Here is a 110,572-nt window from a genome sequence, read left to right on the forward strand (position 1 = left end):
AATCCAGTGAATTGACGGCTGCGCCCAGCGTAATGAAATCCGTAATCAGCCAGGGATTGCCCATAGCATTACATTCCTGCCAGCAGTCGTGTTGCGCGTCGGCAAAGGCTTCGTAATTGCCAGTTATCGTGTCGGGGGCTTGGGCGAAAACATTTACGCGGTCCAGCGCTTCCTGTTTTTCTTTGGGCAGCGATTTGTAAACCGGTCCGTATTCGGCCCACAACAACCTGATGAAATCATATGCCACGGCCGATCCCAGGCTATGCGCCACCACGATGATGCGGTCTGGTTTAGTAATATTGCTAATGTCGTGCAGCTTTTTCAGAAAAGCAATGCCCTGCTGTCGGATGTTGCTCCGCTCGCCGATATTATCCGGATCGGGCGTAAAGTAGCGGGCCACATCGCCGAGCGAATTCAGAAAAGAGCTCTTGACAAAAGAACCCATCAGCCCCATGATGAACGATACCAAAGCGCCGCTGCTGATCGCGATTACTGTTTTAACCAGTGGTGTGGTTTGGAAAAAGAAGGAGATGGCCAGTGCGGTTAAACCGGCAATAATGAAGATGGTCCATACCTTCCACCACAGGTGTCTTAGGTGCGGCGGTATTTGCCCGGGCCATTTAAATACCACATGTTTCAGCCAGGTGGATGCTGTGCCGAAAGTATTGCCGCGCATGTTATGCGCCCAGTAAAATTCATAAAAGTCAGTGATGGGCCGCCGCGATTTAAAATTGCTTTCCATACTCAATCGCACTGTTTCATAAATGTCGCCGACACTATCGGCTTTGCTGCGGACTTTTACCTTTTTCTCCGTGGGATCCAGTTGCTCCATCTGCCATTTCACACCATCTACAAATTCGCGGAGCGTGTTCATGGGGCGTTGTTCGCCCATACCGTGAATGACCACAACGGCCTGGCGATTGATCTTTTCATACGTTCAGGGTTAAAGTTTTTGGGATGGATGATGTCGACTCGTTCCTGAAAATACGCAAAAAAGCCCATGCAGAAACGGCTGCATGGGCTTTTTTTTATTTAGGTTGATGTGCTTATCTGATATAGAAAGTCTGGCTGAACGCGCCGTTCACCGCTACATCCCAGGCCTCCACGCGTACCCATTTGCGGCCGCGCAGCGGGCTGTTAAAAGTAAAAGTGTCGCGGCCAAATGCGGTGGTTTGCTGCAACGTATGTTTTTCACGGTATACTTTTTCGCCGTCACCCGAAATGACTTCCACAAACTGTAATGGGAAGGTCCAGTCGAGCGTGAGTTTAATTTCCGCGGTGCCGTTGGCTTTCAGCTGCAGGGTGTTGCCGGACGTTTTACCGTTAACGGTTAACGAGGGCATCAGCACTTCGCCCGTAGAGCCAAAGAAGCGGCCATGCTGCATCGCGGAAAGGATCGGCTGCCAGCTGTCCCGGTACTTCGGTAACTTGTCCAGCATCAGGTAGTTTACGTTCATGTGGGCGTACATTTCATTTGCGGGGTGATGGTAAACAGGTCGGCTTCGCAGATCACTGTTTTTTTCAATCCCCAATTATTCATGTCATCCATCAGGTCGAGCACACGTAAGCCGAGTCGCGGCTTGGAGAGGTCGGCGGGCATTGCTTTCAGGCGGCGCCCATGAACCGGTCCGATAAAAAGAAGGGTTCGTGATTATAGATGTCGGGTGTATTTACAGAACCTTTTGTGCGCGGGTGCGCCGTCCATGCCAGTCCCTGCTCATCTTCCAGCAGGCGCAACATTTCTTCTTTATTTCCCACATGGTATACCTTGCCGTAGCCGGGCTTATCTTCTACATACGGCACGCCCTGTTTGCGCGACATTACCCAATACACCGGTTTGGGAAATATGTCGAGCCAGTGACCGCCGAAGAACTCGTTGGGCTCTTCGCCGGGCAATAACAGGAAGTCTTTGTCCGACTGCGTTTCACACAATTCAAACAGCGCTTTCAGCTGTGGTAAACGTTTTTCATCCGGCCTTTCGGGTCTGCTGTATAGTGGAATTCCGCGAGGTGGACGATGTCGACCCCCATCTTTTTAAATACGTTGACGAAGGACGGCGGATCTTTTTGCCGGGCATCATCACATTCATCACATATTCATTATGAAAGTGGCTCGACATGGTTTTGAACCCGGGCAGTTTTACATATTGATCGTCATGCGTGAATTTCTTTACGGCTGTAAAAGCTGCTTCCGCGTTCCGGTTGTCGATGAGGCAAAAGAAGTTCAGGCGCTGTTTGCTGCCGGGGGCGCATTAAACCAGGGCACAAAACGCTTGTCGCCTTCCAGTTCCTGTCGGATACCGATGCCGTAACCTTTCAGCAGGTGACGGTATTGATCGCCATACCAGGTAAAGCGCAGGTTGAACGCTTCATCCAACGGATAAAAATATTGATGCGGAGGTGGAAAAACCGCCAGGGCACCTTGCGCGCCGGAAGCTGCAATGCTGCGATACTTAACGGCCAGGTGCTGTGCGGTGTCGCCTGCGCGCACCGGTTGCTGCATCAGGCTGTCACCCGTATTGATCCAGGAAACCTTTTGCCAGGAAGCATCCTGACTGATCAGTCCCGCGTCGAACACGATGGCTTTGGCATCTTTGGGAGAAGCAATAACGGCGGCCACATTGAACATTGGACTGCCGTTATAAAAGGTTACTTCCAGCGACCCCTCAAAAGTTTCAGCTCTTAGCTGACCGATGGTAACGATCGTTCTGCTGCCTTCGCTTTTTACCGCCGCCGCCGTTTTCCGGAAGGCGAGGGGATAGGTGTCGAATGGCCGTGTGGGTACCTTATCGAAAAAGATGTTCCAACCGTTTTGCGATAGCAGGTCGCGTTTGCCTACCGTGAGCAGGAAGGCGGGATCGATATTAGTGGCGATGGGTTGCCCGTCCAGTGAAACACGCTTAAACAATGGCTTGGCGGGACTAAGATCGAAGGTTACTTTGCCCGTGGCGGATGTTCCCGCGGGCCAGGTAATGTCCAGCAGGGAACCTTGCTGGCGTACAGTCACGCCGTTACCGGCAACGAATCCTTTAAGGTCCGCCTTGGGTTGTGCGGTGGACATAACGGTGACGAATATGGGAAGAATGGATAACAGGGGAAGTTTCATGACGCGCTTTTAGTGAAACCGAAATATACTGCAATCACATGGCAAAGGCGAAACGCTCATCACAAAAATCAACCTATTTGGTATTTAAAAATATTGTATTTGTACAGCCGTAACGGAAACCCATCAACTCTGAGTTATTTTCATTATCTATAACCAATAACACCTATGAAATCCTTCTATGCCTTAGCAATAGCGGCTTTAGTATGCCTTGCCGCCTGTTCTAAAGATGACAGTCCCAAAACGGACACTCCTGCCAATGTGCTTTATAACAAAGTTTTAGGTAAATGGTCTTTCGGCAGCCTCGTACTCGAAGCCCGCAGGCAGCCGGTAGAAAAAGGGAGTCCGCTGTACCGCAAACTCTCTTCGGGCCTTGCTAAAGAAGCCGATATGGGCAATGGCTTTATCGAGTTCCTGAGCGACAGTTCTTATTACATTTCTGATGCGCTGGGCAATGTGTTCAGCGGTCAATTCTCCGCGAAAGACAGTACCAGCATATCTTTGGGTGCATTCGGCTCCATCAGCAACATCAGCTTTGCCGATAAGAATATCGGCTTTCTGCTTACTTATAACGGTGGCAAAACACTTACTATCGAAGCGAACAAAGCAGCGCCGATTGTGATGGATGATCGTTCCAAACTGTTGTGCCGCAGCTGGTACGTAACGAAGGAAGAAGCCGGTGAAACCCTGTTCGGCTGGGAATTTGAATACAATGATAATGGACATGTAGATTCTACATACATTGACAGCGTTGCTATTCAGCTGACCGGATCGGGTACCTATATTGTGCAGACGTTCAGCAGAAACGTGGTGAAGTCAGCTGAGATGGCCAACTGGAAATGGGATGCCACCAAGACCGATCGCTTCCTGTACTGGTGGGGTAACGAAGCACCCAATCCCGATACGGACTTTGTAACGGTACGCGAACTGACGGGCAGCGTGCTTAAAACAGCAGAACTGATGGACCTTAACAGTGACGGAATCACGCGTCCGGACGAGCTCCTGATGTATACACTGAAGCCGGCCGTCAAAAAATAACGATATGGAAAAGTCCCTGTAACCCTTTGTTGCAGGGACTTTTCAACTTTATTAAGAAATTTTTTGAAAAGTCCTTCGGTTTTATCACCTTTGCGCCGGAGGAATGGCAGAGCGGTCGATTGCGGCAGTCTTGAAAACTGTTGACTGTAACAGGTCCGGGGTTCGAATCCCTCTTCCTCCGCTGAAATTTGCCTGGCTTGTTGGCCGGGCTTTTTTGTTTAGTGCGGGTTATAACAATTTGACTGTAAAAGGCCCGGAGCTGAATCGCTTTATGAGGAGCGCTCGACCACGGTAGTCCCCTGCGCCTTGTCTGCGTCGTACCACGCCACCGTTTTCCAAGTATTTATCTTTCTCAAACAATATCTGATCGATGATTACAGCGCCCAAGACCGACATCATGAAAGCCAAAAGGGCTCCTCCCAGTCCCGCGAATTGCTGATAATTATGGGCGTCGTCGAAAGTTGTCATAATTACACAGGTAGGTTGTTTACTAAATCTTATCGGCAAGTTTATCGTTCCCACTTGCAAAGTGTTCTTTCCATTTTTTTGCTTCCTCAATAGGTATGCGGATTAGCCGGTGTGTACATGTATTTAGTCCCCGGCAGTCCGGCCTGTAGTGGTATCTGTATGCCTGTCTGCTATCGCAGATATACACGGTAATGCTATTGCAGCTGATGTGACATGTAAGCAGGCAGACACATAGAATTAGTGTTCTGGTAAAGTGATTTGGGTGATGCCGGGACAAATTAATGCGGTTAGCTCGTGTGGCACGGTTTGGAGCAATAGACGCAGCCATTCACCTTTGTATAATACTTTTTTGCTTCGCGAACAGCGCTTCCGCAGGACTCGAATTCGCCCAGGTACGTTCGGTTGCTGCTATCCGGCGCGTAACGACAGTCGGATACATGTACTTCATGATCGCCATTGGTCTGCGCATTTTTGTTTACATAGTAATATTGCTTCATGGAATTTGTATTTATGAAACAAATGTAAAGCTCAAAAAAGTGCAATTTTTATGGGAACCCGTAATCCTGGGTTCTATATGGCGCCAAGGTCCTTGCAGTATGCAACCAGTTGTTCATTCTTGGAAAAGCCCAGCGCCTCTTTCATTTGATTGAGCCGTTTTTCAATACTGCTAAGGCCGGAGGGCTTTATAGCCTTCCGTTGAAGGTAAGCGGGAATATCCTTTTGAAGCATTCCCTGTGCAAGCAGTTTAACAATCGTAATGTCGAATTCAGAGAATGCAAAAGTGTTTTTTTGTTCTATCATTTGCCGGATGGTACGCGGGAGATATCGGCGGTGTTGTTCTATTTCGCTAATTGCCTCCTTCAACTCCCGCGCATCATGCCTGGCTTTACGAACAAAACCATCAATTTCCAGCTGCTTGTAAAGCTGGTCAATGACAGCAGGTTTGTTTTCTGCGGAGAATACCAGTATTTTAAGATCAGGTTGAAAGGTTCTGGCAGCTGCAATGAGTTCGTGCCCTCCGGGTATTTTCTGTTTGTTGATGTCCGGTTCGAAATAAAGGTCTGTAATTAGCAGATCGAAAGAATCATTAGCAGTAACGGCTCTCATGATCTTGTTCATAGCATCGTCACAGTAATAAACGTGTTCTGTGTTTGTAATGGCCAGGTCATCCAGCGTCTTCCGCACAGAAATATTAGCGCTTTCGTGATCTTCAGCTATCAGTACTTTCTTAATCATGATGAATGGGCTGTTGGGAAATAAATGTGAATCTTCAATCCTCTGTTTGAATGCTCAAATGTAGAATGTCCCCCAATTTTTTCAATACGGTTTCCCGTATTCAGTAGTCCATTGCCATATTTAACTTGCGGTGAAATTCCTACGCCGTCATCGGAATAGTGGATGTGCACCTGGTTATTTCTATGCTCAAATTTGATCAATACATTCTGCGCCTGGCTATGTTTTTTCATGTTGATCATTAGTTCCTGAAGGATATGTTCAACTTCGGGCTGCGCCTGGGGGTGCACATGGTCCCATATCGGCGCTGCGTTTCCCACAATGCCTACCCTGGTTTGCTCGGATGCGAAAGACTGCATCAACAGATCGATCTTTTCATGAAAAGGGGTAAGGGATATTGCTGGCGTTTCATAGGAAATATCGCGCGATCGTTCATACAAATCCTCAATTTTATCGATCAGTAGTTCTTTATCTATCGCCTCATTATGTTCAATGTGGGTCATGATGCGGTAAAGTCCGTTCGCCACGACATCATGTACTTTTTGGGAGGTAGCCAGTTGGTGTTCCTGTATGGCTTGCCGCGACGCGGCTTCTATTTGCCGACGCCTTTTCCGGTACCAGTAGATAGCCAGGACTAAAAGCAGTATGCTCGCCGCCAATGCAAGTCTCTGCATGATCAGTTGCAGCTCTTTTTGTGCATTGTCCTTCTGCAACTGCAGGTTGTCGGATTTATTCTTTTCAGCTTCATACCGGATTAGGGCGAACTGGTTCTTGGCGGCGTTCCTGGCAGACTGGATACTGTCCGTCAGGTATTCGTAACGCATAAAGTTGGTTTTGAACTCTTGCGGGGGACTGAGGGCAATGAGCTTGGAGAGAGCCTCCACTTCATCATCCGCGTTATTAAGCTCGCGGGTAGTAGTATACCACTGCTTGGCATAATAAAGTGCGGAGTCCGGACGGGAGGTGGAGTAGTAGTCCGTAAGATGCGCATAACTTGCGTTCAGTCCCCTGGTGTCGTTTGAATCCTTGCGGATTTTTAAGGCATGGTTCAACTCCGATGAAGCCGGGTATTTCGGATCTTTTAACCATTTGGTTTTGGCGTAATTGGACAGCAGCCGGGCATATTCTGTTTTCTTTTCAGTACTTTTAGCAAGCAGCGACTGGTATAATTTAATGGCTTTGTCGTAGTCGCCTTTCTTCTGATAAGTGAGTGCAATGCTATTTAAGGCAACCGATTTATAGTTTGGATCAGATATATATTGGAGAGTTTTCTGGTAATAATTGAGGGCAGCGTCGTAGTTCTTTAAATTCAGGCAAATATTACCCAGCTCGTGGTAATTGGCCATCATACTCTCGGGATCATCTTTCCCCTGTAGGTAAGTAAGGGATTTCAGCAGGCTTTCCTGTCCGCCATATTGATCGCCGCCGTATACTTGTATGATGCCCATGTACGAGTAGGCCAGGGCTATCTCCAAGCTATCGGTGGCAGTGGTAGTGAAAAGGTTAAAATAGTAAAAGGCCGAGTCATTGTCGACATTGAAAAGAGCCTTTCCCCTTTTTAATATGGGATCGGAAATCGGGGGCGGCGTACCGTGTTTTGGTTGGCAGGCTAAAAGACCCGCAAAGAGAATGGACAGTACAATTTTGGAGGCTCGCACGGCAGGATGATTTCTCTTAAAAATATCGAAACTTGATCGATATAAAAAAGGGGGCAAGAAAATCTTGCCCCATCAGATATAATATTACGGCTTCCTCGGAGGGAGGGTGCCGGTTTCACCACTGGTGTCGCCGTAAGTGGTAACCTGACCGCTGTTATTATGATTGCCGTTCTCGGAATGGCCATTGCCAAAGCATGCCATGATGAAGCTAAAAATGAAATAAAACATAAGGCTGTTTTTTGTAATGTGTTTAGAAATAAGCCGCCAGTTGCCGGGCAACCGGCAGCGGTTTGTTGAATGCGGGAAGAAGCGCTTCTTGATTTTTTGGGAAGGATGGGCGCAGAAGACGGAAGCTGTTTTTCGCTTCCCAAGCCGATAACCGACTTCCGCTTTCTTTGCCCGGTGCGAATCAGGTCTGTACAGAAAACCCCTTAGCTATGGAGGTATTACCCGATTGCAGAACAAAGGTAGGGTGGTTAATAGGTTGATTTACAAGCGATTCCAATAATTCCGGTGATTCCGGGTATTCCATTCGTAATTCCGAAAATGCGGGTGTAATTCCGATAATTCCGATTATAAATTCAACTATGACGAAGGTTTTTATTGATTATCAGCAGGCAGTTTGGGCCTATTACCTGAAAAAAAAGGAGGGTAATTCCCTTTCCTATGGATTAGCGTTTCTTACGCCGGCAAAACTCAAAAAGGACTGCGAAATGAGATGCAAGAAAGGGTTGAATAAGAGAGATGAAAAGGTAATAAGGCTATTTTGTGGGGAGTTAGATGTTTCGAAGTCCTGTGAAACTATTATTAAAAGGTGTGATACAGATAGGTTCCGGCCGTTGGTGAATTTTTTGAAAGAAGGAACGAATAAACCTGAAGAGAAAAATGTTGAACTCCCGGCATTGTTGCTGGAGTTTCCCGGCAGACCGTGGGATCTATGGAAAGATAATCCTACGCTGGAAGAGCAGGCAGACAAACCTTTTCTTGATGAAGGCGTTCAATCGGAAGAGAAGGGGGTGTTACCGGAGAAAAAGAGGAATTTCCGGAACATCCGGTAATGTCCCTACTGGGGCCTACAAAAAAGCGAAGCTGATTCCCGTCAAAACATTGGCTACTATTACATTGGCATTAGCAATGGGAGCTGGTGCTATGTTGTGGTGGCGCGATACTCCTCCGTCCGGCAGCTGTATGTACTGGGCGCAAGATCATTACGAACCAATTCCCTGCGGCCAGAAAATTCCCGGCGCAAGAATAATAGCATTAGATAGTATAAGGTTAAAAAATTTCAGAAGGATCACCCGGCCGGATACTATCAGCTATCAGTCAAAAGGAAAAGTCTGGTACTCAAAAATCAGCGGCAAGGTGGAATTCTATACCTGGGGCGGTGAGCACCCGGTTGTTTTTGACTACCGGTTGAAGCCGGTCACGAAATATATAATTGACACCTACATTCTTTCGCAGGTAATAACCAGTGAATAAGTTTTGGGATCCAATGCGTTATTCCTATACAGCCGTACTTGCGTCACTCACTTCACTGTAAATATTTTACTATCTTCTCCCTATGAAAAAGCTGCTCTTACTATTACTTCTCCTCGCCACCTCGCATCTTCACGCCCAATCCATCCCCCATCCACCAAACGCATCCTCTTCCTCGGCAACAGTATCACGTACGCCGGCGGATATATCAACTATATTGAAACCTATTGGCTCCAACATCACGCCAGTCAGCAAATGGAGTTCATCAACATGGGCCTTCCCAGCGAAACCGTCAGCGGCCTGTCCGAACTTAACCACGCTGATGGCAAGTTCCCGCGCCCCGATCTGCACGAACGCCTGTCCCGCATCATCCGGCTCGTTAAGCCAGATCTTGTATTCGCCTGTTACGGCATGAACGACGGTATTTACCTGCCATTCGACACGGCGCGCTTCAACCGTTTTAAAGAAGGTATACAGTGGCTGCACCAGCAATATGTATCGCAGGGGATTCCGATTATTCATGTAACACCTCCGGTGTATGATGAAGAAAGGGGCGGGGCGAAAGGATATGCCACGGTACTCGACCGTTACACAGATTGGCTGCTATCGCTTCGCGACAGCTCTGGCAAATTGCCGACGTGCATTATCCGATGAAAAACAGCAATATGCAACTCGCTGCGGATGGCGTGCATCCCGGCGACGAAGGGCATCGTATCATGGCGAAATCGATCCTTGCCGCCGTAGGCGAAGGTCTGGAATACATAGATACCGACCTGTTGCAACTGGTCGCACAACGACAGGCAATTATGAAAGATGCCTGGCTCACTGCGGCCGGCCATCAACGACCCATGCAACCCGGGTTACCACTGCCGGAAGCCCGCAGTAAAACGGCGCCCATCGACATCAAAATAAAAGCCAGGCTAAAGGAGATGCTAATTTTTACCTCCCATTAAATAGTTTGTTATTAGTCGTTTAACTCCCGTTTTCGTCCGAAACCGGCAGTACTCGTTTCGCCCTTAATAAAGGTTGTCATGAGAAAACTGCGGGTCGTATATCTGGTCCTCGTAGTAGCATCTCATTGGGCCGCTATTTGGGCGGCAGGGTATTCGCCAGCAATAATAAGGATACGGTTTTGAGGGCGGGTATCTATGACGGACTGTGGCCCTACCGCCAGGAATTAGCGGTGGCGGCCATTGCAGGCACCATGCCCGGATTGGATGACGCATTGTTATTGCTCCCCGCTGGTACGCGGGTACGGCCAGTATTGCCGTCCCGGATGTCTTACGGGGCGGCGGGGAACAGTATGCTTCCGCCTTATACGCCGTTGATGTTCGACCTGTACATCTTGCAATAATATGTTGAAAACTGTATTTTTGCGTCGGAGGAATGGCAGAGCGGTTGATTGTGGCAGTCTCGAAAACTGTTGACTGTAACAGGTCCGGGGTTCGAATCCCCCTTCCTCCGCTGGAGGCCTGCGAGTGATTGTGGGCTTTTTTATGAGTTGGTCTCTGCGTAAACGACGCATTTCCTGAAATGCACACTATGTGCTAAAAAAGGCGAATAAAATATTGAGAAGTTTTTTTAATTTAAAACACGGAATTACTCCACTTCCCCATTTTAACCACCATCAGTTGAATACCTTGTAAAATTTAGCTTACTATGCCCCATTGCAAGCAACTATGGCGGGTCACTTACCTGTCTGCGCTGATGTACTTATGCGCCACGCCGGTAACGGTCGGGCAGAAAAATTTTCGCACCATAAATGATGCTAATGGTTCCCAAATTGGCTATGGCATTAAACTAATTGTCGACTATTCGAAGCTGGAAGCGGTCAACTTTCGGTTTGGACTATCGGCCGGTGCAGGCACCAGCTTGGGGGAGACTGGCTATACCCATCGGCTAACGTTGATTTTATGCTATACAGCGGTGGCTTTGGCAGTAATCGGCCAGGGGTGGTAAAGTTCGCAAATAGCATCGAGGCGGATGTTATCTTTTCCTATACGCTTACATTAGGCACCAGTTACAGGATGCTTCAAAGCGGTAAATACCGGCCCGGCGAGCGGAACTATCCTTTATATTATTTTCAGAACTACACCCAACCTCCGCTTCAGAATCCTTACCGCTGGTCGGTTTCTGGCGGGGGCAACTATGTAGTGTTCCTTACCCGGAAACTAAATAACAGGCAAGCCGTAGGCTTTTTAAACGTGCATGCGGACAGGTTGCAGATCAGTTATATTAACGACGGACCGCCCTTTATTAAACCTATTGGAGACCGCAAAGACCGATACTTCACCGGTGGCGCACTTATTACCTATCATATGAACGATGACGCGCCCTTTAACCTTTTTGAAGTCAGTTATGGCAAATTTACGGGGTATTCGCCCAGTGCTTATGAGTTGAGCAACAAGCTGGGGCATTCCTACATCTATTATAAAGACGTGGAAGAAAACTATTATAACAAGTCGTCCCTGACCTTTAGCGCGTCCAACACTGCCAGGGTACGGTGCGTACGCAATCTTATACAATTATCCCTCTACGGATTTTCAGCATACTATTCACAATAACATGTACTATTCCCTGCATTTAGTACCCTACGAAGGCAGCACTGCCGGAGGGATTGCAGGGTATTACCAGTGGTCTAAAATCGGACTTAAAAAATGAAATACTTTTTATTGCTCGCAACCTGCTGCCTGACAGTGGAATGCCAGGCACAAAACAACTGGTTCATTCCCAGAGTTTGGCGTTGGTTTACCGGCGGCCCTTCTTACTACACCGTAAACCAATTGCCAGCTGGGTTTGACAGACTGGATGTCACTGAGCTTGACGACACTTTTGATACTTACGTAAGGATGATCTGTAAGGAGCAGAAAAATGTTGGTGATGGTAATTTTTCCGCTCCCTGTAATTGCAGCGACTCGTTGTTGCCGGGAAGGAAACGTGATACGGTGGAAACAGAGATCATGCTGGTGTCGGATACATACAACCAGGTGATTGTGATCAACTATCTGAAGAATAAGAGAGAGAAAGTCTATACAGATGCCATCAGGCCACGTATAGGTCCGGGACTTGGCCCAAAGTCGTACGCGAATGTAAACATCTTTAAGCTGAACCAGATCCGCTTCGGCACCTTAAAAGGTAGTATGGGCGATACACTTTACTTCCGGGTGAACTCTAAAGACGGGCGTGAAGAATACTGGGATTTACGTCGGAAGGAAATTCACCCGAGGAGGTGGTGGCGGTACGCACCGCGGAAATTGACGGGTTTGAATACAAAGCCACGCAGGCTGCTATGGTGATGCCACCGTTTTACGAACGGCATGGCGGGGCCAATATCTGTTTTCAACGGGTACGGCTGCGCGATAACAAGGCGTTGGGAGATAGCATGTTATTAAAAGATAACAAGATTTACGTAGACAAACGAGACAAATCTGTGTACTTCGTATTTCAACACCCGGATGGTAAAGAGCAGGTGATAAAGTTTAAATCGAACCGCCTGTATTCTTACTACCAACTATTGCCCGGATGCCAGGAGTGTTCGCCCAACTTCCTTTGCACAGGATTTTTATATGACCGTTTTTCATTGGAAAAAAGAAAAATCATTAGTGACAACTGGTACGAGTTTGCAGGTGAAAACCTAGAAGCGCCCTTCCCATGCGGTGAGGCATCGGTTAAAAGCATGGCGTTGCGGCTGGACGGCGTGGGCTGCGTGTACCCGGCTAAGGTGAATAATAACAACCTGCAATCTCTGTTTCTGGATGACCGTGTTAGCCGAAAAAATGTGCGCGCACGAACGTTCTATTCCCTGATGCGGAATCACAATGGTGCTCTTGACTTCCGGAACGACTCGTCCTTTTACAGCGACCTGAAGGGAAATATAGAACCTTACGCCCGGCGGCCGCTGCGCTCATCGGACACTTTTTGCTGAAGTTCCGCCAACAGTGGAATCACCGCTACCTTACGCAGTTTGCAGATGAAATGAAAAAAACTATTGAAGATAACAAGATCCGACGGGTGGTTTTCTTTATCCACGGTTACAATGTACCTAACAGCATTGCTCATTTACAGGGTAATGACCTGATACGCGACTTTATGGCTGAGTGTCGTCAAAACGGATTTGAAGAAAAAGTGCTTTTCGTACGGGTGTTTTGGCCCTGCAACGATGCCAAAACCCTACGTTTTAAAAAGAACGGGTGTAGCATCAACGACGATATGGAACCGATGACGGGGCAGGTTTACAACTATATTACGAATACAGCTTACCTTACTTCCTTGTCGATCCGGGAACTGATGCGTGGTATGGATACCTCGCTGCAGGTAAATATTATTTCACATTCCTTTGGCGCTGCAGTAGCCGCGGGTACCGTGCTACACCCCGTACAGAAGATGAAAGATACCTGTTCTCATCTTAATAAGTTTTTCCTGAGAGCCTTTACAGAAATTCCACCACTGCCGCAAAAAACTACTTTTTTATGAACGCACCCGGCATGCCAGGTGTTACCACCTTCAACACTATTTCACCTGCGCTAAACACCCGGCATTACTTTTACGTAGGTTATAACGAAAAGGATCGCGTGCAGCGCAAAAGGCTAATTGGCCCTTTTGGAATCAAACCTTATAAAAACAACTCTACTACGCTGGGCTGTAATTATAAGAACGAAGTTGGCAAAACAACCGACAGTGTGAAGACACGTGCTATGGACGGACACTTCCTACCCTTTCGCACCAGTACACGTACGGTACATGATTATTTCTGTTACCGGCAGCAGGAGGGATTTAAGAAAGCTTTTCACGAGTATGTGAAGAAAAGTTATTCAGCTGGTATTCATTAGTTGTTTGATCTTATATTGTTATAAGGCCGCATAGTTCTGAAACTGATACGGTCTTATGGACTCCTCTCATGTATACCGCCGTCTATAAGCAGAAGCCCTCCGCGATGGACCCGGTAAAAGATAAACTGATAACAATGGTAAATCTGCTGATTCTTCGTAGTGCCCAACGCCTCCTGGTAAAGATCCGTAGGGTTGTGGGAAAACGAAAGGAAGACTTCGTGACCTCGCCGAATTTTGTGCATTTACCGGTTTTATAGAGCAGGAGATATTTAAGATATTGAATAATCTGTAAGCAACGCGATCACTATTCATGCACAACCTCCCGCTCACGAAATACGAGCGATACCAGTACCGACAATACCAGCACCCCAACTACCACGCCTAATGACACCGGTGACGGTATATGAAACCAGGGAGAAATAACCATCTTCAAACCAATAAAGGTTAAAATGATGGATAGGCCGTAAGGCAGTTTGCTGAACATATGAATGAAATTAGATAGCAGGAAATAAAGGGAACGTAATCCCAGTATCGCGAAAATATTGGAAGTGTAGAGAATGAACGGGTCTTTTGAAATGGCGAAAATTGCGGGAATAGAATCTACCGCGAACAACACGTCTGTGAATTCGATAACAGCGACCACCACCAGCAGCGGTGTCGCTACCTTCATTCCATTTTTTATGGTGAAAAATTTTCCACCGTCGTAGTTGTCGCTCACTTTATAAAGCCGGTGTACGAGCCTGGCGCCTGCTGATTTGCTGAAGTCGTCATCTTCGTCTTCGTCTCCTTTGCCCCAGGATTTAATACCTGCATATACGAGGAAAAGCCCGAATGCCGTCAATACAAGGTTAATGTCCCATAGGAGCGGCTGGGCACCAGCAAGCTCCAGCAGGGGATTAAGGTAGGTGACGTTAATAAGCCCGACACCCGCAAATATGAATATGGCGCGAAATAACAGGGCGCCCAGGATGCCCCAGAATAACACGCGGTGGTGCAGTTCCCGGGGAACTTTAAAATAGGAAAATACGAGAATGAATACGAAAAGGTTGTCTACAGACAAGGCCTTCTCGATCCAGTAAGCCGTCTGGAACTGTGTAAACTTTTCCAGGGCCATGCTGCCGCTGTCCTGTCTAAATACCCAGTATACAACACCGGAGAAGATCATAGCCAGGCTGATCCAGACGATAGACCAAGTCAGCGCTTCTTTCGATGATACAACATGGCTTTTTTGTGAAAAAGGCCGAGGTCCAGCATCAGCATAATGAAAATCGTTGCTGCAAAAATCCATGCAAGGCCAGGATGCAGTTGTAAAATAGTTTGTTCCATTTTATTTGATTATTGATTGGTAATAGTGATGTACAGCAATCTTCCGCCTTCTTCATCCGATAGTAAAATCTGGCCTCCGCTGGTCAGTTCCAACATGGCGTTGCGGGGAATTTCCTGGCGGGTAACGAGGTCTTTCATACCGTCTAGCGTCAGGTTAACCAGTACCCATTTATTTTGATGAAAGGCGAAATAGCCTACCGGCTTTTTGTCTTCTGGCCCCGTGCTTTCGTTCCTGACCACCTTCCTGGAAACATGCCATTTAAACAGGTATTGATGGTGGTAAATCATCAGGCGATGCCCTTCGGGCTTCCAGACATCGTCTTTGAACTTGTAGTAGAGGTCAACTATGGGAAGGCTGCCTTTGTTCGGGGTGCCGCAGAATGGGCAGGCAGGCTTGGATGTGTTGTCAAATACGTACCATTTTTCTTCGCAGGAAGGGTTGCTGCAAGGTTGTACCAGGTCTACGGTTTTCAGTAGGGCTGTTTCCCACTCGTTGGCGATCGGGCGTAGCATAGGGTTATGAAGACCGTCGATAAACGCGCGCCGGAACAAGTCTGATAAATATGGGCCGGTAATGGTATAGGGGATTTTATCGGGGTTGCCCCAGAACGTGTCCCATTTGCGCAACTGATCTGTTTTTACTTTATTTGTTTTATCACCGGGATGTTCTACAAATAGTGCTTTTTCTCCCATGGCCATCAGCTCGTCTTTTTCCGCATCCATATCCCATATTTTGCCCCCACGCAACGGATGCCGCCGTAAGAGGTACATATAAATCAGTACGGCCAGCGCATGCAGGTCGGTCCGTTGATTGGGCAGGATACGACCGGGGTCAGACAGGTTCAGGTGTTTGGTGCGCAGCACCTCGGGGGCAATAAAATCGGCCGTGCCAATTACTTCCGGGGGAAACAGGCCGGGAACAACGAGGCCGTCCAGGTCTATGATGTTGGCAGATTTGGTTACCGGGTCTACCAGCACATTATTGTACGAAAGATCGGAGTGGGCCAGCCCCATCTGGTGCATTTTTTTACGCCCCTGCAAATGCTGATAGCAATCTGGAAGTAACTGAGCCAGTCGCCCAGCTCCGTACTGTCGAGCGACAGCGGGTATTGCCGGTTTCTGAAAGAGGGCGCTGTAAACCATTTACCCACTTTTTCGCCACCCCTGATATTATCATTGGCGCCGTAACCTTTCCGGAAGAAAAACCGGGAATCATAAACGGGAACGATCACCCCTGTTTTCCCATCGCGCTCCACGGCATCATATGGCCACCGGTAAATGTCCTGCAGGAAGTAATCAGCGGCATTCCCTTTTTGATATTATCCAGGTAAAGGGTAACGATGCGCCTGATCCGGTCCTTCTGGTTAAAATCCAGTGGCGTTCTGAAAAAGGCGACCACGTACTTCCTGTCGGGCGAAAAGTACACGTCTTTCACGCCTCCCTGTTTGGGAACGCCATTGTCCACGTACTCGTAACACCGGGAAGCATCAATAATAGAGGTAACTTTTACTGTTGGCATAGGTTAGTAAATTATAGCAAGCGTTCTGTCATCATGATTGCCTTTGCTCCAGAAGTTTAGCCACGACAATAGCCGGTCTTCAATACCTTCATGCCTTGAAAAGTCAACATTGATGTTGTCTTCGTTCCCACCGCCGAGGTCGGCAAAGAAGGTATCCCATGCTGACTTGTCCTCCAGTTTATTTTCCGTCACGAACTTTGGATCGTAGATGCCATCGGTCATTAATACGAGCTGGGAGAAGTCTGTAAACCTGTTGATGGCGAAGCGGCCGGCGATGTCATTGGTGAAAATTTCGGGCATGGTGATAAACCGGGTGCCGCCACCAAATTCGCCAATGTCAAGCTGGTTAAGCAGTTTTACTTCGTCGGGGCTGTCGGTGATGATGTTAACCGGGCAGTCACCAACGCCGAATGTGAGTACAACATACCCGCTATCGAATTTCCTGACCAGCGCGAAAATCAGGGTGGTATTAAGGTCTTTCAGCTGTATGGCCTCCTGGCGGGCGAAGTCGTTCAGCACCGCATGCAGGTTCCTGACGGATTTGTATAGGATATTGATGATGGCCGATTTATGCTTTAATACCGCTTCTTCCGGCGTGGGATCTTTTTCCGGTATGGTGCTGAAGTAATCGGTGCAGCGGTCGCACAGCTCTTTCATAAGCGTTTCCTCATTAAAGCTGTCGGCAATAAATGTGGTGGCTATTTTGGAGCCTTGCCGGGAGAACTTTGCAGATCCAGCGCCATCCGCCACGGCAATAATTTCCCAGTCCAGTGGCAGCTTACGAGTGTAAAAATGATCGTCCCGGAACGAACCTTCGTGCGCATGCGACCGTCCGCGCTGGGAGGCTACTACAACATGTTTGTCTAGGAATGCCCCGGCGTATTTATCACTGTCTTCTTTCGCAAAAAGGTCATTTTTGTTGCTTGGTTTATTCAGCCACAGGTCTTTGGGGTCGGCATTCACAATAAAGGGAATGACTTTAATATCTTCTATCTGCGCCTCGCCCTGCCCGCAGGTAAATGCCAGTTGCAAATCAAGCGTAAGAGCGGAAGTAGGCACGCCGGAGATGGCAGCGGAAGCGGGATCAAACGACAGTCCTGATTTATCGAGTTGCCGGATCTTTTTAACGTTAATATTGGGGAAAAGGGATAAATCGAACAGGTGTTCATACTGCTTCCCGGAAACAGCATTTGGCAGTACGATAGCGGCATCTTTAAATTCTTCCGTTTCTTTATACAAATGAAAAATGTCGATTGCCTGCTTCTTTGCCGCCGCAACAGCTTTGGTCAGTTCATTGATTTTCGCATTGTGCAACAGGCGGGCAATAGTATTGTCCGTGAATTTGCCGGATACGATGTTAAATTCCGTCAGCAGTTGTTTTAAGAATAGTTCTACCATGGTCCTGGTCTTAATTAGAATATTACCTTTTTTTAAGGAGCAGCCTTAACAGCCGAACCAGCAGATATACGGGGAATCGTTTCATAGTTATTTTTTTATACCACGATGATTACCTCACCGGGTAGGGGAGGCAGTACGGCTACTTCACCGGTGCCCTTCGATTTGCTTCCCATTTCAATAGAGGAACTTACCCATTTGAAAAAGGTAGTCAGCGTATTGGCGTCGGTAGTATCCAGCCTCACCACTTCGTTGGTCAGCTCTTTGAGGAAGCTGGTTTCCGCTTTGGGACCGGCAGCGCAGCCCACGATCAGCCCGAAGTCCAGTGCCTTAACTTTAGTTATAGCGCTGCGGTACAACTGCAAGTCCGAAGGTTTACCATCGGTGAATACAAAAAGGAGCGGCCGCCAGTCACCCTTTCGCTCCGCAGATCCCTTTACTAGTTCCCGTTGTACGAGGCCGCAAAGCATTTCCAGCGCCTGCCCCGTATGAGTAGGGCCGCTTTCGGGGCATTTGATTTCAAGCGGCTGAAAACTGGCCAGGTCGGTAAGCGGAACAATGTTTTTAACGTCTTTGTCGAACGTGACGACCGATAAGTGCAGGGAGTCCATGGCCTGCGGATCGCCCCTCAGCATACTGATCAGGCCATTAAATCCGTTGTTCAGCGCTTGTATAGGCTCCCCGTGCATAGAGCCGGACGTATCCAGCAGGAAGTAAACGAGTAATCTTCTGGTCATGGCTAAGCGATTATGACTAACTCCGATGGAGGAGGAGGCAGCTGTTCAAGGCCGGTCACTTCTTTTCCGGATTCTTCCACCTTGGTAGAGGAAGTAGATATAGAAGCGGTTACCCATTGGAAGAATTTGGAGATGCTTTCTGAATCGGCATTGTCCAGCCTTACCACGGAGGAGGTGATCTGTTTCAGCACAGTGTCGTCGGCGCCATGACCGGCGGCACAACCTACGATCAGTCCGTTGTTCACGGTCTTAAGTTTGTTGTATCCCGGTTTCCAATCGTCTGTAGGTATGCCATCTGTCATGATAAATACCAGTGGTTTCCAGTCGCCTTTCTGTTCCGGGGTTGTCTGGCTACTTCCTGTTGGAGTTTGTCGGCCAGCAGGTCCAATGCTCCGCCCATGGCGGTTACACCAGTGGCTTTCAGGTCCACCATCTGGAAAGAGGCCAGGTCTGTCAGCGGAATCACCTGCCTGGCGGAGCTGTCAAATGTGATGATGCTGACAAAGGCGGTTTCAAGGGCTTGTGGGTTTTGGCGGAGTGAGTGTATCATCATCTGCACGCCGTTTTTTACCGCTTCAATTGGTTCCCCGGTCATGGAGCCGGAGGTGTCTAACAGCAGGTATACTGGGAGTCTTCTCATATTACAGCAGTTTTTTAGTTGAATTTGTTCAGGTAATCCTGCAGGCCGCCTTTCATGCCGGAGCCTACTGCTTCAAACTTCCATTCGCCATTTTTTTTGTAGATCCGGCCGAATTCTACAGCGGTTTCGATGGAGAAGTCCTCTTCCAGCTCATATTTAAGCAGTTCTTCCCGGGTGTTTGAATCGAAGATGCGGATGAATGAATTTCTTACCTGTCCAAAATTCTGGTTGCGGGAGGCTGCGTCGTGAATGGTGATCACAATACATATTTCGCTGGCATTCGAGTCGATTTTGGACAGGTCTACGATGAGTTGCTCGTCGTCCCCTTCCGCGTCGCCAAAGAGGTTGTCACCTGTATGTACGATGGAATCGTTGGGAGAATGCAGGTTGTTGTAAAACACGAAGTGCCGTTCAGATAACAGTTTGCCATTCTCTCCTAAAATAAAAGCGGAAGCGTCGAGGTCGAATGCGTTGCCGGTAGCAGAACTGTTTGCGTCCCAACCAAGTCCTACGGTAAACGCGGGGGCCTGCAGGCTTTGTCTTTGGCCTTTGATCAGATTAATTGACATGATTTTTCTGTTTTTAATAGTGAAATGTTTTGCTGATAGTTTTTATTTGATGGTAGTTGTTGCTGATCGCAAGATCCAGCAGCTCGCTGCGTTTTCTCCGGCTGATGTTGGTTATTACTCCGGTAAATGCCGCCGTGTCCAGCAGCAGTATGTATTTCACGATGCGTGTATTGAACCGGAAGCTCCCGCTGTTCATGATGCGAATAATGTCGCGTGTTGTTTTTACGTCGAAGTAGTTATAGTAATTTTCTATACGGGGATGAATGGCAGGGTTTATGAGTTCTGCGAAATACAGAAAAAAAAATTGCCCGCTTACATCGTATTGCGACAGTATCTTTTTGACCGTGTACTCATGGCTGCCGGTGATTTTAATATCGTCCAGGAAAATGCAAAGTTTGCCGGAAATGAAGTGTCGGTCTAGGTAGTAGGTGTCGTTGGAAATTAACTGTACCCGCTGCGCATAGTCCATATTGCCATAGTCCTCTACATAGGTCTGCTGCCGGTATATTTTATTCTCTTTGCACGCCGGTCGTTGCTGCGCAAACAGGAACTTGTTCAGGTGCTTTTGAAGTATGCGCAAAGAAAATTAGATGCGGTAGGAATAGCGTAATACGGGCTGGGGAGCAGCACTATATCCTGGTGCGAGAGGATAAGGTCTGCATGCTTTTCGATAAATCCATCAAATAATTCCTTTGCAAACTTCTCCGCATAACACGTCTGCCCGAATTTAAAGCGGCTGTATTCCAGCGCGGAAAATGGAGCATTGTATGCGTTATCGATTTTGTGAAGACTATATTTTAGGTGCATATTTCTTTATATTAACATAGCCTTAAATCCATAATTGATGGCGCCCCGGTAATCTGCCGCAGGATTGTCACCTATATGGAGAATAGCTGATTTGCTCAACGGGCGGATGGCGGCAGCATGCCGGAATACAAGATGGAATGCGGCAAAATCCGGTTTGGCGAAGCCGGTTTCGTCGGAATACAGCTGAAAGGAAAAGAAAGTGGACAATTCGTGGTGCTCGAGCAGTTGCCTCAGCACTGCACCGCTGATAAAAGCTGTATTACTCAGGATGCTGATCGTTTTTCCCTGGTTTTTTATTGCCTTGAAAAAGCGGTGAATGTCGCTATCTATGAGTACGGGTTTGTATTTCATGAACAGTTCATCCGCTTCCGCCTGAAACTCGTTTAGCTTTTGCTGTGTGAGCTCTGCAACGTTGATGCCCAGGTCGTGCAACGCCAGACAATACAACTGATTTGCGTAAACATGACGCCCGGTGATTTCGCTGGTTTTATTGGCAAACAGGTCATGTTGCCGTATTACCTGCGCTACTTTTTCAACAGGTTCCCGGATCGCAAAGAAAGATTTGAACAATGCATCTCTTTTAGGCTTGAACAAGGGGTTGGAGCGGATCAGGGTCAGCCACATATCAAACGAAAAATGGCAGACGGTGTCGTCTATTTCGAACCCGCTCCCCATGTAAACCCCCATTTGTAGGCTTTGTCGCATTCGGCGTGGCTGCGGTGGAAGGACACCAGTTTTCTCACATCGATAGTGTTGCCGGAGAAGCGTATTTCGGCAATGGCGCAGAAATTATAGATACTGGACTGTTTGCCCATTTGTACTTCAATTTCGGCGCTGCCGGGCACGCTAACGGTCACCGTTGCGTTAGATTCGTGCCAGTTGGCAGCACCTTGATAGATAAAGCAATAAACAACGATGCGTTTCAACTCCTGCAAGCCTTTTGGATTTACGATAATATTTTCGCCCGACCCGGCGGCTGCGCCCCGGTCGTCGCCCGTGTGCCATATCCATGGCGTACCGGTATAGCGGCCTTGTTTGGTGTGTCGGTCCCTGGCGCCTCCGCGGCCCTGGGCAAATTGCAGTCCGTCGATTACATTCTTTTCTCCATTATTCAGTTCGTAAAAACAGCCGAGGTCAAGGTCAATGTCGCTTCCTCCGAAAATAGTGCCGAATAGTCCTTTCTTAGTGCCCTTCGACCAGTTCAGGTTAATGTTGATTTCCTGCGTGATGCTATCGGTTTTTTTGGAGAGATCGATAACGTGGGAGTCGCCTGTTTTTTCCAGGGTGACTTTTTGTAAGTTGATTGCCATACTTATTTTTGGGTTTAAGGTTCTTTGCTTTATCGCCGTATAGGTTGAGGTGATATTGCGATTCAAAAATAGCGCTGCGGTTTGGTGCTATTTTACGGGAATCCGTAAACGCCGGGCTTTTTATACCTGCATAACTATTATGAAAAATATCAAACTAATTTCCCTATCTTATTCCCTCAGTTAACTCAATTCCAAACCCCGTTACAATTCCCACCCACGTCAGTGAATTGTAGCACCTTAAACTCCGTTATGAAAAACACTTTATTCATCGCCATCCTGTCGCTGATGGCCATTTCCTGTAAAAAGGAAACAAAGGAAAAATTAAAACTGGATGATGTAAACCTTGCCGCCGCCCCACCGTTCGGCACCCTGATCGATGGCGCCACGTACCGCATCCGCGGCGTCACCTCATCCGCACCCGCCGGTCCGGTGGTCGAAGTCACCGGTAACTCTACGGCAGAGAACCAGAAGATCCAGCAATGGTGGTGGTTTCCGAACAACGGCCAAAGATGGCGCCTGGTAAAGATCGACGCCACGTATTACAAACTGATCAACGTGACCAGCAACAAATGCACGGAATCGCCTTCGGCCGTGTCGGGGGATATTCTGCAACAGGCAACAGACGATGGCAGCGATGACCAGGCCTGGGCGATCACGTATTCGGGCAGTAACAACGTGTTTTCGCTCACCAACAAAGCCACGGGCATGAAGATGGCCCTGGACCCGCAAAGTACCACGCCGGGTGCTAAAATACGGCAGAAAGACACCGTTACCGGCAACCAGCATCTCTTCAACTTCCACAACCTCAATTTCCAGAATCCGCTGATCAATGCGAGCAGACCGGATCCCTTTGTGGCGCAGAAGGATGGTTACTACTATTTTATGTACACCAGGGGGAACAACATCGGCCTGCGGAAAACGACTTCTATGTCTTTGTTAGCCAACGCGCCGGAGTCGGTGATCTGGACGCCGCCTGCGGGTACGGCGTATTCGTCCAACATCTGGGCGCCGGAGCTGCACTTCCTGGCCGGTAAATGGTACATCTACTTTGCGGCCAACGATGGTACCGGCGATTCACACCGCATGTTCGTACTGGAAAATCCCAATGCCGATCCGATGACCGGCACGTGGACGTTCAAAGGCAAGATCTTCGACTCCAGCGATCAGTGGGCGATCGACGGATCGATACTCACCGTCGGCAGCAACATGTATTTCATCTGGTCGGGATGGGAGAGTACCGCCAGCAGGTACAAACAGTACATTTACCTGGCTACCATGTCCGATCCATGGACGATCAGCGGCCCGAGGGTGAAGATTTCTTCTCCCACTAACACCTGGGAAAAGCACGAACCGAACTCGATCGGCGCGGGTGTGAACGAAGGACCGATCATGTTACAGAAAGATGCGAGCAGCCCGGTGTTCATCATCTATTCGGCCAGCCGGTATACGAGTGATAACTACTGCCTGGCGCAAATTCAACTGAAAGCCGGCGGCGATCCTACCGTGCCGGCAGATTGGATCAACAAGAAACAAGTGTTTGTCAGGAATGACAGCAACGGGGTATATGGCCCCGGGCACAACGGCTTCTTTACCAGTTCGTACACAGATCCCAATGGGGTCGTGAAAAATGAAAACTGGTTTATCTATCATGCGCGCAGCGTGGCGGCAACGACCAATGGTCAGCGTGCGCCGAGGATGCAGAAGCTCACCTGGAACACCGACGGCTCGCCCAATTTTGGCGTGGCTTCGGCAACCGGTGTGGATATGCCGATTCCTATAGGAGAATAACGATAGTAACGGGGAGTCGTGGCTCCCCGTTATTTAATCTAATCAAATACCTTAACTCCCCTTGGTACATGCGAATGGAAATAGCTTCAAGCCAGACAGCATCATTTGAATCAGAGGATTTAAATGGAGACGGCATGATTACGGAAAATGAGATCAGCAGGTGGAAGCTGATAGCGGTGGGTAAATAGTCGCAGGCGCTCCGACGGCCTCATTAAAAGCATCCATGTAACACTTCATCGTGGCCAGGCGACATTCCAGTTGCGTTATCACAATATAACTCCACCAGGATATGTTACTGTTTAAATTCATAAGCATGGCTGTATACTATATTATCAGTTACAATATCCACAACATGGAGATGTGGCAGCAATACCCGCCGCTCGCGGTACCGCTTATTAATGAACACGGTGGCGAAGTACTGGCCGCCGATTTGTCGGCCACACCCATTGAAGGCACGCCGAAACAGATGAACGCCATCGTGAAATTTCCTTCCGCCGAAGCCGCCCTGGCCTGTTATAACGACCCGCGGTATAAAGAAGTCATGAAGTTAAGAATAGACGCTTCCGACAATCGCCTGCTGGTGTTGGCGAAAGGCGTTTCCTAAAAATGTTGTTTGTCTATGGTAAAAGCCGGATCCGCTCATGTGGTGGGTCCCATTTGTTGTTTATGGAAAAACAGGCGTGCCGCATCTTGTTCCTGTTCATCAAAAAATACTGCCATGGAACAAGTAAAATATTCAAAGAAGCTCCTGGTTTCCCTGCTTACAGGCTTAATGGGCGCCGCTACCATTCATCGCGTACTGGCCCGTCACGCCCAGGGATTACTGCCTGCCGCCGCGATAATCGGTATTGCGCTCTTGTTCCTCGTGGGCTGTTTGGTCTGCTCTCGTCGTACACGCCTCTCCGTGTTTCACGGGCTGCTCCTGTACTTGCTCGCCTTCGATTTCTCTTTATTTGGATGGCAGAAGATCTTTCACCTGCAAATGGTAGTACCGCTCGGCGAACTGGACCGCCCTTTTAACAGCCTCGATAGTGAAACGCTCACCTGGGCTTATTTCAGAAGATCTTATCCCTTTACGGTGGCCATAGCGCTTTCGCAGATGGCCAGCGCGTGGATGCTGTTGTTCGTCCGCACAAGGCTGCTCGGCCTTGTGATTATGGTGCCGGTGCTGCTCAATATCATGCTCATCGATACGTTTTACCACCTGCACCCCGCTGTGCTGGTGCATGCGATCCTCCTTTTTATCTGCGTGATTTACTTGCTGCTGCAGTCGTACGATCAGCTGGTGCAATTCTTCTTTAAAACGGTGCACGTGGTGGCCGGTCAGTCTAAAGTGGCGATGCTTGTGGTGGTATTGCTGCCTTTGTTGCTGCTGGCCAGTTACCGCTTCCCGGACAGGCATCCGCAGTTCTCCGGTAAGTACCGCGTGCACGATCTCATCATCAATGATATGCCCACAGCTGCCCGAAGTGTAAAAGATAGTGTGCTCACCACGCTGTACATGGATTTACAGGACGATCTGGTGCTGGTGTTTAACCACCATGATAGCCGTTACATCGGTACTTATTATTTTGATGAAAAGACGGATAGTCTTTCTGTAAAATGGCGCTATCCCGCGGGATTCAACGCGCCTTTCGCCGGGAAATTCGTGGCGGGGGAGCAGCCGGGGAGTTATACTTTTTCGGGTGTGTTGAAAGGGGACCGTATTGCGATGCAGCTAGAGAGGGTGCCGGAACCTTAGATGTTTCATCAATATGATGTACCTTATGGGCATGAAGAAGGAAGATATTTTTGATTGGCTGACGACTGCTTTCTCGGAACCACTACATAGTCTCACCGAGTCTTTTTATTATGATAAAAGAGATCGTGAGTTCTACAGTTTGCATTTTGCTGATTATTTACTGATAAACGAAGACCTGACCATTAACGAATCGGTAGAGTCATCGTACAATGATAGTCTCGCCAGGGTAATCGTGGATAGGATTGTCCGGCAGGAAAAAGGAGATAGCGATATTATACCGGTGCCCCGTTTGGAAGTGGCAGAACGGAAAAGAATCATGGAGGCATTTTCCCAAAGGATAAATGATGAGCGCCTGTTGTCGATCGTACAACAGCGGATAAAAAACCAGGATGGCTCCCAACGGTTCGATTTCTATTTCGGCGACGAAGCATGGGAGGACCTGAAGCAGCAATGGATCGATTTGAAATATGTTTCCATTGCTGGCCCCATCGGTGATTTCCTCAACGCCCATGGCATCGACCTCGATCAATGTACAATTATGGATGCTGGCGGAGATTTTTCTATAACGGTATCATTGGAAGATTAGGCTCACCCGCCAACAATATCATTCATCGCCACCAGCAAATTCAACGGATGCTCCGCAATCCGGTTACACACATACAAATACCACTCCTTCCCATACACGAAATACACTTTCGCAGGATGCCCTTCGTCCCGCAATTGCGCCAGCTGCCCGCCCTGTATGCCATACAGGCTCTCGAACTCATAACGGCTTTTATCTGCCTGATGCTGTCGCACCAGCTGCTTCGCCTGCTGCTGTATATAATCGTGATGCGTGGCAATGGCGCACAAATGCTGCTCGCGCAGCAGCGTATCAACATACCCCAGGTATACTTCGTCCAACGCACTGCCCCGCGGCATAGACAATCCCGGCGCCGTTTCAAAAGCTCCCTTCACCATGCGGATGCGGCCCGGACTTTTGAGAACCTCCTTAAAATCGTCTGCCGTGCGGTACAGGTAGGCCTGCAACGTGATGGATACGTTAGAGAATGTTTTAGCGGCCTCCTGGTACACATGTAATATGTCGTCCGTTTTATCCGTGCCCTCAGCACTGATAATCACTTCAATGTTATATTTCGCGGCCCGCGCACAGATCGCATGTAGGTTCTCCTGGCAAAAGCCGCGCGATAACGCCAGGCCGATGTGCGACAGGTCGAGCGATACGGTGCAGCGTAGCAGGTTGTCATGAATGCTGTCTACAATGCACAGGAATTCTGCCGTAGCTGCCTGTACTTCCGCGACTGTAGCAGTGTTTTCGCCCATGAACTCGATGGAGCATTTGAACCCCTGGCTGTTTTGAACGATGGCCTTATCTATGTTCTCTGCCAGTGTTTCGCCACCAATATAGCGGTCGGCGGCTTTCTTCAGGGTATAAAAAAGCGGTTTGTTGAAAAGGATGTATTGTTTGGCTTCCTCGTTTAATGCCGCTTTGCGGAGCGCTGCGGCGGTGATGGTGAGTAGATGTTCCATGCTGTAAAGGTAGGGAGCGGGCAGGGGCGGAGTGGTACGGGAGGCGGATTATTTTATATTGGGGAACCCATCATGCCGGCCATTTGATGAAGTTTTTCCATAACCCATTGCTCCCGCCCGCTTTTAATTCTCCCCATCTTCGCTACTTTCGTTCAACCAACCGCAGTGAATGGCTAATCTAATCGACTACAGCGACCAGGAACTACTCCTACTCATCCGGCAGCACAACAGGGCTGCCTTCGAGGAGCTGTACCGTCGATACGCAGAAAGTCTCTACAATTTTGCCTTCAATGTTCTTAAAAATGAGGATGAATGCGCCGATGCCATCCAGGAAATCTTCGTGTGGTGCTGGACGAACCGCGAACGCCTGGAAATGTCCGAACCGGGGCCTTACCTGCGCATGGCGGTCAAATACCGGCTTACCCGCTACATTCAGAACAGCCGCCGCCGCGCCGAAATCCTGGCGCAACGTGTACCCGATGGGGAATTTACAGACGACAGCACGGAGGTAAAGCAACTCCGGGAAGCCATTAGCGCCGTCATTGCCAACCTGCCCGAAAAGGCAGCCCGTATCTTTAATTTAAGCCGTAACGAATACCTTACCAACCGCGAAATTGCCCTTAAACTGGGCATCAGCGAAAAAACAGTAGAGAACCAGATGACCATCGTACTACGGAAACTACGCATGGCCCTGGGCAAAATGCATTTCTGGTCTACCCTCCTCTAAAAAAATATTTTTTCCTGCTTTGGGGGTAGGGCCTTTTCATGTCCCTTATAATGTAAATAGATGAAGTCTGTGAACCAGGATGAACTGTTGGCACTAATAGCACGTGTGGAAATTGGCGAGGCTTCGGACGAAGATCTGTCGCGTTACAACGCCTGGTGCAACTCTTTCCAGGAAGATGCGCAGCCTGTAGCGGATTTTGACCGGATCAGCGCACGTATGCTGGCCGAGATCAATCGCCAGATCGAACCGAAGCGTTCGTACAAATTGTTATATCGCACCGCCGCCGCGGCAGCTGTATTGCTGCTGCTGGGTACGGGCGTATGGTACTGGCGGCAGGAGTCGCCGGCGAAGTCGGTGGCGAAAGCGCAGCAAATAACGCCTGGTACTGAAAAAGCCACGCTCATATTAGGCGATGGCAGTGAAATTTCGCTGGAAGATGCGGAAGACGGGCAGCTCGCCAACAGGGCAGGAGCAAAGGTGGTGAAGCTGAAAGGCAACCAGCTGGCTTATCAGCAGGAGAATAACCGGCCTGCATCCATTGAATATAATACCCTGCAAACGCCCCGCGGTGGCAAATATCGCATTACGCTGCCGGATGGCACCCGGGTATGGCTAAACGCGGCCACCATGTTACGCTTCCCCACCCGCTTCGAGGGTAAGGAAAGACTGGTGCAGCTTAGCGGCGAGGCCTACTTCGAAGTGGCCGCCAACACGCAGCAGCCGTTTAAGGTGGCTACCGGTGATATGCAGGTGCAGGTATTGGGTACCTCGTTTAATATCATGTCCTATTCCGACGAACCGGCCATCCGCTCCACGTTGCTGGATGGCGCCGTTAAGCTGGTTAATGCCGGGGACGAAGTGGTGTTAAAACCAGGACAACAGGGCGTGTATAATGGTACATCTCCCGCCTTCCGTATAGCGCAAGTGAATACTGCCGCCGTGGTAGCCTGGAAAGACGGGCAGTTCATCTTCGAAAATGAAGATATCAAAACGATCATGCGCCGCGTGGCGCGGTGGTACGATGCGGAGATCGAGTTTGCGCCGGGATTGGAGGATAAACATTTTGGAGCGACTATTTCACAACAAGGATATAAAGCTGGTATTGAAAGCGCTTGAAACAACCGGCTCCGTTCATTTTAAAATTCAGGGTAAGAAAATTCTGGTTATGCCATAACGCACAAATTCCGCTATCAAAACGCAAGATACAAATGACACGGAGAGATGCCGCGAACAAATGAATGTTCCGTTCGGGGAAGCTGCGTACATCCTCCGGATTTCTTCTAATTAATAATCAAGTCAGCCAAATGAGTGACAAAAATTTCCGTATGAAAAGGTTGCTGTTGCGCCTCAAGCTGTTGTCCGCGCTGCTGTTGCTATCGCTCCTGCAAGTAAGCGCCCGGGCATTTTCCCAGCCGGTAAGCCTCCACGTAAAAAATGCTTCGTTGCAGGAGGTGTTTAAAAAGTTACACGATCAGTACAAACTCGATTTTGTGTACGATGTGAAAATGCTCGGCAACGCCCGCAGAATCAGCATTTCTGTAGATCAACAACCCCTTCCCGCTGTGCTCGACAAATGTTTTGAGCAACAACCGCTCACCTACGAACTGTTCGAAAATACGGTCGTGGTAAAAGCCCTCGCTGCTCCCGCCGCGCCCCGCCAGTCTGCTGCCTTCACCGTAAATGGTAAGGTAAGCGACAGTAAAGGTGCTGCATTAATCGGTGTAAGCATCCAGCTGAAAGGCACCATGACCGCCACCATGTCTGCCGAAGACGGCAGCTACTCGTTAAAGCTGCCCGCCGATACGGGCACACTGGTGTTTACGTTCATGGGGTTCATCCCGCAGGAAGTGCCCGTGCTGAAACGTAAACAGATCAACGTAACGTTGCAGGACCGCTCCACGGACCTGAACGATGTAGTGATCGTGGGTTACGGCCAGCAGAAAAAATCAGTATGATCGGTGCGCAAAGCAGCATCCGTGCCGAAGAACTGAAACAACCCGTAGCCAACCTCACCAACCTGATCGCGGGCCGCGTGGCCGGTATGATCGGTGTACAACGTAGCGGCGAGCCGGGTTACGATAACGCGGAAATCTATATCCGCGGTATCTCTACATTTACCAACAGCTCTCCGCTGGTACTGGTAGATGGGGTGGAAAGAAGTTTTTCTAACGTAGACCCGGAAGATATCGCCAGCTTCAGCATCCTGAAAGATGCTTCGGCTACCGCGGTATACGGTGTGCGCGGTGCGAACGGTGTTATCCTCATTACCACCAAGCAGGGTAAACCCGGCAAGGTGCTGATCAATGCGCAGTACGACCAGGGTATTACGCAGTTCACGAAAATTCCCAAGTTCGCGGACGGCGTTACGTATATGAAAATGGCCAACGAAGCCTACCTGAGCAGCAACCCCAATGAAACACTGCCCAAGTACTCCGATGAGCGCATCAAGTTAACACAGGATGGAACCGATCCGGAACTGTATCCAAATGTAGACTGGATCAACACCCTCTTTAATAAGAGCGGACAAAACCGCCGTGCACGCGTAAACGCAAACGGTGGATCTGAGAAAGCAAATTATTACCTCTCCGTGGGTTACTACGACGAGAGCGGCATGTATAAAAGTGATAAGCTGGCCGATTATGACAACTCGGTGAAATTCACCCGTTACAATTTTACTTCTAACCTCGGCCTGAACCTGACACCTACTACCAAGGTAGATTTCGGCGCCTCCGGCTGGATCAGCAATGGTAACTTCCCCGGTAACTCGGCTACGTCCATCTGGTCGTCGGCCTACACACTGCCCCCGATCCTGATCCCGGTGAAGTACTCCAACGGTTTGCACTCGCAGATCCGCACCGCGGACGTATCCAACCCTTACACCCTGCTTACGCAAACGGGTTATGTAAGCGAGTTTAAGAGCCAGTTGTGGAGCAATATCCGCCTGTCGCAGGACCTCGGCTTTTGGGTAAAAGGCCTGAACGTGACGGGTATGTTCAGCTTCGATAACTACAACAGCCACACCATCAGCCGTACGAAAACGGTAGACGGCTACCTGGCTACCGGCCGCGATGCGGACGGCAACCTGCAGCTGGAACAAACAACGATCGGTACCGCCTATCTCGGGTACAACCGCTCCAACGGCGGAACCCGCCAGTTTTATACGGAAGCTGCGATCAATTACAGCAATAAATTCGGTAACCACGCGGTAAGCGGCATGGTGCTCTTTAACCAGTCCGACCGCGAAGACGCTTTCGCCGGCGACTTCATCGGTTCCATTCCCTATCGTTACATGGGCCTCGCCGGCAGGGCCACTTACGGTTATGCCGATCGTTACCTGGCGGAAGTGAACTTCGGTTACAACGGTTCTGAAACGTTTGCGCCCGGCGCCCGCTTCGGTTTCTTCCCGTCTTATGGTGTAGGATGGGTAATGTCGGAAGAAAATTTCTTTGAGCCGGTAAAATCCGCGATACAGTTTTTTAAACTGCGCTTCTCTTACGGCCTGGTAGGTAACAGTAACATCGGTGGCCGTCGTTTCGCCTACATTTCTACAGTAGGAGGCGGCAACGGCGGTTATTCCTACGGAGCCAACGGCATCGACAACAACATCGGCGGCCTGGATATCGGCGATTACGCGGTAGATGTAACCTGGGAAAAAGCCAAGAAATCCAACCTGGGCATCGAAGCGCGTTTCTGGGATAACAATATTTCCCTTGTGGCCGACCTGTTTAACGAACGGCGTACCGGCATTTTCCGCCAGCGTGGCGATGTGCCGAACTACGCCGGTGTGCGCACTTTGCCCTGGGCTAACCTGGGTGAAATTCACAACCGTGGTGTAGATGCAACATTGGAGGTAAACAAGAAAGTAGGAAAAGACGTGATGATCGGCTTCCGCGGTAACTTTACCGGAACCGCGCCATGATCATCAACGACGCCAACGCGCCATGGCCTTATCCCTGGCAACAACGCATCGGCCGTAAACTGGGGCAACGGTTCGGTTACGAAGCCCTCGGCCTGTTTACGTCGCAGCATGAAATCGACAACTCCGCTTACCAGACCGGTGTAAACCGTCCCGGTGACATCCGCTATAAAGACTTTAACGGCGATGGCAAGATTGATACCTACGACCAGGGCCCTATCGGCTTCGGCAGCATCCCGGAGATCGTGTACGGTTTCGGGCCTACCATCAGCTGGAAAGGCTGGTCGCTCGCGGGTTGGTTCAAAGGTATTTCCAATGTAGATATCCAGTTGAACGGCGATGGCCTGCAGCCTTTCAGCCGTGGTGGCGAAAGAGGCAACCTGCTCTCTGTGATCACCGATCGCTGGACGCCTGAAAACAAGGCAGAGCGGCCTTTCTATCCAAGGTTGACCTATGGTAATGACAACATGAACTACGTGAACAGTAACTGGTGGACGAAGAACGGTTCCTTCCTGCGGTTGCAGACGTTGCAGCTGAGCTACAATGTACGCGATAACTGGATGAAACACCGGGCATGTCTGACCTCAACATCTATTTTATTGGGTACAACCTGATGACCGCCAGCAAATTTGATTTGTGGGACGTAGAACTGGGCGATGGCCGCGGCGCTTCTTATCCGCTGACCAAAACCTTCAACTTCGGGATTAAATGCACCTTCAAGTAAAACGGAACAACATGAAAAAATCACTCATCATATCAGCATTTGCAGCGGCCATGGCACTTGGAGGTTGTAAAGATTACCTGGACCAGGTACCCAACGACCGCATCACTATAGAAGAAGTTTTTAAAAAGAAACAAGGCTCCGAGGAGTACCTCGCGAACATTTATAGCTACGTTCCCGATCTTTCCATGCAATGGGATGGCTTTCCCTGGGTGAGCAACAGCGATGAAATGAACGTGACCGGAGCCAGTACCCTACATACGGCCTCGCACTGGGCAACCAGAGCGCCGGCACGGTATTGTTCGATAAGTGGGGTGGTTACTATACCGCTATCCGTTCTGCAACTTATTTTATCAATCATATTGATGGAAATACGGAGATACTGGCCATCAATGGTCAGCAGCGCATCGATCAGTATAAAGCAGAAGCCCGCTTCCTGCGTGCTTACTACTATTTCCTGGTGATGCAGCAGTTTGGTCCCGCGGTGTTGGTGGGCGAAACGGAACTGGCCCCCGATGCTCCCGGAAGTGCTATGCAGCTGCCGAGAAGTCATTTCGATACCTGCGTCGCCTATGTAGCCTCTGAACTTGATAAAGCAGCGGCGGTACTGCCTTTACGTCCGTCTAACAACGGTGTGGTAAGTGATGCGGAATATGGCCGCGCTACCAAAGGCATGGCCCTTTCTGTAAAATCGCGCCTGCTGCTGTATGCTGCCAGCGACCAGTACAACGGTAATACCGATATGGCGGGTTTTGTAGATAAAGATGGTAAACCGTTTATTTCGCAAACATACGATCCGGAGAAATGGCGTTTGGCCGCGGAGGCCGCCAAACAGGTGATCGATCTGGGTATTTACAGCCTGTACGAAGATCCGGGCGGCGATCCGATCAAATCATTGCAGGGAATTTTCCTGCAAGCCTGGAACAATGAACAGATTTTTGTGAGAAAGGCCAACAATCTCTGGAACTTCGACGTACACGCTATGCCCCGGCAGGCCGGTGGCTGGTGCGGACTTGGCCCCACACAGGAAATGGTGGACGCTTATTTTATGAGCGATGGTCTGAGCATACAGGAGTCGCCGAACTACCGCGAAACTGGTTTTACAGATGTAGGCGGCCGCCAGGTATACAACATGTACATGAACCGCGAGCCACGTTTTTATGCCTCTATCACGTACAACAACAGCCGCTTCCAGGGAGGTAATATGCAGTCGGAGGGTACCGTAACGTTCTTCGTGTCCGGGCCTAACGGTAAAAATGGTCACCCGACAGACTATACGAAAACAGGTTACCTGGTACGTAAAAACGTGGGTACGCAAACGAACAGTGGCTCCGGTGGCAACGGTGCGCGACAGAACCGCCCGCTGGCTATTTTCCGCCTGGGAGAAATCTACCTGAATTATGTAGAAGCATTGAACGAATATAATCCCGGCGATCCGGACATCGCCAAATACCTGAACCTGATCCGCAAAAGAGCCGGTGTGCCTATGTATGGCGAAGGCGCTAATGCACTACCGGTTCCGGTGGGTAAAGAAGCGATGCGTGCTAAAATCCGCGCCGAACGCCGGGTGGAACTGGCCTTTGAAAGCCATCGCTGGTTCGATATCCGTCGCTGGAAAATCGTGGGTAGCGTAATGGGGCAACTGCATGGTATGAACGTAAACAAGGACGGAAATGAGTTCTATCAGCGCGTGCCCGCGGTAGTACATGTGTATCGCCCCGAGTTCCAGTGGTTTCCTATCAGCCAGTACGAAATGGACCGGGGCAAACTGCTGATCCAAAACCCGGGCTGGTAAACAACATCGTTCACATTAAGCAACATTCATCATGTTTATAAAAAGATTATTTCTGCTGACAGGTGTACTGGCCACCCTGGCTGCCTGTAAAGACGAATACGACCTGCCCGAGCAGCCGTTGGAAAACTACATCAGCGTGTACATGCCGCAGGCTGTAAACAGCCCGGTGAGCAAAACCCCGGATATAGCGGACACGCTGCAATACATTATTTACGGCGCCAACTATGGCGGGCAGGACTATCCCGGCAAAGACATCAACATCAGCTTTAAGGTAGATCCGCTGCTGGCAGATAGTTTTAACACGGCAAACAACACCAGCTACGAGCTGCTGCCCACGAAAGGTTATGACCTGGAAACGCTGGAATCTACCATCGGTAAGGGCAAGTTGAACACCGCACCGCTGAAGGTCAGCGTGCGCACAAAAGGTGTTAATTCCATCGATGCGCTTAAAACCTACATCCTGCCGGTGTCTATCGCCACTTCTTCAGAAAAAGTAAACGAGAAACTGCGCACTACTTTTTACATCATCAAAGCGCAGCCGAAGCTGGCCGACTATCCCGATTACGACCGTGCCGGTTGGGCCATTGCCGGTTTCTCTTCTGAGGAAGCCAATGGCGAAGGTGCGAATAACGGGCATGCCAAACATACGCTGGACGGCGATAAGGGCACCTTCTGGCACTCACAGTGGCAGGGCGCATCACCTGGTCCTCCCCACTATATAATCTACGACATGGGAGCGGAGAAAGAAGTGCACGGCATTTCACTGCTTGCCCGGCAGAATACCGGCAGCGGCAAGCCTTCTGTAGTAGTGGTGGAAACCAGCCTGGATAATATAAGCTGGACAAATGGCGGTACGCTTGAACTGCAAAACACGCAGGACCTGCAACGCAGGTTCCTGAACGGGTTTAAGCAGGCGCGCTACGTGAAAATTACCATCACGGCTGCGTTCAGTGCTTCTTATTCCAGCCTGGCGGAGTTCTACGCATTCTAAATAAAAGACGAAATACATTGAAAAGATTTTTTTGTCAGGGATGGTGTTGCTGTCCTGCAAATTGTACGCAAATCCGGATACGACCGTCAATAGAGGTTACCCGGCCGAAATTGAGAATCCCCGTATTCTCGGCATCAACAAACAACCGGCGCACGCCACCCTGATGCCCTATGAAAATCTTGAAGAAGCGTTGGCGGCCGACCGCCACGCTTCTTCATATAGTAGAAGTCTGAACGGGCAATGGAAGTTCCATTTCGTGACCTGGCCACAGGAACGCCCCGTTGATTTTTACAAAGAAGACTATGATGTATCCCGCTGGGACAACATCGAAGTGCCTTCCAACTGGCAGCTGAAAGGCTATGGTACGCCTTATTACAGTAATTATACTTACATTTTCAAGAAAGATTTTCCCCGGGTGATGAGCACCCCGCCGGTGTGGTACACCGCTTATCGCGAACGCAACCCGGTAGGCAGCTACCGCCGCGAGTTCGACTTGCCGCAGGACTGGCAGGGCCGCCGCGTTTTCCTCACTTTTGATGGGGTAGATGCGGGCTTTTTTCTTTGGGTGAACGGGAAGAAGGTGGGGTACAGTGTAAACAGCCGCAACGCCGCCGAGTTTGATATTACGGATGTGCTGAAGCCAGGTAAAAATATGGTGGCCGCGGAGGTATACCGCTTTACATCCGGCAGTTACCTGGAAGACCAGGACATGTGGCGGCTGAGCGGCATCTTCCGCAATGTGACGCTGTGGAGCAGTCCACAGGCGCACATCCGCGATTTTAGTGTTAACACGGTGCTGGATGCGGCCTATAGAAATGCCGTACTGCAGGTAACTGCCAAAGTGAAAAACTTTGGTTTACAAGCCATGCCTGCGCGGGAATTATCTGTAGATATCTACGACGGTAAAAGGTAATCGGCACCGTCAAAGCCGCGGTGCCCGCGCTGGAACCCGGTGCGGAAGTCCCGGTACAGGCAGCGCTGCCGGTAACTAATCCGCGCAAATGGACGGCAGAAACGCCGGCGCTGTATACTACGGTATTATCATTGAAGGAAGGCGGGCATACAACGGAGATGCTCTCCGCGCGCACCGGTTTCCGGCAGTTGGAGGTCAAAGGCCGCTCGTTCCTGGTGAACGGTACGCCGATTAAGCTTAAAGGCGTGAACCGCCATGAGAACTGGCCGGAGTCGGGACATACGGTAACGGAAGCGCAGATGATCAAAGATATTGAACTGATCAAGCAAGCCAACTGTAACCACGTGCGCACCTGTCACTATTCCGACGATCCGCGCTGGTACGAGTTGTGCGACGAATACGGATTGTTTGTGCTTTCGGAAGCCAACGTGGAAAGTCATGGTGCGATGGATGAATTCAACGAAGAACCCAGTATCAAAGATGCGATCATTGACCGCAACGTGGCCAACGTGGAAAACTTCAAAAACCATGCTTCGGTGATCATCTGGTCGCTGGGTAATGAATGCGGCAACGGCGGGTCTAACTTCCGTGCGGCGCTCGCGAAGGTGAAAGAGCTCGACAATACGCGCCCCGTGCATTATGAAGGGTTTGGTATTGGCAAAAATAATCCGGCCGACATCGACAGCCGCATGTACACGGGGCCGGACTGGGTGACCCGCATTGCGGAGGATAACGGTTATAACAAACCTTTTTACCTCTGCGAATATGCGCATGCGATGTTTAACTCCATGGGCGCCGTGGATGAATACAACCATGTGTTCGACCAGTATCCGTCGCTGCTCGGCGGCTGCATATGGGAATGGCAGGACCAGGGCATTTACAACCGCATCGATCCCAATCACCCGATTATTGCCTTTGGTGGCGGGTTTGGCGAGCAGCCGAACGACCATTATTTTATTCATAAAGGCGTGGTGTTTTCCGATCGTACGCCCAAACCGCATTTCCCCGAGCTGAAACGTGCTTACCAATGGATAGATGTAACGGCGGACGATATTTCAAAAGGCCTGGTTACGTTGAAGAACCGCTACCAGTTTACCGATCTCAATGCTTTTGAAGGCAGCTGGGAGCTGGCGGAAAACGGGGTGGTAAAAACAGCTGGCAAACTGGAGGTGGGCAGCGTAGCGCCATTCGCGGCCAAACAGGTGAAAATTCCTTTTAAGTTGAAACAGTTGCCTGGTGAGGAATACCACCTGCGCGTAGCGTTTCGCTTAAAACACCATGTAAGCTGGGCGCCTGACGGTTACGAAGTGGCGGCCCGCCAGTTTGAACTGCCCGCTGTGGCTAAAGCTGCCGTAGCAGCAGCTTCCGGCGAAGTGAAACTGCAGGAAGAGGACGAGGTGTACATAGTCACAGGCAGCAACTTCAAATTCACTTTTAGTAAGAAGAAAGGTACTTTCAGCGCCATGGAAAGCAAAGGCACCCGCCTCCTCAACGACAACGGCGGCCCGATGCTGCATCTCTGGCGTGCACCACACCGCGACGACGATATGTGGGCAAACGATTACTGGGACCGCGCGGGACTGAAGCAACTGAAATGGGAAGCAAGCAATGTGAAGGCTGTGCAGCCGACACCTTCCACCATTGTGATAGCTGCCGAACTAACCGGCAGTGGCCGTAACAATTTCACCGTTACCCATAAAGTCACGTATACGATTTCGGGCAACGGTCATATTAAAGCCGATAACGACGTGCAGTTCAGTAATCCTAGGCTGGTACTGGCCCGCATCGGCGTGCGGATGTTTCTGGACAAACAATTATCGGGTTTCAGTTATTTCGGTCGCGGGCCAATGGAGAACTATGCGGACAGGAAGGCGGGTATGGATGTTGGCGTATATACCAGCACGGTAAAGGAACAGCTGACGCCGTATGAAAAGCCGATGGAGTGCGGTAACCATGAAGATGTGCGTTGGGCGAAACTGGTGGCGCCATCCGGGGCAGGCATCCGGGTAAGCAAAGCCGATCGCCTGTTACAGGTATCTGCCTTGCCTTATGCCGACGAAACCCTGGACCGTACCGAGTATCGCATCGATCTGCCGGAAAATTCGGCCACGGTGCTGAATATTTGCCATGCTACGCTGGGCGTTGGTTCTGCGAGTTGCGGGCCAAGGCCAACGGAAGCTTTCCAGGTAAGGGCGCAGGCAACGAAGTTCAGTTATGAACTCGATTTATAACGTTATTATCATTATCATATCACGATGTATTGGCCATGCAACTTTTTGCGTGGCCTTTTTAATTGCCAATGCTTATTGCTGGACAAGTTACAGTGCCTTGTGACGATCCGTTAACACAAGACTTAAAGCGATGAGGCCGATTCCTGCAAACCCGATGACCATGGGCATCACACTGTGCGCCAGCAATGCCGATATAATGGAGCCCAGGGAGGCGCCGACGAAGAAGAAGCAGGTGCCGTACAGCGAAGCGGCAATACCGGCCATATCGCCCATGGGCTCCATGGCCAGCGCGCTGCTATTAGGCTCGATGGCCAGGTTGGCGCCCATCAAAAGACCAATGCAGGTAAAGAAAAAGGGGAGTGGCGGCTGCGGCCGGAATAAAAGACTGCCGGCTAATAAAACCATGGCTACAACGACGTAGATGATCAGTAATCCTTTTATGGCGCGGCGGGTGCCAAACCGTGCAGAGATGGCCGCGTTAGACAAGGCGCCCAGCGCCATGGTGAGTCCGATGGCCCCGAATATGATGGCAAACAACGTGGGTTGTCCGTAAAGGTCGCTGATGATATGTTCGGAACTGGCTACATAAGTACTGATGCCTGTAAACAAAATGGTGGTGAGGGTGGTATAACGAAGAAAGGTGGTGTTGCGGAGTGCATGCCCGATAGCGCGCAGCACTGCCCCGGGATGAATAACACTGCGGCGCTCCGGTGGTAATGATTCTTCCAGGCGGAAAGACCAGAGTGCAACCACCACGGCGAAAGCGGGGGCGTCAGGAAAACGGCCTGCCAGGAAGCAACGGAGAGAATGACCAGTCCCAGGAAAGGTGCTACCACCGGCGTAAACAGGAAAATGGTCAGGATGAATGAAAGCGTCCGCGCCATCGCATCGCCGGAAAAGCGATCGCGTACGCCTGCTATCGTGGTCATAAATACCGCGGATGCGCCCATACCCGCCACGAAACGTGCGGCGAACAGGATGGACAGGCTGGGGGCAAAAGCAGCTACGATGCCGCCGGCGATGTACAGTGGAAACCCGATGCGCAGGATGGCCAGCCGCCCGTACCGGTCGGATAAAGTGCCGAACAGCAGTTGCGCTACTTGTCCCCAGAAGAAGAAGGTTACTACTTTGGAAGTGTCGGCCGAATGTGGCCCCAGGCCGAAGTGACGCCGCAGTTCGCCGAATACGGGCAGCATGATGTCGATCCCTACAGCAGTAAGCATCATGCTGCAGGCCGAAAAGGCGATGAATTCAGAAGTAGACATCCGCATAGCGGGAGGATTGCTGATCATATCATAAAACTAATGGCTTTATTTCCGGCTAAAGGGGGCAAATGAGACAAATTACAGGGTGATTTTAGCCGCATGCCGTGCAGACAAGTACGGATAAAACATCGCCTCCATCTGCCGGGTAAACGCCGTTGCGGCCTTTTCGCCCCGCAACTGATCGGTTAGCTCGTTACTCGACAGCCAGAAATCTGCCACAATAAAAATCTGCCGTACCAGTGCTTTCCACACCTTGGGGGGAACATCTTTCTGAAATATACCTCCCTGTACCAGCTTTTTAAAGATTCCTTTAAACTCCTTTTCCCGCCGTTGCATCATACCGGCATACTGCTCCCGGATTTTGGGAAGGCGGGCGCCAATGGCCACGAAGTGCAGGAAGATAAAACGATACTTATATTCGATGTCGAACGACTGGCGGTAAAACGAACGCAGCGTATCCAGCCCGATGTGTTTTACTTTATCCAGGTTGATGACGAGCACGCTGAATTCCGCCACCAGCCGGTCCCACAATGCCATGATCACATCATCTGTCTGTTTAAAATGATAATGGAGGTTGCCGGGACTGATGTCCATCGCGGCCGCAATGTGGCGTGTCGTAGCATCGATGCCTTTTTCATTATACAACTCCAGGGCGGCGGCAAGTATGCGTGATTTGGTGTCCATTCCTCAAAAATAGAACAAATGTACTAATCCGGAATAAATTAGTACATTTGTTCTAAATTGATGTGCATGGAAACGCCAACGGAGTCAAAAGAGGAAAAGTCGTTATGGAAAACGATCAGGCAGTCTGTACTTCCCGTAAAAGACACGGATCATCAACTGGTTAAAGTCAGTAAGAATACCGGTTTTGCTATCTTTTTAATATTGTTCTCATGCGTATCGCTGGCATTAGTATCGGCCATTGCATTCGTACTCTGAAGTCGCTGTCCGATCCGCTATTTTGCGGTTATTTCGCGGCCTGGCTGCTGATTCATATTTGCAGGTGGGCACATTATCCTATTCCCTTGCTTAACAACTGGCTCACGGATTTTCTGTTTGTTCCCGCAGTGGCGCATATCGCGTTAACGCTTACCCAACAACTATTTCTTCGCAATCCGGCTTATCGATACCCGCTACATTTCCTGTTGCTGGCCGCATTATACGTGTCCATTGTTTTCGAGATCGTGTTACCACGCTATTATTCCTTTACCACAGGCGATCCTGTGGACGTGATCTGTTACTTCGCCGGCGCCTTCTTCTATTTTGGCGTGCATCAGCGAATCAAGTAATTTTGATAGATGAAGGACATTATCATCACCAAAGCAAATGTGCGGGACGTAGCCACTATTCAATTAATAGGGAGGGGCACTTTTTTGAAACCTTCGCACAACACAATACCGCTGAAGATATGCAAAAATACCTCGATGAAAGCTTCAGTGAAGCCAAAGTACAGGCCGAACTGGTAAACCCCCAATCGTTTTTCTTTATCGCCTGGGAAGATAATAATCCCGTTGGTTACCTAAAACTGAATGTAGGCGGCGCGCAAACCGAACCACAAAATACCTCCGCCATGGAAATCGAACGCATTTATGTACAGGCTGCCTGGCATGGTAAAAAGGTAGGGCAACTCCTGTACGACAAAGCACTCGCCACTGCGCAGGAGCAGGGTAAAGCCTATCTCTGGTTAGGGGTGTGGGAGGAGAATGTACGGGCGATCCGCTTTTATGAAAAGAACGGGTTTGTGGCGTTTGATAAGCATATTTTCAGGATTGGTCAGGACGAGCAGACGGATATTATGATGAAGAAAATGTTATAAGTACAGTACAGTTGGTATGCATTTCGTAGTGGTTTTTATATGAAACACCTGAGAAACGCCTTTCTGCTGATCGCCTGCCTGCCCCTGGCAGTATACGCTCAAAGTGATAAAATCAACACAGACCAGCCGGATCAATCTACCGGTGCATCCGTTATTCATCCACGGAGTTTCCAACTGGAAACCTCTTTTTATGTGAATCATTTCCCGGGCGAAGGTACAGCCGCCGTTTCTTCCAACCTGCTCCGATACGGTTTGTTTAAACCGCTGGAGGTGAGGGTAGTGGCGGAACAGGGGTATCACCGGGACCTGTACATAACGGAATCGGCCCACGGTTCCACGCCGCTGGCTATCGGGGCTAAGTGGTCGGTCCTGGAAGAAGACGAAACGCGGCCGGCCGTATCTGTGATGGCCCAGTTACAGCTGCCTTTCACCAATGGAGATCAGCTGCATTTATGGTCACCGGCGTTCACGTTCATTGCTGAAAAACAGTTGAACGACTTCACCCTCACCGTAAATGCTGGACCTAAGCAGGCAGCCTACGAGCGGGTGTGGGATTTTCAATCTACCGCGGACGTGAAATATGAAATCACCAAAGCCGTGTCTGTATTTGGGGAGTACTTTGGACAGTTTGAAGCACACCAGGAGCCGCATCACAATATTGACGGCGGATTGTTGTACACGCCGGGAAGCCGCCTGCAATTACATATAAGCGGCGGAAGCAGCGTTCAGCATCATCCTTCCAATTACTTTGTTACCACCGGACTGGCTTATCATTTTGGTAAATGATTAGGATACCTGACGGATGTTCCTTTCCTGCAGCCAGCTGTGGAAGCCAGCTACATCGCTGGGATAAAAGCGGCGGATTTCGCGGTTGTGTAAACAGAGTACGAACAGGTCGGTGCCGGCCCAATGATAGGCCGAAATAGCATCGCATGAGCAGGGGAGTTCTTCAAAGTAGGTTTCGTTATATGTAGATTGCATGGTCAGTTTAGATTTTTGTGCCGTAATTATTATCAAATTCTGTTCCCATTGGCTGGAACAGGTTTTGCACCGATTAAACGGACTAATTTTTTGACCCATGAAAATCTCCAAAAGCATCCTGGAAGGCGCCGCGGGAACGACCGCAATGACCATATTCAGTCAGTATTTATCAGATAAAAAGCACAAGAATTATAGTGAGCCGGACCTGCTGGCTAAGTTTGTACATCGTTCCTTTCCTGCGCTGGGCGACCGGCAGGCGCGACTGGCAGGCTGGGCATTGCATTATGGCATCGGTGCCGCCATGATGGTTGCTTTCCGGGCCGTGGCAAAACGTGGAGGTATTGCCAAACCACTCGTGTATGGCGTCATCGGCGGCCTGGTGGGTGTGGCGGTGTGGCAACAGTTGTTCCGCAAGTCTTCCGCACCACCGCGTACAGATCTAGCAGGGTTCCTGACACAACTGGTGCCGGCACATGTCATTTTCAGTTTACCATTGTTGTTCGATCGATCCGATCGTGAACAGCAATAAGGTAGCGAAGGTCTTGCCCCCGCCGGTATGCGCATGACGACGCGGATCATGTGGGGACATGTTCCTGCTTTTCGCCAGTGATCGCTCTTTACCGGCTTTTCTCCAGGTGAGCAATGATGTCCGCCCTGATGGGTCCTGCTTCCTGGATCGCCAGTTTAATTTCCTCGTGACTTTTCCGCGGATACTGCTGATGCAGGTATTCCACTTCAGAAGGGTCGTTAAGGTCTACCCTGATATCGTCCTGTTTGCCGGTGTTTTCTTTGTTGTCTGACATAACTTGTTTTTCGTAGAGAAGCACAAGCATTGTACCGGTTTGTTATCTTCCTCCCGCTAAATCTATGATGGCACCTGCGGCATAGGAAGATTTTTCGGAAGCGAGCCATAAGATCGCCTCGGCTACCTCTGCCGCAGTTCCGCCTCTTTGCATGGGGATGCTGTTTTTCAGGCGGTCGATCCGTCCGGGTTCGCCGCCATCTGCATGAATGTCGGTATCAATAAATCCCGGCCGTACACCATTTACACGAATACCTTCGGCGGCTACTTCTTTGGCCAGACCAATGGTAAAGGCGTCGATCGCTCCTTTGGACGCCGCGTAATCTACATATTCGCCAGGCGAGCCGGTCCTGGCTGCTACAGACGAAACGTTTACGATGGTGCCGCCCTGTCCGCCCGACCGAAGCGACATTCTTTTTACGGCCTCCCTTGCGCAGAGCAGCGGTCCGATCACGTTGGCGGTCAAAATCCTTTGCATCCGGGCGGCAGTCATCTGTTCCAGCCGCATCTGTGTTTCCAGGATGCCGGCATTGTTCACGAAGGATGTAAGTACGCCGGGCAATTGTGCGGCCGCATCAAACAGGCGGGCTATTTCTTCTTCACTGGATGCATCTGCCTGTACGGCTATCGCGTTGCCGCCACCGGCGATGATCGTAGATACGATGTCGTCCGCCGCCGCCCGGCGATGGCGGTAATTCACAACGACAGCAAACCCATTTTGGGCGGCCAGTAATGCGGTGGCGGCGCCAATACCGCGACTGGCGCCTGTAATGATCATGGTTTTCATAAACGTGTAAGGGTAGATTTTAATTTAGTAAGTGCTCCCAGCAAGTTCGTGACCACTACCGGGTGAGTGGCCATGCGGGCTATTGCGAGATTGAGGGTATCGATCTCCGTTTCACGGTGTGCGCGAATGTCCTGCAGGGTGGAGATGAGTTGCCCGTCTGATAAACGGCTGATCTGTAACAGGCTTTGTTCCACACTGTGCGCATCCAGCTCTATTCCCTGGAGGGCGGCCACGGAAAGGCATTCTGCGATGACCGTTCTCGCAATGTCCAGGGCTGCCTCGTTCCGGTGAAAAATGCCGTTATCCGTTTCGAGTAACGGACAAACAGAATTAAACACACTATTGATTATGGCCTTTTTCCAGATGATGGGCTGAATGTTTTGCTCGGTTACAAACCGGAAGTGGGGCGTGGTCAGCGCGGCCACGATGCGGTCGCGCTCCTGCGGCAAGCCCGTGATCGTCCCCACCGGGCAATCCGCGACCGGTCTAAAACGAACGGTGTGCGTGTTTTCGGACTGGCTGGTCACAAATAATACACAGCGATAGATCGCATTAAATTCCTGGTCGATGAAAGGTTGCTCCACCCCAAGACCATTTTGCAACAGTACGATCGGGGAGCTGCCGCACTTTGCGCGCAACGAATGGGACAGTCGTGCGTTTCCGAATGACTTGTTGGTAAGCACCACGATGCCATCCAGGGTCGAAAAGGCGGAAAGCGTCTGCATCTCTACCGGCGCCTCAATGATGGATTCGTCCGGCAGCAGTACACGAATGGACATTTGTTCGGCTACGCCGTTATCTACGCTGCCCCGTATCAATGTTACGCTGCGCCCTTCAGTGTGCAGCACCACGGCGAGAGCTTTACCGATGGCGCCGGCGCCAATAATGTAAATATGCATCGTTATAAGCCGCGGTTAGCGCGACAAATAAAGTTCAGCAAAAAGTAATTGCGATAACAGAGGCAGTTTTGAAAAAAATGACCATATCAGATTACAGGAAGCGCGGGGTTTGCATGTCCAGTATACCCGTTGCCGGCCAGGGTCCATCGCTTATTTTCAGGGCGACGTGCGGCCAGGCAACCCAGGCGCTGCTGTTCATCGACGCGGCCGTTACTAAGTTCTTCAATACAATGACCAGGTCGTCTATGCGCCATACATCTTCGTTAGGATTATCCACTACCTCCCGGGACGCGTTAATGGCTTCCTGTGCAACCCGCGACAATACCAGCGAGGAGCAGGGAGGACTCCAGCAGCCCAACCCGGAAAATGCGGCATGTATCCTTGCTGCTACTTCAATACCGCCCACAGCGTCCATCGTTACCGCGCAGGCCACCGGTTTACCAAAAAGGCGGGCGAGTTTTCGAAGGCAGTGGCTACTTCCGGGAACCGCTGCAGCGGAGAGCCCCAGTTATTCCAATACACACCTGTTACAATAAGAAACGCATCATGCGCCAGCAACAGCTCATATACCGCTTTGATAGTGGCGGGAGGCGCGGTGAGGTCGAGCAGGGAAGCGCCGGGTAATTGTTGCAATGCGGCATTGGCCAGTGCGCCGGAATTGCCGGCGGCACCGCGAATAGCGCCATTGATGATGAGTACTTTTTTCATTTCGATAAGCCTGGTTGGATGTAAATGTAATATATGCGAACACAAACATTATTAAATTCCGTCGAAACGCCGTAACTTACTTGCATCATCCATCCGCCCTTTTTTATCAACCAACTAAAGAGCATGAACGGGAATTTGCACACGCAGGAATATTGGCGCCAGCTCCGGGACGGAAATACGGATGCTTTGTCCGCACTTTACCAGCTGCATTACGTAGGCCTCATTAATTATGGTGTGAAACTCGCTGGCGACCGCGACCTTGCCAACGACTGTTTTACCGCGGTACTGCTGGAGTTATGGGAAAAACGGCATAAGCTGCCGGAAGTGACCAACGTGCGTTCTTATCTTATTACCTGTCTGCATCGCCGCATGCTGCACGAAATCGAATCCGGTAAAGGCGTACCCACAGCCATCTGCAGGTGGCCGGCGGGCAGGAACGGGAGTGGTCGCACGAGGAATATCTATCTGCTATTGAGGGCAATGATGAGCTTACAGAAGCTTTTGCCCGGGCATTCCGCCAGCTGACACAGCGCCAGCAACAATTGCTGCGCATGAAGTTTTTCGATAACCTGGATTACGACCATATCGCACAAACCTGCGGCATCACGAAACGAACGGCCTATAATATTATACACGATGCACTCAAACAGCTGAAACAGGAATTAAAAGGACATGAGCAGTCAACCGGACTGCCCATCGAAACCCTGCTATCGCTCTCCCTGCTACTCATTTTCCAGTAGCGAAAAAAAAGTTTAACATTTTCATAGTAAATCGGGGAACTTCTGTCCTCTATATTATAAACGGGGAAAATGAACTACCTGCGGCACAAGGCGGAAGACACGGTGATGGACGAGTCCTTCCAGCAATACTGCACCGGCACAAATCCGGCGGCAGTAAGGTTTTGGGAGCAATGGCTGCAGGAACACCCGGATAAACAGGAACTGGTGCGGGTGGCCCGTGCCCTGTATCTGCGCCTCAACGGCGGTCTCGATGCAGACACCTTTACCCAACACCACCAGCAATTTGCGGCCGCATTGGCGGAAAACGGTATTAAACCGGGCATGCAATTGCCTACCGGTATTATTCGCCGGGCGAACGGGTGGAAGTGGTATGCCATAGCCGTAGCGGCTATGTTGAGCGGATTGCTTATTATGATGTGGTTTATGCAACCTGAAATGCCGGGACAGCAGACGCTCGTGGCAAAAGACAAGCGGCCGGTGTATGTAAGCCAGCCCGGTGAACGTAAATCGTTCCAGTTGCCGGACGGTACCAAAGTTGTACTCAATGCCGGTAGTACCCTGTGGCTGGAAGACAGCTTCTACAACGGCAAACGTACGCTCACACTGGAAGGCGAGGCCTACTTCGACGTGGCGCAGGATGCTTCTGCACCCTTTATCCTGCACACGCCGGAAATGAAAATTACAGTGCTGGGAACCGCTTTCAACGTGAAAGCCTATAAAGATGATGAAACGAACGAAACCTCGCTGGTAAAAGGACGTGTAAGGGTAGACCTGCGCGCCGGGCAGCAGGTATATCTTAAACCGGAGGAAAAAGTTACGGTCAGTTTAAAACACCATACGACACAAGAAATACAAACAATATCAACCAGGAAAGAACCGAAAGCCAAAGTCTATTATTCTATCGACTCTCTCACTCACATTCCACATGACAGCGCAACTGTTGAATTATCATGGGTAGACAACCGGCTGATTTTTGCCGATGAATCACTAGGGGAAATTGCCCGCAAACTGGAACGCTGGTACGGCGTAAAAATTCAGTTCGATGCCGAAGAGCTTCGACAGTACCGCTTTACAGCGCACTTCAACAAAGAAACCCTGCAAAGGGTGCTGGAGGTGCTGCGGTTTTCCAGGGAATTTGATTTCCGATTCGAAAATGCCCACACAGTGGTGTTAAGCCAGCAAAAGATGGAAGAAAAGGAATAGTGACGTATTCCCGACGGACATCGACATATAAATGAAAGAGGGAATGGTGACACATTCCCCCTTAGTTAAAGTTTGGAAACAGGAATCCTGTTGACGCGGTAACCTGTTCCCTATTAGTTCACTTTAAACCTGTACGAAAGTATGCAAAAAAACCAACTTCCGGGCAGGGGAGAGGGCTGCTTGTCCCGGCTCCCCGTCAAAGTACTTATGTTTATGAAACTGACCGTCATGCTTACGTTACTGGCCTGCCTGCACGTAAGCGCAGCCACCTACTCGCAGGATGTCAAAGTCTCGCTCAAGTTGAACAGTGCCTCTGTTCAGCAGTTGTTTAACGCGATCGAAAAAAACGGCCTATCGTTTCGTGTTCAGTAACGACATCATTCCGCGTAACTTCCGGGTAAGCATCGACGTGCAGAATACCGCCGTGTCAGAGGTATTAAGCCATGCACTGGACCGCTCCAACCTCGATTTCCGGCTGCTTGAAAATGATATGATCGTAGTGGCCGACCGTGCTTCCATCCGCCAGTTAATGCGTGTGGAGGGCCGGGTAACAGATGCTGCGGGCGAACCGCTCGAGGGCGTAAGCATCACCATTAAAGGCTCCGCCGGCGGTACCTTCAGTGGCGCAAAGGGCGTGTTTGCACTCAACGTGCCCAATGGCAATGCCGAACTGGTATTCAGTTATGTAGGCCTCGAAACACTCATTGTTCCGCTGAACGGCCGTAAAACCCCTGGACGTGCAGATGAAAGGTGCACGCCAGTTAAGTACGGTAACCGTTGTGAACACGGGTTTTCAACAGTTAAATAAGGAGCGGGCAACAGGTTCCTTCGGTTATATTGATAAAGAACAGCTTGGCCGCCCGACTACCAACATTGCGAGCCGTATTATCGGCACCACGGCCGGCGTACAGGCGAAACTGGATGTAGACGGCAATCCTACCTTCGAAATCCGTGGTAAATCGAGTCTGTATGCTACTGCATCACCATTGGTGGTCGTAGATGGTTTTCCCATCAGCGGCGACTTTAATACCATCAACCCGAATGATGTGGAAAGTGTGACCATTTTGAAAGATGCGGCTGCCGCGTCTATCTGGGGCGCGCGTTCAGCGAACGGCGTGATCGTGGTGACTACTAAAAAAGGGCAGAAGGGTACCCCGCTGCGCGTGGACTTTTCCGCTTTTACCAAAATGGGCGGCAAATTTGACTGGACTATGTAAACCCGCTGGCTTCTTCCGCGCAAACAGTGGATTATGAAACAAGGTCGTTCAATAAATGGAGCGCGCGCACCAATCCCGGTACGATCACCAACGTCGGTATGGCCTGGTCTTCCGCCACCATCGCGTTAAACGAGCACTTCCTGGGTTATATGACCACTGCCGAAAAAGATGCCGTGCTCGCGCAGTTAGCACAGCAAAGCAATAAGGGGCAGATCCGCGACCTGCTGCTGGCCAACCCTAATACCCAGCAATATAACCTTAGCTTATCGGGATCGAACGGGCGCATGTCTAACATGTTATCGTTTTTGTTTGAAGATAACCAGTCGAACTTCAAAGAGACCGGCTACCAGAAATACCTGCTTAACTTTCGCACTACGGCAAACATCGCGCGCTGGCTGGATTTCAACTTCGGCGGCATGATGCACTACAACAAAGCGGAAAACAGCGGCGTAACACTGGGCGACATTCAGGGCCTTTCTCCATATGAAATGTTGAAGAACCCCGATGGTACCCTTACCAATATCCAGCAATACTACACGCCGATCATCACCCGTTTGGTGCCTACTGCGCGCTTTCCGTACAGCGACTGGACGTATAACCCGGTGCAGGAAATTGCCAACCGCGACCTGCGCAGCACACAGCTAAACGCGCGTATTATGGGCGGTCTTACGCTTAAACTGATCAAGGGTTTAACGCTGGACAGCAAATTCCAGTACGAGATTTTCAACACCTTTAACCGCAACCTGTACAACGACAGAACATTCTATGTTCGCAATACCGTAAATGTGGCTACCTCCACGGAACCAGACGACCGGCGTGCTGACGCCGAACCTGCCCAAAGGCGGTATCCTGACGCAGAACAGGAGCAGGGCGCAGGCATACAACCTCCGCAACTCCATCAATTATAATAACATCTTTGCGCGGAAGCATGAAGTGAATTTTATTGCCGGTGCGGAAATCAGCAACCAGGTAACGGAAACTTTCGGCAACCCGATCACTTACGGGTATAATGACGAAACCCTTACCTCCGGTGTGTTTCCAAATGGTCCGGGCGGTACGTTCAAAACCATCCAGAACTGGCTGGGCAGCAACCAGACCTTTGGTTATTCCAACTCCTTCTCGTACGCAACCAACCGCTATTTCTCTTCTTTCGCGAACCTGGCATATACCTATAACGGCAAGTATACCGCTTCGGGCAGCTTCCGTACCGATGCATCAAACATCATCGCGGATGATCCGAAGTATCGCTATTCCCCGTTCTGGTCGGCCGGTTTGGCCTGGCAGCTGCACCGCGAGGATTTCCTGCGGGCGGCTACCTATGTTAACCGCCTGAACCTGCGTGCAACGTATGGTTATAATGGAAACGAAGACCGTTCAACCTCCTTTATGCCGCTGATCGCGGTGGGGGCTACGCCTAACGTGTATACCAACGACTATACGGCTACGATATCCAGCTACGGTAACCCCACCCTGCGTTGGGAAAAAACTGCTACCTGGAACCTTGGTGTGGATTACAGCCTGTTTGGCAACCAGCTCTTTGGTAAAGTGGACATCTACAGTAAATATGGCCGTGACCAGATCGCGCAGCTGACCATCCCGGCGGCGAACGGCACCACTTCGCAGAAACTGAACAATGCGGAAATCAGCAACCGTGGTATTGAACTGGAAATTGGTACGCAGCAAAGCATCACTAAAAGGATCAGCTGGCAGGGTAATGTCAACTTCTCCTTTAACCGCAACCGCGTAGAAAAACTGTTTGTGGCGACTTACGCAGCATCTACCCTGGTAGGTGGCGGTAGTGGCGCTTATGTGCAGGGTGCTAACGCAAACGACCTGTGGCGCTTTAAATATGCCGGCATGCAAAATGGCCAGCCAATGGTAACAGGAGAAAAGGGACAGCTGTATAACTTCGGCGCCTTTACACCCGGCGATGGCCGCAATTACCTGGTAAATATGGGTACTACTGTCGCACCTTACACGCTCGGTTTCATGAATACCTTCAGGGTATATGATTTCGATTTGTCCTTTATTCTGACGGGTAAATTCGGACATGTGTTCCAGCGTAAAGGCTTTAACTATCCGCCTACCTGGACCGGCCGCGTACTGCCGAATGTGAAACTGTCTGAGGTGCTGAACGGCGACCCGCAGAACATTGTGCCGCTGCCGCAGAACGATGTGGAAGATCGCTACTACTTCTGGGACCGTTTCCACCAGTACATGACTTACCTGATCGAGAATGCTTCGCATGTGCGCATGCAGGAGGTGAACCTTACGTACAACCTGAACAAGGCCAATCTCACCCGCCTGCATTTGCAGCATGTGCAGTTGTTTGCGCAGGGAAACAACCTGTTTACCATTTATGCGAACAAAGCAAAAGAAGATCCGGAATACCCACTTGGCACCATGCGTCCGCAGCCAACGGTTACCCTGGGCCTGAAAGTGAGCCTTTAAGATGAATTTGCGATTTTAAAAACAGTACTCATGACGATTTCTTACAAACATATATTCCGTTCTGCCCTGTTGTTTGGTGTGTTAGGCTTTTCCGCCTGTGACAAGTTCTGGAAGAACGGCCGAATAAAACTTCCGCAGTGGAGGCTACGACGGCGGCGCAACTGGAAGCGCTGCTGAACAACACCGCCACTTTTTACACAGAAGCGAATCGCACCGCGATTTACAGCACGGACGATTGCGGCCTTTCCGCTGCGATGTACAAAGCGTCCGCCAGTCCATTTAACATGGCAGCCGTAGAATTTGCCACCTGGGATACCCTGTACCTCCAGGACGATACCCAGGAAACCATGTGGAGCACGGAATACCGCAAGATTTTTAACGCCAACATGGTGTTAAGCCTGGTAGGCTCCGTGTCGGGCACCGACGAACAAAAGGCGATCCTGACCGCGGATGCACATTTTATCCGTGCTTACAGCTACTTCCAGCTGGCCAGTACGTTTTGTCTGCCGTATAACGAATCCACTAAAAACGAACTGGGACTGCCCCTTAAAACCAGCACCAGCTTTGAAGAGTCGCTGAAAAGGGTGCCTTTGCAGGAAGTGTATAAGCAAATAGAGTCCGACCTGGCGGAGGCGTTGAAAATTACAAGCCCCTGGTGCAGGAAGGCCGTCCGCGTCACTGGCGGGCGAATAAGGCCGCGGTAAACGGTTTTGCGGCCAGGTATTACCTCACCCGCAATAACTACGCAGAGGCTCAAAAATACGCGCAACTGGCGCTGGACGAGTACAGCGTATTGGTGGATTATAACACCCAAATGCGTTATGGCCGTACCCAGAGCGTGGTGATCGACCCGGGTAAGCCGGAATCGAAAACCGTGGTGTTGCAGTATCCTTATACGCATGATAACCAGACTGACCTTACGGATATGGTGGGTTGGAAAGAGTTCCTGTACTTCCGCATGCTGAATCATGGCAGCTGGTGGTACATTCCCAGCCAGGCGTTGCTGAACCTGTACGATAAAGACCACGACCTGCGTTACCGCTATCACATCGTGGAAAACTATTCATACGACAGGGGGATGATCAACCCGAGCTTCGACTATCCAGGTTATATCTTCTTCTTTAAAGATCGCCTTCCTTCGGGCCCCACGGTAGCGGAAATGCTGCTCATCAAGGCCGAGGCGCTGGCGCGTACCAACAAACCGGGTGAAGCTATGGCGCCATTGAACCTGCTTCGCGCCAACCGTATGACGCCTGGCGCCTGGGTAACCCTGGTAGCCACTACACAGGACGACGCCATCGCGAAAGTGCTGGAAGAGCGGAGGAGGGAACTGCCGTTTACACAACGCTGGCAGGACATTCGCCGTTACAACAATAATGAGTATGCCCCGGACGACGTATCGCTCACCCGTGATTTTTACCCCTACACAGTAGCGGCGGTGCAAACGAATGAGGCGATCAAAACTTATTCATTGCCTAAAGGATCCCGTCGCTTTGCGCAGCCGATTCCGCGTACGGAAATGGTGGCCAGCAACGGTGTGATCGAGCAAAATAAATATTAACCCGGCCGCGGTGACCGCCACGGTCACCGCGGTTATATACACACCCGTTTATGAAACAATTGATTTGCATCCTGGCGGCGGGACTGCTATGGCAGTCTGCGAACGCTCAATCGTACCGCGTTACCGGCAAACTGGAAGGCCTGAATAATGACAGCGTGTTGCTGATTGTGCGTAAGAGCAACATGGCCTTCGATACCTTACGCACCCGGGCCAGGGCAGGGAAGTTCCGGTTTACAGGAAAAGTGAATGGTGTACAGCAGGCTACTTTGGTGCCGGGCGGCCTCCGTTCCCGCAAGTTCTTCCGTTTTTATGCAGAGCCGGGAAATATTACCCTTGCGGGGCATAGTGATACGATGGACTACATTCGTGCTTACGGCACCCCGAATAATAGGCTGCAAACGGAGGAGCGCATCCGGGAGCGGGAGCAATATGCTATTGTGAAACAGCTGCGCGATGAGGGAAAAACAGCGGCATCCGAAAAATTATACGATGAGATATGGGCCGCGAAACGTGCGATCATCCGCCAGCATCCGAATACCATGGTCAGTGTGATGAACTTTTACGTACTGGCGTCCCGTGTTCCGCTGGATACCGCATTGGCGCTGTATGAAGTACTGTCGCCGGCGATGAAGCAAACAGACTTCGCCAAAGACACCCGGCAGCGGTTGGCAAAGCGCGAAACGGTGCGGGTAGGCAAGCCGGCGCCAACTTTTGAAGCAGTGGATATGGACGGGAAACCGGTAAGTACAGCCGGTCTGAAAGGTAAGTACGTACTGCTCGACTTCTGGGCCAGCTGGTGTGTGCCTTGCCGCGCCGAGAATCCTTACGTGGTGGCAGCTTATCAGCAGTATAAAGATAAAGGCTTTACCGTAGTCAGCGTTTCGCTGGACAATGACGGAAAGAAATGGAGGGACGCGATTGCGAAAGATGGTCTTACCTGGCAACATATTTCGGAACTGAAAGCCCCGGATGAGCCCATCGCCAACCTGTACGGTGTGCAGTCCATACCCGACAACTTCCTAATATCTCCCGAAGGACAAATAGTAGCAGCCCAATTAAGAGGAGAGGAACTTAAAAAAACATAGCAGACATCATAAAATAACCACCATGCAAAAACAATTACGATGCTGGCAGCAGCCTGCATCCTTTCCATGAGCGCGTATGCGCAGGGGCCACGTGCCGAAAAACCAAAGGCTACCCCTGAGGAAATTGCCGCCCTCAAAAAGATGTGGAAAAGAATTTTAAAGACGCACAGGCGCATAAAGATTACATCTATGCAGTAGGTGCCGAAAGTGAAGAACTGAAAAAGCAATATGATGCATGGATCAAAGCGCATCCTAAGTTGGTGGAAATTCCTTTTGCTTATGCCGAAGGGTTATATAACAAGGAACTGCCTACCGCCAAACCTTACCTGGAAAAGGTGGTAAAGCTCGACCCGAAAAATGGTAAAGCTTACCAGATGCTGTGGATAGATGCCGAAAGGTGGGGCGACTTTGAAGGCGGCCGTAACTACCTGAAAAAGGCGACAGAGGCTGATCCTAAAAGCCCGGACCATGCGTTTTACTACGCCAGCTCTTTTGAGGATGTAGATTCTGCCAAACACCACGATCTGATGCTCTCCATGCCCGATCGCTATCCCGGTACCGAAAGAGGTGCGCAGGCGCTGTACTGGCTGGCACAACGCTCTACTAACCCCACGGTGAAAATACAGGTATGGGAGCTGGCGCGCAAGAAATACGATCCGGGAAAATCGGGTTGGACCTCCGGCGCCATGAGTGTCTATTACAATTACCTGCTGACGCGTGATGTGGCAAAAGCGAAAAAGCTGGCAGAGGACCTGTTGCAGAACGATTCGCTGCGTACCAGTAAAGACTGGCTGCAGAATAAAGAGGTGGCGGATGTAATTCTCGCCGGTCGTGCATTAGCGGCGGCGGGTAAATACCAGGAAGCCATTCAGAAATATAACACCGCACCGAAGTTGCGCTATAGCAGTGCGGGTACTATTTTATTGAAAGATAAAGCCAGCGCCAATGCAGCTGCGGGTAATACACAGGCGGCCTACGACAGCCTGCTGCTGAACTATGCGGTAGACCCTACCGACGAAATCTATGCCCTCATGGGTACTTACGGCGGTAAACTCGGTAAAAACAATACAACGATCCAGCAGGAAGTGTGGAAGCAGCGTAAATCTAAAGCCGAGCCGGCCACGCCGTTTTCGTTGGATAACTACCTGACTTCCGGTAAAACATCGCTGCCCGATCTGAAAGGTAAAGTGGTGCTGGTAACATACTGGTTCCCTGGTTGCGGCCCCTGCCGCGGCGAGTTCCCGCATTTTGAAGCCGTAGTGCGCAAGTATAGCAAAGACCAGCTGGCCTACATCGGTATCAACATACAACATGACCAGGATCCATATGTAGCGCCGTTCATGAAGCAGAGCGGTTATTCATTTACACCTGTACGTGATGAAAAGGAAAAGCGCGGTAACCTGAAAGCGTTTGGTGCGCCTACAAATTACCTGATCGATAAAGAAGGCAATATCGTATTCTCCAATTTCCGCACGGACGAACATAACCACCGTACGCTGGAATTGATGATCAACGAGCTGCTGGATAAATAAATTGAAAAGCCGTGTAAGCGTTCGAGTTTACACGGCTTTTTTACATACTCTTCCAAAGATGTTTTCGCTGTTACCGGTATTACGCCTTCCGTAGAGGCCTTTGTTTTCCCATCTATTACTGCCGCCGTCATCGCCACGAAGTGCTCAATGGCGTTTTCGCTGAAACCGGTGGCCTTTAAGGCAGCTGCCCATCCTTCTTTCGGCACGTGTTGCACTTCTATGTTTTTACCCAGTACGCGCGTAAATGCCGCGGCTACTTCCCAGGGTGTGTAAGCGTTAGCCGCCTGTATTTCATACACCGCGTCCTGGTTCTGTTCACCGGTCAGTAACTCAGCGGCGAAGGCGGCCACATCGTCCGGCGATACCATGGCGATGGGCATGTCTGGTGGGAAAAAGGAGGGAAGTTTGCCGGTTTCTTTCATGACGGGTAAGTACAGCGCCCAGTTTTTATAGTAGTACGCCGGGCGGACGAACAGTTTGCGCATCGGCGCGCCGTTGAATGCGCGTTCCAGCATGTGCGACTGTAACAGGTTGCCGGTGCCGCTGTCATACTCCGCGCCATACGAAGAAATGCCTACCACCTTTTTTATTTCGGCCGCTACGGCGGCTTCCCGGTAGTGTTGCAGGATCTGGCGGGTTTCGGCCAACAGGTCTTTTTCCTGCCCGGTTTCCGGGGTAATGGCGAGCAGGCTTGCGCCGCCCTGTAATGCTTCAGTAACGGCCTGTTGATCGAACAGATCGGCCATGGCGAAGGCTGCACCTTTATTCTGCAGTATTGTTGCCGCCTTTTCGTTGCGAACAATGCCCTTTGCGGGTTGTTTGGCGTCCAGGAGGTGGTCAATGACAGCACTGCCAACGGTGCCGGATGCGCCACTGATAATATGCATAAGCGATGGTTTAGTGGTATAGTCACAAAAGTCATACCCTTAGATGTGGCGGAGCTGGCTTGGCCGTTCATTTATACCTTTCTTACAATCTCTCGTATCAATCATCGTTTTACCCCTCCAAATCAACGCACCTGCATGCGTTGAATCTTCATCTGCCTTATCTTTCCATTACGTTAGCGAACAACCGCTAACCATACTTTGTTTAAGCAGATAAAAACAATAAAATCTAATCCAATGAGCAAGATTCAATTGAAAGACGGCACCGAGATCTATTATAAAGATTGGGGTACCGGTCAACCTATTATGTTTCATCACGGCTGGCCGCTGAGCGCCGACGACTGGGATGCGCAGATGTTCTTTTTCCTGGAGCAGGGTTTCCGCGTCATTGCGCACGATCGCCGCGGTCATGGCCGTTCTACTCAAACCTTTACCGGTAACGATATGGATACTTATGCATCCGACGTATACGAGCTGGTACAGGCGCTGGGTTTAAAAGATGTGATCCACGTGGGCCACTCTACCGGCGGCGGCGAAGTAATTCGTTATGCCAACAAGTTTGGTAAGGGACTCGTTTCCAAAGCAGTCCTGATTTCTGCGGTACCGCCGATAATGGTGAAATCTGCGTCTAATCCCGATGGCGTTGATATGTCCGTATTCGACGATATCCGTAACAACACGGCTAATCACCGTCCGCAGTTCTACCAGGATATTACCTTCCCGTTCTATGGTTACAACCGTCCGGGTGCAAAGGTGTCCAAAGGCATCCGGGACAACTGGTGGCGCCAGGGCATGATGGGCTCTATTAAAGCGCATTATGACTGCATCAAACAATTTTCTGAAGTAGATTATACGGAAGATCTGAAAGCGGTAGATATCCCGGTGCTGATCATGCACGGCGAAGATGACCAGATTGTGCCTTACGCCAATTCGGCGGTGAAGTCTGCGAAGCTGGTTAAAAACGGTACGCTGATTTCTTATCCTGGTTTCCCGCACGGTATGCCGACTACCGAGCACGAAACGATCAATAAAGACCTGCTGGCCTGGATTCGTAAATAGTTTATAAGCCTCCTAAAATGTATAAAGCCCTGTACACATCGTGCGCAGGGCTTTTTTATTCTGATTTAAGACTCCGGGCGGGATTGGCCAGTGCGGCTTTAATGGCCCTGAAACTGAGGGTGAGCATGGTGATGCCGGTCATCAATAAGGCCGCCCATACAAACACTCCCCAGCTGATAGGTGCACGGTATGCAAAATTATGCAGCCATTGATTCATTAAATACCAGGCGAGCGGTACGGCGATGATCACGGCGATCAATACCAGCTTCAGGAAATTGGCCGAAAGCATGGCCACGATGCTGGTGACAGACGCGCCCAGTACTTTACGGATGCCTATTTCGCGGGTACGCTGCTCGGCGGCGTAGGTAATTAATCCGAATACGCCGAGGCAGGCGATCAGCACAGCCAGCACCGCAAAACCAATGAAGATTTTCGCGGTGCGCGTTTCCGATATATAAAGGTTGTTAAAGGCTTCATCCAGAAGTAGTAGGAGAAGGGCTGTCCCGCCATGCCTTCGCGCGCATGGTACGCTTTGCGCACGCCGGCAAGTATCTCGCTGGTATGTTGCGGGTCGATGCGTAAGGCAATGTTGTCGCGGATTTCGCTGAGTGTGAAAGTAACCGGTGCGATGGCATTGTGCAGGGAGCCGGTATTGAAGTCTTTCACGACGCCGATCACTTTACGCGGCCGCCTGCCGGCATACAGGTACTTGTCGGTAATGTCTGTAAAGCCCAACAGCTTTGCAGCGGTTTCGTTGATGATCACGGCCTGGCTGTCGGTAGCCAGCTGGGGCGAGAAGTTACGGCCTGCGGCCATTTTAATGCCCATCACGGGAATATAATCGGCATCTACAAACCATTCGTCGATCCCAAGTACCTGGCCAGGACTGTAGGCGGCATCTTTTGAGTAGATATTCGTACTGGTATTGGTTTTAACGGGGAGTGAGGCATTGAGCGTGGCGCCCTTTACGCCGGGCAGCTGCGCTACTTCCTGCTTAAAACTGTTGGCTTGTGCGCCTAATGCCCCGGTATTGCCAACCACCAATACCTGTGCGCGATTATAACCAAGTTGTTTGTGCCGGATATATCCCAGCTGGTTGTAAATCACGAAGGTGCCTACGATCAGTAAGATGGCGGTGGCAAACTGGAAGGTGACCAGTCCGTTGCGCAGCCAGCTGTTTTTAAAGCCGCCCGATAGTTTCCCTTTTAACACTTTTAAGGGCTGGAAAGAAGAAAGATAGAAAGCCGGATAACTGCCTGCCAGCACGCCTACCAGCAATACCACCGGCAGCAACCATAACAGGAAGGCCGGTTCCAGTTGCATATGTTTATCCGCAAGGTTGTTTAAGTACGGCAGCAGCGCGGCCACCAGTATCAATGCGGCCAACATGGCGCAAATACTCGTCAGGGTTGATTCCGCGAGGAATTGTAATACCAGTACGCTGCGATGAGAACCTAATACTTTACGCACGCCTACCTCTTTGGCGCGACTGGCGGAACGGGCGGTGGAAAGGTTCATGAAGTTGATGCAGGCGATCAGTAAGATAATTACACCTGCCGCGATAAAGATATATACATACTGGATGCTGCCCGAGGGTTCTACTTCGCTGGCCAGGTCGGAGTGCAGGTGGATTTTATCGAGGCGGATGGCATTGTAGCCGAAGTGTCCGCCCTTTTTCTCCAGTTCCGCGATGCTGTTGCCAACCATATCTTTCAGCGGACCGTCCATGTACCTGGCGGTGGCTTCGCGGAGGTAGCCGTTGAGCTGTGCCTCGCTGGCGCCAGGGCGTAGTAGCACGTAAGTCACGAAGTTATCGGCCATCCAGCTCGACTGCCGGCTTTCGGGTATTTCCGACATGGCGCGCAGGATATCGAAATGCAGGTGCGATTGCGCGGGCACGTCTTTGATCACGCCGGTAACAGTATAATCGTGGCGGTTTTCCATGCGCAGCGTTTTGCCGAGGGCATCGGCGCCGGGGAAATATTTTTCCGCGATAGTTTCCGATATCACTACCGTAAAAGGTTCGCGCAGGGCCGTGGTGGCATCGCCGGCGAGCAGCGGCAAGGTGAATAACTGGAAGATGGAAGAATCGGCAAAGCAGGCGTTTTTTTCGGAAATCGTTTCCTCGCCGTGTTTTACGAGTACGGGGCCCTGTAGTGTGAGGCGGCAGTAGTTTTCTACCTGTGGATAATCCTTTTTCAGCATTTCACCGAGCAGGGCAGGTGAGAAGCGTTCCTTAAAGGTATTGTCGCCTACGAGGAAATCTGCGTTTACCCGGTAAATGCGTTCGTGTTGCCGGTGAAATTTGTCGTACGACAGTTCGTCGGTGACGAAGAGGGAAATGAGCATGCAGGTGGCCAGGCCAATTGCCAGCCCAAATATGGTGATCGCCGAAAAACTCCGGTTTTTCCAGAGGTTACGTGCCGCGATTTTGAAGTAGTACGGGAGCATAAGGCAGCCCTACGAAAAAGGTGCCATCATCAAACTAATTGAAAATGATTAGTTTAAGAAGATGGAAGTGTTCATTTCCGGATAATGCGCGTCCGGTTTTGGATGTAATTTCTTACAAACCCCGTACCGTCCGGAAATCCACCTGTAACGATGTTGTTTTATATTCCGGGCATTGATCCACTACCCGCTGCAGCCACCGTAGCGAGCCGCTGAATGATCCCTGCACCGGCCGCCCCACGGCGTCCCACTTTTCAATCGTGAGTGTACCTGTATACTTCTCCACCCGTGGCGGTCCGCACTCTGTATATTGTGAGCTGTATGAAAATGGTTTAGGCACCGCCTCATTCTGCGTTACAATCGCGAAGCTGTTGCCGAATGAGCCACGCTCGCCGCCGAGATAGGTGCCGGCTGTTGTCCCAAAGGCTTCCAGCATAATGGAGACATCGGCAGAATGAGCGTTGATGGTGATGTGGCCGTTTGCGATGAGTGCGGTTACCTGGTCGGTAATGTTGATCGGTTTTACGAAACTGCCGGTCATATACACTTCACCCAGGACGTCTATTTTTGTTAGCAACGTCATGCGCTTCATGATCACGAATCCGCCCGGGGCCTGTTCATCGCGGATTTTCATGTTGCCGTCTAATTCCACCGATATTTCTGCGCTGGTGCTCATGCCGGTGGGGTGATCGGGGGTGAAGGTGGCTTCACACTCGTTTTGGGCATTGTAGGTGAGGCTGCCGGAGTTGGTGAGTAGCCGCCAGTCGAAGCTTTTTACAAGCCCCTCCAGGATTTCCGGCGGCGTGAGTGGTGCCAGCAGATCGTCTTGCACCATAGCAAGGCCGGAGACAGTCAATTTTACGGACTCACCGAAATGGATGGCTTTTTTTTCGGGTTTCAGTTCCATCATGTATTGCACGATCCAGTCGCTGAAGTGAGTGGTTTGGAAAACAAACTGTTGAGCGTTTTTATCTACACGTGCAGGTACGCTTTTCCAGGAGCCGGCCGGGGTTTGGTAAGCAGCGACGAGCAGTTCGGGCATTGTCCCTTCTATGTCAGCCTCAGTATAGTGAAAATACTACCGCTATCGGTTTGGAAAAGTTAGTGCCTTCGGGCGTGAGCCGGTAGGCAATATTATTCGTATCAAAAGTATTGCTGATCGGTTGGATGCTGAACACAACATCGCTGTTCACCGCCCCGGGCGGCACTTTGATGGTGAGCGCGCCGTCGGCCGACTGCAGTTCACCACCGGCTGCGCCGATTACCTTTTCTGCAGCCGGCCCCTTCGCTACTCCTTTGGCGGTAACGGCAGGAGTGTAGTTGCGTTCAACAGGGGCGTCGCTGTTTTTCTTTTTGCAGGCGAGGAATAAGGACCCGGCGATAACGCAGGCGATAGCAAGCAATGTTTTCATTTCAGTAAGCATGATATCCCCCAAAATTAAACGGCCGCCCATGCCCACGGAAGCCTATCTGCTTAAAACTGCCTGACTGTTGCGGCAACTGCTGCTTTTAACGTTTATAGTGTAATAAAGGGCTTGCGCATATCGTGATACAACAAACATTGCCAATGCTCCGCGCGGCCTTCTTCTTCCCATTTTATGCGCCACTCCATGGCCTTTTTACCATCATCATCATTCTTGTATGCGACGTGCGGGTCGAGGTAGCCTTCTTTCGGTAAGTTATCGCCGCCGTAAAACACGGTTTGGTCTTGCCCGCGGATCCAAAACACCTGGTGAAAAGGAGTGTGGCCGCCGGTTACCTGGAAGGAGATTTCCGGGGTAAGCTGACCGGCGTCTTCGTTGAGCCATTGTATTTGTGGTAAGGTGACCAGTGCCTCCAGTACCTCGGGAAGGTAGGAGGGATTGGGCAGCTTGCTGTTGGCGTAGTCCAGTTCGCGGCGTTGCAAATAGATGGTGGCATTGGGAAAGTGGGGGATGAAATCAGCTCCCTCAAAATGCCCCAGGCCGTTACTGTGATCTTTATGCAGATGCGATAATAGTATTTTCGTCACCTGTTCCGGCTGTACGTTCTGCTCCTGTAAAAGCGACAGGATGTGGGCGCCATCAAGTCCGGTATCCAACAACACAAATTCATTCGCTATTTCGATTAAAAACGGCCGTATTGCAGCCCTGGATTCGCCCTCGGGGTAGCTGCTCCCGGTAATAATGGTTTGAATTGCTTTTCCTTTCCTACAGTATAAAATCCTTCTGTTAATGGTATTACTCTCATATCCTCCATGATAACGGGTGTTTGATGTACCGCCTGTATGCCGCGTACCTGCTGCGGGCAGCAGTTCCGGCATGCCCTGCAGCCTTACTGCCTGTTCCGGCCGCAAATATCCGGCCAGCCAGCCGTTGGGGGCGTCACGCTTTATTATGGCCATATCGATTTCCCCGTCCACACTTCCAACTCTTTCACAGTAATATTATTCCCCCAAAACCGGAAGCCCTCATTGTTCCTGTCGTCTGCCCGGCGTTCGAACGAATAGGAATACGCCCCGCCATCAATGAACACTTCCACAGAAGAACGATCCAGGTAAATATCCGCGGTCAGTTCCATGCTGGTAGGGTCCTGCGGAGAATAGAACATGCCGTTGAGCATGTTAAAATTCATATCGTAGTTAATCAGTCGCTGGCCGAACAGGCTGAGGCCTGCGTCGGTGGCATGCGATAATTTGATCGTGGTACGGATGCGCAGTGCATCGGCGTTGTTGAATTTCGCCAGTTGCTGATCGGCGTCGCGCATGGTTTGGTTGCTCCATTTGCCGGCGGGGGTGAACAGTTGGTTCACTTCCTTTACCGGTTCACTGAAAAGCCTGATGCCGTCTTTGGTTGGGCGGAGGGTAAGTTCTGTCGGTAACAGCATCATGTTATTAAACGGCATGCCACGCTGGGCGATGCGGCCCCAGCCAATCTGGATGCGGCGGTCGGCGATGTTGCTGAAAGTTTGCGCCGCATAAATGGAGCCGCTGCTGAAGTAATGTTTGCCGCTTTCCGGGGTGAACTTTTTGCCGTCGAAGCTGCCGATCATGTAGGTGTTGGATGCGCCATACATTACCCATTTCTTTTCGTTGGGTTTGCCGGCAACGGACAATTCAAACAGGTCGGGGCATTCCCAGAAGCCGGTGGTGTGGCTCTGGTAGGTCCATTCTTTTAAGTTGGTGGAGGTATAAATAGAGTGGCCATCGCGTTCGTTCAGCGCCATTACCCAGTGTTTGCCGGGGGCGTACCAGAACACGCGCGGGTCGCGGGTGTCTTTACTGTTCCATTTGTCTTTTGAATCGATCAGCGGGTTGCCGGGATACTTCGTCCAGGTACGGCCTTTATCGAGGCTATAGGCGAGGCATTGTATCTGCCTGTCCGGGTTATCCACCGTATACAAAGCTACCATGGCCGGTTTTCGGGGTTTGCCGAAGCCCGAAGTGTTATCGTAGTCGATAACCGCCGAGCCGGAGAACATGGTGCCGAGTTCGTCGGGGTGCAGGGCTACCGGGAGTTCTTCCCAGTGGATCATGTCTTTGCTGACAGCATGCCCCCACGACATATTTTCCCATTCGCGTTCGAATGGATTATGCTGATAGAAGAGATGGTATTCACCCTCATAAAACACCATGCCGTTTGGATCATTGATCCAGCCGCGGCGGGTGGAAAAATGATATTGCGGGCGGCGTTGTTCGCGGTACAGGGAGTCCTGCCCGGTGATGCGGTCGTCCTGGTACAGCAGGCGCAATGCGGAGGCGTCGCCTTCATAACGGATGCGGATACGTTTTCCGCGATATGCGCTCATATCGGAAAATACCCAATACTCGGGTTTGGCACTTAAACGAATCTTGAAGCGTTGGAGGGTTTTACCGTTGGATTCGTACATCATTACTGATCTGCCCTGTTGTTGTGATACAGGCAGATTAAGATACCGTTTGGTGACAGTGATCGTGGTGTCGGCAGCTGCGGCGGAGAGGGTGCCGGCGCAGGCCAGGGTCGTTAAGAGTAGCTTCATATTGGTTAAAGATATAACGTGGGGATGGCTTTTTGTGGAAATATACACCAGTGGCGGCTGTCGCAATCACCCCCTTTATTTGTCCCAACAAGGTACGCTTTCGGCGTACGCGCTGTGTTATATTTACATGATGACACTCTCCAACAAAAACGCCGTTGTATATGGCGCCGCCGGCTCGCTCGGACAGGCGACCAGTCTTGCCCTCGCCGCCGCAGGGGTAAAAGTCTTTCTCACCGGCCAGCATCTGGCGCCGTTGCAGGAAGTCGCGCAGCTGATCCGTAGCCGCGGGGGACAAGCAGAAGTGGCGCAGGTAGATGCGCTGGACCAGGCGGCTATCGAAGCGCACCTGCAGACGATGCCTGCCGTCGATATCTCCTTTAACGCCATTGGCTGGAAGGACCAGCAGGATCAATTACTGGTGGATATGTCGCTGGAAGATTTTTATCGGCCGGTAGATATTTCGATCCGCACTAATTTTTTGACGGGCACGGCTGCGGCCAGGAGGATGATACAGCAGGGTGGCGGGGTGATCCTTACCCTGACCGCCACGCCGGGCGGCGTAGCTTATCCGCAAGTGGGTGGTTTTGGGCCGGCGTGTTGCGTGGTGGAGAGCTTTACGAAGAACCTGGCTTCGGAAGTGGGGGTGCATGGCGTACGCGTGGTGAACATCCGTTCCGGCGGGTCGCCAGATAGCCGGGTGTTCCGCGATGCGGCAAAGGCCGATCCGGAAGGGATGGCGCAGGCGATGGGGCGACTGGAGGGCGATACCATGCTGAAACAACTGCCTTTAATGCAGGATATCGCGAATGCGGCAGTGTTCCTTGCTTCGGAGCTGGCGGGTAAAATTACGGGCACTACCATCGACCTAACCTGTGGCAGCACTACCGGCCTAAACCATTCGCTGGTGAAGCCTAAGTTTGTGGATCGGGCATAAACAACGGTAAGCATTGGTTAAATTCCGGTAAGCCATTCTTGGTTGGCACGACTATTTTTACCGAATTATGAAAACAACCAAATGGCTGCTGGCCGCTGCGATGCTGCTTCAACAAGCCGTACATGCGCAGGACATCGTTTCCATATCCACCCAAAAAATAGTGCTGGTGTTGGAGAAAGACCCCGATAGTACGCTGGTGTGCGCCTACTTTGGCAAAAAACTGGCGGACCCTTCGGAGTATGCTCATATCCGTCCATTGGATAAATTTAAACCTGGTAACGACGACCTTTATAATAAGCGCGAAGCGTATGTGCCGGCCGGCGGCGTAAACCTGCTGGAGCCTGCGCTGGCGGTTACCCATTTTAACAAAGACAAATCACTGGCGCTGCATTACCTATCCAGCAGCGTGAAAACAATAGATGATAACCAGTCGATCACCAAAATATGGCTGCGCGATGCGTTGTATAAATTTGATGTGAAGCTGTATTATCACACTTACTTTAAAGAAGATGTGATAGAGCAGTGGGCGACCATCACGCATCAGCAGGAAGGGCCGGTAGTGCTGAACAAATATGCCTCGGCCAACGTGACGCTAGGCGGCCATCGCTTCTTCTTGAAAAACCATTACAGCGGCTGGGGGCGCGAGATGTACAGTGAGGAGCAGGAGCTGCTGCATGGCATCCGCACCATCGATTCCAAACTCGGTACGCGGAACAACCTGCTGCATTCTTCCTCTTTTATGGTAGACCTGGATGCCCCTGCCAGCGAAGATGCCGGGGAAGTGCTGGCCGGATCGCTGGAGTGGAACGGCAACTTCCGCCTGGATTTTGAACCGTTTGACGAATCCTATCTCCGCATTACCGCGGGCATCAATAATTACGCATCCAACTATACGCTGGCGCCGAAGGAAGTATTTACCACGCCGAAGTTCGTGTATACGTATTCATTAAACGGCCGGGGACAGGCCAGCCGCAACCTGCATCACTGGGCGAAAAACTACCGCCTGCGCAATGGTAACGGGGAACGCTACACGCTGTTGAATAACTGGGAAACAACCTATTTCAATTTTGATGATGCTAAACTGTCGGCCTTGCTGGACGATACCAAAACGTTGGGCGTAGATGTGTTTTTGCTGGACGATGGCTGGTTTGGTAACAAATACCCGCGTAACGCGGCAGATGGTGGCTTGGGTGACTGGCAGGCAAACCGTGCGAAACTGAAGAACGGCATCGCCTCTTTGGGAAAAGAAGCGACGGTGAAGGGTACGAAGTTCGGCATCTGGCTGGAACCGGAAATGGTGAATCCCCGCAGCGAGTTATTCGAAAAACACCCGGACTGGGTACTGCGCGAGCCGGGCCGCGCGGCATATTACATGCGCAACCAGCTGGTGCTGGACCTGAGCAATCCCGCCGTGCAGGATTTTGTGTATGAAACGGTGGATGGTCTGTTTAAGGAAGTGCCGCAGCTGGCGTTCATCAAGTGGGATTGTAATGCGCTGATCTATAATGCGTATTCGCCTTATCTCAGGAACCAGGATCATTTTTACATTGAATATGTGCGCGGGTTGAACAAAGTACTTGAACGTGTGCGCGCCAAATACCCCGACGTGCCCATGATGTTATGCGCGGGTGGCGGTTCGCGGGTGGATTACCAGTCCCTTCATTACTTTACGGAGTTCTGGCCCAGCGATAATACCAATGCCTTCGATCGTATTTTCATCCAGTGGGAATATTCCTACTATTTTCCTTCGATAGCGGTGGATAATCATGTAACGGAAATGGGCAATCAGCCGATTAAGTTCCGGACGGATGTGGCGATGATGGGCAAACTGGGTTTCGATTTAAAAGTACACGAACTTACGCCGAAGGACTGGTCTTTTGCCAGCAGGCGGTGAAGCTGTACGACAGCCTTAAACAGCTGGTGTGGAATGGCGAACAATACCGGCTGCAGGATCCCTATCAACATAAAGTAGCAGCAGTAGCCTATGTGAGTGAAACGAAGCGCGATGCCGTGATTTTCAATTACTATGTGGCCACCAAATACACCACGCCGATTAACCTGCCTATCAAAATGAAAGGACTGGATCCCGCGCTGCGGTATAAAATAGAAGAGATTAACCTGTACCCGGGCGCCCGTTCGCCTATTGATGCCGGTAAAGTGTATTCGGGCGATTTTTTGATGACGGTAGGGTATAACCCCGAAGCCGGCATGCGCCGTATGAGCGTGGTGCTGAAGGTTACCGCCTTATAGCCTTCCACGCGCCGGTAGACCATAAAGCCCATACAATTAATACCGGTTGAAAGAACAGCCGGATCAGCCTTGCCTGGTCTGTATTTAACCCGAACGCATCGCGGTGGTGCAGCCATTGCGCGATGTTGCCGGGGAATACCGCCACGAAAAACGCGGCTGCGATCCAGCCGAGCACTACGCGGTATTTGGGTAAAAACACCAGCGCGAGGCCCATTACAATCTCCACCACGCCGGACAGTACCACCACTAAATCTGCATCGAGCGGCACCCATGGCGGTACCTGCGCCTGAAACTCCGCGCGGGAAAAGGTAAGGTGTCCTGTACCGGCGAAGGCCAGCGCGATGCCCAGTACACAGCGGGCAATGTTTTGGAGGGTGGAGGTTTGTTGCATAAACCGGATTTATAATTTGGCGCCGCAGTATTTGCAGTGCTTGGCGTCGTGCTCGTGCCCTTCGCGCCCGCAGGACGGGCAGGCCTGGTGACTGTGCCTTTGTTCCCGCGCGGCCATGGCCATTTCGGTACTCACAATGCCCGTAGGAACCGCGATGATGCCGTACCCCAGCAACATGATAAAACTGGCGATCAGCTTGCCGAGCGGGGTGGCCGGGGCGATGTCGCCATAACCCACGGTAGTGATGGTCACAATGGCCCAGTACACAGACTGGGGAATACTGGTGAACCCATGTTCGGGACCTTCTGCCAAATAGATGATGGAGCCCAGGATCACCACCGCGCTAATCACGAACAGCAGGAAGATGCTCACTTTGCGAGCGCTGTTCACCAATGCCACATGCAGAAACCGCATTTCGGACAGGAAGTGGGCCAGCCGGAATATCCTGAACACCCGCAGCAGTCGCAGGGCGCGAAGCACCAGCAGGGACTGCGATCCCACGTACACGAAGCTCATGTAACTTGGTATCACCGCTAACAGATCGATGATGCCAAGCGGACTGAAAATATATTTCGAAGGCTTTTCGATGCACATCAGCCGCAGGATGTATTCCAGGGTGAAGATGCCGGTGAATGACCACTCCAGGATGAAGAAGAGGCGCCCGTAGCGCAGGTGCAGATGAGCGACGCTATCGAGCATCACTACCACGATGCTGATGATGATCAGCGCCAGGAGTACAATATCGAAGACTTTGCCTGCTGTGGTGTTGGATTCATAAATCACCTCATGCAGCCTTTCCCGCCAGGATTGTTGTTTGGTCATTAAAATACTTTACCGATAAAAAACATGCCATACCTGCAAAAGGTTACAGCGTATATAGCTTAACGTTATAAAATTGCCTCTAAAAAATGGAATAAAATTTGCTTTGTAACACGCGTTAACCAAACACTGACATGAAGAACACTGTAGCAACCCTCACGGAAACCCACTATTCGGGATTTGAGTACCCGGTCACCCTCATCTCCGCATTTTTACAATCGTCGGACGGCCTTTTTCTGCTTGCATTAAAAAATCGTGTGGTCATTCGCCATTACGCCAATGATACCCTTGCTTTTCGGCACTGGCTGGAAGATCACCAGATAAGGCGCGTAAACTAATTGAAAGCCTGGCAGCAATGCCGGCTTTTTTGTGCTTACAGGTTAAGCCCATTGATCCCGCATACGCTCCGCCCGTACTTAACTTATGACCGGCATAGTGGGAAATCCGCATTTTTTCCTCATCTTTCTGGCCAACTACTACGTATGAAACGATACACGCTTTCCCTGGCGGTAATGTTAACCGCCTTATCCACGACTGCTGATGCCCAGCGTAAACCACGATCTGTTCCGCGCCCGGAACCCATTCGTAAAGCAGCCTTGCTGCAAAACCTGACGAAATTTGCCGACTGGCAGTACAATAATATTTACGGCAGCACCACCTATCCCAACAAGATCGACTGGATTTATGCGCCGTTCTGGGATGGTATCGGATCGCTGTACCAGCTCACTAAAAACGAAGCGTACATTAATTCCATGGTGAAAACAGGAGAGGAGTACAAGTGGAAAACCATGAACGATGTGTTTAACGCGGACCGGTTGCCTATTGGCCGCATGTATTTTGACGCCGCCGCCGCCACCGGTAAAAAAGAATATACGGCCAACATCACCCGGGTGCTGGATATGCACCTTGCACGCCGCATTAAGCCGGATGTGCGCCATAAACTGAATACTTACCGCTATGAGTGGTGGACGTGGTGCGATGCCTTGTACATGGGGCCCGCCACATTCGTGAAAGCCGCTAATGCAACCGGTAACACCAAATACCTTGACTACATGGACGAGAAATGGTGGGCTACTTCGGACTACCTGTACAGCAAAGCCGATTCGCTTTACTATCGCGACGATAACTTCTTTGAACGTAAAAGTCCGAACGGCAAAAAAAAGTGTTCTGGGGCAGGGGCAACGGCTGGGTAATTGCCGGTTTGGCAATGGTGCTGAACGATTTGCCGAAGGACTATAAAACCCGTGCGAAGTTTGAACAGCAGTTCCGCGAAATGTCGTACAAATTTAAATCTTTGCAGCAGGGTGATAGCTTGTGGACGAGCAACCTCCTTGACCCCGGGGAGCACCCGCGTGGAGAATCTTCGTGCTCGGCGCTGGCGTTGTACGGGCTTGCCTGGGGTATCAATGCCGGGGTGCTTTCACGAGATGTGTTTGGTCCTGTTGTGGAGAAAGGCTGGGCGCGTTTGAGCCAGAATGTGAGTGCTGCGGGGAAGTTGGGGTATGTGCAGAAGGTGAGTGACGGGCCGGGAGCTTTTGGGCCGGAGGATACGCAGATTTATGCAGCGGGGGCTTATTTGATGGCGGGGTGTGAGATGTATAAGTATTTGAAACAATAGCTGTGAATAACCCGTGTGGAAAAGTTTTTGAGCTAAAGTATTGGCAGTGAAATCGTTTTTCCTATCTTTGCAATCCCAATCGAAAGAAAGGTGATGATTTCGTAGCTCAGTTGGTAGAGCAATACACTTTTAATGTATGGGCCCTGGGTTCGAGTCCCAGCGGAATCACAGAAACAAATTCAAACGCACTTAAAGCCGTATAGATCGTAGGATTTATACGGCTTTTGTCTTTTTAGCCTGAAAAGGCGAACCGTATTATTCAATCTGAACGGTCGCAAAAAAGGGGATCAAGTTGAAAAGTTGGGGGATTGAATATCTACGCATACAATTTATTCAGTCTGAAGAGAAAGAAGGATCAAGTCAAATTCTTGGGGACTGAAAAAAACTGTTTCTTTGCGATCTAGTAACTTAACAGCTTGGACCAGCATTACAAACAACTAATAGAATTACTACTACCAGCCGGGATTTTGGAGTATTTCGAACTAACCAACAGCACTAAGGATGCTAAAGGGATCAGCATCTATCTTGAAGAATAGAATATCCCGCCTGCCGAATACAAAGATCAGCACTGCATTCAAAAGGCTTCTTGCCGGAAACTTGGCGGTATTGCTGAATAAAGAATTACCGGTACCGCGCCTGCAGGAAGCTAAAGATATTCACCTGTTCATGGCTTTTACCGGGTATGCTTATAAATACACGCTTAATCTTACGCCGGACAATATTGCGAAATTCTTTGACGGGGAAGACTGGATCGTGAAGAACAGGAAAGACACGGTGCCGCGGAAACGTGCCCTTGCTTCCACATGCAAAGGAAATACTGAAGAGATATAAAGATCATCCTTACTGCGTTATACTATAACGTGCACATAAAAGTTTACACAGCCCGCCCCGTTAGGCTTTACCAATCGTGCACGATGTCGTAAATTTGTAATACCACACCAAGGTATGCCGGCATTTTTAAGCTATAAAATTTCCGTTCCGAATATGCCGATTTCGCATAAAATGATACCTCGCCGCATGGTGGTTTACTCCAAAGATGTACAGAATATAACTGGCCGCTCCGAACGGACGGCGCGCGCATTGCTACAGAAAATTCGTGTTCTAAAAGGGAAGAAGAAGGGGCAATTCGTATCGGTCGCTGAGTTTTGCGACTTTACCGGCCTGCAGGAAAGCGAAGTATTACTCTTCCTGTGTGGTTAAACCGGGTTTACCTCTGGTATACGGCCGGCCATTACTTAGTCGTGGCGGTTAGTTGTCTGGTTTTTAGTTCTTGCTCGTAACGTTCACCTGCTGCACGCATCTTCTTCAAAGCGGCCTTGGGGTCATTGAAATACACCAGGCTTAACTGTTTACGGGTTCTATGAGCTTCTTTCACGGCATCGTAAGTCTTTTCGATGTTCATAACAATTTCACTTATGTGAGTTGTAAATCTAACCAAGGCTTTGCAATTGTGTTTATCAATATTAAATTTTATGGCAATTGCAGAGACCATACTAACGGGTTGACAGTGCGTCGGTCCACACATAATATTGGCACGACATTCTATAATTAATATATGGATCGCTCGCGGGCAGTCGGAAACTTATTTATTATATAATCACCAAGATAGACGACTTTGGGTTGGAGAGGGAGAGTAGTGGAGAAATCAATGTAACGTAATGGCGGAGTTTTTGCTTTCGAGGTACGATTAAGCATAGCTAAGGGTATAATTACCACGTCACCACCAATTTGGCTAGTGAAGAACTGGAGACGGTACAAACGGAAATAGGGTATGAAGCAGAATGAGACAAGGTTTTGATCTTGTTGCATATTTCCCGAATTCAATTGATAAAAAAAAGACAGCAACTGTTATATTTCTGCAGTAATCTTTTTAAACCTAATGCTCTTAATTTTCATCCTGTTTTCGTACCGGAATTAATAACCGCATAAGCAAAATTTGCGTATTTTGCATAAATTTCTGTACAATGAGTCGATTTCGTATGTTCAAAAAGGCAGCTATAGAATAGCACAGTTTTAGCAGAACAAGGGAAAACCAATAATTGGGATGCTCTTTAGCTTCATAATACAAAGCAACAGGTTCAAATGGTGTACTACTTGAATACAATCTACCGTAAATACACTATTTGAAGTAGCCGATTTTAAAGGTTGATGTCATGTATCTTTTTACTTCAATAAAGAAATCATAATGGCAGATGTACATTCTAAAGATGTAAGAAGCTATAACATGAGTAGAATAAAGGGGGAAAATACTAAACCTGAAATTCTAGTCAGAAAATTTCTGTTTTCTCATGGGATAAGATATAGATTGCATGATAAGAGATTTCCGGGAAAACCGGATTTAGTCGTTCCGAAGTTTAAAACAGTTCTGTTTGTGCATGGATGCTTCTGGCATGGCCACCCGAAATGCAAATATTACGTTGTGCCCAAATCGAGAACGGAATGGTGGTTAAGCAAAATAAATGGTAATATAAAAAGGGATGCCGAAAGTGTTGAGAAATTGGAACGTGAAGGCTGGAAGGTTATTACAATATGGGAATGTGATTTGAAAGATAACAAGAAAGAGGTAACACTTCAACTACTTTTAAAGCAATTGAAAAACAAATGAATACCTTTAGATATATAGATTTATTTGCTGGTGCCGGCGGGCTGTCAGAAGGTTTTATCAAAGCTGGTTTTGCGCCAGTAGCGCATGTGGAGATAGACGAGGCCGCCTGCTTCACATTAAAAACTCGTACTGCATACCATTACCTTAAATCTACTAACAACTATGAAATATACATTTCGTATCTAAAAGGAGAAATAAGCAGAAATGAATTGTATTCTTCAATACCCTCTGAATTGTTAGATTCAATTATCAATCTTCCGATAGGTGCTGATTATAATCCTGCGATTCACAAAACAATTGAGAAACAATTGAATGGCACACAGGTCGATTTAATAATTGGGGGTCCACCCTGTCAGGCTTATTCCCTCGTTGGAAGAGCACGCTCGAAGAATGGTATGAAAGGAGATCATAGAAACTACTTGTATGTACATTACGCAAAATTCTGGAGAAATATAGCCCAAAGCTTTTTGTCTTTGAAAATGTTCTTGGTTTAAAATCTGCCGGGAATGGGGTTTATTTAGAGAATATGCAAAAGCTCTTTCTTAAAAAGGGTTATGATATGAAGATCTTCAATGTCGAAGCCAATAATTTTAATGTTCTTCAAAACCGAAAACGAATTATTATCATTGGTTGGAAACAAAATTTTAAATATGAAATCCCCAATCTTGAAAATATAAATACTAATACAGGTAAAACGGTAAAAATATTTTTACAGATCTTCCGAAAATTCAAGCTGGTGAAAGCAAAGTAAGATATCAGAAATATAGGTCACGGACTAACGCATACTTAACTGAAAGCTATATAAGAAACGGAATTGATGTATTAACTCAGCATATTGCACGACCTCACACAGAACAGGATAAGGAAATATACAGAATTGCGGTTGATAAATGGGATACTGATAGGCAACGACTGAATTATAATGATTTGCCTGAGCGGCTAAAAACGCACCAAAACAGGGATTCGTTTTATGACAGATTTAAAGTGGTTGCTGGTGATGAGCCATATTCTCAAACTGTAGTAGCTCATATTGCCAAAGATGGCCATTATTATATACACCCTGATTCTGAACAAAATCGTTCAATTACTGTTAGGGAAGCTGCAAGACTCCAGTCGTTTCCAGATGATTACTATTTCGAAGGAGTGAAAGAAGGCATGAGTCGAACTCCAGCGTTTAAACAAATTGGTAATGCTGTCCCCCTTTGATGGCATATGAAATTGCAACCAGAATTAAATCAGTGTTAAAATGATTGTAACTCCTGTACAAACCGGTAATTCAATTCTAAGACCAAGAGCACGATTAATTAAAACTATTGGAGAGGAGCTAATCAGCAATGATATTGTTGCCTTACTTGAACTAGTGAAGAATAGTTATGATGCAGACGCGTCTATTATCGTTATTGAATTTGATGGGACAGTTGTTGCTGAAAAGGTTGGGAAAAAGGAAATTCGAAAAATTATCCGGGATGGTAGCTCCATACAGGTCTATGATGATGGAACAGGAATGACCTTGAAAACAATCAAGGATGCTTGGATGGAACCGGCTACAATTTCAAAGAAGAAGTCAATTAAAAGTGGCAAAACAAGAAGATATACGGGTGAGAAAGGTATAGGCCGTTTTTCGTCCGCAAAACTATCCTCTGAACTCGAAATCATAACTCGTTTTGAAAAAGACAATGAAGTTGTTGCAAGATTTAACTGGAAAGAATTTGAAAATATTGACTTGTATCTTGATGAAGTTGAATGTGATTGGGAAGTTAGAGAACCAGTCGAGTTTATTAAGCCAGAACACGGAACAAAGTTAATTCTTAAAAATTTGAATTCGGACTGGGATGAAGAAAAGATAAGGCAATTAAGAATAACACTTCAGCGACTTATCAACCCAGTAGTGCCAGTGACAGATTTTTTGATCGAATTAAGATTGCCTAAAGGCTTCGAATCTTACTCAGGAATTGTTGACGCTCCTGAATCGCTAGCGAAGCCCAATCATTCTATAAGAGGTTCCGTGGATGAAAACGGGGAACTAACCTCTGTATACACTAGTAAAAAGATAGGAAATTTTGATATTCGAAAGAAATTATTGTTAAAATCAGGAGATAGCCCTAAAACAGGTCCATTTGAGTTTGATTTTAGGGTATGGGATAGAGATAATGATGCGTTAAGGGAAGTTGCCTCGGAATCTGAAACAAAGCTAAATGAAGTAAAGGCGGCGCTAAATGAAATGTCTGGGGTTAGTATATACAGAGATAAGTTTAGAGTGCTGCCCTATGGAGATCCTAAAATCGACTGGTTGCGCCTCGATTTAAGAAGGGTTAATAACCCAACTTTGCGTACTAGTAATAATCAAATTATAGGGTTTGTTACAATCGAACTGGAGAAGAATCCGGATTTTAAAGATCAGAGCAATCGTGAAGGGATTGTCGATAGTGAATCATTTGAGCAATTGAAGGAGTTTGTGATTGCGATTTTAAATGAATTAGAAGTAAAGAGATATGAGGAGCGACCCCGCGAAAAGGAAAATAGGGATGGACAGAAGGGGCTCTTTAATCGATTTTCGATTTCCCGGGTTGTAGAGTTAGTTGAAACAAAGCTACCTAATGACAAAGATGCTAAGTCAATAGTAGCGGAAACCGAGGCAGACATCCAAGAGGGAGTAAAAAGGTAAAGGATATCATATCAAGATATAGACGACTATCAACACTCGGTCTATTGGTTGATGTTATTCTACATGACGGAAATAATTTCCTTGCTAGGATAGATAACGATATCCATATGATTATGAAAGAAGTTGGAAAAGTGGAAATAGATAGGGAGTCAATAAAAGGAAGCATCGAAAATATAAAGGAAGAGAAGAAAGTTCTTGCTCAATTATTCAAAAGGCTTGAACCATTCGGAGGCAGAAAGAAAGGCCGGCCTGTGGATATAATACTTGAAGATGCAATTTCCAATGTTTTTGGATTGTATAAAACTGAGCTACAGCATTTTGATGTTTCGATAATTCTCCCAGATTCTAAAAATCTAGTGCGAATAGATGATGGAGAACTTCAGCTTATTTTGGTCAATTTAATTCAGAATTCATTATACTGGTTGTCAACCATCAATACTGAAAGGATTATAAAAGTTGAAGTAATAAGACACAAAGAAGAGCTTTCAATTGTGTTTAGTGATAGTGGACCCGGTATTAAAGAGGAGCATAATACTTTGATTTTTGAACCGTATTTCAGTACTAGACCAGATGGTATTGGCTTAGGGTTGACGATTGTAGGAGAGTTAGTGACTGAATATGATGGAGAATTTTATTTAATGGATAACGGGCCGTTGGATGGTGCAACCTTTAAAATAACCTTCAGGCATAGAATATGAATTTAAAAGTACTATTCGTAGACGATGACACCAAGATCAGGGAAGATCTGGTTAAAATCTTTAATGGAGAAGTTTGTAATTCCCATACTCTTATCACTTCAGGGGCACCTTCTTTTGAGGAAGGGATAGAGCTAGTCAAGCAACAAGACTATGATATCGTTATCCTTGATTTATACAAAGGGAAGCCGGAAGAAAGTAGCGATAAGTTAGGTCTTTCGGTGCTAAAGCAGATCCGGAAGTCGCATTCATTCCTGTAATTTTTTATTCAGGCCTAACGAAGGATTTGACCGGAATTGAATCGGAAGTTGTGGGTGTAGTAAACAAGGGACATGGTGGAGTCGAAGGATTAAGAAGTGAAATTAATCGGATTATAAGCTCAAATATTGCGCTAATAAAGGGAAAGGTATTCGAGCATGTCAAATGCTCGCTTAGGGACTATTTCTGGAAAACTGTACATGATAATAAAGATGTAATGGAGCCCGTCAAGAATGACGTTTCTATCGGATATTTATTACTACGAAGATTAGCTCATTCACTTTCAAAAGACAACATAAAAGTAATACTCGGCGATGATAAAATTCGAGAAGGAAAAACGCATCCAATGGAATTCTATATTTATCCATCGGAATCGAAAGAATATAGTGCAGGAGAAGTTTTGTTTAAGGATGGTAAATATTACATTATATTAACTCCGAGTTGCGACTTTGTAGCTGAAGGCTCACGCCCACGTAAAGTCGGTGAAGTTTTACTTGCGATTGCCACTCCCCTAGAAAATACTGAATTTTATAAAAAATGGTCGGCGAATAAAGAAAAGTATAAACAATCGTTTACAGAACTTATTGAGTCAAGAAAGGGAGATAGGTACTTCTTTTTGCCTAAAACTCCATTTATAAAAAATTTGTTGTTGGATTTTCAATTGAAGCAAATGGTGAATTACGATGAATTAGGCTCGTTTCAACGGATTACAAAGTTAGATACTCCTTTTGCGCAATCTATGGTTTCAGCGTTTGTTCGATATTACAATCGAATTGGCTTTCCTGACATAGATTCTGAGTTTGTAATTTCAAATTTGTAGTATCGCGTTAACTGAAGGCAAAAGTATCTTAGGCCAAATGTTGCTGCAATTCAGTCCACAGGTTCACTTCTTAGTGAGCCCGCTTACACATTTTATATAATAATACCGATACATTCACTTCGCTTAATTATCTGACGACATTATTACAATAGGTTGTCCATCCTTTTCAGCAAGCTTCCATATACCATTATCGATGGCTATGTTGGCGAAGAACGAAATCTTTTCCTCAATAGATTTTAATCGATTGAACTTGTTTTTTTGTTTGATGTCAACTTTCACTTCCCAAGACCAAATTTCTCCCGTTTTAGGATGCGGTATTGAAAGATTAATAGCATATTCGGGAGAGTATACGTTCATTACTGCGTTCGCCCCTGTGAGATCGATAACCTCTGCAACTCCTTTCTCATAGTTATAATTGTAAAACTCGAACATCTTTTTAAATTCGTTTCCGTTAACAGATTTCATCCCAAGTGTATTAGATTTCTTATTCCTTTTGGGTAACCCTTTCTTCCTCTTGACCAATGATTTAAACCTAATATTCAATCGTTCGGAAAAAAAAAGTGACCCACATGTCATAAACATTTGATAATACCTCCGAAAGGTACCGGTATTTGCCGTCAATAAGTTTTAATGCTACATCCTTCTCAATTATGATGATATGGCCCTTGTTCGTCCTGATATTCTGTAGAGATAATAATTTCTATAATGTCATGCATTGACAATATCTTGGGTGTTGACGCACTCTTTCGTTCGTTATGTTTTGTTAAGTTAACAATATCACCAAGAAGGCCGTAATCCGCGCATTTATGCATTAATGATGCATGTGATTGCCTCATTTCTGCCGGTAAATGTTCTCGAAAGTGATATAGAGCAATTGCGGCCTGAAGGCCAGCTGTTCTGTCGATATTTTCGCCAGATACAGAATTTGCTTTAACCTTAAGAAAGTTTTTATAAGGCAGAATCACATTTTCGTAAAAGAATGTTTTTAAATCCATATTCACTGCTTTCGTTAGTAAAACTAATTATATCCAAGATATTAATCGATTGGCTAATTTATTTAGCAATATTAGCTAGATATATTAGTATTAGAGAAAAGAGATTTTCCCGCGGCTGTAGTGTGCGATTTGATAATAGTAATAATGCTGGGGGATAACATATATTCTCTATTAATATTTGCTTTTTTACAGAGCTTTTCTATTAATAGGGCATTGTAGTGACATGATTTTTACCACAATAGATTTATTTTTCTATGTTTTATACTGATTTGCATTTCTTTAAATTAATAAGATCTTAATTTTAAGCCTAGTCAAATAAGCTATTTAGAGAGGTCGCAAAAAAGGGTACATATACTTTTAAAGCGGTCGATTTATAGGCACAGCGTGAGGTTTCTTAATATTGTTTGAGTCCCAGCGGAATCACAGAAACAAATTCAAACGCACTTAAAGCCGTACAGATCGTGGGATTTATACGGCTTTTGTCTTTTTAGCCTGAAAAGGTGAACCGTATTATTCCAATCTAAGCGGTCGCAAAATCTTTGTTTGAGCATGTAGCTGCCTGACAAAGACGTGAAAGCCCGCATGACATTCGTGCTCATGCGGGCTTTCTATTTTGCTGGACACTGCTATATCATTTCTCCATTTGTTTTAATCTGGCCTGATAAGATTGAAGGTAATTTCTTCGTGTAGTTTCCTCCATAAAGGATGCAGCAGTGAGTTTTTCAACGATCTCCGAACCTGACGTCATCGTTGTTATAATCCTGTCGAATGTCTTTTCCGGAATGCCTGCATGGTTCGCCAGGATGGCAAACTGCTCGCTGATTTTTCCTTTTGCCAGCTTTTTAGGCAGAAGTCCGTCATCCAGTGCAAAATCCTTGTCTTTTATATGGATACGGCTATTAAGAAGGTCGTAAGCAGGGCTTAGTCTAAAGTCTCCCATTGGTGTTTCCAGCAAAGAGAAGTTCTTTAGATGGGCGTCTCCGTTGGAAAAAGGTAATTAAACATCAGTACTTGCAGGAGCTTCGGCGCTTCCAGTGTGTAAGCTGGTACGGTGCGCTGCATCAGCTCGAACAATTCCAGATAATTACCCAGGTATTTGTAGTGTTCACCATGTGTCTGTGGTGTTCTTCCAGCCAGGGAAGCAAAATCTTCCTGTGCCAGTTTCGAGCCATCTGGGCTAACGTCAAATCGTTTGGTAATGTAGGCAGGCTGTCCGTCACTAAAGAAAATCAGTGCGTTTTCAGCCGTTTCTATGCCATAAGCCTGTCGGGCAATCTGCATGGTCAGGTGCTCATTGTAAGGCATCTGGCCAGGTTTACGCCCCACGGAGGGCACAGGTTTAAGGATGTAGCTACCCCTTTCTCCCTCGTTGACCAGCCTGAGTTTATTTTTTCCAAGAGTACAGAGAATTTTTCCTGTACTCCTGATATGGACATCCTCTGCTGGTTTTCGAGAAAGAGCTCATCGTTTTCCCCTCCCGAGGCAGGGGAGTTATAAGGCAGGATATGGCTCACAGCCTTACCGCCGAACATTCTTTTTAAACAGGTCTTGCTATAGGTGTGATTATTAGGAGCCAATGTTCCCGGACAATAATCAATTACTGGTAGGCTCATTTTTGTTTACATTTAATTATGTTCACCGCTCCAATGGTATCATACTTTGCAATAGTCATTAATAGTCCGAAGTAATCGTTCTTGTCAATACGGTTCTCGCGGCAGACAACAAGTTTATTGGAGCCTTCGGGTAGCATGTTATAGAAAAAGGGAAAAGATGGGGCGACCTATATTCCTCGCCGGTTTTCGGAAGGGTGAGGCTGACCGGAGGTTTGCCTGGATCGTTCAACCACGCAGCATGATAACTAAAAGTGAATGTCCCATCATCGAGCTGGCTCAATACCCCCGCTTCCTGTCCTTTAAACAATACTTTCGCCTGTCTCATTTGTTAACTGATTTGTTTTTACTTTAAAGTTCAGTTGCAATCCGAGGGCATCTCCCAACTTTTGTAGGGTGCTGACGGTTGGATTTCCTTTTCCGCTTTCCAGCTGCTTCAATGTCCTTAGTCCCACTCCAGACAGTTCCGCCAGCGTTTCCTGGGTAACCTGAAGAGCAGTCCGGCGTTCTTTTATTACGTTAATGAGGTCTTTATGGTGCATTATAACGCTCTATTTAGTGTAAATATAACCAATAAAGTGCAATTATCATTAAAAAGTGCTTTTTGATGCACTTTTAGATATGGGTTATTACTATATCTCCCATCTTTCTGACCATTACACAACGGAACCAAATTGCAATAGAAGCAATCAAAATGCAAGAGAAAGACTATATCTCTTCCAAATCCCCGGAAACATGGCTACAATATATTTAGAATCTTATTTTTGAATTAATGAAGACAAACAAACTGGTTATTTTGAAAACCTAGTTCCGGTTTGAGATACGAGAAAGGGAGAAGGATAGTCGCGTAATATTGATATTTATTCCTAAAACCCGATACGTCCATATTTGTTTGAGAGACATTACCTGACTAAGGTTTCCAGAAGCCGGTAGCGCGTTTGCCGTGATCTGAATCTTTGCACTGTCGCCTTTTGCGTGTTCACCCAGTTAATAATTGCTTTCAGTAAAAGTGCGTTCTTTTAGTTTGTTGAAATTACCGACTTATTTACGGATGAAAAAATATCATCCAGTTCCGTTCTGAGCGGATCAGTCTGAGCGAATGCCTGACACAGGCTTACGGTCATCGCAAGGATTAACAATGATAAGGGACGAAACATATAGGGCATTTTTGATGACGTGTACTAATACAATTTCAGATCGAACCTGCCATCGGTTACGGTAAGGGTTTCACAGCCTGGTTTAGAAATCGTGAATGAAAATGTACCGGCTACGATTTGTTCAGTCATAGACAGTTTTGTAAGCTCTAAAGTTCCTGAGCATTGGGTCCGTCGTCGCCTCTGTAATAATAGCAACCACTCTTTGTATTGCGTACAATTGCAGCAAGATTACTCTCTCAAACAGTGCCGATTGGGTATATACCGGCCTTATCGATGTTGTAGCCACTGATCTTTCTCTAACCGACCCCTACTGGTCGCACGGGTAGCGGAAATAGTTATCGAACTATTACTGTATGTTGGGTCATAGGAGACATGTGGGTTTATGCTCCCAGGGGGTAACCGCCTTGGGGCAACCATGCGCTGCCGTTAGCCAAACATCCAAAGGTGTTCTTTCCCTGCTGGGTGATGGTCGGAAGCTGATCGATTGGCGCTTTATTGTCTTTTTTGCAAGATGTTCCGCTTAGGATAAGGCAACAATCAGGAGGGTAACAATGTATTGCACAATGGAAAAGAGTAAGGCAGCCAATCAATTTGTTGATGCCCGTTATTGGTATATCCACGCTTCCTGTCAGTGAAATACCTTCCGTCAACATGCCGCCAGCATAAACCTAAAAGTAGTTCCCTTCCCTGGTTCACTTTGTATTGAAATGGTAGTTTGGTGCAGATCAAGTATTTTTTCACGATAGCCAGCCCCAATCCCATTCCTTTACCATCACCATCCTGTTGCAATTGTTTATACCGCTCGAAAATAAGCGATTGCTGTTCGTGCGGAATGCCGTCCCCATCGTCCCAAACGGCAACTTCGATTTGGGTGGCGGAGCGCTGGCCGAGCAGGACCCGGATGCTGCCGCCCGGATGGGTGAACTTCAGCGCATTATCCAATAAGTTTTGGATCACCCGCTCCATCTGCGCGATGTCGGCCAGTACATGCGGCAGTCCGGAAGGTGCTTCCATGTGAAGTGATACGTTTTTATTCCGGGCTATCAGCTGATATTTGGTTACAATGTCGTTTACCAGTTCGCTTACGAAAACAGGTTCGAGCACCGGGCCGGCCTGCCCCGCTTCCAGTTTGGAATATTCGAATAGTTGGGAAACGAGCCTGGATAGGTTTTGCGAGCTGTCGTGCACGATGCCCGGGAACTTTTGTTGTTCTTCCGGCGACAGCCGGTTCTGCCTGATTTGGAGCGTTTCGATATAGCCCTGCATGATCGCCAGCGGCGTGCGGAGGTCGTGCGAAACATTGGCGATCAGCTCCTGCCGCAGTTTATCCGTTGCCGAGAGTTCTTCCATGTTCCTGACGATAGTATCCGCCATTTCGTTGAAGGCGGAAGTGAGTATCCCAAGGCTTCCACTACCGTGTTCCGGTACGCGGGCGGTATGCTCCCCGTCTTTGAAACGCTGCACAACGGCCGCCGCCTTGCGTAAATTCCCGTTGATAAGCCGCCAGGTAATGATTGCTACAACAATGGCAGAAATTAATGTCAACACCAGCAATATGCTGCCAAGCTGCACGAAAAACCACCGGTTGCGGCCCTCCAGCGCGGAGCTTTGGAGCTTGCTCGCCAATACTGCGTACACATACCCGGCCAGCTTTCCGTTTTCATAAACAGGAGCCGCGGAAAAAATGCTCGCTTCGCCGGGTTGCCGTGGATTGCTTCCTGTAATGTAGTGCCTCCCGTTCTCTGACATATATCGTTGTACGGGCGCAAGGTCTACCCGGTCGGTAAGCACGGATGCTTTGGGCACAACGTAATCGATGATTTTGCCTTCCTTATCGAGCAGGTAAACTTCTACGGAAGGGTTAATGACCATCGTGGAATGGATGATCTCGTGCATAACGGTAGTATCTGACTTCCCGTTGCGGATCGGTTGCGTCGTAGAAGCGAGATGCGGGGCGATGTTGCCATATAGCTGCTGGTTCACTTCGTAATAGTACTGGCGGGAGATGCGGGAGGCCATGAATAGGTAAACAATGCCCAGGATCACCAGCCACACGGTGAATACAATGCATATTTTCCAGAAGAGCGCGTTGCCGATCGGCCGTTTGATTTGCATAACAGGCGTTTAAATTTCTTCATTGAAACGGTAACCGACGCCCCACGTCGTCAGTATATATCTCGGCGCGGAAATATCGGGTTCTATTTTGCTGCGGAGCCGGTTGATGTGGGAATTAACGGTATGCTCATAGCCGTCGAAATCGTACCCACACGAGGTTCAGCAGCCGTTGCCGGTTGTAGCTTTTGCCTGGGCTCGAAGCCAGGAGCACGAGCAGATCGAATTCCCGGGGCGACAATTCTATTCTTGTTTTCCCGAGTGTCACCTTCCGCATGTCCACATCGATTTCCAGTTCTCCAAACCGCAACACGGCGCCGGGTTGCACGCCGGCGCCGGCTTCTTTCGGTATTTCGCGCCGCCGGAATATGACCTTCACGCGGGCCAGGAACTCGCGGATGCTGAAAGGTTTGGTCAGGTAATCGTCCGCACCCGTTTCCAGTCCGAGCACTTTGTCGATCTCCTCCGATTTCGAGGTAAGGAAAATAATGGGCGTTTCCCGGTCTTTCTGGCGGACAAGCCTGCATATTTCCATGCCATTGATGCCTGGCAGCATAATGTCCAGCACGATGAGCTGAAATCGTTCCTGGTGTATTTTTTCCATCGCATCGTAGCCGTTCCGGGCGTCGTTCACTTCGCATCCCAGGTCCGACAGGTGCATGCGCAACAGTTCAACGATGTTGGGATCGTCTTCAACGACCAGTACTTTATGCATGTTTCTACGGTATTGTGGTATCGAAAGTCGGCAATTCCAGCCAGAAAAAAGGCGCCGTGATACTTTTGTTATAGTTCCGGGAGGGTGGCGGGACAGATTTCAGGTTGCTTTGCCCTATGAAATCTATTGTTCACCAAAAACATCCATATGGAAACAACAAGTAAATCCTTTCTCCTGCTTGCCGCCTCGACGACTATACTGGCCGCATGCCATAAAGACGACGATATGCCCATGATGAAGGAGAAGACGGTCATGGTGGAAAACGTCTTGCAGGCAAAGCACCTCGTTGAATCTGGCACATTCGTCGGCCCGGGTATGCCGGGCACGCCGCCGGTGGTTTTCCCGGGACAGGAAGTCTCGTTCTCTTTTTCAGCGGCCAAAGGACAGGCAGTTACTTTCGCGGCAATGTACGGATGGTCTAACGACCTTTTCTTCGCACCCGTTAATCCGGGTATCGCGTTATTCGATGCTACCGGGAAACCGCTGGAAGGCGATGTTTCGTCCCAGCTGCGGTTGTGGGACAATGGTACCCGCGTGAACCAGGCGCCGGGAGCATCGGTAACAAGGCCGGGTACGGCGGAAAACAAGCCTGTGGCAGAGGTTGGCGCTATGGACGCGCAGGGCAACAGTTATTTGCCGGCTTCAGGCCTGATGAAGTGCACGTTGAAATATGACGGCAATTCCCGCTTCACCCTCACCATCCGTAACGTATCCGGGGAACAGCCAACGAAACGCCGTTCAGCCCCGGTGTATGGGCAGTGTCGAACATGTTGGGCGGAAATCTCCTGAACGGGATGCCATTGTACGAAGCGGGAAAGCCGACTGCCAACGGGCTTACGCCATTGGCGGAAACGGGAAATAACCAGATGCTTGCGGAATATGCTGCGATGCAGACCGGCATCCTAACCCCGCTGTCGCCCGTGCTGATCGTCGTATACAGGGGCAACGAAAACCCGCTGTTCATGGTCGGGGAAAAAGACCGGGGCAAAGGGTTGGCCGACCTCGCACAGAAAGGCGATGCCTCCAAACTGGAAAGCTCGCTCAGGCAAATGGCAGGCGTGCGCCACGTATACGTCGTGAAGGCGGCGAACACGGGCGTATTACTGCCGGTTTTGGGACAATCTACCGGCGGAAGCATCAGCCAGCGTATTTCATATGAACCTGGCGACCGGATCACCTTCGCAACGATGTTCGGCTACTCGAACGACTGGTTTTACTCCTTCGGAGCAGATGGTATTATGGCGGGCGAAGCAGGCAACCAGACCGATAAGGTGATGTTGTACGACAATGGAACGGCCGTAGACCAATACCCAGGGGCGGGCAACAGTCAGGGCGCCTTTGGGGGAGCGCCGCCGATGCCGGAAAGTCTGCCGATCAAAGCAGTGGCCGGGGAAATGTACCCGGTGCCGGCAACCGCCAATGTACTCAAACTTACCATTACGAATTGACGAACGGTGAACAACGCCAATACCGGGGAAGGCCCGCCCGCTGCGGGCGGACTTCTTTTCCCGGGCATATTTTCAGCACACAAACTAATAATCAATGAAACGACTGATATTTTATACGCTGGCCTGCCTGGCCTTACACAATGGTCTCTCCGGCCAATCGTTACCTGAAAACTCAATGGACGTACATCCGTTACCCATCGGGGCTATGGTGCCGGATATCGGGCTAGTATCGGCTGCAGGAGACAGTGTGGATATGAAATCTATTTTGAACGGAATGCCCACCGTCCTGGTATTTTACAGGGGTGGCTGGTGCCCGTATTGCAACCGTCAGCTGGCAGACCTGGCGGTGGTGGAGAAGGATTTGAAGGCAATGGGATACCGGTGGTGGCCGTGAGCCCGGACGTTCCGGAGCGGTTGCGGGAATCGCAGGACAAAGGAGATTTGGGCTACCGGTTGTTTTCAGATGCATCGGGGAAGCTGATCAGGGCTATGGGGCTTGGATATAAGGTGCCGGAAAATTACCGCGGTATCATCCGCAAGGCATCCGATGGGCAGAATGAAGATTTGTTGCCAGCGCCGGCCGTATTCCTGGTAGACGGGCAGGCGAAGATCACCTTTTCGTATATGAATCCGGATTTCAAACAAAGGTTGTCAGGAGAAGCACTAGTACAGGCGGCGAAGGCGTTTCGCGGCAGGCCATAATGATCGATGGCTTACTGCGCCGGATGATGCCGTTCGCTTTGCTGCCTGTGAACACGGACGGGCAGCAAAGCGAATGGACTAACAACTACGGGTGTAAACCTAAGTCCGGATTATCTAACCAGGGTGTAAACCTCTTTTAGGACGTGACAGCTGCTTTGCGGGCCTACCGAACCTACACCGATCCATCACCTATCCATCACTGAACCATCCAACCCACGTATACCCCATACCCCACATCGCACTATCCCCGCACCCCGACAGAAATAACCGAAAGTGATATGGCAGAACGCAAAATTTGCCCCGAATCTTTGCGACAAATTGACTCTTTTTGCAACAAAATGATACGGACAAACGCAAATGTGACCCCCATCTTTGCATAAACATCGCTTATGATCCAGCATGGTTTTAATGCCGTATCCAGCGGCGCAAGCGGCCAGTTCGGCAAGCAGGTCGTCGTGTACTTCCGTTACGGCAAACAGATTATCGCCAGGACGCCGCGCAAGCGTCCAGGTAGAGGTACAGACGCGCAGGAACGTACAAAAGCGCAGTTTCGGGAGGGAGCTGCATGGTCTGCCAAAGTGCGGAAGTCATCCGTGTTACATGATGTCTATAAATCCGGCCTTCATGGTTCACTCAATGTTCATAATCTGGCCATCGCTGATTATTTACAGGCGCCGGTGATTCACGGGGTGGAGATAGGCGATCGGGGAATAGTTGTAAAGGCTACGGATAATTTCAAAGTAGCCATGGTAACGGTACGTTTGTACAACCGCAACGGCGAGCTGGTAGAGAGTGGTAAAGCGGCGCAGGAGGATCCGGAGTGCTACCCGGAAAGAAGCAGCTGGATGGCTGTCGTGTAGTCGTGTCGGTGACAGACCTGCCGGGGAATGAAGCGCTAAGGGAGCTGTTAATAGAAGGGGGAGCATGAAGTATAGGCCGGTAAGTGACCACGAGGCTTTACCTGAGAGCGAATGGTTGTCGATGATTACCCGTCAGCCACCTTCCTAGCATAAGCCCGGGAGGAACGTCGCAAGACGCCTGAAGGGGCGAACCGGAGCATCACAAAAGGTGATGCATCCTGTAATTAGTTCTTTGACATATTGGTTAAAAAAGGCCCGCTTTTTATTTATATATAGAAGGGGAGCCGCCAGTACTGTTCTCCCTACTCCGGGGTGTGGAGGAAGGACGGCGGCTGCCCTTTACTTGCACGTCAAACACGATTTTAGCATCTGCCGCAGTTCATCTGCCATTTCAGTGTTACAGGTGATTGCGCACTGATATTCTTTCCCAACTTTAGCCTACAATCAATCAAATATGAAAATGACCAGTACTGTTCTTCGTTTGCTGATAGTGGTGCTATTGGCCACTTCCTGCGGCAAAGACCCGAAAGAAGAGCCGGGAGGCGCTACAGACCCTGGAACTGTAACCAAAGGTTATGTGAAAGGTAAAGTGACCGACACCAAAGGGCAACCGGTAAAAGGTGTAAAGATCATCATCGATAACACATTAATCTATAACAGCAACTTGCTCGGTGTTACAGACGCCAATGGTAATTATAGCATCCGGCTGACGAATTTTACCTGGCAGGCTTATGCAGAAAAGGAGGTGAGTTATAATGGCCAAACGTATAAGATTAATTATCATCCCGATAATAACGAAGGGTTTAGCCAGGAGGGCGCCATTCGGAATTTTCAATGGAAACTGACGGGACAAAGACCTGGTCAAACCGGTTTCTATGGCGGCACGATCATGATCGATAAACATATACTGAGCGAGGTGTATGATTCAGAAAACATCGAATTTACTTTAACACCGGCCGGTAACTTGATCGACAACTCGGCCGGTGAGGTGATCCGGAAAAAGCATGGCCAGCCAACAACAGATACTTATGGCAAACTGGTAGATATCCCGATTGGCCGGTACACTGTAACGGCTACCTACCATGGTACCGCCGGCAATGTGGCGATTAAACTGCGTGACAAGGGGCATAATCCTAATGGCCCGTTTACTGCCAGTATTACGCTGGATATAGATGCCAATACGAACTATGGCAACAATATGGCTTTTATCGACTATACCGAAAAATAATATTAAAGGGGAATGACATCCCGGCATCCGTTCCGGCGACAGAAAGAACATCGACAGGAACAGCCGGCAGAGATCTTCCGCTGGTTACGCTTTTACAAATTCCGCTTGCTGCTTTCAATTTTAATAAACGCAGGCAGGTAATTAGGCGTACACCCTTTTGATACCTTATCGTCTTTATAAAGTCCCGTTTTTTCTCCCAGGGTGATGCACCGATTCCGGTACTGTTTGTCATAAATGCCGATCCAGCCCGCGGTGAAGTTCATGGCCCATTGTACTTCCGGCACTTCTTTAGCGATATCGGTCTCTATTTTGGCTAACAGGGCGGGCGTATTGGCAGGGGATGGTTGTCCCATCCATCGCAAACGCCCCTGGTAATACCAGAATATCCGTCTTTGCAATGCGGAAGCGCTATGCTCCCAGGATTCGATCAACGCAATGGTCTTTTTGTTTTTTACGAGCTGGTTGGCCATGAGCCAGTCCACCAGCTGGTTGCGCTCATGCAGCGGGTGGATGTACATATCCCCGATCAGTTGATTGGTTAAGTCCGCTGACACCTGCTTATTGTCCATAATGAGTATCGCCAGTAACCTTGGCTGGAGCTGTCCGGTCGACCATAGTTCCAGGGCCAGTTCGTGCTCCGTTTTCAGCTGCTTCGCAATGTTGCGTAAGTCGCCAAGCTTGGTTTTGGCGTTTATTTTACCCAGGATGGTGGCTGCTGCCGACGAGGTTTTCATGGGTGATGTGATTGATAATAGTTAATAAAGTCACGACGTCATAAGCTAACAGGGAAACCACCACTGCAGCGCGAAAAGCCTGCCATCCTTCACATACAGGCGGATGTGGCCGTCGGAGATGTTGTTTTTATCTTCTCTCAAACATATCATGTCCAGCTGCCCTTCACCGGCTACATCTGTAACGGTGGCCTGTTGCGCGGCATTTGGAAACAGCTTTTTGAGATCGGTCATAGTGGTCTGCTTGTTCAATGTATGCCCCTTAAAAACGATGAAGTCGCCATCACTGAACCTCACTTCGTCTATCGCCGCCTTCTCTTTTACGTTTTCATACCGCGACCCGTTTTTATAGAGGTACCGGGCCTCTGGGTCCACCGAGCCATCTGTTTCCTGGAAAATATTGGTGCAGGGTTCTTCATCCGCGAGTAGCCGGGAACTGTCTGGCTCTCCGAGAGCAGCCCTGAATTCCTGCATGCTAAAGTAGCGGGGTAATTTACCGTTCAGCAGGATATCACGTTCTTCCATGACCTCTACAGCGGTATCTCTTTTCGGCACATCGGCCTGCTGTGCGGTGGCAACCGTTTTATTTGGCTTTTCGTTACAGGAAACGGTCAGTGCAAGTGAGAGCACGGCAGTAAAAGGCCGGTATGATCTGGCAAACAATGTCATAGGCACTAATATAGGAAGATGTTCTTGGATGATAGTATAGTTCGCATGCTTTTTTCCCCATTACGGCGGTTCATATTAACATGGAAGCGTAAAGCACCTTAATTTGCCGGCTATGACGACCATTTCGCTCACACATGATAGTTCCTCATTTAACGCGCTTTATTTTAACGCGGAGGGGGCAAGCCGCGCCATTCTATTTGCCGTTGGGTCGGGAGGCAATCCCGAGCGGCATCTTCCCTTGCTACAACATTTGCACGAAAGGGGAATGACCGTGATCGCGCCGTATTTCGAGCGGCTGGTTACGTCCGGTCCGGATGCCGGGATGTTATTGGACAGGGCTGCCAGACTGCGTGCAGCGTTCCGGCATGTCCACAAGTTACAGGTTGCCGGGATAGGGCATTCGATTGGCGCTACGTTGTTGTTGGCGATGGCGGGAGGAAATATGTTCACGGCGCCCGGTGCGCCATTGCCGGTGGTGCCGGATACGCCTATGGACAAACTGGTGCTGTTTGCGCCCCCACGGGGTATTTTGATGCGCCCGGAGCATTGGATAAGGTCCTCTGTCCCGTGCAGGTATGGGCCGGGGAATTGGACGCTGTTACGCCGCCTGTGCAGCTGGCTGTATTGCAGCGAAGGCTGCCGGGACGGTTAGACGCAAGGCTGGTGGAGCATGCCGGGCATTTTACGTTTATGAATGTATTGCCACCCGGCATGTCGGATAGTATGGAAGATCGGGAGAAGTTTCTTCAACATTTAGCCAAAGAGGTAGAAACTTTTGTGTCAACATAGTCAGCGGCTTCCGTTATTCTTTCACATCCAGCGTAAGGCAGTTTTTACAAAAATCTGTAGCAGGATTAAAATCAACCACCACACTATTTCCATAAGCGCCGGTATCCGACAGTCTGATTTGCATTGTTTTTGTGCCTGTCCCGGCGGTGCGTACACTGCCGATACAAGGTACCGGCCGATGGGTACTTCTATTTTCTGGCTGTTGGGCACCTTTATGGTAATGGTACTGCCCGTGCTGCCGTCGATTAGTGCGCCCTGTGGAACGAGGGTAAGTGTTACATTGGTATAATCGTAAAACGTGCCCGGCTCCGAGGCTACCGTAACCTGCCCGCCGTAAATGCCGGTCGACCGGCCAACCTGTTCGCCGGTCAGCTTCCAGGTAAAATTCCGTACCGCGCCATCTTCCGGGAAAAAGTCGTTGGTCGACTCCGGGTGCAGGTCCATCGTGTAGCGTTTGCCGTTATAATCCTTTTGAATAGAGGCGTAAGCGTAAAGGCGTCACTGCCCAGTCCGGCCAGTTTGCGGCTGTAGGTGCCGTTTTCTAAAGTGGACGTCACCGTATTTTCGTTGTACCAGATCACGCTCGATACAACAATCTTTGCACCGGCCACCGGGCGTCCGTCGGCGGTTAGCACTTTTCCCCGTATCATGCCGGCCGTTTGGTTAGTATTGTCGGGGGCGTCTTTCTTGCAGCCCATCAGGAGCAATGGTACTGCCAACAACAGGTGAATCGCATTCATTATACAATGTATTAAGTGGCCGGCAAATGTAAATGACTTGCCCGCCCCATTCAACTTGTGTCGACATACGCACGGGGATCAAAGACAAAAGCCGCATAAATCCTGCGATTTGCGCGGCTTTTTGCTAAGATATGTATAAGCGCTTACCCCGCTAATCTTCGCTTTCTCCATCACTTGTAGGCAAAATCGCAAAGTTACCCGGTTCGATCTTTGTGAGGGGAGCGGCGGCGCATATGCAATTACATGGTTGTCCGCAACCTTATATATTTTGAAGTTCAGTTTTCAGTCCACCTTCGGTCTGAGGCATGTCAATCAGTCTGCTTCATTTATTATCTTTTGCAGTAAGTCATTTCCAGGGTACCCTGTGAAATGATGTTTTAATACCCCTTTTTATCAAATACAAGATAGCTGGGTACCCCTTCGAACTTGTAGTGCTCATACAGGTACGTCCACTCTTTTGAAGTCAGGTAGTAATGCTCTCCACCGATGCCCTGTATGCGCTCTTTCCATAGTTTTTTGGGAGACGATGGGTTGGTGATGTAGATAAATGTAGCATCATTATCTGCTATGCGCATTTTTAATGCCCGTGAGTCTTTAATGGCTTCCAGGCAGGGTATACACCAGGTGGCCCAGAAATCAACAATGACGGTTTTTCCTTTATACCGGGCAATAATGGCGTTCATTAATGCCTCGGCAGGTACGCCTGGTGTGTCATTGATGACAAGTTTGTTTTTTGAGAGGGCGGTTTGTATAACTTCCTGGTTCCGGCGTAATAGCAGCTTTTCAAGGTCTGATCCCTTGTAGTATTTTTTGATGTTGTCGATTTGTGTTGGCGAGAGCGGTTGCACCTCCACTTCGAATTGCAGGCCATAAGCATTGCCTATCAGCATATCATAAAACATGCCCTGATCGAACCCTAAAAGCGGCGCCAGTATCTGTTTCGTGTTCCGGACCCATTCGTCAACCGGGGTGTCCCGTATGCGTGGGATATTCAATATGTTATTGGTCAGTAATTCCTGCGTAAAAGCCGGGAAGGAGTGCGCGTACAGGTATTGAGGATTGTTCAGGTTCAGTTCCTTCAGAAAAGAAAAGTATTGACGGTCGGGCGTTTGTATCTTTGAACTGTCCGGTTTTTGTTGATTGTTCGTATTCCGGTAGTTCAGTTGCATTTCTCCCTGGTAGTCAAAAATATGCGTGTAATACATCGCGAGCAGGTAATCCCTGAATACCAGCTGTTTCATTGACCCGGATAGCGGCGATTGATTCAGTATGGTCCATCTTTCGTAGAAAACGTTTTTGTAAAATTGATGAACTCCGTAAATGACCGGTCGTACAAGGTGGGCCGTGGTTTATTGGATTTATGTGCCAGTAATTCATTAAACCTGGCAAGCCCCTGCAGCATATCTGCTTCCGTAAATTCCGGAAGATCACCGGCGTTTAGTTGATTGACCATTCCTTCCTGTGGCTGGTTTGCGAATGCCGGCTGGCCGCTGACTTTTATTTTGTTAATCGCGCCTTCGTCGTTATAGCTGAAGGTTACTTTATTCTCCCCGCCCTTTTTTAATGGCGCCGTCACCCAATGTTCCCGGTTGACGCTGGTGGAAATGGCACAAATACCCAGGTTTGTCTCCGTGTTTACTTTTAACGCAAAACGGCCGTTGGGCTGCACCAGCGTTTTGTATTGTTTATGCCGGCCGGTAAACGGTTGCCCGATCGTTACAAACAGCCACACACTGTCCTCTTTAAGATCGGCGGGGATAAATACTTCACCACTCATGGTAAGGGTGCCGGCCTGTAAAACGGGGCCGGTTTGGGCGCAGGTAAGTAGTGGTAAAAGGAATACAGAGACAACAATGGTTAGTTTGCTTGTAATTGATCGCATAATAACGTGGATTGATAGTTTTGATGCGCGCTGAAAGCTGTTGCCGGCGGCGGGTTAAGGGAATATGTTAAGTTTGCTGATGGGAGCGTGGTCAACAAGATAGGAAAAATAGTTTACTTTTTAGTCTGCTGCTACGTCGTTCATTAGCATAAGTCATGTTATCGCTGACCGCATCCACCAGGTACTCGCCGTCGTTCTTTAGCCGCGATGCCCCCGTTCTCTATCCGGGTTTACCAGTACTCTACAAATGCTACCGGTCCAGCCGCTGCCCGCTGCCACGATGTCGTTTTTTAACATAACAAAGTCTTATTCGTACTTTTTTAGGATGCTTACCCACCGTATTTTTAGCTGTCAACCGTTGCCCATTACATACTTCAATTCCACAAATGAAAACATGCGAAAGTGCAAACTGATAATATTACTGCTATTTTCCTGCGGCACTGTTACCGCGCAGGTCCCCAATCCATTTGGCCACGCCTTGATCCCGGATATGATTGCCGACGCGAGCATCGTGGAGTTTAACGGCACTTTTATTGCTATGCCACCACGGATGGTTACGGGCAGGGGCTTAAAACATCCGGTCCGCCGGTGGTTTGGAAGTCCAAAGACTTTGTGAACTGGACTTTCGACGGCACGTATTTTCCATCTGCTATAAAAGAACTTTACTGGGCGCCGAGCAAAGCCATTTTTAGAAACGGGCGGTACTACATTTATCCAACGGTGAACGGGTATATGTATGCCGCTGTCGCCAATAAGCCGGAAGGTCCTTTCCGGCTTGCCCGCGGGAAAGACGAATGGAAGAAGCCTTTTTCTTCGTCCACGCTTTTGCAGACCAAAGACCCGGGTGGAATCGATGCGGAGGTGTTTGTCGATGATGACGGGCAGGCCTGCCTGTTTTGGGGGCAACGCCACGCGGCAAAGCTGGGTGATGACATGATAACGGTAGATTCCACCATTCATGTTATTCCAACACCAGGAAAGGAATATTCGGAAGGGCCTATTTTCTTTAAAAGAAAAGGTATTTATTATTACCTGTATACGATTGGCGGGGATGAGAAATATCAGTATGCTTATGTGATGAGCAAGGTATCACCTTTGGGTCCATTTACGGTACCGGCTGATAATATTATTGCCACAACGGATTATCGCAAAGGTATTTTTGGCCCTGGGCATGGTTGCGTGTTTAATCCGAAAGGCAGCGATCATTATTACTTCGCATTTTTAGAGTTTGGAAGAGCGGGTACTAACCGGCAAACGTATGTGAATCAGCTGCAGTTTGCGCCGGATGGCACTATTCTGCCGGTGGACTTGTCGATGGACGGTGTAGGAGCGCTCCGGCAGGTAAAACGGAGGATGCAGCTGCTCGCCGATACGATGTATGCTTCCAGTACCGCACCGCCGCTGGAGGTGAAGCCGATGAAAGATCCATTAAATAAACGGACGGAGAACTTTGTTGCACAGTTTGCGGCCGACGGCGCAAATGGGTCTCGCTGGATGGCTGCAACCGGAGATGAAGATCGCTGGCTCGTTGCTGATTTAGGTGAAGTGCGGAAAGTGCGCGGCAGTGAGGTATATTTTGTGCGCCCAACGGCCGGGCATGCCTACATACTGGAATATTCTACCGACGCAAAGGAATGGAAAAGGTGCGGTGGGCAAAACGTACCGGTAGTAAGATCGCCACAATCCGATCGTGTTAATATCCGTGGCCGTTATTTGAGAGTGAAGATTTTAAATGGAACGCCCGGCATCTGGGAGTGGAAAATCTATTAGTATATGAAGAGGTTATTGATGATCGCCGTCCTGGTGGCAGCTGGCGGGCTAAAGGGGCATGCACAGCAGGAAGTACGATGGGGCGATTGGAAAACATGGGGTGATCAGGGAAACGGTACTTACAGGAACCCGGTTGTTCCGGCTGATTTCAGCGATATCGACTGCATCAGGGTAGGAAATGATTACTATGCCATATCCTCTACCTTCCAGTTTTCGCCGGGGATGACGATACTGCATTCCAGGGACCTGGTGAACTGGGAGATTTGCGGACATGCGATCGCGGACTTAACGCAGATCAGCCAGGAGCTGAACTGGACCAGGATGAACCGGTATGGTAAAGGTGTTTGGGCCGGAACGTTAAGGTATTACAAGGGCCGGTTTTACATCTTTTTGGTACCCCCGACGAGGGGTATTTCATGACATCCGCTCCGCAGCCGCAGGGTCCCTGGGAGCCTCTCACGCCACTCTTAGCCGAAAGTGGCTGGGACGACTGCTCCATGATATGGGACGATGACGGCCAGGCTTATTTCGTAGGAACGCATTTCGCCGATGGTTATAAGACTTATCTTTTCCGGATGCGTGCAGACGGAAAGGAAATCGACCGTGCATCTGCCGTGCTGGTAAATACAGGGAGCCACCGGGAGGCGAATAAGTTGATAAAGGTAAATGATTGGTATTACCTCGTTTTTAGTGAACATAAGCAGGAAACAGGGAGGTATGTAATGGCCAAACGGTCGCGAAAGGTAATGGGGCCGCACCTGGAAGAAAGGCAACTGGCGCTTGCCAGCCGCGAGGCCATGGAACCTAACCAGGGAGGCATCATCCGGGGGCCGGACAGCAACTGGTATTTTTTAACGCATCATGGCACAGGCGATTGGAGCGGACGCGTAATGAGCCTTTTACCTGTAACCTGGCAGGATGACTGGCCCATTATAGGGGAGGTGCTACCGGAGAAAATAGGCACAATGGCCTGGACCGGAAAGATGCCAGCTACCGGTGGAAAAAAGCTGTCCATTAAAAAGACCGACTACTTCGCCGGCACATCTTTATCCCCGCAATGGCAATGGAATTATCAACCGCGAAAAGACAAGTACTCGTTCACCGCACGGCGATGGTTGCGCCTGGAAGCCTTTGCCCCACTAAAACCCGACGATTTAATGCAGGCCGGTAATACTTTAACACAACGGGTGTTCAGGAAAGCGCAAAACGAGGTGGTGATCCAAATGGACATTAGCAATATGGCCGACGGACAGAAAGCCGGGCTTTGTCATTTTTCTTCACAACATGCGGCCCTCGGTGTGGTGAAAAGCGGCCCGTTTACCTATCTGGAATACAGGGAAAATGGCAAGGTAGTACGCGGGGATATCATCAGGCGTAAAACGATCTGGTTGCGCGCTGTTTGGGGACTGGACGGCAAGTCCGGGAGCTACTACAGCCTGAACGGGCGTAAATATATCCCCTTCGGCGATGTCTATCAAATGGTATGGGGTAATTACCGGGGCGACCGTATCGGCATCTACAGCTTCAATGACAAAGGCGACGGCGGATGGGTGGATGTTGATTATGTCGAATATCGTTAAAGGTACCGCGCGGGTCATGACCCCGCGCGGTACCTTTATTCGATGCCCCATTTTTTATTAGGCGTATTACCCATCTCCAGTGTTAACTGTCCGCCCTTCAGCAATTCGCTCGCGGGAAACCTGAACGACTGCAGCGGCTTACCATTCAGCGTAGCCCGTTGTATATACTTATTGATTTTAGATACATTTTTTGCAGTGATGACGAACTGTTTACCCCGGCCATATTGTTCGCCAAGATCAATGGTGACTTTCGGGAACAGCGGACTGGCAATCTCATACACTGGTTCCGTGCTGCAACCACCATCTGTCTGGAACAGTCCCAGCGCCGCCATGATGAACCAGGCGCTCATTTGTCCCTGGTCTTCATCGCCGAGGTAGGCGTTTGCCTGTCCCGCGCCATAGTATCGGTCCATGATCGCGCGGCTCCATTGCTGCGTCAGCCATGGCCGTTTTACCCAGTTGAACAGGAAAGCGAAGTGCATGGATTGCTGGTTGCCCTGTATCACGGGATAGTCCCAGTACTGATCGCCGGGGGCGTTGTAGCGGAGTTTATCACTTTCGGTAAAGCCCCAGGAGAGCCGTTCGATGAAGCGTTTTTCGCCAATCTCGTGCGCCAGTGCCGGTATATCCTGAGGGACGAAGTAGGTAAGCTGCCAGGCGTTGCCTTCTACATAATGTTCATTGGCGCCCGATTTAAACGGATCGAACCCCGGCATCCAGCTGCCGTCGGATTTCCGCAGCCGGGCGTAACCGGTGGCGGTGTCAATGGCGTTGCGCCAGTAGTTGCCGCGTGCTGTGAATAGTTTTTCATCATCGTGTTTGCCGAGTGCTTTCGCCATCTGGGATACCGTCCAGTCGTCGTATGCATATTCCAGCGTGTTGGAGAAGCGGCCTTTATCGTATGGTACGTATTTGTGTTCGAGGTAAGTAACGAGATCGCGGTTGCCGGCATAACCCAATCCCACTTTGGAGGGTGGGGTGGTTTGCATCTTTTTCATGGCGGCAAATGCTTTTTGTGCGTCAAAGTCGCGTATCCCCATTTGGTAGGCGCTCACGATGAGTGGAATTTCATGTTCCGCCACCATCACCGGTACGTAGTTCATACCGGCAGGTCCCTTTGCCAGCCAGCCGTTCGCGTCGTACATGGCGAGTTGCGATTTTACCCATCGCGATGACCATTCCGGTGTTACCAGGTTCCAGAACTGGTTGAGGTTCCAGAAGGTGTTCCAGAAAGCATCGCAACCCAGGGCGACGGCTTTGGGATCTTTCAGTTGCTGCACCTGCTGAAAGGCGTCTACCCATCGGCCATCCACATCGCTCCAGGTATTACGGCTGGCGAGAGCGCGGTACATATTGCTGTAGAAACGCACTTTCTCCATGCGGTCGGTGGTTTCGATCTTCAGGCGGCCGAGCAGGGTATTCCGGTGTCCATCTGCGCCTGTTTTACGTCGTCGAAGCTCCATGCGTAAGGGCGAGTGATTTCCTGTTCGAGATTCATGGCCGCGTTTTCCAGGCTCACCAGCGAGATGCCGGTACGCACCTGCACCACGGGGTTGTCCCTGGTGTCGAATTCCACGAACGCGCCCGCGTCTTTAAGCGGGCCGGAGGAAATGATGTCTTTATCGCTGATGTCGTCGTTTTTCCAGGTGCCGAACTTCCTGACCGGCTGGTCGAATTCCATCACGAAGTGCACTTTGTAATCCTGGTTCACATCGCCCGACCAGGCGTTGGCGGTGAACTGGCGGCTGACGCCTTCGATGCGGGTATCGCTTACTTTGCGGAGTGTTACATCTTTCAGGTCATAACGATATTCTGCAGGGATCTGCAGATCGATCATGATCCGGGAGTCGGTCGCCCTGGGATAAGTGTAGCGTTGAAAACTGCAGCGCGTAGTGGCCGTTAGTTCCGCTTTTATATTGTAATCCTTGAGCACTACTTCGTAGACGCCTAAAGGTGCTTTTTCTGTTGATTTATCAATTTGGGAGCGATAGCCTTCGCCTTCGCTCCGTTGTCCGCCGCCTTTTATTTTGAGGGGGCCATTTACGGGGAGGGTGCCTACACCCGCCATCGTCCATTCGTGGATGTGGCTGAAGGTGCCCACACTTTCGTAGATGGGGTCGTAACCTGCCTGCCAGCCGGCATCCCGGTTATCGGGACTCAGTTTCACCATACTGAACGGCATCCGGGGCCCGGGGGCGATCATCCAGCGGGAGTGGGCGACGCCCATTTTGGTATCCACATAACCGGCGGGTGTTTGCAACTTTTGCGGAGCGCGATCTACTTTGCCTGCCTGTAACAATTTGCCATCCGCATACACTTCGTAGTGGCTTTGTGTGGCGGTCTTTACGGCGGGCATGGGCGCTTCGAACCAGTAGCCGGCTGTATCGAGGCGCTGGCTGAATATATTGTTGCCGTCCAACTTTACCTGCAACAGCGGCTTGCCTTTCAGGTGTGCAACGTGCACGAGCAGCGGTTGTTTGTTTCCTTCCAGTTCGTACGCGGCCGGGGCCACGCTTCTCACGAATACCTTATCCGGACGGTTGAGTTTTACGCCAGCCGGGCCGGTGAGCTTCACCTGGTCAAATACGAGCCAGCTGCCCTCGAGGATGGTAAGAGATATTTCATTGCCGCCTTGTTGTAAAACGCTTTTATTAACCGGGATATCGATGCGGTACTCCATTGCCCCGGTCATATCGCCGGTGATGGTATTTTCCGTTGATTTTGCTGGTAACTTTTCCAGGTATGCTGCCCCGTTAATGGTGATTTTAAGCCATGGGGTGAAACATGCTGGTAGCCCAGCAGGTCGATAACCAGGTGGTAGTCGCCGGCGGGTGGAGTGGCTTCGAGCCCGAAGAGGATATTGGCATGATGGGTGCGGATGCCGGCGGTTGGACTGGTGCCGCCCCAGGCGTCTTTCGGGCCGGGGAGTACGTAAGGCCAGTCGTTTTGAGGAGTGGAGTGGTTGATGAGGAAGAAACGGTCTTCCCATCCGAAATCCTTTGGCAGAAAGTCTTTGTAGCTGTTAGGCGCCAGGGCCATGCCCTTACTGCTATTGTCGTTCCGGCCTATTTCCCAGATGGTGGTTTGGGCATGGACAGGCAGCAGCGTGAGCAGGGGGATGCCGGTAAAGAGCAGGCGGAATATGCGGGTGATTTGCATGACGGGTGTAATTATGGTCGAGGGGGAAATTACACAATATGTTCATACATTCAAACAAAAGGTCTGCCGGATGGTGAAGGGCGTATGATTATGTTTCCTAATTGCTATCTTCCATCTCTGAACGAAACCATGCTTGTTGAGCACAGCACCACCCATAAAATGGGTGGCTGTATGGATCCTATATGCATCCTATATGCTCGTTCGCTGAAACCCGCGCTGGGCAAGAGGGGGATATAGGATGCATATAGGATCCATATAGGATCTTCGGACGCTGCTGATTTCCATCTCCCCCGTACATTCGTTTAATCCTGCCAGTTATCCCCCGCGGCATCCAGTTGTACCTATACCTGTTTAGCATTTTAGCGGGGCATCACTTTTTAGCTACTTTTACTTCCCGGAAACAGCAGCTCCGCGAAATATTTTAATCATCGGCTATAGTTACTCACCTATACCGTTGATTACCCCAGGTATCCGCCCGTGAGCGCTTCTACTAATTGCAGCTAATAGAACTTTTCAAATTGCGGACAATGTCCGCAGCGAGTCTGTATGCACCCAAATGCGAATCAACAACAATCATAAAACGAAATCTACTATGAAAAATTTATCACATGTAACGATGTGTGTTTTTGTTATGTTCCTCATAGTTTCCGGCTGTAAAAAGGGCGATCAGGGACCGGCAGGGCCACAGGGCGAACAAGGCGTAGCGGGCCCGCAAGGTGTGGCGGGACCTGCAGGCAGCAGGATTTATAGCGGGAGCGGTCCGGCGGCAGCCAATCTGGGTGTTGCGGGGGATTTTTACCGGATATTGTTACTACTAACTTCTATGGACCTAAGACTGCGAATGGCTGGGGTACACCCGTTTCGCTCATGGGCGCCACCGGCGCACCCGGTGCTACGGGTGCTACGGGCGCTACGGGTGCTACAGGCGCTACCGGCGCCACTGGCGCTACTGGTGCAGCGGGCAGTAAGATCATTAGCGGTTCCGGTCTTCCCAATCCTTCGATAGGAAACGACGGCGATTATTACCTCGATAAAACCACCTATAGCCTTTTCGGACCCAAAGTAGCCGGCACATGGGATGTAGGCTTTTCACTGCGCGGACCCGCAGGTCCACAAGGAGCAACAGGTGCCACGGGTGCCACAGGTGCAACGGGTGCAACAGGGGCACAAGGTCCGGCAGGCACTGCCAACGTCATCTATTCTGCCTGGAAATTTGCCGTGGGGTTCAGTGACTCAACGGTCGATAATTCTTCCGTGAGAGTAGCGTATGTGCCGGCGCCGAGTCTCAGCTCAACGATACTCAACTCAGGCACGATCCTCGTATACTTTACCTTCGGCTCCGGCAACTTCGTGTTGCCCTATACCAGTAATGCGGGAGGCAAAGTAAATACCATCGCATATGTACCGATGTTGAATAAAATACTGATCACGCGTTTTACGCATGATAACAGCAACTCGATTAACCTGAGTACTACACTGCAATACCGTTATATTCTCATCCCCGGTGGCGTGAGCGGTAGCAGGCAGGCTGGTCTTCCCGACTACAATGACTACGAGGCTGTATGTAAGTACTACAATCTTCCTCGATAGTTTCTTTGGGAGTGTTATAATGTCGAAAATGGCTGTCCCGGAAAAGACAGCCATTTTTCGTGCGGTTACCGCCAATGCCCGCCTTCGTTTATTTATCTGATGACTTCCGTTACCACGACAGTAGGAAGTACATTGGTATATTTGGGAAAGTCTTCACGGATCGCCGGTAAATTAGGCGCGATCGCTGCATTGTATTCACTTAAATTTTTCACGTAAAAGGTGCCAACAGCCATGTAAAGTAAAGGCTGGCCGGGATTGCCGCTGGGAATGCCTTTATCGATCGTATACTTCACAAGGTTAGATCCCAAATACCCTGCCACCATCGGCATATGTTTCGCCTCATAGTATTCCATATTAAAGGTTTTGCCTTCAGCATAAGGATACAGGATGGAGATTTTAATTAATCCCTTATCGCTGGCGGCTGGGGCGGCAGGGGACAGTTTTGCCTGGCCAAACGCGGTAAAACAGGCGGTTAAAAGCAACAATGATAAAGCATATTTCAGTTTCATGTGTGGATGTTTTTAGCGTGTAGATTAAATATAAAGGATTAAACCTAAATCGGCAAGGCGGTGGACTGCTTGATGTAATTCATCACGAACGAACTCTGTATTTTACTGATATTCGGTATGGCAGACAGCTTCCGCGCTATGAAGTCGTGAAACGCTTCCGGGTCTTTTACCATTACCTTCAGCACATAGTCAACAATCCCGCTGGTGATGTAGGCTTCCACCACCTCGGGTAAGGCCGATACTTCCCGGGAAAATGCTTCTACGTATTCGATGCCCTGCTGCAAGTTAAGCGATACGTTCACGATCACGGTAAAGGACAGTCCTACTTTCTTAGCATCAAGCAACGCCACATACCCCCGGATATACCCCTCATTTTCCAGCCGTTTGATCCGGTCGTATATCGACGTACGCGACATATTCAGTTTTTCCGTGAGTTCGTTGATATCATATTTTGAGTTCCGCTGCAGGATTTTTAATAGTGCTACCTCTTGCGCGTCCAATGCTTCCATGGATTTTTTCCGGTAAAGGTATCGACTTTATCGTTTTTCTGTACTGATACCGGTAGATTGGCAAAATTGCTGTTTTTTGTACATAATATTTCAGCAATGGCGGACTATTGTCGGGTCTATTCTAATTTTGGCGGGACAAAACACAGGATTGGAATATGAAGCACGTGCTGATGGTAGCTTTTGGAGCGTTGAGCTTCGGAATGTTATCTTCTTTTGCGAAGATTGCCTATGGGCAAGGATATACGGCCGGTGAAATCACCTTCACGCAATCAGCTATAGGAGCGCTGGTATTTTGGACGCTCGTACTGGTACGGAGCGCCCGGAACGACGGCTTTAAGCTATCCCGGAACCGGCACCTGCTTTTCGCCGGGTTGTGCATGGGGACTTCCGCCTATACGTATTACCTGTCGGTGGCGTACATTCCTGCTTCTCTCGCTATTGTATTGCTAATGCAGATGACCGGATGAGCATGTTGATGGAGTGGCTGGTGTTTAAAATAAAACCTTCGAAACCTGCAGTCACCGCGGCCGCGTTGATCCTGGTCGGAACGGTATTCGCCGGCGGACTTGCGGGTGACCAGCTTCGTTTTTCCTGGACAGGGATTATACTGGCTTTACTATCCGCCCTGTTATACAGCGCCTATGTCGGCTTTACCAGTAAGCTGGATAAAGATATGCCGGTGTTAGGGAAGAGCGCGATCATCACAACAGGGTCGGCTATCGTGATATTGATGATCAACTTAAAATCGATGACGACCAGTACACACCTCGACCCAGGCTTACTGCAATGGGGCAGCTTTCTCGCGTTGTTCGGGACGATCATACCGCCGATGTGCTTCACGGCCGGTATGCCCCGGGATCGGCGCCGGATTGAGTGCTGTGCTGCTGACACTGGAACTGCCCGCGGCGGTGTTTTGTGCGCATGTTATTCTTGGGGAAGATATTACGGCCCTGCAGATAGTGGGAGTAGTACTGATGCTGGGCGCCATCATTTATATGAACCTGGCGAAGAGCGGCATACCAAAGTTCAGGTTGATGGGCAAACTGTCCCATCAACCTGGACGAAAGTTTTAGGCGGCCAGTTTTTTCCGGCCGAACCGCTGCTCCTGTATGCGATCATACTCTTTCACATAATCCGGGTTCTCCGTTTTCATCAGTTTATCCCACCAGCGGAAATACAGGCTGTAATTGCCTTTGAATTTACTGTGATGAAGATTGTGGTAAACAGATGTGTTAATGATTTCAAAGAGAAAAGAATTCCGCAGGCCCTTTGGCATGATCTCGTAACCGAGGTGGCCATATACATTGATAATTAAACTTACCACGGTAAACAGCAACAGCACATCTTCATATATTGGCATTACAAACGCCAGTACCACCAGGATGCCACCTTCCGGGATGGCCTCCAGGATGTGGAACGAGTAGGAGGCCCAGGGCGACGGATTGACTGACTGGTGGTGTACTTTGTGCGTGAAGCGAAACAGTTTTTATGGTGCAGCAGGCGGTGCATCCAGTAAAAATAGGTATCGTGTATGACCAGGCTTACCAGCAGGCTGACAGGCATCCACCACAGGGGAAATTCATGTATGTCGGAGTATATTAACGTGTAGGATTTTAACGGGGTAAACAGCAATGCGACGGCGATAATGGTGAATACCAGGCTGGAAGAGCCCGAGTACAGGATTTCGCGGAAGAAATCTTTTCTCGTCGCCTGCCTGTGCTGGATTTTGTACTTCGAAGTGGCCTTCGCCATCAATATATAGAAAAAGAGGAAAGGAATGCCCGCCAGTATAATATACCTGATAAGCGTAATGCCGAATATAGCCGCCAGCGGGGTGGTCAATTGTTCCATACGTTGAATTTTGAAACAAAAATAGACCGGCTGCCTGGGAGCGGCGTTAACAAAAGATAATTAACGCGGATGTTTCCCGGCAATTCTTTTCCGTATACGGCTCAACGATACGGGCGTGATGCCCAGGAGTGTGGCCAGGTGCTTGTCTGACACCCGCTGCAGCAGATCGGGCTTGTCTTTGATAAGTTGCAGGTACCGTTCTTCGGGGGTGAGGAGTACGAACGATTCGATGCGTTCCAGCGATTGCGCCAGCATATCGAGCACGAAGTGGTACCGGGCCTTTTCAAATTCCGGTTTGGTTTCCAGCAGTTGTTGAATGAGGTCGTAGTTCACTTCCAGTAACGTGGTTTTTTCCAGCGCATGGTAGGTGAAGCGCGACGGGCGTTGCATCAGGATGCTGTCGTACGAGGCAACGATCTGTTCCTCCCACCTCAGTAATACCGTGGTTTCCATCCCCTTTTCGTTCACGTGATAAGAACGGATCAGGCCTTCTTTGATATAAGCCAGCCGCGGACTGCTTTCGCCTTCCCGGAAGTAGATATCGCCGGGTTCCAGCACTTTTCCTGCGTGGCCTGTATTACCTTGAACAGGTCATCGGGCGCGATTCCTTTAAAGAGTGTCAGGTAGAAAGTTGTTTTATCTGTATCGGGCATCTGTCGTATTTTTATTCCGAAGTGGTGAAAATAGGATAATTCAATTCGATTTTGATAGCTTGATTTTTTAATTATTTTTACGGTCAACCAAAAATCAGGTGCGGTATTGTCGCAGGAATCTTCTTATAACGAGCAGCAGCTTTTGCGGGGATTGATATCGGGAGATATGTCTCATTACTCTTATGTATTTAAGGAGTATTATAGTGCGCTTTGCCTTTACGCCACGAGAATTATTGGTGAACCCGGCCACGCGGAAGACATTGTACAGGATGTTTTCGAGAAACTGTGGCAAAAGCGTTCTTCCTTCGAAAACCTGCGCCACCTGAAGGATTTCCTGTACAAAGCTACCCGTAACGCATCGCTCAATTTTTTGAAGGGTACCCAGCACAGCATGGAGCGGCAGGCCGCATTTCTGTATGAACAGGAAGGTGCGGCAGCCGGCGACGATCTTGATATCATCCGCATGGAAGTATTTCGCGCTATTTACCGGGAGATCGATAATTTGCCCGAGCAGTGCGGTAAGATCGTGCGTATGAGTTATATAGATGGGATGAAGAACGAGCAGATCGCGGAGGCCCTTTCCATCTCCCTCCAGACCGTTAAGAACCAGAAAACCAGGGGCATGAAACTGCTGCGGATGCGCGTGTCGCCAGTGGTATTTGCCTTGTTTTCGCTGTTTTCGCACCATTCCTGAAAAATATTTTCCATTCTTTTAGTACGATAGGATAAGTGCGTTGTAATAATAGAAACGACACGCTACATGACGCCTTTTCCGAACGATCCTTTTGCTATTGCATCGCTTATTTCCCGGTCGAGGGCAGGGGAGCTGCTGCCTGGCGAGCAGGCGGCGCTGGATGCCTGGATGGCGGCGGACGAAGCGCACCGGCAATTGTGGGAGGAACTGAACGATGAGGCCGTGCAACAACAACACGTGCAGGCCATGGCGCAATTCGACGAAACAGCAGCGCTGGAACGGTTTCTTGCCGATAAACCTGTACGTAAGGTGCGGACCCTGCATCCCTGGCGTTGGGCGGCAGCTGTTTTGGTATTAGCACTGGGCGTGTCTTCCTATTTTATCTTCGTTCATCAAAAACCAACCATTAATATAGCCGTTGCGCAGGATATTCCTCCCGGTAAAAACGGCGCTATCCTTACCCTCTCCGATGGCAGCCAGCTGGTGTTAGACAGCATGGCCGACGGCACCATCGCCACCCAGAGCGGAACGGCGGTATCCCTGAATAATAACGAACTGGTATACGATGCCACGGCCGCCACAGGCGAGCCGGCCAGGAATACCATCACCACTCCTAAAGGACGGCAGTACCACGTGACACTCCCCGACGGTACGGAAGTATGGCTCAATGCGGCTTCCTCCATCGACTACCCGGTGGCATTTAAAGGCACGGAGCGCCGGGTAAAGATTACCGGCGAGGTGTTTTTCGATGTGACCAACCGCAGCTGGCAGCCTTTCGTGGTGGAAACGGACAAAATGAAACTGGAAGTATTGGGAACTTCTTTTAACATCAATGCTTACGGGAATGAACAAGCAATGCAAACGACCCTGTTGACGGGCGCCGTAAAGGTAACGCCGGTAAACAGCCGCCCTAAAGTGCTGGTACCCGGACAAACCGCTGTGCTGACGGATGCTGCATTTACGGTGATGGAAACGATCGATCCCGCCAAGGTAACTGCCTGGAAAAACGGCCTCTTTAATTTCGATGGCCTCGATTTATATAGCGTAATGCGACAACTGGAGCGGTGGTACAACATTGAGGTACACTACACCGGCCAACCTGAAAATGTGATCTTCAAAGGGAAAATGCACCGGGATACCAACCTGTCCGATGTATTGAAAGTACTGGAAACGATGGATGTGAAATTCGAGCTGAAAGGAAATGATCTATATGTGAAATAAAGACTGTATCAGACTTTGCTAAAAAACGAAACCGGAAGTGCTTGCGACACTCCCGGCGGATGTTCAAGTAAAGTAATAACCAAAATCAGGATAGAGGTTGCCTATTGTTCACTTAAACACGTCGTTCCCCGTGAAGGGACGACTATGCTGCAAATTTATGCAAAGTATTATTAATTGCATGCGGTCCCGGTATCGCAGCTCAACCAAATCGCTGTTAGTCATGAAGCTAACATTTTTCCTCCTTACCGTAGCCCTGCTGCAGGTGTCAGCAAAGGGTCTTTCACAAAGCATTCACTTCAACGGCAAAAATGTTTCACTGGAAAAGGTGTTCGCCGCCGTGGAATCACAAACGGATTATGTTTTCCTGTACAAAGCCGCCGCATTATCGTCCGCGAAGCCGGTCACGATCAATGCCGGTGGTATTGGCCTGGAGGCATTTCTGGACAAGGTGTTTGCGCAGCAGTCGCTCACCTACAAAATTATCGATAAGAACATCCCGGTATCCGTGAAGGATGCGCTGCCGGTTGTAGTGCCGGCCGACACGCTGAGCCCCCGTGGCGAAACCATTAACGTGCACGTATATACCGGCTTATACAATCCCCTGGTAAGCGCCACCGTCAGCAATCTCACCACACAAAAGCATTACCTGACAGCCGGCGACGGCAATACGAAGGTGGTAGCTGGTCTTGGGGATCAGCTCCGCGTCAGCTTTATCGGTTATGTAGACCATAAGGTTTCCGTAACAGCACAAATGCTGGAACTGCATCACTACAGTGCGGAACTCGTATTGTCGCAGAATAAACTGGATGAGGTGCAGGTCACCGTGCTGGGTACCACGAATAAAAGAATAGGCACCGCCAACATTGCTACGGTAAAAGCCGCAGATATAGAGAAGAACCCCACAGGTAACGTAATGGACGTACTGGTAGGCCGTATTCCCGGTCTTCGTATCAGCTCCTCCGCTAATACTGCCGGGTCCAGGAAAGTAGAGCTGCGCGGCCGGAACGTGCTCAATCAAAGTATGTTTACGGATCCGCTGTATGTGGTCGACGGTTTGCCCATCGCCACTTTATCCGTGAATCCGGGAGCAGGGTCTACGCCGGTACCCGGTGGTTACTCCTTGTCTGAGCACCCGCTATATATGATCAATCCGCTGGACATCGAAAGCGTAGATGTATTGAAAGATGCCGATGCTACCGCATTGTATGGTTCCCGCGGCGCCAACGGGGTAATCATGGTTACCACCAAACGGGGAAAGCCCGGTCCAACCAGGTTTAATTTTAATTACTCAAAGATATTTTCCGGCGTACAACGCTACATGGATTTCATGAACACGGAGCAGTATCTCGCGGTAAGGAGGGAAGCGTTCCTGAACGATGCCGCGCTGCCCACCCGCGATAATGCGCCTGACCTTACTATCTGGGACCAGAAGGCTTACACCGACTGGCAGAAGGCTTTCTTCAAAAATGCGCAGTCCGATGATGTGCAGTTGAGCGTGGAAGGCGGCATGCTGCAAAATACTTACAGGGTGAGCGTGGGATACACGTCTACCACCGAAATGTACAACCAGGGCAGGGGTAACAAACGGTTGACGGTAGGTTTATCTTTTAACCACCGTAGTCCCGATGGCAAGCTCGCGGTGGAACTGTCTTCCAATAGTTCCTATGCGGACAACGAAACCGCGGCGACGATGGACTTCTTTTCGCTGCCCCCAACGCACCCTGGATTTACGATGAGAAGGGCCAGTTTAACTTTGAGCCCTACCGCACCCAGATCAGTTCTAATTACCCGTTCAAGGATATAAAGAGCTGGGGCGAGAACCACACGTTAAGAAATCAGACAAGTGTCGGGTTTACTTATGAATTGATGAAAGACCTGACCGCAGGCGTGCGCGTGAACGGAGAATTCTTTTATAACAAGAACGGCAACTACTTGCCGAAGGCCGGTAAGGATCCCTTGTTTTATGCGATGAGTATGGCTATTTACGGTACGGGAAGTGGCAAAAGTCTGCTGGTACAACCGAAAATCAACTATGTAAAACTGTTTGGCGGCGCCCGGGTAAGCGCTTCGCTTGCGGCGGATTACAGCTACAGCGATCAGGATAATACCATGATCCTGGCGCTCATGTTTGCGAACGATAACCTGATCAGGAGCTATTCCAATGCCCAGTTGGTACAGAATACGAATAATCTTGCGCAGCTGAAGATGGCGTCCGTGTTGGCGACCGTGTCATTTGACTGGCAGCGAAAATATATAGTGAACCTGAATGGCAGGAGAGACGGCTCTTCGCGGTTTGGTGAGGGCACGCGTTACGGCAACTTCGGTTCTGCGGGCGCTTCATGGATTATATCTAACGAAGATTGGTTCAAAGGCGCCAATATTGATTGGCTTTCTTTTGCGCAACTCAGGTCAAGTTACGGGGTAATGGGCAATGCCAACGTTGGCGATTACCAGTACCTCTCGCGCTGGTCGAATGTGTCGGTGGGCGGCCTGGATAAATTGCAGGACTATGACGATCAGTCCATCTACACCTTAATACAGCCCGTAAACCAGCAATATAGCTGGTCCAGCGCCAGCAAATTTGAGGTGGGCGCACGTGTTGGCTTATTCAGCAGCAAGCTGAATATGGAAGGTAATTTCTACATCAACAAAGATGGAAAGCAGCTGACAGACATTACCACACCTGTATTTACGGGGTTTCCTTCCGTGACGGGCAACTGGCCGGCGGTGATCCGGAACAAAGGTGTAGAGCTGATAATGGATGCAACGATCCTCAATTCACCTGCCTGGGGGCTGTCTGCCCGTTTCCAGATCAGCAGGAACAAAAACACGCTGGTAGCGTTCGAGGGGCTTGAAGACTCTCCATACAGGGATATGTACAGGATTGGCGCATCCGTAACGTCCAAAGCGTTCCTGCACTACATAGGCATTAACCCTTTAACGGGCAGGCCGGCTTTTGAGGATTATAATGGAGATGGCAGCGCCCCGGCGAATGCGGGTGGCGTGAATTACCCGGACCTCGGGCTGAATGACCAGTACAAGATGATAGACCTTAACCCGAAATACTTCGGTGGATTAGGGTTCCGGGTAGATTTTAAAAGAGTGTTGTCGCTGGATGCACAGTTCAGCTTTGAAAACGCGCTGGTGGCAGACGAACTGAATAACACAGGATATGGCGGACTGACCAACATGATCCTGTACGACGATATCCAGAACAGGCACTGGAAACAACCGGGCGATAAGGCGCTGTATTCCAAATACTCTACCATCAATAACGGCGGCGTATTCGGGTCGGATGCTTACTATGCTAAAGGCGCCTATGTGAGCCTGGATAACCTGAGCTTATCCTACCTGCTGCCCGCTGCCTGGATCAAACGGATCGGGATGAAACAGGGGGCGTTCGGGATCAATTCTTCCAAAATTTTCAAACTCACGCAATACCGGTTAAACGATATAGAACTGGGCAGAGTGCCACAGATCCGGAGAATTGCCGCCAACCTTAGATTTAGTTTCTAAAATCAAACGCATGAAAAAATACATTTTCTATATAGCCGTAACGGGTGCTGCAGTACTGGCAACGGGTTGCGACAAAATGCTGGACATCAAGGACCCGGTGAATTCTATCACCACCAACCAGGTTTTTCAAAGTGATGAGCAGGCTGCAGGTGCGCTGAATGGTCTTTATTCCTACCTGATTAATGGAGGCTCAGAGGAAGTGGTCAGCGGGCTCACGGGGTCGGACGTGTTCAGTGCGGGGGAATTACCCTTGCTGCCGGTCACTCCGCGGATGAATTGTACCATCCGTCGCTTAATGGTCAGTACCAGTATTACGTAGAAATGACAGCTAAAATAACGCTCGTCAATACCGGTTTTTCTGTTAAAATGTGGAAGACCGCCTTCAAGAGCATCTTCAACGCCAATGCCGTGATCGAAGGTGTAAAAAGCTCCCCTTCCAAAGAGCTGACGGAGGCATTCAGAAAACAGGCTTTGGGCGAAGCGCTCGCGGTAAGAGCCATGGGCTTCTTCTATCTCGTTAACCTGTTTGAAAAGGTGCCACTGGCGTTATCTATTGATTTTAATAATACACAGAACCTCCCTTCCGCCAATCCAGCCGACGTGTATAAACAAATTATCGATGACCTCGAGGAAGCCTCCGGTTATCTTCCCGAAGTATACGAAGGTAACAACGCAGAGCGCATCCGCATTAACAAATGGTTCGTAAAGGCAATGCTCGCAAGGGTGTACCTGTATACAAAAAATTATGAACAGGCTTTCCGCAATGCAGACGACGTTATCAGTAAAACAGCGCTGTTCCAGCTGGAGCCATTGAGTAATGTGTTTCGCTTTGATAGCCGTGAGGTGATTTTCCAGTTAAAACAGCCCAATATTTCCTTCGTGAGAGGAAACGCCACCCCGGAAGGGTATTCCATGGCGGGCAAGTATCTTACG

At 49.5% G+C, this 110,572-nt stretch carries 137 protein-coding genes, 3 tRNA genes and 5 pseudogenes (2 of these 145 cut by a window edge); 80 read left to right on the plus strand and 65 right to left on the minus strand.

Going from position 1 to position 110,572, the window contains the following annotated elements:
- The 5 genes from MKQ70_RS02620 to MKQ70_RS02640 all read right to left on the minus strand — a co-directional run.
- Positions 1-907 carry the 5' portion of a hypothetical protein gene (locus tag MKQ70_RS02620; protein ID WP_248067557.1) on the minus strand. It extends 35 nt beyond the left edge of the window, so 907 of the gene's 942 nt are visible here — the first part of the coding sequence; it begins with the start codon at positions 905-907; its stop codon lies off the left edge, out of view.
- Positions 908-1,046: 139 nt separating this feature from the next.
- Entirely contained in the window at positions 1,047-1,457 is a 411-nt protein-coding gene (locus MKQ70_RS02625) for a CehA/McbA family metallohydrolase domain-containing protein (RefSeq protein ID WP_248067560.1), read from the minus strand.
- Positions 1,454-1,600, minus strand: coding sequence for a hypothetical protein (locus tag MKQ70_RS02630; protein WP_248067563.1), 147 nt, complete (start codon positions 1,598-1,600; stop codon positions 1,454-1,456). Before MKQ70_RS02630 ends, MKQ70_RS02625 begins: the two co-directional genes overlap by 4 nt.
- A 5-nt stretch (positions 1,601-1,605) precedes the next feature.
- On the minus strand, positions 1,606-1,932 hold the full coding sequence (locus MKQ70_RS02635) for a hypothetical protein (protein ID WP_248067566.1): 327 nt from the start codon (positions 1,930-1,932) through the stop codon (positions 1,606-1,608).
- Between the two features lie 291 nt (positions 1,933-2,223).
- The gene (locus tag MKQ70_RS02640; RefSeq protein WP_248067569.1) at positions 2,224-3,105 is read right to left on the minus strand and encodes a hypothetical protein; all 882 of its coding nucleotides are present in this window, start codon (positions 3,103-3,105) and stop codon (positions 2,224-2,226) included.
- Between the two features lie 165 nt (positions 3,106-3,270).
- On the opposite strand from MKQ70_RS02640, the gene MKQ70_RS02645 reads away from it, so the two are divergent.
- Together MKQ70_RS02645 and MKQ70_RS02650 are read left to right on the plus strand one after the other, a co-directional pair.
- Entirely contained in the window at positions 3,271-4,140 is an 870-nt protein-coding gene (locus MKQ70_RS02645; RefSeq protein ID WP_248067572.1) for a hypothetical protein, read from the plus strand.
- A gap of 97 nt (positions 4,141-4,237) precedes the next feature.
- A tRNA-Ser gene (locus tag MKQ70_RS02650) sits at positions 4,238-4,321 on the plus strand.
- A gap of 574 nt (positions 4,322-4,895) precedes the next feature.
- Here MKQ70_RS02650 and MKQ70_RS02655 read toward each other — a convergent pair.
- The 3 genes from MKQ70_RS02655 to MKQ70_RS02665 form a co-directional block, all read right to left on the minus strand.
- Complete coding sequence (locus MKQ70_RS02655) at positions 4,896-5,105, minus strand: hypothetical protein (protein WP_248067575.1); 210 nt, start codon at positions 5,103-5,105, stop codon at positions 4,896-4,898.
- A 73-nt stretch (positions 5,106-5,178) separates the two neighbouring features.
- Positions 5,179-5,844 (minus strand): response regulator, encoded by a 666-nt coding sequence (locus MKQ70_RS02660; RefSeq protein WP_248067580.1) that lies wholly within the window; start codon positions 5,842-5,844, stop codon positions 5,179-5,181.
- Complete coding sequence (locus MKQ70_RS02665; protein WP_248067583.1) at positions 5,841-7,316, minus strand: tetratricopeptide repeat-containing sensor histidine kinase; 1,476 nt, start codon at positions 7,314-7,316, stop codon at positions 5,841-5,843. The genes MKQ70_RS02660 and MKQ70_RS02665 overlap by 4 nt, the downstream gene beginning before the upstream one ends.
- A gap of 342 nt (positions 7,317-7,658) precedes the next feature.
- On the opposite strand from MKQ70_RS02665, the gene MKQ70_RS02670 reads away from it, so the two are divergent.
- The 12 genes from MKQ70_RS02670 to MKQ70_RS02725 all read left to right on the plus strand — a co-directional run bounded on the left by MKQ70_RS02670 (position 7,659) and on the right by MKQ70_RS02725 (position 13,804).
- On the plus strand, positions 7,659-7,796 hold the full coding sequence (locus MKQ70_RS02670; protein WP_248067586.1) for a hypothetical protein: 138 nt from the start codon (positions 7,659-7,661) through the stop codon (positions 7,794-7,796).
- Between the two features lie 290 nt (positions 7,797-8,086).
- Positions 8,087-8,557 carry a hypothetical protein gene (locus tag MKQ70_RS02675; RefSeq protein ID WP_248067589.1) on the plus strand — a complete coding sequence of 157 codons (471 nt, stop codon included), beginning with the start codon at positions 8,087-8,089 and terminating at the stop codon, positions 8,555-8,557.
- Positions 8,484-8,978, plus strand: coding sequence for a hypothetical protein (locus MKQ70_RS02680; protein ID WP_248067592.1), 495 nt, complete (start codon positions 8,484-8,486; stop codon positions 8,976-8,978). Before MKQ70_RS02675 ends, MKQ70_RS02680 begins: the two co-directional genes overlap by 74 nt.
- A 3-nt stretch (positions 8,979-8,981) precedes the next feature.
- Positions 8,982-9,629 carry an SGNH/GDSL hydrolase family protein gene (locus MKQ70_RS02685; RefSeq protein ID WP_248067595.1) on the plus strand — a complete coding sequence of 216 codons (648 nt, stop codon included), beginning with the start codon at positions 8,982-8,984 and terminating at the stop codon, positions 9,627-9,629.
- Positions 9,630-9,640: 11 nt separating this feature from the next.
- Positions 9,641-9,928, plus strand: coding sequence for a hypothetical protein (locus MKQ70_RS02690; RefSeq protein ID WP_248067598.1), 288 nt, complete (start codon positions 9,641-9,643; stop codon positions 9,926-9,928).
- A 137-nt stretch (positions 9,929-10,065) separates the two neighbouring features.
- Positions 10,066-10,329, plus strand: coding sequence for an FKBP-type peptidyl-prolyl cis-trans isomerase (locus MKQ70_RS02695; RefSeq protein ID WP_248067614.1), 264 nt, complete (start codon positions 10,066-10,068; stop codon positions 10,327-10,329).
- Positions 10,330-10,355: 26 nt separating this feature from the next.
- Positions 10,356-10,439, plus strand: a tRNA-Ser gene (locus MKQ70_RS02700).
- A 386-nt stretch (positions 10,440-10,825) separates the two neighbouring features.
- The gene (locus MKQ70_RS02705; RefSeq protein ID WP_504909701.1) at positions 10,826-11,539 is read left to right on the plus strand and encodes a polymorphic toxin type 23 domain-containing protein; all 714 of its coding nucleotides are present in this window, start codon (positions 10,826-10,828) and stop codon (positions 11,537-11,539) included.
- Positions 11,540-11,632: 93 nt separating this feature from the next.
- Entirely contained in the window at positions 11,633-12,271 is a 639-nt protein-coding gene (locus tag MKQ70_RS02710) for a hypothetical protein (protein ID WP_248067620.1), read from the plus strand.
- The gene (locus MKQ70_RS02715; RefSeq protein ID WP_248067623.1) at positions 12,205-12,900 is read left to right on the plus strand and encodes a hypothetical protein; all 696 of its coding nucleotides are present in this window, start codon (positions 12,205-12,207) and stop codon (positions 12,898-12,900) included. The genes MKQ70_RS02710 and MKQ70_RS02715 overlap by 67 nt, the downstream gene beginning before the upstream one ends.
- On the plus strand, positions 12,894-13,448 hold the full coding sequence (locus MKQ70_RS02720; protein ID WP_248067626.1) for an alpha/beta hydrolase: 555 nt from the start codon (positions 12,894-12,896) through the stop codon (positions 13,446-13,448). Before MKQ70_RS02715 ends, MKQ70_RS02720 begins: the two co-directional genes overlap by 7 nt.
- Positions 13,445-13,804: a hypothetical protein gene (locus MKQ70_RS02725; RefSeq protein ID WP_248067627.1), complete on the plus strand. Its 360-nt coding sequence runs from the start codon at positions 13,445-13,447 to the stop codon at positions 13,802-13,804. Before MKQ70_RS02720 ends, MKQ70_RS02725 begins: the two co-directional genes overlap by 4 nt.
- A 304-nt stretch (positions 13,805-14,108) precedes the next feature.
- Here MKQ70_RS02725 and MKQ70_RS02730 read toward each other — a convergent pair whose 3' ends face one another.
- The 13 genes and pseudogenes from MKQ70_RS02730 to MKQ70_RS02790 all read right to left on the minus strand — a co-directional run bounded on the left by MKQ70_RS02730 (position 14,109) and on the right by MKQ70_RS02790 (position 22,107).
- Complete coding sequence (locus MKQ70_RS02730) at positions 14,109-15,002, minus strand: TerC/Alx family metal homeostasis membrane protein (RefSeq protein ID WP_248080970.1); 894 nt, start codon at positions 15,000-15,002, stop codon at positions 14,109-14,111.
- Positions 14,999-15,130, minus strand: coding sequence for a hypothetical protein (locus MKQ70_RS37445; RefSeq protein WP_282457977.1), 132 nt, complete (start codon positions 15,128-15,130; stop codon positions 14,999-15,001). The genes MKQ70_RS02730 and MKQ70_RS37445 overlap by 4 nt, the downstream gene beginning before the upstream one ends.
- Before the next feature lie 9 nt (positions 15,131-15,139).
- Positions 15,140-16,144, minus strand: coding sequence for a helix-hairpin-helix domain-containing protein (locus MKQ70_RS02735; RefSeq protein ID WP_248067630.1), 1,005 nt, complete (start codon positions 16,142-16,144; stop codon positions 15,140-15,142).
- Complete coding sequence (locus MKQ70_RS02740) at positions 16,099-16,362, minus strand: hypothetical protein (RefSeq protein ID WP_248067634.1); 264 nt, start codon at positions 16,360-16,362, stop codon at positions 16,099-16,101. The genes MKQ70_RS02735 and MKQ70_RS02740 overlap by 46 nt, the downstream gene beginning before the upstream one ends.
- Complete coding sequence (locus MKQ70_RS02745) at positions 16,359-16,649, minus strand: hypothetical protein (protein ID WP_248067637.1); 291 nt, start codon at positions 16,647-16,649, stop codon at positions 16,359-16,361. The genes MKQ70_RS02740 and MKQ70_RS02745 overlap by 4 nt, the downstream gene beginning before the upstream one ends.
- A gap of 3 nt (positions 16,650-16,652) precedes the next feature.
- The gene (locus tag MKQ70_RS02750; protein ID WP_248067640.1) at positions 16,653-18,047 is read right to left on the minus strand and encodes a PP2C family serine/threonine-protein phosphatase; all 1,395 of its coding nucleotides are present in this window, start codon (positions 18,045-18,047) and stop codon (positions 16,653-16,655) included.
- 95 nt (positions 18,048-18,142) lie between these two features.
- Positions 18,143-18,781 carry a vWA domain-containing protein gene (locus MKQ70_RS02755; RefSeq protein ID WP_248067642.1) on the minus strand — a complete coding sequence of 213 codons (639 nt, stop codon included), beginning with the start codon at positions 18,779-18,781 and terminating at the stop codon, positions 18,143-18,145.
- A gap of 2 nt (positions 18,782-18,783) precedes the next feature.
- Positions 18,784-19,083 carry a vWA domain-containing protein gene (locus tag MKQ70_RS02760; RefSeq protein WP_248067645.1) on the minus strand — a complete coding sequence of 100 codons (300 nt, stop codon included), beginning with the start codon at positions 19,081-19,083 and terminating at the stop codon, positions 18,784-18,786.
- Positions 19,080-19,421 (minus strand): vWA domain-containing protein, encoded by a 342-nt coding sequence (locus MKQ70_RS02765; protein ID WP_248067648.1) that lies wholly within the window; start codon positions 19,419-19,421, stop codon positions 19,080-19,082. Before MKQ70_RS02765 ends, MKQ70_RS02760 begins: the two co-directional genes overlap by 4 nt.
- A gap of 14 nt (positions 19,422-19,435) precedes the next feature.
- On the minus strand, positions 19,436-19,990 hold the full coding sequence (locus MKQ70_RS02770) for a TerD family protein (protein WP_248067651.1): 555 nt from the start codon (positions 19,988-19,990) through the stop codon (positions 19,436-19,438).
- Between the two features lie 13 nt (positions 19,991-20,003).
- Positions 20,004-20,797, minus strand: a pseudogene (locus MKQ70_RS02775) (phosphoribosyltransferase family protein).
- 6 nt (positions 20,798-20,803) lie between these two features.
- Positions 20,804-21,472 (minus strand): HAD family hydrolase, encoded by a 669-nt coding sequence (locus tag MKQ70_RS02785; protein WP_248067658.1) that lies wholly within the window; start codon positions 21,470-21,472, stop codon positions 20,804-20,806.
- The gene (locus tag MKQ70_RS02790) at positions 21,451-22,107 is read right to left on the minus strand and encodes a hypothetical protein (protein ID WP_248067660.1); all 657 of its coding nucleotides are present in this window, start codon (positions 22,105-22,107) and stop codon (positions 21,451-21,453) included. The genes MKQ70_RS02785 and MKQ70_RS02790 overlap by 22 nt, the downstream gene beginning before the upstream one ends.
- A gap of 249 nt (positions 22,108-22,356) precedes the next feature.
- Here MKQ70_RS02790 and MKQ70_RS02795 point away from each other — a divergent pair, with 249 nt between their 5' ends.
- The 4 genes from MKQ70_RS02795 to MKQ70_RS02810 all read left to right on the plus strand — a co-directional run bounded on the left by MKQ70_RS02795 (position 22,357) and on the right by MKQ70_RS02810 (position 26,222).
- Complete coding sequence (locus MKQ70_RS02795) at positions 22,357-23,895, plus strand: family 43 glycosylhydrolase (RefSeq protein WP_248067671.1); 1,539 nt, start codon at positions 22,357-22,359, stop codon at positions 23,893-23,895.
- Between the two features lie 313 nt (positions 23,896-24,208).
- Complete coding sequence (locus tag MKQ70_RS02800; protein ID WP_248067674.1) at positions 24,209-24,499, plus strand: DUF1330 domain-containing protein; 291 nt, start codon at positions 24,209-24,211, stop codon at positions 24,497-24,499.
- A gap of 114 nt (positions 24,500-24,613) precedes the next feature.
- Positions 24,614-25,636: a hypothetical protein gene (locus MKQ70_RS02805; RefSeq protein WP_248067677.1), complete on the plus strand. Its 1,023-nt coding sequence runs from the start codon at positions 24,614-24,616 to the stop codon at positions 25,634-25,636.
- Positions 25,637-25,661: 25 nt separating this feature from the next.
- Positions 25,662-26,222: a hypothetical protein gene (locus MKQ70_RS02810; RefSeq protein ID WP_248067679.1), complete on the plus strand. Its 561-nt coding sequence runs from the start codon at positions 25,662-25,664 to the stop codon at positions 26,220-26,222.
- Between the two features lie 2 nt (positions 26,223-26,224).
- Here the strand turns inward: MKQ70_RS02810 and MKQ70_RS02815 are convergent, their stop codons facing one another.
- Positions 26,225-27,166: a proline dehydrogenase family protein gene (locus tag MKQ70_RS02815; protein WP_248067682.1), complete on the minus strand. Its 942-nt coding sequence runs from the start codon at positions 27,164-27,166 to the stop codon at positions 26,225-26,227.
- Positions 27,167-27,335: 169 nt separating this feature from the next.
- On the opposite strand from MKQ70_RS02815, the gene MKQ70_RS02820 reads away from it, so the two are divergent.
- From MKQ70_RS02820 to MKQ70_RS02870, 11 genes are all read left to right on the plus strand, one after another.
- Positions 27,336-27,893 (plus strand): sigma-70 family RNA polymerase sigma factor, encoded by a 558-nt coding sequence (locus MKQ70_RS02820; RefSeq protein ID WP_248067685.1) that lies wholly within the window; start codon positions 27,336-27,338, stop codon positions 27,891-27,893.
- Positions 27,894-27,962: 69 nt separating this feature from the next.
- Positions 27,963-29,009: a FecR family protein gene (locus tag MKQ70_RS02825; protein ID WP_248067690.1), complete on the plus strand. Its 1,047-nt coding sequence runs from the start codon at positions 27,963-27,965 to the stop codon at positions 29,007-29,009.
- Between the two features lie 209 nt (positions 29,010-29,218).
- Positions 29,219-29,848, plus strand: a complete 630-nt coding sequence (locus tag MKQ70_RS02830) for an STN domain-containing protein (RefSeq protein WP_248067693.1) — start codon at positions 29,219-29,221, stop codon at positions 29,846-29,848.
- A complete protein-coding gene (locus MKQ70_RS02835; RefSeq protein ID WP_248067696.1) occupies positions 29,845-31,812 on the plus strand; it encodes a SusC/RagA family TonB-linked outer membrane protein in 1,968 nt (655 codons plus the stop codon). Before MKQ70_RS02830 ends, MKQ70_RS02835 begins: the two co-directional genes overlap by 4 nt.
- Positions 31,809-32,423, plus strand: coding sequence for a hypothetical protein (locus MKQ70_RS02840; protein ID WP_248067698.1), 615 nt, complete (start codon positions 31,809-31,811; stop codon positions 32,421-32,423). Before MKQ70_RS02835 ends, MKQ70_RS02840 begins: the two co-directional genes overlap by 4 nt.
- Positions 32,384-32,533, plus strand: a complete 150-nt coding sequence (locus MKQ70_RS02845; RefSeq protein WP_248067701.1) for a hypothetical protein — start codon at positions 32,384-32,386, stop codon at positions 32,531-32,533. The genes MKQ70_RS02840 and MKQ70_RS02845 overlap by 40 nt, the downstream gene beginning before the upstream one ends.
- An 11-nt stretch (positions 32,534-32,544) precedes the next feature.
- Positions 32,545-32,994, plus strand: coding sequence for a hypothetical protein (locus MKQ70_RS40925; protein WP_248067704.1), 450 nt, complete (start codon positions 32,545-32,547; stop codon positions 32,992-32,994).
- Entirely contained in the window at positions 32,892-34,325 is a 1,434-nt protein-coding gene (locus tag MKQ70_RS02855) for a RagB/SusD family nutrient uptake outer membrane protein (protein ID WP_248080974.1), read from the plus strand. Before MKQ70_RS40925 ends, MKQ70_RS02855 begins: the two co-directional genes overlap by 103 nt.
- A 31-nt stretch (positions 34,326-34,356) precedes the next feature.
- Entirely contained in the window at positions 34,357-35,316 is a 960-nt protein-coding gene (locus tag MKQ70_RS02860) for a discoidin domain-containing protein (protein WP_248067707.1), read from the plus strand.
- A 40-nt stretch (positions 35,317-35,356) separates the two neighbouring features.
- Complete coding sequence (locus MKQ70_RS02865) at positions 35,357-36,229, plus strand: sugar-binding domain-containing protein (protein ID WP_248067711.1); 873 nt, start codon at positions 35,357-35,359, stop codon at positions 36,227-36,229.
- A 20-nt stretch (positions 36,230-36,249) separates the two neighbouring features.
- Entirely contained in the window at positions 36,250-38,460 is a 2,211-nt protein-coding gene (locus MKQ70_RS02870; protein WP_248067714.1) for a glycoside hydrolase family 2 TIM barrel-domain containing protein, read from the plus strand.
- A gap of 87 nt (positions 38,461-38,547) precedes the next feature.
- Here the strand turns inward: MKQ70_RS02870 and MKQ70_RS02875 are convergent, their stop codons facing one another.
- The 3 genes and pseudogenes from MKQ70_RS02875 to MKQ70_RS02885 form a co-directional block, all read right to left on the minus strand.
- Complete coding sequence (locus tag MKQ70_RS02875; protein WP_372489925.1) at positions 38,548-39,216, minus strand: MFS transporter; 669 nt, start codon at positions 39,214-39,216, stop codon at positions 38,548-38,550.
- Between the two features lie 74 nt (positions 39,217-39,290).
- Positions 39,291-39,752 (minus strand): annotated as a pseudogene (locus tag MKQ70_RS41945) (MFS transporter); the annotation flags it as partial.
- 51 nt (positions 39,753-39,803) lie between these two features.
- Positions 39,804-40,409, minus strand: a complete 606-nt coding sequence (locus MKQ70_RS02885; protein WP_248067723.1) for a TetR/AcrR family transcriptional regulator — start codon at positions 40,407-40,409, stop codon at positions 39,804-39,806.
- Positions 40,410-40,618: 209 nt separating this feature from the next.
- Here MKQ70_RS02885 and MKQ70_RS02890 point away from each other — a divergent pair, with 209 nt between their 5' ends.
- The 3 genes from MKQ70_RS02890 to MKQ70_RS02900 all read left to right on the plus strand — a co-directional run bounded on the left by MKQ70_RS02890 (position 40,619) and on the right by MKQ70_RS02900 (position 42,327).
- Positions 40,619-41,014 carry a hypothetical protein gene (locus MKQ70_RS02890; protein ID WP_248067726.1) on the plus strand — a complete coding sequence of 132 codons (396 nt, stop codon included), beginning with the start codon at positions 40,619-40,621 and terminating at the stop codon, positions 41,012-41,014.
- 119 nt (positions 41,015-41,133) lie between these two features.
- Positions 41,134-41,541: a GNAT family N-acetyltransferase gene (locus MKQ70_RS02895; RefSeq protein WP_248067729.1), complete on the plus strand. Its 408-nt coding sequence runs from the start codon at positions 41,134-41,136 to the stop codon at positions 41,539-41,541.
- Between the two features lie 39 nt (positions 41,542-41,580).
- Positions 41,581-42,327 (plus strand): transporter, encoded by a 747-nt coding sequence (locus tag MKQ70_RS02900; protein ID WP_248067732.1) that lies wholly within the window; start codon positions 41,581-41,583, stop codon positions 42,325-42,327.
- On the opposite strand, the gene MKQ70_RS02905 is transcribed toward MKQ70_RS02900, so the two are convergent.
- Complete coding sequence (locus MKQ70_RS02905; RefSeq protein WP_248067734.1) at positions 42,328-42,522, minus strand: hypothetical protein; 195 nt, start codon at positions 42,520-42,522, stop codon at positions 42,328-42,330.
- 97 nt (positions 42,523-42,619) lie between these two features.
- On the opposite strand from MKQ70_RS02905, the gene MKQ70_RS02910 reads away from it, so the two are divergent.
- Entirely contained in the window at positions 42,620-43,051 is a 432-nt protein-coding gene (locus MKQ70_RS02910) for a hypothetical protein (RefSeq protein ID WP_248067736.1), read from the plus strand.
- 88 nt (positions 43,052-43,139) lie between these two features.
- On the opposite strand, the gene MKQ70_RS02915 is transcribed toward MKQ70_RS02910, so the two are convergent.
- The 5 genes from MKQ70_RS02915 to MKQ70_RS02935 form a co-directional block, all read right to left on the minus strand.
- Complete coding sequence (locus MKQ70_RS02915) at positions 43,140-43,325, minus strand: DUF3606 domain-containing protein (RefSeq protein ID WP_248067738.1); 186 nt, start codon at positions 43,323-43,325, stop codon at positions 43,140-43,142.
- Between the two features lie 42 nt (positions 43,326-43,367).
- Positions 43,368-44,111 (minus strand): SDR family oxidoreductase, encoded by a 744-nt coding sequence (locus MKQ70_RS02920; RefSeq protein WP_248067752.1) that lies wholly within the window; start codon positions 44,109-44,111, stop codon positions 43,368-43,370.
- Positions 44,108-45,010, minus strand: coding sequence for a ketopantoate reductase family protein (locus tag MKQ70_RS02925; protein WP_248067755.1), 903 nt, complete (start codon positions 45,008-45,010; stop codon positions 44,108-44,110). Before MKQ70_RS02925 ends, MKQ70_RS02920 begins: the two co-directional genes overlap by 4 nt.
- Before the next feature lie 91 nt (positions 45,011-45,101).
- Entirely contained in the window at positions 45,102-45,443 is a 342-nt protein-coding gene (locus MKQ70_RS02930; RefSeq protein ID WP_248067758.1) for a hypothetical protein, read from the minus strand.
- Complete coding sequence (locus MKQ70_RS02935; RefSeq protein WP_248067761.1) at positions 45,428-45,718, minus strand: flavodoxin family protein; 291 nt, start codon at positions 45,716-45,718, stop codon at positions 45,428-45,430. Before MKQ70_RS02935 ends, MKQ70_RS02930 begins: the two co-directional genes overlap by 16 nt.
- A gap of 123 nt (positions 45,719-45,841) precedes the next feature.
- On the opposite strand from MKQ70_RS02935, the gene MKQ70_RS02940 reads away from it, so the two are divergent.
- From MKQ70_RS02940 to MKQ70_RS40940, 12 genes are all read left to right on the plus strand, one after another.
- Entirely contained in the window at positions 45,842-46,243 is a 402-nt protein-coding gene (locus MKQ70_RS02940) for an RNA polymerase sigma factor (protein WP_248067763.1), read from the plus strand.
- Positions 46,138-46,458 carry an RNA polymerase sigma factor gene (locus tag MKQ70_RS02945; RefSeq protein ID WP_248067766.1) on the plus strand — a complete coding sequence of 107 codons (321 nt, stop codon included), beginning with the start codon at positions 46,138-46,140 and terminating at the stop codon, positions 46,456-46,458. The genes MKQ70_RS02940 and MKQ70_RS02945 overlap by 106 nt, the downstream gene beginning before the upstream one ends.
- Positions 46,459-46,527: 69 nt before the next feature.
- The gene (locus MKQ70_RS02950; RefSeq protein WP_248067769.1) at positions 46,528-47,661 is read left to right on the plus strand and encodes a FecR family protein; all 1,134 of its coding nucleotides are present in this window, start codon (positions 46,528-46,530) and stop codon (positions 47,659-47,661) included.
- 213 nt (positions 47,662-47,874) lie between these two features.
- Positions 47,875-48,033 (plus strand): hypothetical protein, encoded by a 159-nt coding sequence (locus tag MKQ70_RS02955; RefSeq protein ID WP_248067771.1) that lies wholly within the window; start codon positions 47,875-47,877, stop codon positions 48,031-48,033.
- Positions 48,023-48,469, plus strand: coding sequence for a carboxypeptidase-like regulatory domain-containing protein (locus MKQ70_RS40930; RefSeq protein WP_248067774.1), 447 nt, complete (start codon positions 48,023-48,025; stop codon positions 48,467-48,469). Before MKQ70_RS02955 ends, MKQ70_RS40930 begins: the two co-directional genes overlap by 11 nt.
- Positions 48,405-48,878 (plus strand): TonB-dependent receptor plug domain-containing protein, encoded by a 474-nt coding sequence (locus tag MKQ70_RS02965; RefSeq protein ID WP_248080976.1) that lies wholly within the window; start codon positions 48,405-48,407, stop codon positions 48,876-48,878. The genes MKQ70_RS40930 and MKQ70_RS02965 overlap by 65 nt, the downstream gene beginning before the upstream one ends.
- A gap of 26 nt (positions 48,879-48,904) precedes the next feature.
- Positions 48,905-49,786 (plus strand): hypothetical protein, encoded by an 882-nt coding sequence (locus tag MKQ70_RS02970; RefSeq protein ID WP_248067776.1) that lies wholly within the window; start codon positions 48,905-48,907, stop codon positions 49,784-49,786.
- Positions 49,695-51,329: a TonB-dependent receptor domain-containing protein gene (locus MKQ70_RS02975; protein ID WP_248067779.1), complete on the plus strand. Its 1,635-nt coding sequence runs from the start codon at positions 49,695-49,697 to the stop codon at positions 51,327-51,329. Before MKQ70_RS02970 ends, MKQ70_RS02975 begins: the two co-directional genes overlap by 92 nt.
- Positions 51,330-51,436: 107 nt before the next feature.
- The gene (locus MKQ70_RS02980) at positions 51,437-52,033 is read left to right on the plus strand and encodes a RagB/SusD family nutrient uptake outer membrane protein (RefSeq protein ID WP_282457062.1); all 597 of its coding nucleotides are present in this window, start codon (positions 51,437-51,439) and stop codon (positions 52,031-52,033) included.
- Positions 51,985-52,890, plus strand: a complete 906-nt coding sequence (locus MKQ70_RS40935; protein WP_248067785.1) for a RagB/SusD family nutrient uptake outer membrane protein — start codon at positions 51,985-51,987, stop codon at positions 52,888-52,890. The genes MKQ70_RS02980 and MKQ70_RS40935 overlap by 49 nt, the downstream gene beginning before the upstream one ends.
- Before the next feature lie 50 nt (positions 52,891-52,940).
- Positions 52,941-53,975, plus strand: a complete 1,035-nt coding sequence (locus MKQ70_RS02990; RefSeq protein WP_248067788.1) for a TlpA disulfide reductase family protein — start codon at positions 52,941-52,943, stop codon at positions 53,973-53,975.
- Between the two features lie 143 nt (positions 53,976-54,118).
- Positions 54,119-55,507: a redoxin domain-containing protein gene (locus MKQ70_RS40940; RefSeq protein ID WP_248067791.1), complete on the plus strand. Its 1,389-nt coding sequence runs from the start codon at positions 54,119-54,121 to the stop codon at positions 55,505-55,507.
- Here the strand turns inward: MKQ70_RS40940 and MKQ70_RS03000 are convergent.
- Complete coding sequence (locus MKQ70_RS03000; protein ID WP_248067794.1) at positions 55,402-56,394, minus strand: NmrA family NAD(P)-binding protein; 993 nt, start codon at positions 56,392-56,394, stop codon at positions 55,402-55,404. The genes MKQ70_RS40940 and MKQ70_RS03000 overlap by 106 nt on opposite strands.
- A 234-nt stretch (positions 56,395-56,628) precedes the next feature.
- Here MKQ70_RS03000 and MKQ70_RS03005 point away from each other — a divergent pair, with 234 nt between their 5' ends.
- The gene (locus MKQ70_RS03005; RefSeq protein ID WP_248067811.1) at positions 56,629-57,450 is read left to right on the plus strand and encodes an alpha/beta fold hydrolase; all 822 of its coding nucleotides are present in this window, start codon (positions 56,629-56,631) and stop codon (positions 57,448-57,450) included.
- 55 nt (positions 57,451-57,505) lie between these two features.
- Here the strand turns inward: MKQ70_RS03005 and MKQ70_RS03010 are convergent, their stop codons facing one another.
- The 6 genes from MKQ70_RS03010 to MKQ70_RS03035 form a co-directional block, all read right to left on the minus strand.
- Complete coding sequence (locus MKQ70_RS03010) at positions 57,506-57,862, minus strand: ABC transporter permease (RefSeq protein WP_248067813.1); 357 nt, start codon at positions 57,860-57,862, stop codon at positions 57,506-57,508.
- Entirely contained in the window at positions 57,847-59,901 is a 2,055-nt protein-coding gene (locus MKQ70_RS03015; protein ID WP_248067815.1) for an ABC transporter permease, read from the minus strand. The genes MKQ70_RS03010 and MKQ70_RS03015 overlap by 16 nt, the downstream gene beginning before the upstream one ends.
- A gap of 112 nt (positions 59,902-60,013) precedes the next feature.
- On the minus strand, positions 60,014-60,940 hold the full coding sequence (locus MKQ70_RS03020) for a hypothetical protein (protein ID WP_248067818.1): 927 nt from the start codon (positions 60,938-60,940) through the stop codon (positions 60,014-60,016).
- Positions 60,941-60,959: 19 nt separating this feature from the next.
- Positions 60,960-61,310 carry a hypothetical protein gene (locus tag MKQ70_RS03025; protein ID WP_248067821.1) on the minus strand — a complete coding sequence of 117 codons (351 nt, stop codon included), beginning with the start codon at positions 61,308-61,310 and terminating at the stop codon, positions 60,960-60,962.
- Positions 61,311-61,414: 104 nt separating this feature from the next.
- Positions 61,415-62,281, minus strand: a complete 867-nt coding sequence (locus MKQ70_RS03030; RefSeq protein ID WP_248067824.1) for an MBL fold metallo-hydrolase — start codon at positions 62,279-62,281, stop codon at positions 61,415-61,417.
- On the minus strand, positions 62,272-63,894 hold the full coding sequence (locus MKQ70_RS03035) for a glycoside hydrolase family 32 protein (RefSeq protein ID WP_248067826.1): 1,623 nt from the start codon (positions 63,892-63,894) through the stop codon (positions 62,272-62,274). Before MKQ70_RS03035 ends, MKQ70_RS03030 begins: the two co-directional genes overlap by 10 nt.
- A 127-nt stretch (positions 63,895-64,021) precedes the next feature.
- On the opposite strand from MKQ70_RS03035, the gene MKQ70_RS03040 reads away from it, so the two are divergent.
- From MKQ70_RS03040 to MKQ70_RS03050, 3 genes are all read left to right on the plus strand, one after another.
- On the plus strand, positions 64,022-64,828 hold the full coding sequence (locus MKQ70_RS03040) for an SDR family NAD(P)-dependent oxidoreductase (RefSeq protein WP_248067829.1): 807 nt from the start codon (positions 64,022-64,024) through the stop codon (positions 64,826-64,828).
- 67 nt (positions 64,829-64,895) lie between these two features.
- Positions 64,896-66,722, plus strand: a complete 1,827-nt coding sequence (locus MKQ70_RS03045; protein ID WP_248067832.1) for an alpha-galactosidase — start codon at positions 64,896-64,898, stop codon at positions 66,720-66,722.
- Positions 66,719-67,078 carry a GH36 C-terminal domain-containing protein gene (locus tag MKQ70_RS03050; RefSeq protein WP_248067835.1) on the plus strand — a complete coding sequence of 120 codons (360 nt, stop codon included), beginning with the start codon at positions 66,719-66,721 and terminating at the stop codon, positions 67,076-67,078. Before MKQ70_RS03045 ends, MKQ70_RS03050 begins: the two co-directional genes overlap by 4 nt.
- Here the strand turns inward: MKQ70_RS03050 and MKQ70_RS03055 are convergent.
- A complete protein-coding gene (locus MKQ70_RS03055) occupies positions 67,065-67,469 on the minus strand; it encodes a DoxX family protein (RefSeq protein ID WP_248067838.1) in 405 nt (134 codons plus the stop codon). The genes MKQ70_RS03050 and MKQ70_RS03055 overlap by 14 nt on opposite strands.
- A gap of 9 nt (positions 67,470-67,478) precedes the next feature.
- Positions 67,479-68,291 (minus strand): ion transporter, encoded by an 813-nt coding sequence (locus MKQ70_RS03060; RefSeq protein ID WP_248067841.1) that lies wholly within the window; start codon positions 68,289-68,291, stop codon positions 67,479-67,481.
- A 131-nt stretch (positions 68,292-68,422) separates the two neighbouring features.
- On the opposite strand from MKQ70_RS03060, the gene MKQ70_RS03065 reads away from it, so the two are divergent.
- From MKQ70_RS03065 to MKQ70_RS03085, 6 genes are all read left to right on the plus strand, one after another.
- Positions 68,423-68,626, plus strand: a complete 204-nt coding sequence (locus MKQ70_RS03065) for a hypothetical protein (protein WP_248067844.1) — start codon at positions 68,423-68,425, stop codon at positions 68,624-68,626.
- A 144-nt stretch (positions 68,627-68,770) separates the two neighbouring features.
- Entirely contained in the window at positions 68,771-69,481 is a 711-nt protein-coding gene (locus tag MKQ70_RS37465) for a glycoside hydrolase family 88 protein (RefSeq protein WP_282456183.1), read from the plus strand.
- Positions 69,451-69,906 (plus strand): glycoside hydrolase family 88 protein, encoded by a 456-nt coding sequence (locus MKQ70_RS37470; RefSeq protein ID WP_308198911.1) that lies wholly within the window; start codon positions 69,451-69,453, stop codon positions 69,904-69,906. The genes MKQ70_RS37465 and MKQ70_RS37470 overlap by 31 nt, the downstream gene beginning before the upstream one ends.
- A 95-nt stretch (positions 69,907-70,001) precedes the next feature.
- Positions 70,002-70,074: transfer RNA gene (locus MKQ70_RS03075), tRNA-Lys, on the plus strand.
- 357 nt (positions 70,075-70,431) lie between these two features.
- Complete coding sequence (locus MKQ70_RS03080; RefSeq protein ID WP_248067847.1) at positions 70,432-70,737, plus strand: site-specific integrase; 306 nt, start codon at positions 70,432-70,434, stop codon at positions 70,735-70,737.
- Between the two features lie 114 nt (positions 70,738-70,851).
- Entirely contained in the window at positions 70,852-71,106 is a 255-nt protein-coding gene (locus MKQ70_RS03085) for a hypothetical protein (protein ID WP_248067850.1), read from the plus strand.
- Positions 71,107-71,137: 31 nt separating this feature from the next.
- Here the strand turns inward: MKQ70_RS03085 and MKQ70_RS03090 are convergent, their stop codons facing one another.
- Positions 71,138-71,398, minus strand: a complete 261-nt coding sequence (locus MKQ70_RS03090) for a hypothetical protein (RefSeq protein WP_248067853.1) — start codon at positions 71,396-71,398, stop codon at positions 71,138-71,140.
- Between the two features lie 693 nt (positions 71,399-72,091).
- On the opposite strand from MKQ70_RS03090, the gene MKQ70_RS03095 reads away from it, so the two are divergent.
- From MKQ70_RS03095 to MKQ70_RS03115, 6 genes and pseudogenes are all read left to right on the plus strand, one after another.
- Positions 72,092-72,511, plus strand: coding sequence for a very short patch repair endonuclease (locus tag MKQ70_RS03095; protein WP_248067864.1), 420 nt, complete (start codon positions 72,092-72,094; stop codon positions 72,509-72,511).
- Positions 72,508-73,262: pseudogene (locus tag MKQ70_RS37475) on the plus strand (DNA cytosine methyltransferase). Before MKQ70_RS03095 ends, MKQ70_RS37475 begins: the two are co-directional and overlap by 4 nt.
- Positions 73,263-73,387: 125 nt before the next feature.
- Entirely contained in the window at positions 73,388-73,717 is a 330-nt protein-coding gene (locus tag MKQ70_RS37480; protein ID WP_372490087.1) for a DNA cytosine methyltransferase, read from the plus strand.
- 40 nt (positions 73,718-73,757) lie between these two features.
- Positions 73,758-75,176 (plus strand): ATP-binding protein, encoded by a 1,419-nt coding sequence (locus MKQ70_RS03105; RefSeq protein ID WP_248067867.1) that lies wholly within the window; start codon positions 73,758-73,760, stop codon positions 75,174-75,176.
- 113 nt (positions 75,177-75,289) lie between these two features.
- Positions 75,290-75,874, plus strand: coding sequence for a sensor histidine kinase (locus MKQ70_RS03110; RefSeq protein ID WP_248067869.1), 585 nt, complete (start codon positions 75,290-75,292; stop codon positions 75,872-75,874).
- 307 nt (positions 75,875-76,181) lie between these two features.
- Positions 76,182-76,949: a hypothetical protein gene (locus tag MKQ70_RS03115; RefSeq protein ID WP_248067872.1), complete on the plus strand. Its 768-nt coding sequence runs from the start codon at positions 76,182-76,184 to the stop codon at positions 76,947-76,949.
- Positions 76,950-77,072: 123 nt separating this feature from the next.
- On the opposite strand, the gene MKQ70_RS03120 is transcribed toward MKQ70_RS03115, so the two are convergent.
- The 10 genes and pseudogenes from MKQ70_RS03120 to MKQ70_RS03145 form a co-directional block, all read right to left on the minus strand.
- On the minus strand, positions 77,073-77,414 hold the full coding sequence (locus MKQ70_RS03120; protein ID WP_248067874.1) for a hypothetical protein: 342 nt from the start codon (positions 77,412-77,414) through the stop codon (positions 77,073-77,075).
- Between the two features lie 179 nt (positions 77,415-77,593).
- A complete protein-coding gene (locus MKQ70_RS03125; RefSeq protein WP_248067876.1) occupies positions 77,594-77,944 on the minus strand; it encodes a hypothetical protein in 351 nt (116 codons plus the stop codon).
- A 631-nt stretch (positions 77,945-78,575) separates the two neighbouring features.
- Positions 78,576-78,899: a hypothetical protein gene (locus MKQ70_RS37485; RefSeq protein ID WP_282456185.1), complete on the minus strand. Its 324-nt coding sequence runs from the start codon at positions 78,897-78,899 to the stop codon at positions 78,576-78,578.
- A gap of 11 nt (positions 78,900-78,910) precedes the next feature.
- On the minus strand, positions 78,911-79,372 hold the full coding sequence (locus MKQ70_RS37490; RefSeq protein ID WP_308199407.1) for a HipA domain-containing protein: 462 nt from the start codon (positions 79,370-79,372) through the stop codon (positions 78,911-78,913).
- Positions 79,373-79,553: 181 nt separating this feature from the next.
- Positions 79,554-79,882: pseudogene (locus MKQ70_RS41950) on the minus strand (HipA N-terminal domain-containing protein).
- Positions 79,857-80,096 (minus strand): helix-turn-helix domain-containing protein, encoded by a 240-nt coding sequence (locus MKQ70_RS03135; protein WP_248067878.1) that lies wholly within the window; start codon positions 80,094-80,096, stop codon positions 79,857-79,859. Before MKQ70_RS03135 ends, MKQ70_RS41950 begins: the two are co-directional and overlap by 26 nt.
- A 639-nt stretch (positions 80,097-80,735) precedes the next feature.
- Positions 80,736-80,906 carry a Riean_0653 family protein gene (locus MKQ70_RS43685; RefSeq protein ID WP_504907807.1) on the minus strand — a complete coding sequence of 57 codons (171 nt, stop codon included), beginning with the start codon at positions 80,904-80,906 and terminating at the stop codon, positions 80,736-80,738.
- 185 nt (positions 80,907-81,091) lie between these two features.
- Entirely contained in the window at positions 81,092-81,364 is a 273-nt protein-coding gene (locus MKQ70_RS43690) for a Riean_0653 family protein (protein WP_504907809.1), read from the minus strand.
- Positions 81,249-82,826, minus strand: a complete 1,578-nt coding sequence (locus MKQ70_RS03140; protein WP_248067889.1) for a HAMP domain-containing sensor histidine kinase — start codon at positions 82,824-82,826, stop codon at positions 81,249-81,251. Before MKQ70_RS03140 ends, MKQ70_RS43690 begins: the two co-directional genes overlap by 116 nt.
- Positions 82,827-82,835: 9 nt before the next feature.
- Positions 82,836-83,538, minus strand: a pseudogene (locus MKQ70_RS03145) (response regulator transcription factor).
- A 147-nt stretch (positions 83,539-83,685) separates the two neighbouring features.
- Between MKQ70_RS03145 and MKQ70_RS03150 the strand changes: the two are divergent.
- From MKQ70_RS03150 to MKQ70_RS03170, 6 genes are all read left to right on the plus strand, one after another.
- Positions 83,686-84,327: a spondin domain-containing protein gene (locus MKQ70_RS03150; protein ID WP_248067901.1), complete on the plus strand. Its 642-nt coding sequence runs from the start codon at positions 83,686-83,688 to the stop codon at positions 84,325-84,327.
- Positions 84,306-84,986, plus strand: coding sequence for a spondin domain-containing protein (locus MKQ70_RS03155; protein ID WP_248067903.1), 681 nt, complete (start codon positions 84,306-84,308; stop codon positions 84,984-84,986). The genes MKQ70_RS03150 and MKQ70_RS03155 overlap by 22 nt, the downstream gene beginning before the upstream one ends.
- Before the next feature lie 94 nt (positions 84,987-85,080).
- Positions 85,081-85,380 (plus strand): redoxin domain-containing protein, encoded by a 300-nt coding sequence (locus MKQ70_RS37495; RefSeq protein WP_282456186.1) that lies wholly within the window; start codon positions 85,081-85,083, stop codon positions 85,378-85,380.
- On the plus strand, positions 85,377-85,688 hold the full coding sequence (locus tag MKQ70_RS03160; RefSeq protein WP_282456187.1) for a thioredoxin domain-containing protein: 312 nt from the start codon (positions 85,377-85,379) through the stop codon (positions 85,686-85,688). The genes MKQ70_RS37495 and MKQ70_RS03160 overlap by 4 nt, the downstream gene beginning before the upstream one ends.
- A gap of 389 nt (positions 85,689-86,077) precedes the next feature.
- Positions 86,078-86,548, plus strand: coding sequence for a hypothetical protein (locus MKQ70_RS03165; protein ID WP_248067906.1), 471 nt, complete (start codon positions 86,078-86,080; stop codon positions 86,546-86,548).
- A 454-nt stretch (positions 86,549-87,002) separates the two neighbouring features.
- Complete coding sequence (locus MKQ70_RS03170) at positions 87,003-87,776, plus strand: carboxypeptidase-like regulatory domain-containing protein (RefSeq protein WP_248067909.1); 774 nt, start codon at positions 87,003-87,005, stop codon at positions 87,774-87,776.
- 92 nt (positions 87,777-87,868) lie between these two features.
- On the opposite strand, the gene MKQ70_RS03175 is transcribed toward MKQ70_RS03170, so the two are convergent.
- Both MKQ70_RS03175 and MKQ70_RS03180 read right to left on the minus strand, forming a co-directional pair.
- Positions 87,869-88,510: a DNA alkylation repair protein gene (locus tag MKQ70_RS03175; protein WP_248067912.1), complete on the minus strand. Its 642-nt coding sequence runs from the start codon at positions 88,508-88,510 to the stop codon at positions 87,869-87,871.
- Positions 88,511-88,555: 45 nt separating this feature from the next.
- A complete protein-coding gene (locus MKQ70_RS03180) occupies positions 88,556-89,137 on the minus strand; it encodes a hypothetical protein (protein ID WP_248067915.1) in 582 nt (193 codons plus the stop codon).
- A 151-nt stretch (positions 89,138-89,288) separates the two neighbouring features.
- On the opposite strand from MKQ70_RS03180, the gene MKQ70_RS03185 reads away from it, so the two are divergent.
- Positions 89,289-89,828, plus strand: coding sequence for a hypothetical protein (locus MKQ70_RS03185; RefSeq protein WP_248067929.1), 540 nt, complete (start codon positions 89,289-89,291; stop codon positions 89,826-89,828).
- A 158-nt stretch (positions 89,829-89,986) separates the two neighbouring features.
- On the opposite strand, the gene MKQ70_RS03190 is transcribed toward MKQ70_RS03185, so the two are convergent.
- From MKQ70_RS03190 to MKQ70_RS03205, 4 genes are all read right to left on the minus strand, one after another.
- A complete protein-coding gene (locus MKQ70_RS03190) occupies positions 89,987-90,409 on the minus strand; it encodes a hypothetical protein (protein ID WP_248067932.1) in 423 nt (140 codons plus the stop codon).
- Positions 90,334-90,705: a carboxypeptidase-like regulatory domain-containing protein gene (locus MKQ70_RS03195; protein WP_248067935.1), complete on the minus strand. Its 372-nt coding sequence runs from the start codon at positions 90,703-90,705 to the stop codon at positions 90,334-90,336. The genes MKQ70_RS03190 and MKQ70_RS03195 overlap by 76 nt, the downstream gene beginning before the upstream one ends.
- Before the next feature lie 377 nt (positions 90,706-91,082).
- A complete protein-coding gene (locus tag MKQ70_RS03200; protein ID WP_248067938.1) occupies positions 91,083-91,946 on the minus strand; it encodes a TlpA family protein disulfide reductase in 864 nt (287 codons plus the stop codon).
- Positions 91,947-91,969: 23 nt separating this feature from the next.
- Entirely contained in the window at positions 91,970-92,587 is a 618-nt protein-coding gene (locus MKQ70_RS03205; protein ID WP_248067940.1) for a hypothetical protein, read from the minus strand.
- A 588-nt stretch (positions 92,588-93,175) separates the two neighbouring features.
- Here MKQ70_RS03205 and MKQ70_RS40945 point away from each other — a divergent pair.
- From MKQ70_RS40945 to MKQ70_RS37515, 3 genes are read left to right on the plus strand one after another with little or no spacing between them, the layout of a single operon-like run.
- Positions 93,176-94,357 carry a family 43 glycosylhydrolase gene (locus MKQ70_RS40945; RefSeq protein WP_248067943.1) on the plus strand — a complete coding sequence of 394 codons (1,182 nt, stop codon included), beginning with the start codon at positions 93,176-93,178 and terminating at the stop codon, positions 94,355-94,357.
- A 3-nt stretch (positions 94,358-94,360) separates the two neighbouring features.
- Entirely contained in the window at positions 94,361-94,777 is a 417-nt protein-coding gene (locus tag MKQ70_RS37510; protein ID WP_282456188.1) for a family 43 glycosylhydrolase, read from the plus strand.
- Positions 94,774-95,937: a glycoside hydrolase family 43 protein gene (locus tag MKQ70_RS37515; RefSeq protein ID WP_282456189.1), complete on the plus strand. Its 1,164-nt coding sequence runs from the start codon at positions 94,774-94,776 to the stop codon at positions 95,935-95,937. The genes MKQ70_RS37510 and MKQ70_RS37515 overlap by 4 nt, the downstream gene beginning before the upstream one ends.
- Before the next feature lie 35 nt (positions 95,938-95,972).
- Here the strand turns inward: MKQ70_RS37515 and MKQ70_RS03225 are convergent, their stop codons facing one another.
- The 3 genes from MKQ70_RS03225 to MKQ70_RS03235 are packed head-to-tail and all read right to left on the minus strand — an operon-like array spanning position 95,973 to position 99,096.
- The gene (locus MKQ70_RS03225; protein WP_248067945.1) at positions 95,973-97,400 is read right to left on the minus strand and encodes a glycoside hydrolase family 92 protein; all 1,428 of its coding nucleotides are present in this window, start codon (positions 97,398-97,400) and stop codon (positions 95,973-95,975) included.
- Positions 97,337-98,629: a hypothetical protein gene (locus MKQ70_RS03230; protein WP_248067948.1), complete on the minus strand. Its 1,293-nt coding sequence runs from the start codon at positions 98,627-98,629 to the stop codon at positions 97,337-97,339. Before MKQ70_RS03230 ends, MKQ70_RS03225 begins: the two co-directional genes overlap by 64 nt.
- The gene (locus tag MKQ70_RS03235) at positions 98,626-99,096 is read right to left on the minus strand and encodes a polysaccharide lyase family protein (protein ID WP_248067951.1); all 471 of its coding nucleotides are present in this window, start codon (positions 99,094-99,096) and stop codon (positions 98,626-98,628) included. Before MKQ70_RS03235 ends, MKQ70_RS03230 begins: the two co-directional genes overlap by 4 nt.
- A gap of 867 nt (positions 99,097-99,963) precedes the next feature.
- Between MKQ70_RS03235 and MKQ70_RS03240 the strand changes: the two genes are divergently transcribed.
- Complete coding sequence (locus tag MKQ70_RS03240) at positions 99,964-100,686, plus strand: hypothetical protein (RefSeq protein ID WP_248067953.1); 723 nt, start codon at positions 99,964-99,966, stop codon at positions 100,684-100,686.
- Between the two features lie 92 nt (positions 100,687-100,778).
- Here the strand turns inward: MKQ70_RS03240 and MKQ70_RS03245 are convergent, their stop codons facing one another.
- Together MKQ70_RS03245 and MKQ70_RS03250 are read right to left on the minus strand one after the other, a co-directional pair.
- On the minus strand, positions 100,779-101,195 hold the full coding sequence (locus MKQ70_RS03245; RefSeq protein WP_248067955.1) for an EthD family reductase: 417 nt from the start codon (positions 101,193-101,195) through the stop codon (positions 100,779-100,781).
- Positions 101,196-101,239: 44 nt separating this feature from the next.
- Positions 101,240-101,704 (minus strand): Lrp/AsnC family transcriptional regulator, encoded by a 465-nt coding sequence (locus MKQ70_RS03250; protein WP_248067957.1) that lies wholly within the window; start codon positions 101,702-101,704, stop codon positions 101,240-101,242.
- A gap of 155 nt (positions 101,705-101,859) precedes the next feature.
- On the opposite strand from MKQ70_RS03250, the gene MKQ70_RS03255 reads away from it, so the two are divergent.
- Positions 101,860-102,171, plus strand: a complete 312-nt coding sequence (locus MKQ70_RS03255) for a DMT family transporter (protein ID WP_248067959.1) — start codon at positions 101,860-101,862, stop codon at positions 102,169-102,171.
- A gap of 172 nt (positions 102,172-102,343) precedes the next feature.
- Here the strand turns inward: MKQ70_RS03255 and MKQ70_RS03260 are convergent, their stop codons facing one another.
- Entirely contained in the window at positions 102,344-102,544 is a 201-nt protein-coding gene (locus tag MKQ70_RS03260; RefSeq protein ID WP_248067961.1) for a hypothetical protein, read from the minus strand.
- Between the two features lie 38 nt (positions 102,545-102,582).
- Here MKQ70_RS03260 and MKQ70_RS03265 point away from each other — a divergent pair, with 38 nt between their 5' ends.
- A complete protein-coding gene (locus MKQ70_RS03265) occupies positions 102,583-102,777 on the plus strand; it encodes a hypothetical protein (RefSeq protein WP_248067963.1) in 195 nt (64 codons plus the stop codon).
- Here the strand turns inward: MKQ70_RS03265 and MKQ70_RS03270 are convergent.
- Positions 102,774-103,187, minus strand: a complete 414-nt coding sequence (locus tag MKQ70_RS03270) for a sterol desaturase family protein (protein WP_248080995.1) — start codon at positions 103,185-103,187, stop codon at positions 102,774-102,776. The two genes, MKQ70_RS03265 and MKQ70_RS03270, sit on opposite strands and share 4 nt — an antisense overlap.
- A 428-nt stretch (positions 103,188-103,615) precedes the next feature.
- Positions 103,616-104,113, minus strand: coding sequence for a Crp/Fnr family transcriptional regulator (locus tag MKQ70_RS03275; RefSeq protein WP_248067970.1), 498 nt, complete (start codon positions 104,111-104,113; stop codon positions 103,616-103,618).
- A gap of 201 nt (positions 104,114-104,314) precedes the next feature.
- Here MKQ70_RS03275 and MKQ70_RS03280 point away from each other — a divergent pair, with 201 nt between their 5' ends.
- From MKQ70_RS03280 to MKQ70_RS03305, 6 genes are all read left to right on the plus strand, one after another.
- Positions 104,315-104,902: an RNA polymerase sigma-70 factor gene (locus MKQ70_RS03280; RefSeq protein ID WP_248067972.1), complete on the plus strand. Its 588-nt coding sequence runs from the start codon at positions 104,315-104,317 to the stop codon at positions 104,900-104,902.
- A gap of 66 nt (positions 104,903-104,968) precedes the next feature.
- Positions 104,969-106,123: a FecR family protein gene (locus MKQ70_RS03285; protein WP_248067974.1), complete on the plus strand. Its 1,155-nt coding sequence runs from the start codon at positions 104,969-104,971 to the stop codon at positions 106,121-106,123.
- 220 nt (positions 106,124-106,343) lie between these two features.
- Positions 106,344-107,927 carry a SusC/RagA family TonB-linked outer membrane protein gene (locus tag MKQ70_RS03290; protein WP_248067976.1) on the plus strand — a complete coding sequence of 528 codons (1,584 nt, stop codon included), beginning with the start codon at positions 106,344-106,346 and terminating at the stop codon, positions 107,925-107,927.
- A 62-nt stretch (positions 107,928-107,989) separates the two neighbouring features.
- Complete coding sequence (locus MKQ70_RS03295; RefSeq protein ID WP_248067978.1) at positions 107,990-109,639, plus strand: SusC/RagA family TonB-linked outer membrane protein; 1,650 nt, start codon at positions 107,990-107,992, stop codon at positions 109,637-109,639.
- A 10-nt stretch (positions 109,640-109,649) separates the two neighbouring features.
- Entirely contained in the window at positions 109,650-109,958 is a 309-nt protein-coding gene (locus tag MKQ70_RS03300) for a RagB/SusD family nutrient uptake outer membrane protein (protein ID WP_248067980.1), read from the plus strand.
- A gap of 2 nt (positions 109,959-109,960) precedes the next feature.
- Positions 109,961-110,572, plus strand: partial view of a RagB/SusD family nutrient uptake outer membrane protein gene (locus MKQ70_RS03305; protein WP_248067992.1) — the 5' portion only. Its footprint extends 162 nt past the window's final position; 612 of the gene's 774 nt are visible here — the first part of the coding sequence; its start codon is at positions 109,961-109,963; the stop codon falls past the right edge of the window.

The sequence above is a fragment of the Chitinophaga sedimenti genome (assembly GCF_023156195.1).
In the GTDB taxonomy this organism is placed as follows: Bacteria; Bacteroidota; Bacteroidia; order Chitinophagales; family Chitinophagaceae; genus Chitinophaga; species Chitinophaga sedimenti.

Coding starts and splice junctions, on each gene's coding strand:
- MKQ70_RS03045 (WP_248067832.1), top strand. CDS start 64,896: ATGAAAACAACCAAATGGCTGCTGGCCGCTGCGATGCTGCTTCAACAA.
- MKQ70_RS03165 (WP_248067906.1), top strand. CDS start 86,078: ATGATCCAGCATGGTTTTAATGCCGTATCCAGCGGCGCAAGCGGCCAG.
- MKQ70_RS02935 (WP_248067761.1), bottom strand. CDS start 45,718: ATGAAAAAAGTACTCATCATCAATGGCGCTATTCGCGGTGCCGCCGGC.
- MKQ70_RS03150 (WP_248067901.1), top strand. CDS start 83,686: ATGGAAACAACAAGTAAATCCTTTCTCCTGCTTGCCGCCTCGACGACT.
- MKQ70_RS03020 (WP_248067818.1), bottom strand. CDS start 60,940: ATGCCCGAACTGCTCGTCGCTGCTTACCAAACCCCGGCCGGCTCCTGG.
- MKQ70_RS02800 (WP_248067674.1), top strand. CDS start 24,209: ATGGCTGTATACTATATTATCAGTTACAATATCCACAACATGGAGATG.
- MKQ70_RS02645 (WP_248067572.1), top strand. CDS start 3,271: ATGAAATCCTTCTATGCCTTAGCAATAGCGGCTTTAGTATGCCTTGCC.
- MKQ70_RS02820 (WP_248067685.1), top strand. CDS start 27,336: ATGGCTAATCTAATCGACTACAGCGACCAGGAACTACTCCTACTCATC.
- MKQ70_RS03105 (WP_248067867.1), top strand. CDS start 73,758: ATGATTGTAACTCCTGTACAAACCGGTAATTCAATTCTAAGACCAAGA.
- MKQ70_RS02905 (WP_248067734.1), bottom strand. CDS start 42,522: ATGCAATCTACATATAACGAAACCTACTTTGAAGAACTCCCCTGCTCA.
- MKQ70_RS02810 (WP_248067679.1), top strand. CDS start 25,662: ATGGGCATGAAGAAGGAAGATATTTTTGATTGGCTGACGACTGCTTTC.
- MKQ70_RS03060 (WP_248067841.1), bottom strand. CDS start 68,291: ATGACCAAACAACAATCCTGGCGGGAAAGGCTGCATGAGGTGATTTAT.
- MKQ70_RS03005 (WP_248067811.1), top strand. CDS start 56,629: ATGAGCAAGATTCAATTGAAAGACGGCACCGAGATCTATTATAAAGAT.
- MKQ70_RS03025 (WP_248067821.1), bottom strand. CDS start 61,310: ATGAAAACATTGCTTGCTATCGCCTGCGTTATCGCCGGGTCCTTATTC.
- MKQ70_RS03290 (WP_248067976.1), top strand. CDS start 106,344: ATGAAGCTAACATTTTTCCTCCTTACCGTAGCCCTGCTGCAGGTGTCA.
- MKQ70_RS03000 (WP_248067794.1), bottom strand. CDS start 56,394: ATGCATATTATCAGTGGCGCATCCGGCACCGTTGGCAGTGCTGTCATT.
- MKQ70_RS02900 (WP_248067732.1), top strand. CDS start 41,581: ATGAAACACCTGAGAAACGCCTTTCTGCTGATCGCCTGCCTGCCCCTG.
- MKQ70_RS02805 (WP_248067677.1), top strand. CDS start 24,614: ATGGAACAAGTAAAATATTCAAAGAAGCTCCTGGTTTCCCTGCTTACA.
- MKQ70_RS02670 (WP_248067586.1), top strand. CDS start 7,659: ATGATTGCCGTTCTCGGAATGGCCATTGCCAAAGCATGCCATGATGAA.
- MKQ70_RS02860 (WP_248067707.1), top strand. CDS start 34,357: ATGTTTATAAAAAGATTATTTCTGCTGACAGGTGTACTGGCCACCCTG.
- MKQ70_RS02795 (WP_248067671.1), top strand. CDS start 22,357: ATGAAAAACACTTTATTCATCGCCATCCTGTCGCTGATGGCCATTTCC.
- MKQ70_RS02915 (WP_248067738.1), bottom strand. CDS start 43,325: ATGTCAGACAACAAAGAAAACACCGGCAAACAGGACGATATCAGGGTA.
- MKQ70_RS03135 (WP_248067878.1), bottom strand. CDS start 80,096: ATGCACCATAAAGACCTCATTAACGTAATAAAAGAACGCCGGACTGCT.
- MKQ70_RS02690 (WP_248067598.1), top strand. CDS start 9,641: ATGCAACTCGCTGCGGATGGCGTGCATCCCGGCGACGAAGGGCATCGT.
- MKQ70_RS03055 (WP_248067838.1), bottom strand. CDS start 67,469: ATGCAACAAACCTCCACCCTCCAAAACATTGCCCGCTGTGTACTGGGC.
- MKQ70_RS03240 (WP_248067953.1), top strand. CDS start 99,964: ATGGGCGCCACCGGCGCACCCGGTGCTACGGGTGCTACGGGCGCTACG.
- MKQ70_RS03200 (WP_248067938.1), bottom strand. CDS start 91,946: ATGAAACAGCTGGTATTCAGGGATTACCTGCTCGCGATGTATTACACG.
- MKQ70_RS02865 (WP_248067711.1), top strand. CDS start 35,357: ATGGTGTTGCTGTCCTGCAAATTGTACGCAAATCCGGATACGACCGTC.
- MKQ70_RS03085 (WP_248067850.1), top strand. CDS start 70,852: ATGCCGGCATTTTTAAGCTATAAAATTTCCGTTCCGAATATGCCGATT.
- MKQ70_RS02660 (WP_248067580.1), bottom strand. CDS start 5,844: ATGATTAAGAAAGTACTGATAGCTGAAGATCACGAAAGCGCTAATATT.
- MKQ70_RS40925 (WP_248067704.1), top strand. CDS start 32,545: ATGAAAAAATCACTCATCATATCAGCATTTGCAGCGGCCATGGCACTT.
- MKQ70_RS02815 (WP_248067682.1), bottom strand. CDS start 27,166: ATGGAACATCTACTCACCATCACCGCCGCAGCGCTCCGCAAAGCGGCA.
- MKQ70_RS37510 (WP_282456188.1), top strand. CDS start 94,361: ATGAAGAGGTTATTGATGATCGCCGTCCTGGTGGCAGCTGGCGGGCTA.
- MKQ70_RS02710 (WP_248067620.1), top strand. CDS start 11,633: ATGAAATACTTTTTATTGCTCGCAACCTGCTGCCTGACAGTGGAATGC.
- MKQ70_RS03190 (WP_248067932.1), bottom strand. CDS start 90,409: ATGGACCTGCACCCGGAGTCGACCAACGACTTTTTCCCGGAAGATGGC.
- MKQ70_RS02785 (WP_248067658.1), bottom strand. CDS start 21,472: ATGGGGAGCGGGTTCGAAATAGACGACACCGTCTGCCATTTTTCGTTT.
- MKQ70_RS03235 (WP_248067951.1), bottom strand. CDS start 99,096: ATGCAAATCACCCGCATATTCCGCCTGCTCTTTACCGGCATCCCCCTG.
- MKQ70_RS03110 (WP_248067869.1), top strand. CDS start 75,290: ATGAAAGAAGTTGGAAAAGTGGAAATAGATAGGGAGTCAATAAAAGGA.
- MKQ70_RS02940 (WP_248067763.1), top strand. CDS start 45,842: ATGAACGGGAATTTGCACACGCAGGAATATTGGCGCCAGCTCCGGGAC.
- MKQ70_RS37495 (WP_282456186.1), top strand. CDS start 85,081: ATGAAACGACTGATATTTTATACGCTGGCCTGCCTGGCCTTACACAAT.
- MKQ70_RS02885 (WP_248067723.1), bottom strand. CDS start 40,409: ATGGACACCAAATCACGCATACTTGCCGCCGCCCTGGAGTTGTATAAT.
- MKQ70_RS02990 (WP_248067788.1), top strand. CDS start 52,941: ATGAAACAATTGATTTGCATCCTGGCGGCGGGACTGCTATGGCAGTCT.
- MKQ70_RS03245 (WP_248067955.1), bottom strand. CDS start 101,195: ATGAAACTGAAATATGCTTTATCATTGTTGCTTTTAACCGCCTGTTTT.
- MKQ70_RS03065 (WP_248067844.1), top strand. CDS start 68,423: ATGAAGAACACTGTAGCAACCCTCACGGAAACCCACTATTCGGGATTT.
- MKQ70_RS02790 (WP_248067660.1), bottom strand. CDS start 22,107: ATGGCAATCAACTTACAAAAAGTCACCCTGGAAAAAACAGGCGACTCC.
- MKQ70_RS03155 (WP_248067903.1), top strand. CDS start 84,306: ATGTTGGGCGGAAATCTCCTGAACGGGATGCCATTGTACGAAGCGGGA.
- MKQ70_RS03040 (WP_248067829.1), top strand. CDS start 64,022: ATGATGACACTCTCCAACAAAAACGCCGTTGTATATGGCGCCGCCGGC.
- MKQ70_RS03090 (WP_248067853.1), bottom strand. CDS start 71,398: ATGGTCTCTGCAATTGCCATAAAATTTAATATTGATAAACACAATTGC.
- MKQ70_RS03195 (WP_248067935.1), bottom strand. CDS start 90,705: ATGAATGCGATTCACCTGTTGTTGGCAGTACCATTGCTCCTGATGGGC.
- MKQ70_RS02655 (WP_248067575.1), bottom strand. CDS start 5,105: ATGAAGCAATATTACTATGTAAACAAAAATGCGCAGACCAATGGCGAT.
- MKQ70_RS03015 (WP_248067815.1), bottom strand. CDS start 59,901: ATGCTCCCGTACTACTTCAAAATCGCGGCACGTAACCTCTGGAAAAAC.
- MKQ70_RS03300 (WP_248067980.1), top strand. CDS start 109,650: ATGAAAAAATACATTTTCTATATAGCCGTAACGGGTGCTGCAGTACTG.
- MKQ70_RS02840 (WP_248067698.1), top strand. CDS start 31,809: ATGATCATCAACGACGCCAACGCGCCATGGCCTTATCCCTGGCAACAA.
- MKQ70_RS03255 (WP_248067959.1), top strand. CDS start 101,860: ATGAAGCACGTGCTGATGGTAGCTTTTGGAGCGTTGAGCTTCGGAATG.
- MKQ70_RS03175 (WP_248067912.1), bottom strand. CDS start 88,510: ATGAAAACCTCGTCGGCAGCAGCCACCATCCTGGGTAAAATAAACGCC.
- MKQ70_RS02760 (WP_248067645.1), bottom strand. CDS start 19,083: ATGACAGATGGCATACCTACAGACGATTGGAAACCGGGATACAACAAA.
- MKQ70_RS43690 (WP_504907809.1), bottom strand. CDS start 81,364: ATGTTGACGGAAGGTATTTCACTGACAGGAAGCGTGGATATACCAATA.
- MKQ70_RS02630 (WP_248067563.1), bottom strand. CDS start 1,600: ATGCCCGCCGACCTCTCCAAGCCGCGACTCGGCTTACGTGTGCTCGAC.
- MKQ70_RS02765 (WP_248067648.1), bottom strand. CDS start 19,421: ATGAGAAGACTCCCAGTATACCTGCTGTTAGACACCTCCGGCTCCATG.
- MKQ70_RS02965 (WP_248080976.1), top strand. CDS start 48,405: ATGAAAGGTGCACGCCAGTTAAGTACGGTAACCGTTGTGAACACGGGT.
- MKQ70_RS02890 (WP_248067726.1), top strand. CDS start 40,619: ATGCGTATCGCTGGCATTAGTATCGGCCATTGCATTCGTACTCTGAAG.
- MKQ70_RS03205 (WP_248067940.1), bottom strand. CDS start 92,587: ATGCGATCAATTACAAGCAAACTAACCATTGTTGTCTCTGTATTCCTT.
- MKQ70_RS37515 (WP_282456189.1), top strand. CDS start 94,774: ATGACATCCGCTCCGCAGCCGCAGGGTCCCTGGGAGCCTCTCACGCCA.
- MKQ70_RS02640 (WP_248067569.1), bottom strand. CDS start 3,105: ATGAAACTTCCCCTGTTATCCATTCTTCCCATATTCGTCACCGTTATG.
- MKQ70_RS02895 (WP_248067729.1), top strand. CDS start 41,134: ATGCAAAAATACCTCGATGAAAGCTTCAGTGAAGCCAAAGTACAGGCC.
- MKQ70_RS03170 (WP_248067909.1), top strand. CDS start 87,003: ATGAAAATGACCAGTACTGTTCTTCGTTTGCTGATAGTGGTGCTATTG.
- MKQ70_RS02735 (WP_248067630.1), bottom strand. CDS start 16,144: ATGGGGCTGGCCCACTCCGATCTTTCGTACAATAATGTGCTGGTAGAC.
- MKQ70_RS03125 (WP_248067876.1), bottom strand. CDS start 77,944: ATGGATTTAAAAACATTCTTTTACGAAAATGTGATTCTGCCTTATAAA.
- MKQ70_RS02625 (WP_248067560.1), bottom strand. CDS start 1,457: ATGAACGTAAACTACCTGATGCTGGACAAGTTACCGAAGTACCGGGAC.
- MKQ70_RS03185 (WP_248067929.1), top strand. CDS start 89,289: ATGACGACCATTTCGCTCACACATGATAGTTCCTCATTTAACGCGCTT.
- MKQ70_RS02755 (WP_248067642.1), bottom strand. CDS start 18,781: ATGACCAGAAGATTACTCGTTTACTTCCTGCTGGATACGTCCGGCTCT.
- MKQ70_RS02750 (WP_248067640.1), bottom strand. CDS start 18,047: ATGGTAGAACTATTCTTAAAACAACTGCTGACGGAATTTAACATCGTA.
- MKQ70_RS02745 (WP_248067637.1), bottom strand. CDS start 16,649: ATGCCAACAGTAAAAGTTACCTCTATTATTGATGCTTCCCGGTGTTAC.
- MKQ70_RS03295 (WP_248067978.1), top strand. CDS start 107,990: ATGAAAGACCTGACCGCAGGCGTGCGCGTGAACGGAGAATTCTTTTAT.
- MKQ70_RS03285 (WP_248067974.1), top strand. CDS start 104,969: ATGACGCCTTTTCCGAACGATCCTTTTGCTATTGCATCGCTTATTTCC.
- MKQ70_RS03250 (WP_248067957.1), bottom strand. CDS start 101,704: ATGGAAGCATTGGACGCGCAAGAGGTAGCACTATTAAAAATCCTGCAG.
- MKQ70_RS03140 (WP_248067889.1), bottom strand. CDS start 82,826: ATGCAAATCAAACGGCCGATCGGCAACGCGCTCTTCTGGAAAATATGC.
- MKQ70_RS37465 (WP_282456183.1), top strand. CDS start 68,771: ATGAAACGATACACGCTTTCCCTGGCGGTAATGTTAACCGCCTTATCC.
- MKQ70_RS02835 (WP_248067696.1), top strand. CDS start 29,845: ATGATCGGTGCGCAAAGCAGCATCCGTGCCGAAGAACTGAAACAACCC.
- MKQ70_RS02955 (WP_248067771.1), top strand. CDS start 47,875: ATGAAACTGACCGTCATGCTTACGTTACTGGCCTGCCTGCACGTAAGC.
- MKQ70_RS02725 (WP_248067627.1), top strand. CDS start 13,445: ATGAACGCACCCGGCATGCCAGGTGTTACCACCTTCAACACTATTTCA.
- MKQ70_RS37445 (WP_282457977.1), bottom strand. CDS start 15,130: ATGGAACAAACTATTTTACAACTGCATCCTGGCCTTGCATGGATTTTT.
- MKQ70_RS02675 (WP_248067589.1), top strand. CDS start 8,087: ATGACGAAGGTTTTTATTGATTATCAGCAGGCAGTTTGGGCCTATTAC.
- MKQ70_RS02830 (WP_248067693.1), top strand. CDS start 29,219: ATGAAAAGGTTGCTGTTGCGCCTCAAGCTGTTGTCCGCGCTGCTGTTG.
- MKQ70_RS02910 (WP_248067736.1), top strand. CDS start 42,620: ATGAAAATCTCCAAAAGCATCCTGGAAGGCGCCGCGGGAACGACCGCA.
- MKQ70_RS02920 (WP_248067752.1), bottom strand. CDS start 44,111: ATGAAAACCATGATCATTACAGGCGCCAGTCGCGGTATTGGCGCCGCC.
- MKQ70_RS03230 (WP_248067948.1), bottom strand. CDS start 98,629: ATGACCGGGGCAATGGAGTACCGCATCGATATCCCGGTTAATAAAAGC.
- MKQ70_RS02925 (WP_248067755.1), bottom strand. CDS start 45,010: ATGCATATTTACATTATTGGCGCCGGCGCCATCGGTAAAGCTCTCGCC.
- MKQ70_RS03035 (WP_248067826.1), bottom strand. CDS start 63,894: ATGAAGCTACTCTTAACGACCCTGGCCTGCGCCGGCACCCTCTCCGCC.
- MKQ70_RS03120 (WP_248067874.1), bottom strand. CDS start 77,414: ATGAAATCTGTTAACGGAAACGAATTTAAAAAGATGTTCGAGTTTTAC.
- MKQ70_RS02950 (WP_248067769.1), top strand. CDS start 46,528: ATGAACTACCTGCGGCACAAGGCGGAAGACACGGTGATGGACGAGTCC.
- MKQ70_RS02770 (WP_248067651.1), bottom strand. CDS start 19,990: ATGTCAATTAATCTGATCAAAGGCCAAAGACAAAGCCTGCAGGCCCCC.
- MKQ70_RS02845 (WP_248067701.1), top strand. CDS start 32,384: ATGTCTGACCTCAACATCTATTTTATTGGGTACAACCTGATGACCGCC.
- MKQ70_RS03095 (WP_248067864.1), top strand. CDS start 72,092: ATGGCAGATGTACATTCTAAAGATGTAAGAAGCTATAACATGAGTAGA.
- MKQ70_RS03030 (WP_248067824.1), bottom strand. CDS start 62,281: ATGGCCATAATAAAGCGTGACGCCCCCAACGGCTGGCTGGCCGGATAT.
- MKQ70_RS03225 (WP_248067945.1), bottom strand. CDS start 97,400: ATGGAGCTTCGACGACGTAAAACAGGCGCAGATGGACACCGGAATACC.